An 86,375-nucleotide genomic window follows, 5' to 3' on the forward strand; every position below is an offset into this window, starting at 1 on the left:
ACCGTGGCTTTCCTGAAGCTGCTGAGCGAGACCGAGAGTGGATTCGCGCTGGTCGCCGACATGAGTGCCGGGCTCGGTGCGCTCGGGTCGAGGAGGAAGGGTCTCGACTACATCGCCGGTCTGGGGTCGTCGAAGGACTGGTCGTCGGCGACCGCGGGTGAGCTGTCGGCGCTGCTGAGCGACCTGTCGCCGTCGCAGATGAAGGCGATGCTGGCGGCGCATCCCGAACTGCTTCAGAGGTTCTGGGACCACCCGCCGGCGCCGGAGAAGGCGGCGACCTGGTGGAACGCCCTGGATGCGAAGCAGCGGACGGAGTGGGCGAAAGCGGTTCCGCGCCTGATCGGGAACCTCGACGGTGTCCCTCCGCGCGTGCGTTCGGACGCGAACTATCAGTGCCTGAGCGAGGACCTGGCCGCGGCGAAGAAGCGCCTCGCGGATGCCAAGGCCGACCCGGAGCTCGGTTCACTGTTCGACGACGTTCGCCAGGCGGCGCTGAATCGTCTCGCGGCGGCGGAGAGGATGGAGGAGACGCTCTCCCGCATCGACAAAGCGTACGGCAAGGGTCCGACCGGAAACCCACCGCACGAGTTGTATGTCTACCAACCCGGCGAGCGCACCAAAGTCGCCGTCAGCACCGGGCTCCTGGAGACCGCCAACCACATCAGCGTCCTGGTTCCCGGCATGGGAACCACCGCGAACGACATCGGCCAATACGGCAATGCTGCCAGAGACATGCAGCAGCAACAGTCGCAGACGTCCGGTGTTGATCCGAGCAAGATCGCGGTGTTGTCGTGGCTGGACTACGACCCACCCGGCAGCATGGATGTGTGGGGGGTCACCCACGACGATCTCGCCAGGGCCGGGGCGGAACGGCTAGGGAACACGCTACGCGGACTGACCGCGGTGAAAGACTGGCCCCCGGAGGCGGCTGGGCTCTCGGTCATTGCGCACTCCTACGGGACCAACGTCGCCAGTCTCGCTCTGACCCAGCAGGCGGTGTCGGCCGGGCATGTGGTGTTGCTCGGGTCAGCAGGAATCGCCACCGAGGTCAAGTCCGCCGCTGCGTTGCATGTGCCCGGTGGGGAGGTCTTCGCCGCCGAGGGCGTCAACGACGAGTGGGCGGGGAAAGGGCGGTTCGGCTCGGGGCGCATCGACCCCACCAGCCCAGGCTTCGGCGCCCACATGTTCACATCGGAGGACACGATCCTCGACAACATCGCGCTCGAAGGGGTCACCAAACACGGCCCGTTCGGCAACAGCCAGAACCCCGACTCCTACAGCTACCTCGACAACCTCACCTCCGCTCAGTACGGCACGGCGATGGCGACCATGGGGCGCGGGCAGGACCTCCCGGTCAGTGGCACTCCGATCGACCGGGGGGAGCTGCCGAACCCACAACCCCGACCGACCCCAGCCCCGCGCGGAGCAGGACGATGACCACCCTCAGCAGACGCCGTGTGCGTGTCATGCTGCGCATCGTGGCATTGAGCGCCCTGCTCGCCACAGGAACCCTGACCGGATGCGCAGCACAGCCCAAGACTGCGAAGGAGATCCAACAGATGGAAGACAAAGACATAGCCGCTCGCGCCGCCGTACAGCAGGAGATCCAGGCCCTCTACGACGAGGCCACCGCCCTGGTCGCCGACACTTGGCCGGACCCGGAGTTCGAGTGGGGATACCGCTGTGGTGATTTCGCCGATGGTACCGAGTCGGAGAGCTGGAACATCTTCAACCAGTACAAGGGCCCGACCAAGTCGAGTCCTGGCGAGACGGCGGAGAGGGTCGCGGCGTTGTGGACCGAGCGCGGCTTCCCCACGAAAGTAGTCCAGGACAACAACATCTACCCGCCGCGCAAGGTGGTGTCCTACCCGCCCTACCTCACCGGACTCCAAGCGGACGGCTTCGGGATCGAGTTCACGATCGGTGAGAACTACTCCGACTTCGTGGGCAACAGCCGGTGCGCTCCCATTGACCCGGACGACCCACGGCTGCCGAGGAACTGGTGAACCGCCGACCCCGGAACCCTGGCAGACCTCGACCCGTCTGGATCAGGACAGTGACCACCACGACCAAGCCCTATCGCCGCGTTGTGCTGAGCATCGCGACGCTCAGCGCCCTCCTCGCCACAGGAACCCTGACCGGATGCGCAGCACAGCCCAAGACTGCGAAGGAGATTCAACAGATGGAAGACGAAGACCGAGCCGCCCGCGCGGCCGTGCAGCAGGAGATGCAGGCCCTCTACGACGAAGCAACCGCCCTCGTCGCCGACACCTGGCCGAAACCATACTCAATGGAATGGGGAACCGGGTGCGGTAAGTACGCCGACGGCACCGAGTCGGAGAGCTGGAACATCTTCAACCAGTACAAGGGCCCGACCAAGCAGAGCGCGAAGGAGACGGCGGAACGGGTCGCAGCACTGTGGACCGAGCACGGCTTCCCCACGAAAGTAGTCCAGGACAACAACATCCACCCGCCACGCAAGGTCGTGTCCTACCCGCCCTACCTCACCGGAGTCCGCAAAGACGGCCTCGGGATCGTGTTCACGATCGGCGAGAACTACTCCGACTTCCGGGGCTACAGCCGGTGCGCCCCCATCGACCCGGACGACCCCACACTCCCCAAGAACTGGTGAACGACACCTCACAGCGCGCCGTGCCCTGTCGCCGCCACAGCGGCGACCGCCCGGCCGGCACAGACGACTGCCCTCAGCCGCTCCTCCTGGACCGGAACATCCGCCCGAGCACCATGACGAGCACGCCCGCGGCCAAGCCGCAGCCGAAGACGATCATCCCATTCGGGTCGAAGGCGCTCGGGACTGCCGCCCGCTCGGCGGTGATGTCCTTGGCGGCGATCGGGGCGGAGAAGAAGTCGTGGATCTTGCCGGCGTCGACACCTGGCGTCCTCGTGTTGGCCAGCACGGTTGAGAAGTTCCGGTAGTACTGCTGGTTCTTGCCCAGGCCGGCGGTTCCCGCCGACAGCACGCCGTTGACCCCGGTGCGGACGGTCTCCGAGTGGCTGAACGTGGCGAGGGCGCTGTTCAGGAGGGCCTCGAACTGCACAGCGTTGTCGGGGACGGCCGTCTTGCTGCCGGCGATCCTGCTGCCCGTCTCCGCGGTCTGGTTCACCAGGTCGTCGATGCTCCGATGCAATCCGTCGCTGTTGTCGACGTAGAGGCTGCCGGCGTCCGGGTCATAGTCGTCCCAGTCCGCGATTTCGAGACCGTCTACCGTGCTCGCGATCAGAGCCGAGTCTGTGACTGCCGACCGCATGTCGGCGTGCCAGGTGTCGAGCTCCGTCAGATTCGTGTCGAAGTCCGGGGCGGGCAGATTGTCTGCGCGCAGCGAGGCCTTCGCGTTCTTCAGCGCCGAGACGTCCGCCTTCACGGTCTGCAGTACCGCAGGGTCGATGGCCGGCGCAGCCGGATCCATCGGCTCGGCGGGGTCCGTCGGCTCGGCCGGGCGGGACAGGGGCTCCAGTATCGCGACGAGAGCCTCCAGGTTCGTGATGGTGGTCGTGAGGGAGCTCTGGATGACGAGGATGGTGAGCTGCAGCTCATTGACGGGCCTGGTGTACGCCGCGGTGTAGTCGGCGATCGCCTGTCGCAACGACGCGAGCCGACCCGCGAGGTGCGGCGGAACCGTGCCGTCCGGATTCGCACAGGGCTCGGCATCCTCTGCGGCGTCCACTCCGCTCAGCTTGCACAGGGTGCTCGTTCTCAACGCGTCGAATTGAGTGCCGTAGAAGTCCCGGTCCGACGCAGCCTGATCGGTGATCCTCGTAGTGCTGTTCGTCGCGTTGACCTGCGCGATCTCCTTCTGCCGGCTCGCGTACTCGTCGATCTCGGGGAGCTTCGCCCAGAATGTCTCGCTGGTCCGGGCGAGCGTGTCCGTGACCGACTCGGTGAACGCGTTCTGAGCGTCGACCGCTGCGGCGTTCACGTCTCTGAGGCCGGAGGTGCTCGAAATGAAGCCCTCGAGATTCGGCTTCGTCGCCGAGAACGGTTGCTCCACGTCTGCCGTCAGGGCAGCGATGAGCGCCTCCTGGTTGCTCAGGGCAGCATGCATGTAGCTGTCGGCTTCGGCGATGTTATCCGCGACAGAGGCGTAGTACATCGTGACGACACTCTGATTGAACCCGTGGACGATGTCGGCGACCTTGCCCGTCAGCACCCGATCCGACTGCTCGTCATGTTGCGGCCTCAGCTTGTACTCGACTGTCGCTTTCGTCGGTTCGAGGTCCTGCAGCGTCAGGATGTCGTGCGAGAACGACTGGGGAAGGTAGATGACCGCGTCGACCGACCCATCCGTGTAGGCCTTCTCGGCGATCGGCCGCGAGAGCACCGCCCAGTTGTAGGCCGAGTCCTTCGAGACCCGGTCGACGAAGTTCGTACCGAACGTGTAGGCCTTCGCGTTGAACTCGGCGGGGAGATCTTCGTTCACCAGCGCAACCGTGGGAGTGACCACGACGGCACGCCGGGAGAGGTCGTTGTTCACGACCAGGAATCCGAGTGCCAGTGCCGCCAGCAGCACTGTCGCCGAAGCCAGTCGGGCGAGTTGTGACTTTCGGTTTACGCCACGAGACAGGCGTATCATTCTGAATCTCCCCGAGCGGCTGTATCTCTGTCGAAGGGATGTCGCGTCTCCACCACAGAGATATCGTACTGCACCCGTGCGTGACCCGCGCCCAGACATGGACGTGGCCGGGAGCTCTGCTCCCGGCCACGATTTATGCCATCGGCCTCACTCGGACGACCCGCCACGCGGGCCGTCCGACGATGTCGTCGACGTCAGGCTACGTGGTCGAGGGCAGCACTGCCGGGATACCCGGCAAACCCATAGCGGACCTCAATCCAGCTCTTGGAACACCGTCACCTGCAGCGCACCCGGGGTCGCCAGCCGGGAGTTGAGCGATTTCCACGGCGTCACGGTGGGTGGCGCGATGAGCTCGGCCCCGGCCTCCACCAGCCGCGCGGTGACGCGGCGCCCGTCGTCGACCTCGAAGGCGAGGCGGATGCGCGGGGCGACCGGGCGACCGACCTCGACCTCGTCGATCATCGCCTTCTGGGCCGGGTTCGCGAGCTCCAGCGTCGCCCGGCCGGCGTCGAGGATGGCGACCCTGGCGCCGCCGTCGCCCTCGTAGCTCTCCTGCTCGGGCAGCCCGAGTACGTCGCGGAAGAACGCGAGCGCCTCGTCGTAGTCCTCGGCCTCCACCACGATGCGCAGTTGCCGCACGGGCGGCCGGCCCTCCGCTGTGTCGTCCATCCGCTGACCTCCTCCGATCGGTACCGTGGTGCCGTGCTGGGTTACATCTTCCTCGCCATCGCCATCGCGACGGAGGTCGTGGCGACGACCTTCCTGAAGTTCACGTCGGGCGACAACCCCAAGTGGTGGGCGTTCGCGATCGTCGTCGTCGGCTACGTCGCGTCGTTCGTGGCGCTCTCGCAGTCGCTGTCCCGCGGGGTGCCGCTCGGGGTCGCCTACGCGATCTGGTCGGCCGTGGGCGTCGCGATCATCGCGGTGATCGCCTGGCTGTTCTTCGACGAGCCACTGACCTGGGTGCAGATCGTCGGCCTCGTGCTTTTGATCGGCGGCGTCGGCCTCCTCGAGCTGGGCGGCCGTCACCCGGCCTCCTGAGTCTTCGGCTCGGGCCCGGCTCCCTCAGCCCACGAACGCGGCGATCGCGTCGTCGATGGTGCGCGCGGGCGACACCCAGGCGAAGATCGCGCCCGGCCCGTCCGGGAGGTACTCCCCGGAGGCGCCGCGCGTGACCGTGCCGAGCAGCCTCCCCCGGCCGGGTTCGGCGTCCTCGTCCTCGTAGGAGTGGTCGTAGACGGTGAACACGTCGCCGTCCTCGTAGACGGACAGGTCTTCCAGCAGCGGCATCTCAGAACCTCCTGGTGAACGGCAGCGGTTTGCGCATCCGGATGAGCAGCAGCAACGGCACGAGCACGTACGGGCCGTTGTACAGCAGGAAGACGACCGGGTTCGGCGTACGCTCCCCTACCGGCCCGAAGAACTCCACACCGAAGATCGGGATGGCCGTCAGGCTGATGATCATGGTCGCGTAGATCACGCAGAAGAGCTGGATCCAGTTGAAGCCCTTGACCAGGCACACGATCAGCAGGATGTAGAACGGCAGGTAGACGAACGCGCTCGTGCCGGTGATGAACCGGAGCCACAGCGGCTCGTGCATGTACAACGGGTCGTATTGCGACGAGTACGTGTAGTTCCACTGCGCGAGGATGTTGGTCGTCGTCGCCGTCTGCGGGATCCCCAGCGTCGGGATGGCGTCGCTGATGATGCAGGTCAGGCTGAACAGCGAGAACATCACGACGAAAAAGATGTCGAACGGACGCTGGCGGAGCGGGAGGTTCGCGGGCGTCGCCGGAGCGGCGGAGGCGACCTCGCCGGGGTGCGGGGTGGCGGTGGTCACGATCGCGAGCCTAGCGCCGCCGGCCGGCTAGCGCAGGAGGCGACGCGCCTCCCGCTTGAGGCGGTTGCGCCCGCGCTGGAAGGTGTCGAGCGCACGGTAGCGGAGGGTGCGGGGGTTGAACGGGACCTCGAGGAGTGTGGGTTCGGTCGCCGCGATGAGTTCGCGCAAGAGGACTGTGCCCTCGGGACCGACCTCGTCCGCGGGCACGCCGAGCAGCTTCTCCAGCAGCCGGCGGTTGCTGAACGGGGTGAAGACCTCCTGGGCGATGTCCCACTCGAGTTGGCTCTGCGCCTGCCACGATCCGCAGCGGTGCTCCCAGTAGAAGAGCACGTCCAGGCCGACGCCCGTCCGCTCGGCCACGGGGGCCGCCTCGTCGAACCAGCGCCCGACCGCCTCTGCGACGAACGGGATGTCGGACCAGCCCGGTTGCAGGGCGAGGATGTCCGCCGCCGTCGCGGTCGGCGGCCGTCCGCCGCCCTTCCAGTAGTAGTTGCGCGCGACCTCGCTGGCGTTGCCCTTGAGCGCCACCGCCTCGGCGGGATGACCGTCGAGGAGGCCCTTGGCGATGATCCCCCAGTCGTCGTAGTGCGCGAGCGGGGTGTTGGCGGTGTAGGCCTTCCGCCAGTCCTCGCCCGCGATCCCGCGGCAGTCGATGAGGTGATGAGCGAGGCCGAGGCGGCGGGCGAGCCGCGCCGGGATGGCGACGTCGGCCGAGCGGGCGGTGAGGTGCCGGTACAGCAGCGTGTAGACGTGCAGCCCGCTGCGGAGCTCGGGAGGGGTCACGGCCAGCACCGCGCGGGAGTCGTACCCGGCCGTCAGCGGCAGGCTCAGGGGGAAGCGCCGCGCGGCGCCGGCGATGGAGGCCGACAACAAGGTCGCCGCGCGTGCTGCGGCCTCCTGGCGCGAGGTCGCGCGGATCGGACCGCGCGGCCAGACCCGGACCTGCCGGCGCTCGCGCACCTCCAGGCGATGGTTGGGCAGCAGCCGCCGGACGCCGTCGTGGAGGGTGGTGTCCCCGGGCAGGAACGCCTCGCGATCGGCGCCGCCGTAGGGCGAGTTCCAGAACGTGTCGGCACGGCCTCCGAACTGCAGCGGTGCGACCTCCGCGAGGAGGAACGACTGCGACGCCGCATGGAACTCGTCGCCGGTCCAGGTGTACTCGACGGCGCGCGTCCCGGTCGCGTCGAGATGCACGACGATGTCGTCGCCCGAGAAGGCGAACACCGCGAACCGGCCGGAGAGCCGATCGAGGGTGTCCTGCTCGGCGCCCCTCCCCCAGTCCGCGGCTAGTCCGTCGAGGATCGCGGCGTCGTCGCGCTCGGGACGGTCGGGGTCGATCGCGAAGCCGAGGAGCACCAGCGTCCGCGACCGGCCGGCCTGCACGGTCACCGGGAGGTCGGGGTGGGCATAGATGTTGTACGCGCCGACGAGGCGGTGCGTCCAGCCGGGGAGGTCGACCAAGCGGGGAGTGACGAGGAACTGACGCCGGAAACGGAGACGCTGATCTACGGGCTGGCTGTCCTCACGCATCCCTGCAATCTAGCATTGCCATTTCAGATGGGAAGACTGCCGTTACTTGAGCGATTTCTGCATCAGCACCGTCCCGAGCCACCGCTCGAACTTGTAGCCGACCCGGCCCATCCGGCCGATCTCGGTGAAGCCGAAGTTCTCGTGCATCTTGATCGAGGCCTCCGCGCCCTTGTCGGCGATGACCGCGATCATCTCCTTGAGCCCCGCCGCCTTCGAGCGGTCGATCAGCTCCTGCATCAGCACCGGGCCGAGGCCCTTGCCGGTGGAGGCCGCGCCGAGGTAGATCGAGTTCTCGACCGTGAAGCGGTAGGCGCGCTTCTGCTTCCACGGCGACACCAGCGCGTAGCCGAGGATCTGGCCGGTCGGCGACTCGGCGACGATGAACGGCATCCCGAGCTTGTGCAGGTAGGCGAACTTGCTCTTCCACTCCTTCAGCGTCATCGCGTCCTCGTCGAACGTCACGGTGCTGTTGGCGACGTAGTGGTTGTAGATCGCGCGGACGTCGGGCAGGTCTTCGGCCCGCGCCTCACGGATGCTGTAGTCGAACGGCGCCTCCGTCGGCTCCGGCTTGCGCAGGTGCCGTGGCAGCACGCGGCGCGTCTCGTATTCCTCTTCAAGCACCGTTCCAGGTTACGTCGTCGCGCGTTTCACCCGCGTTACGGTTCGAGGGACCAGTCCACCGGCTTCTCGCCCGCGTGCTCCAGCAGCGCGTTCGCGCGCGAGAACGGCCGGGAGCCGAAGAAGCCGCGGGAGGCCGACAGCGGGCTGGGGTGCGCGGACTCGATGACGGGGTTGCCGCCGAGCAGTGGCTTCAGGGTCGCGGCGTCGCGGCCCCAGAGGATGCTCACGAACGGGCGGCCGCGCGCGACCAGGGCGCGGATCGCGTGCTCGGTCACGGCCTCCCAGCCCTTGCCGCGGTGGGAGGCCGGTGCGCCGGGACGCACGGTCAGCACCCTGTTCAGCAGCATGACGCCGTGCGCCGCCCAGGCGCTCAGGTCTCCGTGCGGCGGCGGCGTCACGCCGAGGTCGTCGCGGAGCTCGCGGTAGATGTTCTGGAGGCTGCGCGGGATCGGGCGCACGTGGCGCTCGACCGCGAACGACAGACCGATGGGATGGCCGGGGGTCGGGTACGGGTCCTGGCCGACGATCAGCACGCGCACCTCGGAGTACGGCGCGCGGAACGCCCGGAGCACGTTCTCCCCCGCCGGCAGGTACGGGCGACCGGCCGCGACCTCCGCGCGCAGGAAGTCGCCCATCCCGGCGATGCGGTCGGCGACCGGGGCGAGCGCCTGCGCCCAGCCCGGGTCCATGGAGCCGTCGGCGGCGAGCTCCGCCAGCGTCTTGGCCACGACCAGCGCCGAGGTCAGTGCGTGGCGGCCGTGACCGGCGGCAGCGCCGACCACGGGAAGGTGATCCAGCGGTCGGTGCGGCGCCAGACGAAGTCCGGCTCCAGCACCGTGCGCGGCTTCGAGTACAGGCACACCGTGCGCACCTCCGCGCCGGAGGCCGCGATCAGGTCGACCACGAGCGCGAGCGTGCGGCCGGAGTCGGAGACGTCGTCCACGAGCAGCACGCGCTTGGACTCCAGCGCCGCGGAGTCCAGCATGGGCGGCAGGACGACCGGCTCGGGCAGGCGGGTGTCGACGCCGGTGTAGAACTCGACGTTGAGGGCGCCGCAGGCCTTGATGCCGAGCGCGTAGGAGATGGCGCCGGCGAGCAGGAGGCCGCCGCGCGCGATGGCCACGACCATGTCGGGCTCGAAGCCGGACTCGACGACCTCGCCGGCCAGATGGCGGGCCGCGTCGCCGAACTCGAGCCAGCCCAGGACCTCCCGGTCCGTCTCTCCGAGGACGTCTGCACCTGAATCGTCGAGTTCGCTGGCCACGCCTCTACCGTACAAGGACGCGGCAGGTGTTAGCATCCGCGCATGACCTCGGAGAAGACGGTCGCCCAGCGCCGGGCGTCCACTGCGATCGGCGCGACCGCCGCCCTCATCGGCTGGCTCGCGCTGGTCGAACTGACCAGCGGCATCCTCCAGGGCTACTACGTGCCGCTGATCTCCGACATCGTCAAGCACCTCGGCATCCACGACGCCGACTACAACTGGTTCGAGGCCGCCCAGCTGCTGCTCTCCGCCCTCGTCGTGCCGGTGCTCGCCAAGCTCGGCGACATGTTCGGGCACAAGCGGATCCTGCTGGTCGCGACGGTGCTGACCGCCCTGGCGAGCTGGGCGCTCGCGTTCTCGCACGACTTCACGACGTACCTGATCGCGTTCGCGCTGCAGGGCTTCTACGTCGTATGGCTCCCGCTGGAGATCGCGCTGATCTTCGACCGCGGGCGCCGCACCGGCACGGCCGCCTCGCGCACCAGGCGCGCCGCCGGCCTGCTGGTGGTGGCGCTGGAGCTCGGCGCCATCGTCGGCGCGATCGGCGCGGGCCTGCTCTTCGAGGCGTTCGGCGGCAACGTGACGACCACCCTGATGGTGCCGGCCGTGGCGGTCACGCTCGTCTTCTTCGCCATCCTGTTCGGCGTCCCCGAGTCGGAGCCCGTCCGCGGCCGCACGCTGGACGGCGTCGGGTTCGTCCTGCTCACGCTCGCCCTGCTGCTCATCACGTCGGGGCTGACCTTCCTGCGGATCAACGGCGTCGGCACCTGGTGGGTGTGGGCGCTCATCGTCCTCGGCGTGCTCACGTTCATCCCGTTCGGCCGCTGGGAGCTCAAGCAGAAGGACCCGGCCATCGACCTCCGGGTCCTGCGGCAGCCGAACATGTGGCCGGTGCAGCTCACCGCCGGCCTGATCGGGATCAGCCTGCTCGGCGCGCAGGCCCCGCTGAGCACCTACGCCGGCACCGACCCGGTCAACGGCTACGGCCTGGGACTGAGCGCCGGGCAGCGCAGCATCCTGATCGGCGCCTACCTCATCTCGATGATCGTCGGCGCGGTGCTGTTCCCGGTGGTGTCGTCGTGGCTGAGCCCGCGCGTGACGCTGATCGGGGCGTCCTTCCTGGTCGCGATCGGGTACCTGCTGTTCCTGCCGTTCCACCTGGAGACCTGGCAGGTGTTCACCAACATGGCGATCGCGGGCATCGGCTCCGGCGCGCTGGTCGGGGCGCTCCCCGCTGCGGCGGCCGCCGCCGCCCCGCGCGGCCAGACCGGCGTCGCCACGGCCCTGACGAACACGACCAAGACTATCGGCGGCTCGTTCGCGTCGGCCGTCTTCGGTGTGGTGCTGCTCACCGGCGCCGCCACGGTCACCGCGACGGCGGCGAGCCTGTTCGGCTACATGCTCGTCTGGACCATCTGCGGGCTCGGCGCCCTGGTCGCCGCCGTGCTGCTGTTCTTCGTGCCGCGCCTGGCCTTCGCCGACGCGGAGGCCATCGTCGTCTGACCGGACGCAACCGAGGGGGAATCATGGACGCTCAACTACCGCCGCAGGTCGGCGAGGCACTCACCCGGTTCCTCCTCGAGCAACGCCGGATCGCCCCCGGCCTGGTGAGCCGCGCCGTCGTCACCGGCTCCGCCGCGACCGGCGACTGGCACGACGGCGTCAGCGACATCGACGTGGTGTTCGTGGTCACCCGCGACCCGAGGGACGACCTCCCTGCCCTCGCGACCCTGCACGCGGAGTCGTCGCCGCACATCGACGGCGTCTACCTCACGGAGTCGGAGATCGCCCGCGGTCCCGACCAGGTCGAGACCGCGCCGCAGGTCGTCGAGGGGGTGCTGCTCAGCGCCCTCGCGGGCGGCCAGCTCTCCTGGGCGACGTGGCGGGAGCTCGAGACCGGTGTCCAGGGCATCGCCGACGGCGGCGACGTGATCTGGACGCCCACCTCCGACCGGCATCCCGACGCCGCCGCACGCGTGGTGGCGCGCTCGCGCAGCGACCTGATCGACTTCTGGGCACCGTTCGGCGACAGCGCCGAGGCCGAGCTCGCCGAGCGCGAGCCGGGAGATCCTGTGCGCTCGGAGACGGTCCGCTGGCTCGCCCTCGGCCCCATCCGGCTGGTGGAGACGATGGAGTCGGGGCGCATCCTGTCGAAGACCGACGCCGCCCGCAGCGCCGCCGAGCGCTGGCCCGAGCACGCCGAGCTGCTGGACCGCGCCGTGCGCGACCGCGCCGGCGACCGTCAGACCTTCGTCACCGCCGACGCGCGGGAGGCCATCGCCCTCCTCCGCCAGTGCGTCGCCCTCGCCCGAGCCTGACCACACGACCGAGGGGCACGTCGTCGTCACTTTTCGGGCGGAAAAGTGACGACGACGTGCCCCTCGGCGTGGGTTGGACGCGGGTTAGAAGCGGGTTAGACGCGGGCGGCGTCCGCGACCGCGCGGGCCGCGGCGAGGCCGGCGGAGAGGTCCGCCTTCAGGTCGTCGACGTTCTCGAGGCCGACCGAGAGGCGCACCAGGCCGGGCGTGACGCCCGCGGTGAGCTGCTGCTCCGGGGTCAGCTGCGAGTGGGTGGTCGACGCCGGGTGGATGACCAGGCTGCGCACGTCGCCGATGTTGGCGAGGTGGCTGAACAGCTTCAGGCTGTCGACGAGGGCCGCACCCGCGTCCACGCCGCCCTTGAGCTCGAACGACAGCACCGCGCCGACGCCCTTCGGGGCGTACCGGTTGGCCGCGGCGTACCACGGGCTGGTCGGCAGGCCGGAGTAGTTCACCGACGCGACATCCGGGTGCGCCTCCAGGAACTCCGCGATCTCCTGCGCGTTCTGGGTGTGCCGCTCGACGCGCAGCGAGAGCGTCTCGATGCCCTGGATGAGCTGCCAGGCGCTGGCCGGCGCGATCGCCGCGCCGAGGTCGCGCAGCAGCTGCACGCGCGCCTTGATGATGTAGGCCAGGCCGTCGCCGACCGCGGCCGTGTAGACGGCGCCGTGGTAGGAGGGGTCCGGCTGGGTCAGGCCGGGGAACTTCTCGGCGTTCTTCGACCACTCGAACTTCCCGCCGTCCACGATGACACCGCCGATGACCGTGCCGTGGCCACCGAGGAACTTCGTGGCCGAGTGCACGATGATGTCGGCGCCGTGCTCGAACGGGCGGATCAGGTACGGGGTGGCGATCGTGTTGTCCACGATCAGCGGGACACCGGACTCGTGGGCCACGCCGGCGACGAGCGCGATGTCGAGGATGTTGATCTTCGGGTTGCCGATGGTCTCCGCGAAGAACAGCTTGGTGTTCGGGCGGACCGCGCGGCGCCACTCCTCGGCGTCGTCCTGGTTCTCCACGAACGTGGTCTCGATGCCGAGCTTGGCGAGCGTGTACTTGAAGAGGTTGTAGGTGCCGCCGTAGATCGAGCTGGACGACACGATGTGGTCGCCGGCCTGGGCGATGTTCAGCACCGCGAAGGTCTCGGCCGCCTGACCGGAGGCGACGAGGAGGGCGCCGGTGCCCCCTTCGAGCGCGGCGACGCGCTCCTCGACGACCGCCTGGGTCGGGTTCTGGATGCGGGTGTAGATGTTGCCGAACTCGGCGAGCGCGAACAGGTTCTTGGCGTGCTCGGCGTTGTTGAAGACGTAGGAGGTCGTCTGGTAGATCGGGGTGGCGCGCGCGTTGGTCACGGGGTCCGGCGCGGCGCCGCTGTGGATCTGCTTGGTCTCGAACTGCCAGTCTGCGGCGTCGGTCATGGCTTGCGCTCCTTGTTCGGGTGAGGGCACCGTTCGGTGGTCGGTAACACGCTAGACTCGCGGCCGCGCACGGGCAACGTGCCCGAAACATGCCGTAACCCGTGAGAATAGGCAGCATGAGCAGCAGACGTGTGGTCGTGACAGGAGCGAGTTCGGGTATCGGGGCGGCGACGGTCCGCCTGTTCCGCGAGCGGGGCTGGGAGGTCGTCGGCGTCGCCCGCCGGCAGGACCGCCTGGACGAGCTGGCGGCCGAGACCGGCGCCGCTGTCTTCGCCGCCGACCTGACCCGCCAGGAGGACGTGGACGCGCTGCGCGACCACCTCGCCGCCCGCGGCCCCATCCACGCCCTGGTCAACAACGCGGGCGGCGCCAAGGGGCTCGACTCGGTGGAGGCCTCCGACGTCGACGACTGGATCTGGATGTACGAGATCAACGTCATCGGCACCAAGCGCGTGATCAGCGCGTTGCTGCCGCTGCTGCGCGACGGCGCCCGGGCCACCGGCCACGCCGACATCCTGAACGTCACGTCGATCGCCGGGCTCAACGCCTACGTCGGCGGCGGCGGCTACAACGCGGCGAAGTTCGCCGAGCACGCCCTCACCGAGGTGCTGCGCCTGGAGCTGAACGGCGAGCCCATCCGCGTCGTCGAGGTGGCGCCCGGGATGGTCGCCACCGAGGAGTTCTCGCTGGTCCGCTTCGGCGGCGACCAGGACCGCCGCGACGCCGTGTACGCGGACGTGCCGGAGCCGCTGTCCGCGGAGGACGTCGCCGAGACGATCGTGCACGCGCTCGAGCTGCCGCGGCACGTCGACCTCGACCTGATCGTGGTGAAGCCCGTCGCGCAGGCGGCCTCCTACCGCTTCGCCCGGGGCGAGCTGGCGGTCAAGGACTGACGATGGCGGACGACGCGAAGCGCAGGCGCTGGGAGTCGGCCACGGTGTGGCCGGGCGTCGCCGCGAGCGTCGTCTTCCTGATCGCCTATTCGTGGATCGTCCTCGAGCCCGCGATGGGGCGGCTGCTCTACGCCGCCCTCATCACGTTGCTGGCGCTGATCTGGATGGCGTTCCTGGTCGATTACGTGGTCCGGCTCATCCTGGCCGAGGACAAGCGCCGGTTCGTCCAGCACAATGTCGTCGACCTGCTGTCGGTGCTGATCCCGATCGCCCGCCCGTTCCGGCTGATCGGCGACCTGTTCCGCATCCCGAGTCTGCGCGGCGGCAGCGGCAGCCACCTGCGCCGGCGCATCGTCATCATCGCCGGCACGTTCGTGCTGATGTTCATCTACGTCATCTCGCTGGCCGTCTACCAGGTGGAGCGCTACGCCCCGGGCTCCAACATCCACTCGTTCGGCGACTCGATCTGGTGGGCCTGCGTGACGATAGCGACGGTCGGCTACGGCGACTACTACCCGGTCACGGTGACCGGGCGGATGCTCGCGATCGTGCTGATGATCGGCGGCGTCGCGATCGTCGGCACCGCGAGCGCCACCATCGTCAACTACCTGAACGAGCAGACCCAGCAGGCCAGGGAGCGCCGCATGCACGAGCACGGGAGCGCGGACGGGCCGCGTCCCGTCGAGGATCCGGGTCCGGACCGCGGCGAGAGCGACTGAGGCCGCTCCGCGCTCGCGTCGCCCGCACACCGCGTAACACTGCACCGACCTCCCCCGCCCTCAGGAAGAATGGGCGACATGGAGTGGCAGACCTCGGCGGACACGGCACCTTCGAGCTTCATCACGGAGGCTCAGGCGCGGTCGCTCCTGGGCAAGCCCGCGGCGAGCGGTGCGTGGAAGGAGTCCGACCCGGAAGGGTCGCGCGCTTTCGTGGGCATCGGCGCGTTCGGCTTCGAGAGCGGCGAGAGCGTCCCGTACGTCCGCGTCGCGTACGAGACCTGGGGCGAGCTGTCGGAGGCGCGCGACAACGCAGTGCTCGTGCTGCACGCCCTGACCGGCGACAGCCACGCCGTCGGCGCCTCCGGGCCCGGTCATCCCACCGCCGGGTGGTGGCAGGGCATCGTCGGGCCGGGCAAGGCGATCGACACCGACCGCTGGTTCGTCGTCGTCCCGAACATGCTGGGCGGCTGCCAGGGCACCACCGGCCCCGCGTCGATCGCGCCCGACGGCGCGGAGTGGGGTCCGCGCTTCCCGTTCACGACGATCCGCGACCAGGTGAACGCGCAGGCCGCGTTCGCCGACGCCATCGGCATCGACCGCTGGGCCGCTGTCGTGGGCGGCTCGATGGGCGGCATGCAGGCGCTGGAGTGGGCCGTCTCGTTCCCCGAGCGCGTCGAGCGGCTCGCGGTCATCGCCGCGCCGCCGTTCTCCACCGCCGACCAGATCGCGCTCAACTCGGTGCAGATCGAGGCGGTGCGCACCGACCCGCTCTTCCACGGCGGCTACTACTACGACGAGAAGGACGGCGAGGGCCCGCACCGCGGGCTGGCGCTCGCCCGCCGGATGGCGCTGCTCAACTACCGCAGCCCGTCCGAGCTGAACGAGCGCTTCGAGCGCGCCTGGCAGAGCGGGATCAGCCCGCTCGGCGGCGGCGGCCGGTTCGCCGTCGAGTCGTACCTCGACTTCCACGGCAACAAGTTCACCCGCCGCTTCGACGCCAACAGCTACCTCACGCTGGTGGAGGCCATGAACTCGCACGACGTCGGCCGCGGCCGCGGCGGGCTCGCGGCCGCGCTCTCCCGCGTGACCGCGCGCACCCTCGTGGTCGGCATCGACAGCGACCGGCTCTTCCCGCTCGAGGGACAGCAGCTCATCGCCTCCCACCTCCCCGAGACGATCGACGGTAGAGTTCCGGTGGTGATCCGCTCCGACTTCGGTCACGACGGATTCCTGATCGAGGACGATGCCGTCAGCGCACAGCTCAGGAGGCTGTTCGCGGTGTAGAGGGGAACGGAGGGGCATGTCGCGCATCCAGAAGGAGCGTGATCGGCTGCTCGCCACCACCGCCCGCACCGTCGGCCTCACGGCGACGGCCACGACGCTGCTCACCCTCAGCGTGCCGGGGACCATTCCGCTGCCGCTCTACTTCGCGTCGCTCGTCCTGCTCGCCTGCACCGGCGTCGCGCAGTTCCAGCTCTCCTCCCTGAACCGGATCACGGTGTGGATGTCGGTGATCGTCGTCGCCGGGCTCGGGCTCATCCTGCTCAACCTGCTCCCGAACGCCCAGCTCGGCCCGTCCGCCGTGACCTCGATCGGCGTGATCGGGGCGGTCGGCATCGCCAGCGTCTCGGTGATCGCGCCGACCTCCCAGACCCGCACCCTGCTGGCGATCGTGGCCGGCGCGGCGACGATCGGCGCGGTCGTGACGACCCTGCTGGTGACGGGGTCGCGTCTGGTGGAGATCCTGATCTTCATCGCCGCCGGCTGGGTCGCACTCACCGCGACCGGCGTCTGGCTGTCGCGCACCGTGCCCCGCACCCTCAAGCGCATCTCGACCATGAGCCGCGCCTACCGGGTGGAGCGCCAGGCGAGCGAGACCGAGGCCCGCCGCCGTCAGGGCGCGCGCCTGCTGCACGACACCGTGCTCGCGACGCTCACCCTGCTGGCCCACTCGGGCGTCGGCGTCGGCGTCGGCGCGCTGCGCGAGCAGGCGGCGGAGGACGCGGCGCTGCTCCGTCAGCTCCGGCTCGGCTTCACCCCCGACCCCGCCAGCTCCGGGGACTACCGGCTCAAGCCCGTCGAGGAGTCCACCCTCGGCAACACCCTCGAGTCGGTGAAGCAGCGCTTCCGCCGGATGGGGCTGGAGGTCAACTGGCACGGCGCCGGACAGGTGCTGCTGCCGAGCGACGTGCTCGACTCGTTCCTGCTCGCGCTCGGCGAGTGCCTGGAGAACGTGCGCAGGCATTCCGGCGTGAACGAGGCGCATGTGACCATCACCGACGACGAGACCACGGTCCGCGCGATGGTCACCGACGCCGGCAAGGGCTTCGACGTCGCCAGCATCGAGGAGGGCAGGCTCGGCTTCACCGAGTCGATCGTCGCGCGGTTGCGCGACGTCGGGGGCAACGCCCGGCTGTTCTCCTCGCCGGGCAGCGGGACCACCGTGGTGCTGGAGGTGCCCAAGTGAGCAGGGACGACCGCACCATCCCCATCTCGCGCGGGATCCTGGGCGGGCGCACCCCCGGTGCGCCACGGCCGGCGAAGGGGCGGACGCCCGGCACGGCCAAACTGGGCGGGGCGCTGTCGCGCGGCCGGCAGGAACGCGACGCACTCGGGCGGGCGCGGCTCGACCTCGGCTTCAACATCGCCTCGGTCGCGCTGATCGTCTTCCTCTTCGCGATCATGCTGATCTCAGCGCCCTCCTACCCGGAGCTGCCGTTCAGCATCGCCGCCTGGGGCGTGCTCATCGTGACGCTGGTCACCGCGCTGATCCTGCGTTTCCGGCTGCCCGACCTGCTCCCCGACGGTCTGTTCGCCGCCGCACTGGTGCTGTGGGCAGCGGTCGTCGCGCTCGACATCCTCGGCACGGCCTCCCCGACGGGCTGGATCCCGCTCACGGCCGCGGCTGCAGTGGGGCCGGCGCTGCTGCTCTGCGTCCCGGTGCGGCCGGCGCGCGACATCCTCATCGCGACCGCCGCGCTGGGCGTGACGCTCGCCGTCGTGCTGCTGCTGCGGTCCTTCGCCGACATCCAGCTGCTCGGGCCCGGCATCGCTACCGTGGCGATCGCGGTGGCCCCTCCCCTGGTCGGCGTCGAGATCGTCCGCTCGCTCAGCACCCTCGTGCAGCTCGAGCTGGACCTCGTCCAGGTGCAGAGCACGGTGTCGTCGCCCGGCTACGCGGTCGGGATGATGGCCTCGGAGGAGCTGGCGCGGCTCGACCTCGCAGCCGAGCGGCTGCTCGACGGCGTTGCGACCGGCCGCACCGCCGTCCCGCTCGACGAGGCCACGGCGGATCAGGCGGGCAGCATCGCCACCGAGCTGCGCCTGCACCTCATCCAGGGCCGCAAGGAGACCTGGCTGTACCACGCGGTCACGGAGTCGGCGCTGCTCGGCCCGACGGTGACCCTCACCGACCCGGACGGACTCGCGGCCGGCCTCACCCGCGATCAGCGCGACGGCCTCCTCACCGCGGTCTGGCTGCTGATCAGCGATCCGGTGCGATCCGGGGCCGGCCAGGCGCGCAGCCTCTCGCTGGACATCGAGCGGGCCGCAGGGCCGCAGGTCGCGGCAGGCTCCGCGGTGGCGACCGGTGCCACAATGGCTATCGTGATCTCGACCACCGGTGTGCCGCGAAACGGGGTAGACCCTGCGGCGTGGCAAGCTATCCGTAAGGTGGGGCGCCACACCGAGTCGTTCGGCGACTCGGGGCTCCGCATCGAGATCACCACCGTGAGCGACAACACGGCCGAGCTGACCTGACCCGGCCGGCCACCAGGAAGACCGGCCACGCCGGCAGAAAGGGCTGCTCATGAGCGAGACTCCCCCCATCAGGATCGCCATCGTCGACGACCACAAGATGCTCCTCGGCGCACTCACCGAGTGGATCAGGGGCGCGGCCGACGACATCAGCATGGTCGCGGCGGTCGCGAGCTGGCCCGAGCTGCTCACGCACCCCGAGTTCCCCGTGGACGTCGTGCTGCTCGACCTGGACCTCAAGGACAACATCCCGATCTCGCTGAAGCTGTCGACGCTCAAGACGACGGGCGTCCGCACGGTGCTGATGAGCACGTACTCCGAGCCGGCCGTGGTGCGGGAGGCGCTGGCCGCCGGCGCCCTCGGCTACCTCGTGAAGAGCGAGGACGCCGAGATGATCGTGGAGGCCATCCGCGCCGCCAGCAAGGGCGAGTCGTTCATCTCCGCCGAGCTGGACCTCGCGCTCAACGCCGGCGAGCTGGGCGGAGCGCCCAAGCTGAGCGCGCAGGAGCGCCGGGTCATGGCACTGTACGGCGCGGGCGAGCCGGTGAAGGCCGTCGCGTTCCAGCTCGGCATCTCGGATGAGACCGCCAAGAGCTACCTCAAGCGCATCCGCGAGAAGTACCGCGTCGCCGGCTACGACGTCGGCACGAAGGTGGCTCTGCGCAAGCGCGCCATCCAGGACGGCATCCTGCTCCAGAACGACTGACCCCGCGCGACAGCCGCCCGGCAGAACCGCTGCGGCGGCGGGACTCGAAACGATTCGACTAGACTGAACCGGTGAACCCGGTTATCGACGGGCCGACGCAGTTGTCGTCGGCCCGTACTCGTCTTGCGCTTCTGGCGCTCGCCCTCGGCGGCTTCGGCATCGGCTCGACCGAGTTCGTCGTCATGGGCCTGCTGCCGAACATCGCCCACGACCTGCTGCCCCAGCTCTACGCGGCCTCCCCCACCGCCGCGAACGCGCAGATCGGCTGGCTCATCTCGGCGTACGCGCTCGGCGTCGTGGTCGGGGCGCCGACCATCGCCGCGGTGGCCGCGCGCTGGCCGCGCAAGAAGCTGCTGCTCTGGCTGCTGGTCGCGTTCACCGTCGGCACCGTCGCGTCCGCGATCGCCCCGACCTTCCAGCTCGTGCTGGTCGCCCGGTTCCTCTCGGCGCTGCCGCACGGCGCCTACTTCGGCATCGCCTCCCTGGTCGCCGCGTCGCTGATGGGGCCGGGCAAGCGCGGCCAGGGGGTCGCGTTCGTGCTCTCCGGGCTCACCATCGCCAACGTCATCGGCGTGCCGTTCATCACCTGGATCGGCCAGGAGCACGGCTGGCGCATCGCCTACCTGGTGGTGGCCGCGATCTTCGCCCTGACCTTCGCCGCGGTGGCCCTGCTGGTGCCCTGGCAGGCGGGCGACCCGAAGGCCACCCTCCGCAACGAGCTGAAAGCCTTCACCCGCCTCCAGGTGTGGCTGGCCCTGCTGATCGGCGCGATCGGGTTCGGCGGGTTCTTCGCGGTGTACACCTACGTCGCGCCGATGGTCACGACCGTGACCGGCCTGCCCGCGTCCGCGGTGCCGCTGGTGCTGATCCTGATCGGCGTCGGGATGACCGTCGGCAACCTCCTCGGCGGCCGGATGGCGGACCGCAGCGTGGAGCGCGGGATGCTGGCGTTCTTCGGCGTCATGCTGGCCGGGCTCGCGGCGCTGTTCCTCACCGCGTGGAGCCTGACCGGCCTCCTGGTCTCGGTCTTCGTGATCGCCGCGGCAGCCTCGGCGCTCTCGCCGATGATCCAGACCCGCCTGATGGACGTCGCCCACGACAGCCAGTCGATCGCCGCGGGGCTGAACCACTCGGCGCTCAACATCGCGAACGCGGCGGGAGCCTTCCTCGGCGGACTGACCATCGCGGCCGGGTTCGGCTACCTGTCGCCGGTCGTCGTCGGCGCGGTGCTCGCGGTGGCGGGCATCGTGCTCGCGCTGGTGTCCTTCGGCATCGACCACGCGCGCGTCCGCCGCGGGGTCGACACGGGCGTCGTGCACGCGCAGCGTCCGGACCCCGTGCCGATCGACTGACCAGCCACCGCCGGGCGGTCCGTCACTCGGACCGCCGCAGCGCCTCCTCCAGCCGCTCCACCTTGCCGTCCAGCTCGCCGGTGCGGCCCGGCCGGATGTCCGCCTTCAGCACCAGCGAGACCCGCGGGCCGAAGGCGGCGACGGCCTCCGTCGCGCGGCGGATCACGTCGAACACCTCGTCCCATTCGCCCTCGAGCTCGGTGAACATCGAGTTCGTGCGGTTCGGCAGGCCCGACTCGCGCACGATGCGCACCGCCGCCGCGACCGCGTCGTGAACCGAGCCCTCCGGGCCTTCCGCTCCGCTCGGCGCCACCGAGAATGCGACCAGCATGAGACCTCCTCCTGTCGTGCCGGAACCGTGCGCCCGGCGCACGAGCCAGTCTAGGAGGGCGCCAGCGACGCCCGCGACGATGCGCTACGGCGCCTCGCGCACCGGCACCGGGTGGGCGTCGGGCGCGGCCCGGAACGGCCATGCGTGCGCGGGGAGCAGATCGCCCGCTGCCTCGTCCGCGTGCCGCCGGCGCCAGAGCGCGCCGATCGTCCAGCCCAGGATGACGAAGTACATCAGGTTGCGGAGGGTAAGCACTGCGACCATCGCCGGCACCGGGACGAGGAGGCCGTCGTAGAGGTACGGGTAGATGACCTGGGTCAGCGCGGCGGTGATGAGCACCAGCACGGCCGGCGTCGTGAATCCGCGGCGCTGATAGACCAGCCCGATCACGACCGGCGCGGCCAGCCAGGTGATGTACTGCGGCGAGCCCACCTTGTTGAACGCGATCAGGGCCGTCACGAGGGCCAGCGAGAGCTCGGGCAGGATGCGGGTGTACGGTGTCCCGCGCCGCAGCGAGCGGATGCCGATCAGCGCGACGACCACTGCGGTGACCGCGAGCAGCGGGTTCATCAGCGCGCCGGCGGCCACCGTGCCCTGCCCGGTGACCTGGAAGGTGAGAAGATCGCGGTCGTAGTACACGACCGCGTCGGGCACATGGAAGGCCGCCTGCCACATCCAGAACGTCGCGACGGGCGCCTCGATCTGGATGCCGCGGCCCGTCTGCATCGTGATGAAGCTGAGCACGTGCAGGCCGCCGCCGAAGATGAGCGGGACGGCGACGATGACGAGGCTCGTGACCGCCGCCGCCACCACGATCCGCCACCGGGTCTTCAGGGCGATCACCGCCGCGACGATGATCGCGGCCGGCCACACCTTGATCCAGGTGGCGATGGTCAGCACGACGACCGCGGCACGTTCGTGGAAGGTCAGCCAGAGCAGCCCGACGATGGCGAGCGCGGCCGAGACCGAGTCGAGCCGGCCGATCGCGATCGGGCCGAGCAGCAGCAGGAAGCCCAGCCACCACCAGGCCGCGAGCAGCCGGCGCGGCTCCCGGCCGACGATGAGCACGGCGAAGGCCGCGGCGTTCAGGAGCATGACCATCGTCAGCCAGCCGCCGACGTAGTTGTCGTCGCCGAACAGCAGCGGGAGCATGATCGGCACGATCGCGCCGAACGGGTACACCCAGTCGGCGTTGAGCCCGACGATCTCGGTGCTCTGCGCGGCGAGCTGCGCCCACGGCTTGTAGACCCACATCACGTCGCCGAGCCCGGTGTGCTGGCCCAGGGCGAGGCCGCCGATGATCAGGTGGACCAGCAGGAAGCCGATCCACAGGCTCAGCGGACTGGCGGCGAGCCTACGCAGAGTCGTCTCCTCCGCCGCGCCCTGCGGCGTCGGAAGCGGTGCAGGAGCGGCGTCCATCCCGGCGGCGTCTGTCCCCATAGGGCCTCATCCTAGGGGACCGGAATCCGCCGGTACCGCGCAGGAGAGCCCGCCGTCGTGCGAGGTCGCTCAGCTTCCGGCGAGCAGCTTCCGGAGCACTCCCGGCACCGCCTCCGCCACGTCGAGCGCGGTCACCGGGCCGCCGCCCGAGGCGGCCTCCCCGGCACGGCCGTGCACCCAGGCCGCGGTCGCCGCGAGGGCGGCCAGTGCCTCGTGCCCGTGCTCCCGGATGGCGCCGGCGTGCGTGGCCACGAGCGCACCGAGCACTCCCCCGAGCACGTCGCCGCTGCCGGCGGTCGCGAGCCACGACGGGCCCGCCGTGACGGTGACGCGCGAGCCGTCCGGCGTCGCGACATGGGTGGTGTGGCCCTTCAGCAGCACCGTCGCACCGAGCGCGGACGCCGCGCGCTCGGCCCAGCCGCCCGGGTCCTGGCGGATCTCGTCGGGGTCCGGCGTCGGGGCGCCGTCGTCGGCGGCCGCGCCGAGCGCCCTCGACAGCTCGCGGAAGTGCGGCGTGATCACCGCCGGGCCGCTCGCCCGCACGACCAGGTCGAGCGCGCCGGCGTCGATGACCAGCGGGGTCCCGTCGTCGAGCGCCTCGCGCAGCCTCCGGAGGTCGTCGTCGTCGCGGTCGCCCGCGTCCATCCCGGAGCCGAGCAGCCAGGCCTGCACCCGCCCCGGCGCCGACACGATCTCCGGCCGCCGGCGCAGCACCTCCTGCGCCGCGCTCTCTGCGCCCAGGTAGCGGATCATCCCCACGCCCGTGCGGGCCGCGGCCTCGGCGCCGAGCACCGCCGCGCCGGGATAGCGCGCGGAGCCGGTGACCATGCCGAGCACCCCGCGCGAGTACTTGTCGTCGGATTCGGACGGCACGGCGATCCAGCCGCGGGCGTGCTCCGCCTCCCACGCCGTCCCGACCGCCAGGGCGGACGGGTAGGCGCTCTCCCGCTGCGGCTTCTCCTCCATCGAACCTCCTCCGCCCACGATAGGTTGAAGAGATGAGCATCTCCATCCCCGGAACGGTGGTCGTCTTCGATTACGGCGAGGTGATCTCGATCACCCCGACCGAAGCCGACCGCGCGGCGCTGGTGGGGATCGCCGGGGGCGACGCGGAGCAGTTCTGGCCGGCGTACTGGCGGCACCGCAACGCGCTCGACCAGGGCACGCTGAGCATCCAGCAGTACTGGCGCGGCATCGAGCGCGAGCTCGGCGAGAGCTGGGAGGACGCCACGATCCACCGGCTGTGGCTCGCGGACTTCCGGAGCTGGCTGACCATCGACCACGACACCCTGCAGGTGCTGCTCGATCTGAAGGCCGGCGGCACCCGCCTGGCGCTGCTGTCGAACGCGGGCCGCGACTTCGGCTCGTACTTCCGGCACGGGGCGCTCGGCGACCTGTTCGAGCAGGTGTTCGTCAGCGGCGAGCTCGGCACGGTGAAGCCGGGCGCCGAGATCTTCCAGCACGTCATGGCGGAGCTCGGCGTCACGCCGGCGCAGACCGTGTTCATCGACAACAAGGCCGAGAACGTGGAGGGCGCCCGCGCGCTCGGAATCGCCGGCCACGTGTACACATCCGCAGAGGACCTGCGGGCATATCTGCAGACGCTGGCGGCTTAGTAACGAGTATGACGTCTCTCTTCGACCCGCTGACCCTGCGCGGCGTGACGGTCCGCAACCGCATCTGGACCTCGCCGATGTGCCAGTACTCGGTGCTCGACCATTCGGGCGTGCCGCAGACCTGGCAGCTCGTGCACCTCGGCTCGCTCGCCGCGGGCGGCAGCGGCATCGTCTTCACCGAGGCCACCGCGGTCAACCCGGAGGGCCGGATCTCGCCGCGCGACACCGGCATCTGGACCGACGAGCAGGCTGCGGCCTGGCGGCCGATCGTCGACTTCATCGCGTCGCAGGGCGCCGTGCCGGCCATCCAGCTCGCGCACGCGGGGCGCAAGGCGTCCAGCTGGCCGGCCTGGGGCTTCGAGGACCGCCAGGGCTTCGTCCCGGAGGCGGAGGGCGGCTGGCCGACCGTCGCGCCGTCGCCGGTCGCGTTCGGCGACCTCGCGGTCCCGCGCGAACTCGACCTCGCGGGCATCGACCGGATCGTCGCCGATTTCCGCGCCGCCGCCCGCCGCTCCGTCGACGCGGGGTTCCGCATCCTGGAGCTGCACGCCGCGCACGGTTACCTGCTGCACCAGTTCCTCTCCCCGGTCGCCAACCAGCGCACCGACGAGTACGGCGGCTCGCTCGAGAACCGGGCACGGCTGCTGCTGCGCATCGTCAGGGCTGTCCGCGAGGAGGTCGGCGACGACGTGCCGCTGTTCGTCCGGTTCTCCGGCAGCGACTGGACTCCGGGCGGCTGGGACGAGCGGCAGACGGCGACCGTCTCCGGCTGGGCGCAGGAGGCCGGCGCCGACTTCTTCGACATCTCCTCCGGCGGCATCCAGACCGGCGTCCGCATCCCGCTCCAGCCGGGCTACCAGGTGCCGTTCGCCGAGCACGTCCGCAGCTCCGCCGAGGTGGATGTCAGCGCCGTCGGACTCATCACCACTCCGCAGCAGGCCGCCGAGATCGTCGAGGGCGGCAGCGCGGACGCGGTCATGCTGGCGCGCGAACTCCTGCGCGACCCGCATTTCCCGCTGCGGGCCGCTCATGAGCTGGGCGTCTCGATCGACTACTGGCCGCCGCAGTACCTGCGCGCGGTCTGGCGCGACTGAACTCTGTCCGAGTGCTGCGCTACATCGGCGTGTTGGGCTGGGTCAGGCAGAGGTAGTTGCCCTCACTGTCCTGGAACCAGGCCGATTTGCCCTCCTCGTCCGTCGCCACCCCGTTCTCCGTCTTGAGGCCGGGGAAGTCGTAGTCCGCGAAGACGACCCCTCTGCCGCGCAGGTGGTCCATCTCCGCTGCGATGTCGTCCACCAGCCAGCACATGGCGGTGTTCTGGGCGGTTCCGGCGTTCGCGGTCTCGTAGACGTAGATCCACGAGTCGCCCCCGGTGCGGTAGCGGACTCCCTGTTCGCTGGTGTCCTCCGGCTCGAGCTCGAGCTTGTCGCGGAACCACGCCGTGGCGCGCGCCAGGTCCGAAGCGGGAAGGACGGAGTACGTCTTGCTCGTCGATAACATGAGCATTCCTCCTCTTATCTCCGCGCGGCATGCTACTCCCGGGCACGGCGTTTGGCCCGGTGGACCGACCGGTCTAGCGCGCTGCCGGGCTACAGCCGCCGCGTCGCGTCCTGCACCTCGCCGACGAGCTCCTCGATGATGTCCTCCAGGAACACGACGCCCGCCGTGGTGCCCTCGCCGTCGACCGCGCGCGCCAGGTGGCTGCCGGTGCGGCGCATGCTCGCGAGCGCGTCCTCCAGGTCGGCGTCGACGAACACCGTGACCAGGCGGCGGACCCGCTTGGCCGGCACGGGGAGCTCGAACCCGGTCTCCTCCAGGTCGAGCACGTCCTTGAGGTGGAGGTAGCCGGTCGGCTCGCCGTCGGCGTCCGGCACAACGTAGCGGGAGAACCCGTACTTGGCGACGGCCTTCTCCACATCAGCGGGCGTCGGCGCCAGCGGCAGCGACACCAGCGTCTCCGGCTTCACCATCGCGTCGCGCACCTTCTTCTCGGTGAACTCGAACGCGGCCGTCAACGCTCCGATCCGGTCGGTCAGCAGACCCTCACGGGTCGACTGGCTCACGATCGTGGCGACCTCGTCGAGGGTGAAGGTGCTGGACGCCTCGTCCTTCGGCTCCACCCGGAACAGCCGGAGCACCGCGTTCGCACTCGCGTTCAGCGCGACGATGACCGGGCGGACCACGCGGCCGATCCCGACCAGCGGAGGCGCAAGCAGCAACGCGGCCCGGTCGGGCATCGAGAACGAGATGTTCTTCGGGACCATCTCGCCGAACACCACGTGCAGGAACGACACCAGCACGAGCGCGATCATGAACGCGACCGTGCCGATCACGTCCTCCGACCAGCCGGTCGCGTGGAGCGGGACCTCCAGCAGGTGGTGGATCGCCGGCTCGGAGACGTTCAGGATCAGCAGCGAGCACACGGTGATGCCGAGCTGCGTGGTCGCGAGCATGAGCGTCGCGTGCTCCATCGCGTACAGCGCGGTCTTGGCGCTGCGCTTGCCGCGCTCGGCGAGCGGCTCGATCTGCGAGCGGCGCGCGGAGATGACCGCGAACTCGGCGCCGACGAAGAACGCGTTCACGAGGAGGAGCACCACCAGCCAGGCGATGCCGGCCCAGTCGCTCATTCGGCACCTCCCGTCGCCGGGAGCTCGGGATCCGGCGTGTAGCGGATCCGGTCGACCCTGCGCCCCTCGAGCCGTTCGACGCGCAGGGTGCCGCCGTCGATCAGGACCTCGTCGCCGACCTTCGGGAGCCGGCCGAGCTCGTTCATGACGTAACCGGCGACCGTCTCGTACGGGCCCTCCTCCGGCACGGTCACCCCGGCCTGCTCCAGCAGCTCGTCGGGGCGCAGGATGCCGGGGAAGGTGATCGAGTCCCGGCCGCGGACCACGCCGGCCCGCGTGCGGTCGTGCTCGTCGGCGACCTCGCCGACGATCTCCTCGACCAGGTCTTCCAGGGTCGCGATGCCGGACGTGCCGCCGTACTCGTCCACGACCACCGCCATCTGGTAGCCGCGGCCCCGCAGCTCGCCGAGCAGGGTGTCCAGCGTCATCGTCTCCGGCACCCGCAGCGCCTCGGTCTGCAGCGCCGAGACGGGCACCCGCCCGCGGCGCTGGCGCGGGACGCCGACCGCCTGCTTGACGTGCACGAAGCCGACGACGTCGTCCACGTCCTCGTCCACGACCGGGAAGCGGGAGTAACCGGTGCTGCGGGCGAGCCCGATCACGGTCTGGGCCGGGTCGGTGCGCTTGACGGCCTCCACCCGGGGCCGCGGCGTCATGACGTCGGAGGCCGTGCGCGACGAGAAGGCGAGCGTGCGGCTGAGCAGGGTCGCCGTGTCCGCCTCCAGCACGCCGGCGCTCGCCGAGCGTCGCACCAGCGAGGACAGCTCGTCCGCGGTGCGGGCCGCCGACAGCTCCTCCTTCGGCTCGATGCCGAACATCCGCAGGAAGCCGTTGGCCGTGCCGTTGAGCAGGAAGACGAACGGCCGGAACACCATCGTGAACACGGTTTGGAACGGGATGACCAGCTTGGCCGTCGCGATCGGCAGCGCAAGGGCGAAGTTCTTGGGCACGAGCTCGCCGAGGATCATCGACAGCAGCGTCGCCACGGTGATCGCCACCACCGACGCGATCGGCACCACGGCGCCGTCGGGGAGGCCGAGGGCGGTGAGCGGACCGCGCAGCAGCGAGCTGATCGCGGGCTCCATCGTGTAACCGGTCAGCAGCGTCGTCAGCGTGATGCCGAGCTGCGCGCTCGACAGGTGCGTGGAGGTGATCTTGAGAGCGGCGATCGTCATCGTCAGCCGCGACTCACCCCGCTCGCGGCGCGCCTCGAGGTCGCCGCGGTCGAGGTTCACCAGGGCGAACTCGCTGGCGACGAAGAGGCCGGTGCCGATGGTCAGGAGGAGGCCGACCCCCAGCATGATCCACTCAGAGAGCACGGCGACCACCCCGTCCGGGCGGACTCATCGGTTGGAATGGGCTGGCAGAAGGAGGGTCGTCCATTTCGCGAGTCAGTATACCGGGGCGTCCCGCGGATATCCCCGGCGTCTCGGGGCGTCGTCGCGATTCCCAGCGGGCGCATCGACGCGCCATAGCGCGCCCGAAGCGAGAGACGGCATCCTCACGGCAGAAGTCCACGAGAGGAACGTCCGATGAGCACCACCACCCCGAACCCCGGCCAGCCCTGGCAGCCGGCTCCGCAGTACCAGCAGCCGGCGCCGCACTACGCCCAGCTGGCCCCACAGTACGCGCCGCAGGCCGCCCCGCAGTACACGCCGCCGTCGAACGGCAGCATCCTGCACCGCTGGCCCACCTGGGCGCAGAACACCGCCCTGGCGGTCGGTGCGGTCGCGATCCTCGTCGTCGTCTTCTTCGCCGGCTACTTCACCGCGAACGCAGTCGACAGCCACGCGCGCCCCGGCTTCGGCACCGGCCAGGACTTCACCCCGCGCCAGTTCGGGGGCAACGGGGGCAACGGCGGCTTCGGCGGTCAGTCCGGAAACGGCTCCTGACCCACCGTCACCAGCTGACGGGCAGGGCCTTGCCCTCCTCGTAGCCGGCGGCGGACTGGATGCCGACCAGCGCGCGGTCGTGGAACTCGGCCAGGGTGCGGGCGCCCGCGTAGGTGAACGAGCTGCGCAGGCCGGTTGTGATCATGTCGAGGAGGTCCTCCACCGACGGCCGCAGCGGGTCGAGGTAGATGCGCGAGCTCGAGATGCCCTCGGCGAACAGCGTCTTGCGTGCGCGGTCGAACGTGTCGAGCCGTTCGAACCGGCCGGTGACCGCCTTGGTGGAGGCCATCCCCCAGCTCTCCTTGTAGAGCGCGCCGCGATCGTCGCGCACGAGCGCGCCCGGCGCCTCGATGGTGCCGGCGAACCACGAGCCGATCATCACGGACGCGCCGCCCGCGGCGAGCGCGAGTGCCACGTCGCGCGGGTAGCGCACGCCGCCGTCCGCCCAGACGTGCGCGCCGAGCTCGCGCGCGGTCGCGCTGGTCTCCAGCACCGCGGAGAACTGCGGGCGTCCGACCGCGGTCATCATGCGCGTCGTGCACATGGCGCCAGGGCCGACGCCGACCTTGAGGATGTCCGCGCCCGCCGCGACCAGGTCGCGCACGGCCTGCTCGGTGACGACGTTGCCCGCGACGATCGGCAGGCCGAGCCCGAGCGACTTCACCGTGTGGATGGCGCGGCGCATGCCGTCCTGGTCTCCGTGCGCGGTGTCGATCACCAGCACGTCGACGCCGGCCGCCGCGAGCGCCTTGGCCTTCGCCGCGACGTCGCCGTTGATGCCGACCGCTGCGGCCACGCGCAGGCGGCCGTGGCCGTCGAGCGCCGGGGTGTAGATCGTGGAGCGCAGTGCGCTCGTGCGGCTGAGGGTGCCGACCACGCGACCGTGCGAGAGCACGGGGGCGAACGTCAGCCCGGCGGCGTCCATGACGTCGAACGCGGCGCGGCCGTCCGGGAGGTCGTCCGCGTCCAGCGAGGTCAGCGCGCCGTGCAGGAGGTCGCCGATGCGCGCGTCCGGCAGCGCGGAGCCGAGCTGGACGGCGGCGAGGCAGCCGAGGTACTTCCCGGCGTCGTCGCTCACCACGACGCCGTGCCCCTCGACGGCCGGGACCCGGCGCAGCACGTCGGCCACCGTCTCCTCGGGCCGGGCCTCGTACGGGGTGTCGAAGGCCACCGGCTGCGCTTTGACCCAGCGGATCGCCTCGTCGAGGTCCTGCAGGTGCATGTCCTGCGGCAGGACGCCGAGGCCGCCCCGGCGCGCGAGCGTCGCGGCCAGCCGCTTCCCGGTCACCGAGTTCATGTTCGCGGACACGATGGGGATGGTCGCGCCCGTGCCGTCCTGGGGCGCGAGCGACACGTCGAGGCGGCTGGTGACATCGGATCGCGAGGGGACCAGGAAGACGTCGGAGTACGTGAGGTCGTGGCGCGGTGTCGTCGCATAGAACTGCATGGGAATAACGGTATCCTCCCGAGCCGAACGGCCGCACCCGGGCGCGGATGGGATTAGGCTTGATGCTCGGATGGAACGGGCGGTTCGAAGCCGCCCGATCGGAACGAGATCAACGGAGAGAGTGGGCGATCGGCTGTGTCGAGCCAATTGACCGGTGTGGGTACCGACGACGGTTCGTCGGGCGAGTTCGGAGCCAACGAATGGCTCGTCGAGGAGCTGTACGAACAGTTCCTCCGGGACAAGAACTCGGTCGACAAGTCCTGGTGGCCCGTCCTCGAGAGCTACAAGCCGAGCGTGCAGGATGGTGAGGCCTCCACTCCGAGCGAGACGCCGGCCCCGACTCCCGCAGAGCCCGGCGTCCCCACCCCCAGCGAGCCGACCGTCCCGGCTCCGGCCGAGCCGACGGTCCCGACCCCGCCTGCGCAGCCTCCGGCGCCGGCCCCCGCTCCCGGAGCGCCGGAGCCGCCCGCCGAGTCCGGCTCCGAGCCCCGCCCGGTCACCACCCCCATCCCGATCATCGGCTCGCAGCCGGTCGCGCGCACCACGTCGATCGCGCCGAAGCCGCAGCCGGTCCCCGCCGACGCCCCGGTCACCGCGCCCAACGCGACCGTGGAGCCGGCCGAGGAGGACAAGGTCACGCCGCTGCGCGGCATGTCGAAGTCGCTGGCCACCAACATGGACGCCTCGCTCAGCGTCCCGACCGCCACCAGTGTGCGGACCATCCCCGCCAAGCTGATGATCGACAACCGCATCGTCATCAACAACCACCTCAAGCGCGCCCGCGGCGGCAAGGTGTCGTTCACTCACCTGATCGGCTGGGCGCTCATCCAGGCGCTCAAGCAGTTCCCGAGCCAGAACGTGTACTACGAGGAGGTCGACGGCAAGCCGTCGGTCGTCGCGCCGGCGCACATCAACCTCGGCATCGCAATCGACCTGCCGAAGCCCGACGGCACCCGCGCCCTGCTCGTGCCGAGCATCAAGCGCGCCGACACGATGGCCTTCGGCGAATACCTCGCCGCCTACGAGGACCTGGTCTTCAAGGCCCGCAACAACAAGCTCACCGCCGCCGACTTCGCCGGCACCACGATCTCGCTGACCAACCCGGGCGGCATCGGCACGGTCCACTCCGTGCCCCGCCTGATGAAGGGCCAGGGCGCCATCATCGGCGCCGGCGCGCTCGAGTACCCCGCGGAGTTCCAGGGCTCCAGCGAGAAGACCCTCGCCGGCCTCGCGATCGGCAAGACCATCACGCTGACCAGCACCTACGACCACCGCGTCATCCAGGGCGCCGGCTCCGGCGAGTTCCTGAAGATCGTCCACGAGCTGCTGATCGGCAAGCGCAGCTTCTACGAGGACATCTTCGCCGAGCTGCGCATCCCCTACATCCCGATCCACTGGAACCCGGACATCTCGGTCGACCTGGCCAGCGCCGTCGACAAGACCGCCCGCGTCCAGGAGCTGATCAACTCGTACCGCGTGCGCGGCCACCTCATGGCCGACATCGACCCGCTGGAGTACGTACAGCGCAGCCACCCGGACCTCGAGATCGAGAACCACGGCCTCACCTTCTGGGACCTCGACCGCGAGTTCGTCACCGGCGCGTTCGGCGGCGACAAGCGCAAGATGAAGCTGCGCGACATCCTCGGCGTGCTGCGCGACTCGTACTGCCGCACGGTCGGCGTCGAGTACATGCACATCCAGGACCCGGCCCAGCGCAAGTGGTTCCAGGACAAGCTGGAGCGCCCGTACGAGAAGCCGACCCACGACGAGCAGCTGCGCATCATGGGCAAGCTCAACGAGGCGGAGGCGTTCGAGACCTTCCTGCAGACCAAGTACGTCGGGCAGAAGCGCTTCAGCCTGGAGGGCGGCGAGTCGACCATCGCGCTGCTCGACACCATCCTGCAGGGCGCAGCGGAGGCCGGGCTCGACGAGGCCGCCATCGGCATGGCCCACCGCGGCCGGCTGAACGTGCTCACCAACATCGCGGGCAAGACCTACGGTCAGATCTTCCGCGAGTTCGAGGGCACGCAGGACCCGCGCACCGTGCAGGGCTCGGGCGACGTCAAGTACCACCTCGGCACCGAGGGCACCTTCAAGGGCGCCGACGACGCCGAGATCCCGGTGTACCTCGCCGCGAACCCGTCGCACCTGGAGGCCGTCGACGGCGTCCTGGAGGGCATCGTCCGCGCCAAGCAGGACCGCCGCCCCGCCGGCACCTTCCTCACGCTGCCGATCCTCGTCCACGGCGACGCGGCGATGGCCGGCCAGGGCATCGTGGTCGAGCAGATGCAGATGTCGCAGCTGCGGGCCTACCGCACCGGCGGCACCATCCACGTCAACATCAACAACCAGGTCGGCTTCACCACGCCTCCCGGCGAGGGACGCACGTCGGTCTACTCGACCGACGTGGCGAAGACCATCCAGGCGCCGATCTTCCACGTGAACGGCGACGACCCGGAGGCCGTGGTGCGCGTCGCGCAGCTCGCGTTCGAGTACCGCCAGGAGTTCAAGCGCGACGTGGTCGTCGACCTCATCGTCTACCGCCGCCGCGGTCACAACGAGGGCGACGACCCCTCGATGACGCAGCCGCTGATGTACAACCTCATCGAGGCCAAGCGCTCGGTGCGCCGCCTCTACACCGAGGCCCTCGTCGGCCGCGGCGACATCACCGAGGAGGAGTACCAGGCAGCGCACGCGGACTTCCAGGACCGCCTGGAGCGCGCGTTCATGGAGACGCACGCCGCGCAGACCAACTCGATGCCGGTGATCACGCAGGGCGAAAGCACGGCCGACCTCGAGCACCCGATCGCGCAGCAGGACGAGAACGACAACGTCGGCGAGCCGGACACCACGGCCGTCAGCGAGCAGGTCATCTCCCTCATCGGCGACGCGTTCAACAACCCGCCCGCCGGCTTCACCGTGCACCCGAAGCTGCAGCAGCTGCTCAACAAGCGCAGCGACATGAGCCGCAACGGCGGCATCGACTGGGGCTTCGGCGAGCTGCTGGCGCTCGGCAGCGTGCTGCTGGAGGGCACCCCGGTGCGCCTCGTCGGCCAGGACGCCCGCCGAGGCACCTTCGTGCAGCGGCACGCGGTGCTCCACGACCGGATGAACGGCCAGGAGTGGCTGCCGCTGGCGAACCTCAGCGACAACCAGGCCAAGTTCTGGATCTACGACTCGCTGCTGAGCGAGTACGCGGCGATGGGCTTCGAGTACGGCTACTCGGTCGAGCGGGCCGACGCGCTGGTGCTGTGGGAGGCGCAGTTCGGCGACTTCGCCAACGGCGCGCAGATCATCATCGACGAGTTCATCTCCTCGGCCGAGCAGAAATGGGGACAGCGCTCGTCGCTCGTGCTCCTCCTCCCGCACGGCTACGAGGGTCAGGGGCCGGACCACTCCAGCGCCCGCATCGAGCGGTACCTGCAGCTCTGCGCCGAGAACAACATGACCGTCGCGCGCCCCTCCACTCCGGCGTCGTACTTCCACCTGCTGCGCCGCCAGGCGTACGCCCGGCCGCGCAGGCCGCTGGTGGTGTTCACGCCGAAGGCGATGCTGCGTCTGCGCGGCGCCTCCAGCGACGTCGCCGACTTCACGAACGGCAAGTTCGAGCCGGTCATCGACGACGCCCGGATCACCGACAAGTCGGCGGTGAAGCGCGTGCTGTTCATGGCGGGCAAGCTCTACCACGACCTCGTGAACGAGCTGGAGAAGAACCCGAACCCGGAGATCGCGCTGGTGCGCGTGGAGCAGTTCTATCCGCTCCCCGGCGCCGAGCTGAAGGCCGTGTCCGACTCCTACCCCGACGCCGAGCTGGTGTGGGTGCAGGACGAGCCGGAGAACCAGGGCGCCTGGCCGTTCATCATCCTGGAGACCTCCAAGCTGGGCCCGCGCCCGATCGGCGTGATCTCCCGGCCCGCGTCGGCCTCCCCTGCCGCCGGCTCCGCCAAGCGGCACGCGCAGGAGCAGTCCCTGCTCATCCAGCGCGCGCTGACCCTCTAGCGCCCGCACCACACACAGCGGAGGAGCCGCGGCCCACACGGGTCCGCGGCTCCTCCGCTGTCTGCCTTCGGCCGGCGTGTCGCCCCGGATCTCCTCCCTCAGCCGCGGAGCCCCGCATGGAAGTCCTGGATCGCCTCGGCCGCGGGCTCGGGATGCTCGAAGCCCGCGAAGTGCCCGCCGGCCGGTGCCGCCACGAAGTCGCGCAGCCGCGGAGCCGCCCGCTCGGCCAGCGAGCGCGGGAAGCCCGCCATGGCCGGCTCGTGCGCGAGGTACACGCCGACCGGAGCCGCGATCGGCGGCCGCGGCGGGTTGTGCACGTAGTCGTAGTACTGCTGGAACGACGTCCCGATGCTCTCGGTCGCCCAGTACAGGGTCGCGATCGTGTAGAGGATGCCGGAGTCGACCACGCGCTGCCAGGCGCCCTCCCGCCGGTCGTCGATCCAGTCGTGCCACTTGTCGGCGATCCAGGCGAGCAGCCCGGCCGGGGAGTCGGCGAGCGCGGCGGCGATCGTGTCGGGCCGGGTGAGCATGATCTCGCTGTAGCCGCCGTCGAGGCGGTCGTACTCGTCCAGCGCGGCGAGGTAGCGGCGCTCGTCGTCGTCGGCGGGGTCGCCGTCCGGGAACGGCCCGCTCAGCAGCTGGATGCCGATCACGCAGTCCGGGTGGTCGACGCCGAGCCAGGTGGAGGCTCCCCCGCCGATGTCGCCGCCGAAGGTCGCGTAGCGGTCGAAGCCGAGGGCGTCCGTCATCAGCCCGTGCAGCACCTCCGCGATCGCCCGCCGGGTCAGCGGCGGCTCGATCGCCTCCGAGAACACGAACCCGGGCAGCGACGGGATGACGACGTCGAAGCCGTCGGAGAGCAGTCGCGCCAGCGGGAGGTACTCGACGAAGGCGCTGGGCCAGCCGTGCAGGAGCAGCAGCGGGGTGTGCGGGCCCGCCCCGGTGCCGCGCACGCGCGCGAAGTGCACGCGGTGGCCCGCCACGACGGCGACGTGCTGCTCCACCGCGTTCAGCCGCTCCTCCTCCGCCCGCCAGTCGAACGCCAGCCAGCCCCCGACCAGCGCGCGCAGCTCGTCCTCGCCGGGGCCGCCCTCCCAGCCGGGCCGCGGCGAGCGAAGGAAGCGCGTGCGGGCGAGGCGGTCCCTGAGGTCGGCGAGGACGTCGTCGGGCACGTGGATGCGGAAATCGTCGATGGCCATCCCGCCACCGTAGTCCGCCCCGCGCTGCGGACCCGTCACTCCCGCGCGAGCATCGCCGCCGCCTGCCGCTCCAGGTCGAGGTAGGGCTCGCCGCTGACGTCCACCACGACGCGATGCAGCGTGCCGCCGGTGAACCGGAACGGCCGCTCGCCCGGGTAGTCGTCGGTGACCGGCTCCCCGCCGTCGTAGCCGACGCAGAGCCCCTCCCCGGTGAGCGAGAAGTAGCCCGGCTGCGTCTTGATCCGGCCTTCGCCGACCTTCTTCTCGCCGTGGTACAGGCTCAGGATGCCGGTGGCCAGACCGGGCGCCTCCTCGCCGTCCTTCTCGAACGCCGCCGACAGGATGAGGTTCTCGCCGGTCGGCAGGTCCTCCGTCGCGTCCACCCGCTGCACGAGACTGCCCACGAAGTTGTAGACGTAGTGCAGCCGCCCGTCCTTCACATACAGCGCGTGGCCGCCGAACCGGGCACCGTGCGCGAAGAGCACGCCCTCGGCTCCCGGGCCCGGCAGGTCCACGAGCGCCCCGATCGCGTACGAGCGGTTGCGGATGTTGACCGCCTGCGACTCCGGGATCTCGGCGCCGCCGACCCGGTAGACGTAGCGGTTGCGCGGGCTGGTCAGCTGCGGGCGCGGCGTCAGGAGGATCTCGATCGCCGAGCGGTCGTCCAGCGGGAACGCCTGGTTGGCCCCGGCCTCCGCGAACCAGAGGTTGACCAGCTCGCGCACCTTGTCGGGATGCTCGGCCGCCAGGTCGTGGACCTCCGACCGGTCGACGTCGGTGTGGTAGAGCTCCCAGGTGTCGTCGTTGAACCGGCTCCAGCCGCTGAGCACCGGGTGGTTCGACACGGCCTTCCAGCCGTTGTGCCAGATCGAGCGCGATCCCAGCATCGCGTAGAACTGCGTCGGCCGGGTGGTCGGCGCGCTCGCGTCGGCCACGGCCGACTGCATGCTCACCCCGTCCAACCGCGACTGAACGTGGCCGCCGATCTGCTCGGGGACCGCCACGTCGAGCAGGTCGAGGATGGTCGGCACGATGTCGATCGCGTGGTGGTACTGGTGCCGCACCTCGCCGCCGTGGCCGAGCTTCTTGGGCCAGGAGATGATGCACGGGTCGGCCGTGCCGCCGTTGTAGTCGTAGCGCTTCCACATCTTGAACGGGGTGTTGAAGGCCATCGCCCAGCCGTTCGGGTAGTGGTTGTAGGTCTTCGGTCCGCCCAGCTCGTCCAGCATGGCGAGGTTCTCTTCCAGGCTGTCCGGGATGCCGTTGAAGAACTTGTTCTCGTTGACCGACCCCTCCGGGCCGCCTTCGCCGCTCGCGCCGTTGTCCGAGACCAGCATGACGAGCGTGTCGTCGAGGGCGCCGGACTCCTCCAGGTAGTCGAGCAGCCGGCCGATCTGGTCGTCCGCGTGGGCGAGGAAGCCGGCGTAGACCTCGGCCATGCGCGCGTAGAGACGCTTCTCGTCGTCCCCGAGCGAGTCCCACGGCTTGGTGACGTCGAGCGGCGGGAACGGCTGGCCCTCCGGTCCGCTGCGGGTCTCGGGGGTGCCGATCGGGTTGATCGGCGGCAGCTCGGTCCCCTCCGGAACCAGCCCGAGCGCGATCTGCCGCTGGAGGGTCTCCTCGCGGATCACCTCGTAACCGCCGTCGAACCGCCCGGCGAACTTCTCGATCCACTCCGGCGGCGCGTGGTGCGGTGCGTGCGCGGCCCCGGGCGCGTAGTACAGGAAGAACGGCTTGTCCGGCGCGAGCGCCTTCGCGTCGCCGATGAACTCGATGGCCTTGTCGGTGAGGTCGACCGTGAGGTGGTAGCCGTCCTCCGGCGAGGCAGGCTGCTCGACGGGGTGGTTGTCGTAGACGAGGTCCGGGTACCACTGGTTGGTCTCGGCCCCGAGGAAGCCGTAGAAGCGCTCGAAGCCGCGGCCGGTCGGCCAGTTGCGGCGCGTGGACGCGAGGTTCATCTCGTCGGACGGGCACAGGTGCCACTTGCCTACGATGTAGGTGTTCCAGCCCTGCTCCCCGAGGATCTGCGAGATCATCCCGTTCTCCTGCGGGATGGTGCCACTGGCGTTCGGGAAGCCGGTCGCGGCCTCCGTGATGCACGCCATCGAGTTGCGGGTGTGGTTGCGCCCGGTCAGGAGGGCGGAGCGCGTGGGCGAGCAGAGCGCGGTCGTGTGCCACTGCGTGAACCGCACGCCCGAGTCCGCGAGCCGGTCGATGTTCGGGGTGTCGATCGGGCCGCCGTAGCAGCTCATCGCCGAGAACCCGACATCGTCCAGCACGATGAGGACGACGTTGGGAGCGGCCTCCGGGGCTCTGGGCGGCTCGAACGGCGCCCAGTCGGGCTCCGAGTCGCGGATGTCCAGGTCGATGCGGCCACGGAACTGTTCGGGCATCTCACTCCCCTGTCTCCGGCCGGGGCGACGCCGTTCGACGCCGGCGGACGCCGGACGGCCGCACCATAACCCGGCCTGTTCGGCGGCGGCAACCCCGATTGCACCGAGCGATCCCGGCGCAGTAGCATCCGGCCGGAGCAGCGAACGAGCAGACCCCGGGAGCCGACATGACCGGAACGACCGCAGCGGCCTCGCAGGCCACCATCCGCCGCATCATCGCACCGCTGGCGCTGGCCCAGTTCATCTGCAGCTTCGCGGGCTCGAACATGAACGTGATGATCAACGACATGTCGCGCGATCTCGGCACGACGGTCCAGGGCATCCAGATCAGCATCACCCTGTTCCTGCTCACGATGGCGGCGCTGATGATCCCCATGGGCAAGCTGACCGACAACATCGGCCGCAAGCGCAGCTTCATGATCGGCCTGGTCGTCTACGGGGTGGGCGCTCTGATCACTGCGTTCGCGCCCGGATTGTGGGCGGTCATCCTCGGCAACTCGCTGCTGGAGGGCGTCGGCACCGCGATGCTCATCCCGCCGGTCTACATCCTGACCACGATCTGCCTGCCGGACATCCCGACCCGGGCGGTGGCGTTCGGGATCATCAGCGGGATGGGAGGCGTGGGCGCGGCCGCCGGGCCGCTGATCGGCGGCCTGATCACGACCGGGATCAGCTGGCGCGCGGCGTTCGTGTTCCAGGCCCTGGTGATCGCGGTCATCCTGCTGCTCAGCCGTTCGCTCACGGATCCGCTGCCCGCGGACCCGAAGCGGCCGTTCGACACCGTCGGCGCGATCCTGTCGGCGCTGGGGCTGTTCGTGCTGGTGACCGGGATCCTCGCGGCCGACACGAGTGTGCCGCTCATGATCGTGCTCGTGCTTGCGGGCGTCGCGATCCTGGTGGTGTTCTTCCTGTGGGTGCGGCGCCGGGAGCGCACCGGAAGGGTCCCGCTGCTGTCCACGAGCCTGTTCCGGGTGCGGGTGTCGAACCTCGCCCTCGTCACGCAGAACCTGCAGTGGGTGATCCTGATGGGCACCTCGTTCACGGTGTCGGCGTATCTCCAGGTGGTCCGCGGCTACAACGCGATCCAGACCGGCGTGATCTTCACGGCGGCCACGGTCGGGCTGCTGCTGACATCGCTGCTGGCCGGGAGGCTGGCGCGGCGGTTCTCGCAGCGCGGGCTGATCGTCACGGGGTTCGTGCTGTGCGTCCCCGGAGTGGTGCTGCTGATCTGGCTGGTCGCCGGTACCACGGGCGGCTGGCCGTTCGTGCCGGGGCTCTTCCTCATCGGCGCGGGCCTCGGCCTCATGCTGACGCCGTCGGTGAACGTGGTGCAGTCCGCGTTCCCTGAGCAGCTGCAGGGCGAGATCTCCGGGCTGTCGCGCAGCGTCTCCAACCTCGGGTCGACCTTCGGCACGGCGATCGCGGGAACGATCCTGGTCGCGAACCTCTCCGCGGGCGGTGCGGCGTACGGCGTCGCGATGGCCGTCGTCGCGGTGCTCGGGGCGACGGGGCTGATCGCGGCGCTGCGGCTGCCGCGGGCGTCCGCGGTTCCGGCGGTGGCGTGAGGACGGACACGATGAGGAGGACGCCATGAGCGACGAACGACAGACCGGCTGGGCGGGCTGGAGCTGGTTCACGGCGATCGTGATCCTGATCGGCGGGGCCATCGAGATCCTCGGCGGGATCCTCGCCATCCTCCTGCCCGCAAACCAGAACCTCACGACCGAGAGCGGGACGACGATCTTCTACGTCTCGCTCTGGGGCTGGTGGCACCTGCTGATCGGCATCGTGCTGGTGGCGGCGGGCATCGCACTGGCGAGCGGACGGACCTGGGCGCGGGTGTTCGCCGTGGTGGTGGTCTCGATCAACGCGGTGTCGCAGCTTGTGTCCCTCCCCGCACAGCCGTGGCGGTCGATCGTCATGTTCGCGCTGGACGTCGTCATCGTCTACGCGATCACCGTGCACGGCCGCGAGCTGCGCGCGTACGACACGTCGCCACAGGCGGCGGGCGACCCCGGCGCCCCTGGAGACCCCGGTCGTCCCTAGCCCGGCCCGGTCGCCGGGGCGTACGTTGAAGCCATGACCGTCGTGACCACGCACCGTCTCGGTGAGCCCTGCTGGGTGGACTACGCCGCCACCGACCTCCCGCGCGCGCAGGAGTTCTACACCGCGCTGTTCGGCTGGACCGCCGAGACCGGCGGCGGCGAGTACGGCGGGTACGTGACCTTCCGGCGCGACGGGCGCCTCGTCGCCGGGATGGGCGAGGCGATGGCGGGCGCACGCCCGAACGCGTGGCTCACCTACCTGCTGGTGGAGGACGCCGAAGCCGGCGAACGGGCGTCGGCGAACGCCGGCGGGCAGGTGCTCTCCCCCACGATGACCGTCGGCGACCAGGGCAGGCTCGCGGTGGTGGCCGACCCGGGCGGAGCGGTCGTCGGACTGTGGCAGCCGGAGCAGCACCGCGGCTTCGAGCTGGTCGCGGAGGTCGGCGGGCTCTCCTGGCACGAGCTGTACGCCCGCAGCTACGCGGAGCAGGTCGAGTTCTACAAGCGGGTCTTCGGCTGGACGACGCAGGTGCTCGGCGACACCGCGGACTTCCGCTACCTGACCTTCGGCGACCCCGACTCACCCAGCGGCGGCGTGTTCGACGCCGACGGGATGCTGCCGCCGGATGTGCCGTCGCACTGGGTGGTGTACTTCGGCGTCCAGGACGCGGCCGCCGCGGTCGCGCGCGTGAGCGAGCTCGGCGGGACCGCGATCCGCGACCCGTGGGACAGCGAGTTCGGCCGCTTCGCGCAGGTCACCGATCCCCTCGGCGGCCTGTTCTTCCTCCACGAGGTCCCCGGCTCCATCGCCTGAGCCCTCCCCTTGGCCGATCGGCGCGAAGACCCTGGGTCATAATTATTCCGATATCGGCACTATAATGAGACAGTGTCATGGTCGATCCAATATCGGAGGGATGACGAACCATGAGCGAACTGACAGTCTCCCAGACCGCCGAGCGCCTAGGAATCGGCGAACGGCAGGTGCGGAACCTCATCGCGCGTGCCGGAGCCTTCGCCGCTCGACAGCTCCCTTCCGGCGAATGGCTGATCGACGCTGACTCGATCGCCCGTTTCGAACGACGGCGCAGGGCCGCAGGACGTCCCCTCCAGTCCGACACCGCATGGGCGATCCTCTACGAACTCTCGGGCGTCGACGCCGCCACTCTGCTTTCGAAATCCACCTATTCACGTGCACGAAACCGCATTCGCGATCTCTCCCCCGTGGAGCTTGCCATCGCTGTCGGTGCACGGACGGTCGCTCACCGCTATCGCTCCGCGAACACGATGAAGGCGCAGGCGGGCCTCGTGCCCACGGGACGGGCTGTATCCGACCTCATCAGCAGCGACCTCCTGCCCGACGACCGCCGTGTCCGCGGTTATCTCCCCGCGGGTATAAGCCGGTTCGACTACGCGAGCACGCACTTCATGGTCGAAGACCCGAGCGGTCAGGATCTCCTTTACGAGAACACCGCCCCCGGAGGACTGACCGCCCCTCTCGCCGCAGTGGTCGCCGCCGATCTGGCGCTCAGCACCGACACCAGGGAGCGAAGCGCAGGCCTCGCTGCTCTCGGAGCCCTGAAGGACGAATGGCTGCAAGAACACACACGCTGAACCTCAGTGACGACGACGGGCTGCCGGCATGGCAGACGGTGATCGGCTTGTCCGAAGTCATGGACACCAGCCGTCTGACGATCATCGGCGGGCTGATGGTCTACCTGCACGCGAGTCGCGGCGGAGTGCAGATGCCACGCTCGACCGACGACGCGGACGTGCTGCTCGACATGATCGTGCACCGCGACGGGCTCAGCGCCTTCTCCCGCGCGGTGAAACGGCTCGGTTTCGAACTCCGTCGGGAGGCGCCCTACGCGTACCGGTTCCATCACGTGGACGGCAGAAAGGTGGATGTCATGGTCCCCGACCACCTTCCTTCCGCTATCCGCCCGCGGCTCGACCGTAAGCCGGCGCTCGAGGCCCCCGGGGGCCAGCAGGCGATCGACCGACGCGACGCTTACACGCTCGAGTTCCGAGGTGGCCAGCTCGTCACCGTCGGTGTCCCCGATGAGATCGGCGCCCTCGTCGCCAAAGGCGCGGCGTTTCTGATCGACCAACGCGACCGCGACCGGCATCTCGACGATGCCGCCACCCTCCTCGCCTCGATCACCGATGCGTCAGAACTCGACTACACGCGCTCGAGCACGAACGACCGGCGCCGACTCAAGGCGATTCGGGAAAGGCTCTCCGACGAGACCGCACCGCACTGGATCGACCTCGACAGCGACTCACGAACCCGCGGCAGACTCAACCTGACGCTCGTCATGAGGGCGATGGGAGTGGAGGTCAGTCTTTGAGGTCGCTCAGTGCACCGACGCCTGGAACGACCGGATGCGCAGCAGCACCTCGGTGCGCAGCGTCTCGGGAGCCGTCTCCTTGCACGCGCGCTGCACCACTTCGGTGAGCACGACGTTCAGGTGCGCCTCGCTCGAGCAGCCGTCGCAGTTCGCGAGGTGCTCGCGCACGTCTGCAGCATCCTCGTTGCAGAGCTCGTTGCGCAGGTACTCCTCGAGTTCGGCCTTCGCCTTCTCACAGCCGCAGTCGGTCATTTCGTTCTCCTGGTGGTCTGCACGGCCGGGCTCTGGACCGCTGAGAGCCCGCGCTCGTGCGCGTAGTCGGTCAGAAGCTCCCGGAGCATCCGTCGGCCGCGGTGGAGGCGGCTCATCACGGTGCCGATCGGGGTCTTCATGATGTCGGCGATCTCCTGGTAGGAGAACCCTTCGACATCGGCGAGGTAGACGGCCAGCCGGAAGTCCTCCGGGATGGCCTGCAGCGCGTCCTTGACGGCACTGTCGGGCAGGTGGTCGATCGCCTCGGCCTCGGCCGAGCGGCTGGAGGACGCGGTGGTCGACTCCGCGCCGCCGAGCTGCCAGTCCTCGAGTTCGTCGATCGTCCCCTGATACGGCTCGCGCTGCTTCTTGCGATAGGTGTTGATGAACGTGTTGGTGAGGATGCGGTACAGCCACGCCTTCAGGTTCGTGCCCTGCTGGAACTGGGCGAAGGCGGCGTACGCCTTGACGTACGTCTCCTGCACCAGGTCTTGCGCGTCCGACGGGTTCCGCGTCATTCGCAGTGCGGCCGCGTAGAGCTGGTCCATGAAGGGAAGCGCCTGCTCTTCGAACAGTGCTCCCTTGTCCTCGGTTTCGGTGGTCATCAGGGGCCAGTCTAGTTGCGCCGACCGCTCGGCGACCCGGCGCTGCGCGAGGCGGCCGGAGGGCCGGACCTTCGACGTCGTCAGCGCACGGGTGCGCGGTGCGTCGAGGACAGCGGTTGCTGCTGGCACGGGCCGATCCTCCCTTCGGGCTCGATCACGGATAATCTTGACAACAATGCTCATCTCGAAATATTCCTCCCCCGAGTTCGATCCGTACGGCGACAACCGCGTCGAGGAACCGAACACGCTGTGGCCCGCGCCGGTCGCCGGCGGCCCGGTCACGGCCTCCGTCTCGCTCCCCGGCTCCAAGTCGCTGACGGCCCGCGAGCTGGTGCTCTCGGCCCTCGCCGACGGCCCCTCGCTGCTGCGCGCGCCGCTGCACTCGCGCGACAGCGCCAACATGGTGGAGGCGCTGCGGGCGCTCGGGGTCTCGATCGTGGAGCAGCCCGGCGCGAGCGAGTTCGGCGCCGACTTCCTGGTCACCCCCGCGGAGGAGCTGCTCGGCAGCACCACCATCGAGTGCGGCCAGGCCGGCACCGTCATGCGGTTCGTGCCGCCGATCGCCGGCCTCGCGCTCGGGCCCACCATGTTCGACGCCGACGACTCCGCCCGCGGCCGGCCCATGGGCGCGATCATCGCCGCGCTGCGCGCCCTGGGCGTCGACGTGAACGACGACGGCCGCGGCGCCCTCCCGTTCACGGTGCACGGCACGGGCTCCGTGCACGGCGGCGCCATCACGATCGACGCGTCCAGCTCCAGCCAGTTCGTCAGCGCCCTGCTGCTGTCGGCGAGCCGGTTCGAGGAGGGCCTCGACCTCACGCACTCGGGCGAGCGCCTTCCCAGCCTCCCGCACATCGAGATGACCATCGCTGCCCTCGCCGCGCGTGACGTGACGGTGGAGTCGCCCGAGGTCGGCCGGTGGATCGTCCGGCCGGGCGCGATCGCCGCGCTCGATGTCGACATCGAGCCGGACCTCTCCAACGCGGCTCCGTTCCTCGCGGCCGCGGTCGTCACCGGCGGGTCGGTGACCATCACCGGCTGGCCCGAGTCGACCACGCAGGTCGGCGCCGACCTGGCCGACCTGCTGCCGCTGTTCGGGGCGACGGTGTCGAAGGACGGCGACCGCCTCACCGTGACCGGGCCGGAGCGCATCCGGCCGATCACGATCGACCTCTCCACCGGCGGCGAGCTGGTCCCCGCGATCGCGGCGATCGCGGCCTTCGCCGACGGGCCGAGCGAGATCACCGGCATCGGCCACATCCGTCACCACGAGACCGACCGGCTCGCCGCCCTCGCGGCCGAGCTCAACGGCCTCGGCGGCGCCGTCACCGAGCTGGAGGACGGCCTCCGCATCGAGCCGAGGCCGCTGACGGGCGGCGTCTGGCGCAGCTACGAGGACCACCGGATGGCGACCGCGGGCGCAATCGTCGGCCTGGTCGTCCCCGGCGTCGAGATCGAGAACATCGCCACGACCGCCAAGACCCTCCCGCAGTTCCCGCAGCTCTGGAGCCGGATGCTCGCCGAAGGCTCGGCGGCGTAGATGTCGTGGTGGTCGGATGAGGACGACGAGGACGACGAGTACGACCTCTACGACGAGTCGACCATCCGCTCGCGGCCGAACCCCAAGGGCAACCGGCCGCGCACCAAGACCCGGCCGGAGCACGCGGATGCGGAGATCGCCCGGGTCCTCGGCGTCGACCGCGGCCGTTACACGGTGCTGCTCGACGAGGACTCCGACCACGAGCGCCAGGTGATCGCGGCGCGCGGGAGCGAGCTGAGGCGCACGCCGATCGTGACCGGCGACCGCGTGGCGGTGGTCGGCGACACCACGGGCGAGGAGGGCACGCTCGCCCGGATCGTGCGCGTCGAGCCCCGCACGACCCTGCTGCGCCGCAGCGCCGACGACACCGACGAGGTGGAGCGCGTGGTCGTCGCCAACGCCGACCAGATGCTGATCGTGGTGGCGGCCGCGAACCCCGAGCCGCGCACCCGGCTGGTCGACCGCTACCTGGTGGCGGCCTACGACGCCGGCATCGAGCCCATGCTGTGCGTCACCAAGATCGACCTCGCCGACCCGGCGCCGTTCCTGGAGAACTTCGCCGGGCTCGACCTGCCGGTGTTCACCAGCCGGGAGGACCACATCCCGGTGGAGGAGATCACGGCGGCTCTCGTCGGTCACGACACGGTCGTGGTCGGGCACTCGGGCGTCGGCAAGTCCACGCTCGTGAACGCGATCGTGCCCGGCGCCAAGCGGGCGACCGGCCACGTCAACGTCGTAACGGGACGCGGCCGGCACACGTCGTCCTCCACGGTGTCGCTGCGGGTGGAGAACGCGGAAGGGCACGGCTGGGTCATCGACACCCCCGGCGTGCGGTCGTTCGGGCTGGGCCACGTGGACACCGCGAGCATCCTGAAGTCGTTCACCGACCTGGCGGCCATCGCGGAGGACTGCCCGCGCGGCTGCACCCACCTGCCCGACGCGCCGGACTGCGCCATCATCGAGGCGGTGGAGGAGGGCCGGCTCGGCGAGACCGGCCGCGCGCGCCTCGACTCGCTGCAACGCCTCCTCGCCACGTTCGCCCCCGCCCAGCAGTCGCCGAGGGACGCGTAACCGCTCCCTGAATCGCGCTTTCAGGGGCGTTTGCGTGCCCCTCGGCGGTCCGGGGCAGAATGGTGTCATGACTGAGGTTCGACTCGAAGCGGGACAGCCCGCGCCCACCTTCACCCTCCAGGACCAGGACGGCACGCCCGTCTCGCTCTCCGACTACTCGGGCGACAACGTGATCGTCTACTTCTACCCCGCGGCCATGACCCCCGGCTGCACCACAGAGGCCTGCGACTTCCGCGACAACCTCAACTCGCTGGCCTCCAGCGGCTACCGGGTCATCGGCATCTCCAAGGACGCGCCGGCCAAGAACAAGGAGTTCCAGGAGCAGGAGCGCCTCAACTTCCCGCTGCTCTCCGACCAGGACCTCGCCGTCCACGAGGCGTACGGCGCGTACGGCGAGAAGAAGCTCTACGGCAAGACGGTGACCGGCGTCATCCGCTCCACCTTCGTGCTGAACCCGGACGGCACCGTCCGGCTGCCGCTCTACAACGTGAAGGCGACCGGCCACGTCGCGTCACTGCGGAAGAAGCTCGGCCTGGTCTGAGCATAGGTGTTTGCAATCTGCGATCTGGCATTCTAATGTCGAAGGACGGCCGGTCCGGCCGTCCCGTACGAAGGAGTGCACCGCATGAGCGCAACCGCTGAGCGGACCATCGCCCACCCCACGCCCCCGGCACACCCGGCGGCCCCGGCGCGCGCCGAGGTCGCCGACCCCGGTCCGCTCGGCCTCGCCGCGTTCGCGTTGACCACCATGCTGCTGAGCCTCGCCAACGCCGGCCTGGTCGGCGAGGCGGGCGCCGCGGCCGTCGCGATGGCGCTCTTCTTCGGCGGCCTGACGCAGTTCGCCGCCGGGCTGTGGGAGTTCGCGCGCGGCAACACGTTCGGTGCGACGGCGTTCACGTCGTACGGCGCCTTCTGGCTGTCGTTCTGGTGGCTGCGCACCGCCCCGGAGCTGGCCGAGCAGGCCGGCTCCGTGGGCGTCGGCTTCTTCCTGCTGGCCTGGACGATCTTCACGGCGCTGATGACGGTCGCCGCGGCGAAGACCAACGGCGCGACGCTGACCGTGTTCGTGCTGCTCACGCTCACGTTCGTGGCGCTGACCATCGGCGACCTCGCCGGCGCGTCCGGCGCCACCGTGCTGGGAGGCTGGCTGGGGCTGGCGACGGCCGCGGTCGCGCTCTACACGTCGTGGGCCGGCGTCACGAACGAGACCTGGAAGCGGCAGGTGCTCCCGGTCTGGCCGCGCGCGTAGCGGGCCGCGAGCGCCGCGGCCGCCGGCTCAGGCGGGCAGCCGCGGCACCGACGCGATGAGGCGCTGCGTGTAGGCGTCGCGCGGGGCGCCGAGGACCTCCTGGGTCGCGCCCTGCTCCACCACGCGGCCGGCGCGCAGGACGACAGTCCGCTCGCAGAGGGTCGCGACGACGCTGAGGTCGTGGGAGACCATGACCACCGTCATGCCCTCCTGCTCGGCGAGCTCGCCGAGCAGCTCGATGATCTGGATGCGCGTCGTCACGTCGAGCGCGCTGACCGGCTCGTCGGCGAGCAGGACCCGCGGCCGCGAGACGATCGCCCGGGCGATCGCGATGCGCTGACGCTGGCCGCCGGAGAACTCGTGCGGATACCGGGTCGCCGCATCCTCGGGCAGGGCGACAGCGCGGAGCGCGTCGGCGACGCGGGCACGGGCGTCCGCGCCGGAGGCGATCCGGAGGGAGGCGAGCGGCTCGCCCACGATCCTGCCGACGCTCTGCCGGGGGTCGAGGGACGAATACGGGTCCTGGAAGACGGTCTGCACGCTGCGCTGGAACTCGCGCATCAGGGCGCGGTCGCCCCGGTCGAGCGGCCTCCCGTCGAACAGCACAGCGCCGGAGGTCGGGCTCGCCAGCCCGAGGAGCAGGGACAGCAGTGTGGTCTTGCCTGCGCCCGACTCACCCACCAGCCCGACACTGTGTCCGGATTCGACGGCGAACGAGACGCCATCCAGCGCCGAGGCGTTCGCCCGGCGGTAGCGGAAGCCCACGTCGCGGAGCTCGAGGACGGCGTCGGTCATCGCGCCTCCAGGGCGGCGTCCAGCTCGCGTGCACTGCGCACGAGCGCGGCCGTGTACGGGTCGGCCGGAGCAGTCAGGATGCGCTCGATCGTGCTCTCCTCGACGACGCGGCCGGAGCGCAGCACCAGGGCGCGCTCGGCCATCCGCGACACCACGGCGAGATCGTGGCTGACGAACAGCAGCGCCATCCCCCGCTCCGCCACCAGGGAGTCGAGGAGTGCCAGGATCTCCGCCTGCACGGTCACGTCGAGCGCGGTGGTGGGCTCGTCCGCGATGAGCAGCTGCGGCCGGCAGGCGAGCGCAGCCGCGATGGCGACACGCTGCCGCTGGCCTCCCGAGATCTCGTGCGGGTAGGCGCGTGCGATCCGCTCGGGTTCGGGCAGGCGCACCTCGTCGAGGGCGGTGTGAACGGCGTCGCGCAGCGCGGCGCCCCGCAGCCCGAGGTGCCGGCGCAGCGGCTCGGCCACCTGCGCACCGAGGCGCATCAGCGGGTCGAGCGCGGTCAGCGGCTCCTGAAAGACCGTCGACGCGGTGCTCCCGCGCAGCGGCACCAGCGTCCGCTCCTTGGCGCCGATCACCTGCACGCCCGCGAGCTCCACGCTGCCGGTCGCCGTCAGACCGTCCGGCAGCAGCCCGGTGATCGCGAACGAGGTCAGCGACTTGCCCGACCCGGACTCCCCGATCAGGCTCAGCCGCTCCCCCGCAGCGAGCCGGAACGAGACGTCCGACACCAGCGGCGACCCGTCCCGCGCCGTCACGCCGAGGTTCTGCACGTCGAGGATCATCGCGACCTCCTCCGCGTCGGGTCGGCGACGTCCCGCAGGCCGTCCGCGATCAGGTTGACGCCGACCACCAGGACGACGAGGGCGACACCGGGCGCGATGGCGCCCACCGGGGCGACCGCGACCGTCCCCTGCGCCTCCTGCAGCAGCCGGCCCCACGACGCATTGGGCGGCGGCGCGCCGAGTCCGAGGTACGACAGGCTCGCCTCGGCGAGCACGGCGACGCCGAACTGCAGCGCCAGGTTCACCCCGAGAGTCGGCCAGATGTTCGGGAGGACGTGCCGTGACACGACCCCTCCCCACGACGTGCCGGAAGTCCGCGCTGCCGTCACGTACTGCATCGCGAGGACGCGTTTCGACAGCACCCGGGTGAGTCGCGCCACCACCGCGGACATCGCCAGGCCGATGGCAAGGATGGCCGTGCCGAGGGAGGCGCCCTGCGCCGCGACGATCAGCATCGCGAGCAGCAGCACAGGGAAGGCGATGATGATGTCGAGCACCGCCGAGATGGTGTCGTCGAGCCAGCGCGTGGCGAACGCGGCCAGCATCCCGATGGTGACGCCGATGATCGCGCCGATGACCGCGGCGCCGACACCCACGGTCAGCGCGATGCGCGCACCGATCATGAGCTGCGTCGTCAGGTCGCGCCCGAACCGGTCGGTGCCCAGCCAGTGCGTGCCGTCCGGCGGCTGCAAGCGGCCTCCGGAGGTGTCCCCCTGGGAGAACGGGAGCCAGACGAACGAGAGCGCGGCGACCAGCACGACGAGACCGACGAGGGTCAGGCCGATGCCGAGCGTCACCGAGCGGCGGGCGCGGCGCCGCGTCCGTTCGCGCGGGTCCGGCGCCGTCTGCGCCGCCTGCTGCACCACCGCGCTCATCGGTTGCCCGAGATGCTCTGCCGCAGGCGCGGGTCGATCAGCCGCTGGACGATGTCGGCCACGAAGCCGACGATCAGCACCAGCAGCGTCGAGACGAACAGGATTCCCTGGATGTCGGGATAGTCGTGCTGCTGGATCGCGGTGAGCAGCATGCTGCCGAGACCCGGCAGCGTGTAGACGCTCTCGACGACGACCGCGCCGAGGAAGGTCGTCGCCAGCTCGATGCCGAGGATGGAGATGACCGGCACCGCGCCGTTGCGCAGCCCGTGCCGCCACATCGCCCGCCCGAAGCCGGAGCCGAGCGCGCGGGCGTTGCGCAGGTAGTCGCTGCCGATGACGTCGAGCGTCGCACTCCGGACGTACCGGGAGATGGACGCGCTCATCACAATGGCGATGGTGACGACCGGCAGCGCGAGCGACTGCAGCGCCGACGCCGGGTCGGCCCAGTCGTCGCGCGGGAAGCCGCCCGACGGGAACCAGCGCAGGTTCACCGCGAAGGCGTCGACGAGCAGGATGCCCACCCAGAACACCGGCACCGCGATGCCGAGCTGCGAGAAGGCGGACAGCACGAGACCGTACCAGCGGTCGGCCTTCCAGGCGGCGACGAAGCCGATCGGCAGCGCCAGGACCAGCGCGAGCACGAACGCCATCAGCGTGAGCGGGATGGTCACCGCGAGCCGCGAGGCGATCTCCGGCCCCACCGGCAGCGACGTGATGAACGACTGGCCGAGGTTCAGGGTCAGGAGGGCGCCGAACCAGTTCACGAACTGCTCCGGCAGCGGCAGGTTGCTGCCCACCTGCGCCTGCGCCGCCTTGATCTGCTCCGGCGTCGCACTGGCCGACAGCAGCGCGTTGGCAGGGTCGCCCGGCAGCACGCGGAGCAGGAAGAACAGCACGACCATCGCCAGCAGCAGGGACACCACGAGGAACGCGGTGCGGCGGAGGAGATAGGAGGTCATGGCCATTTCAGACTAGATGCTCGGGAGGCCCCGTGCGGGCCTCCCGAGCATCGGTGGACGACTCGTCTAGACGGTGGTCCTGTGGACTACTTCTTGACGATGTCGTATGCGTAGAACTGCGAGTTCAGCCCGTTCACCGGGTAGCCGCTCAGCGAGCTCGACGCCACCACGATCTGCGGGTAGAGGTACAGCCACGCGCTGGCTGCGTCCTTGGCGATCTGCTCGTTGACCTGCTTGAGCTTGGCCGTCTGCTCGGCGGTGGTGGAGGCCTGCTCGGCCTCGTTCACCCACGCGGTGACCTGCGGGTTGTCGTAGCCCCAGTAGAAGTCGGGGTTGCCGTACCAGACCACGTCGCGGTCGTTGACGTGCTCCTGCAGGGTCGCCGTGAAGTCGTGGTTCTTGAACACCTTGGTGTACCACTGGTCGGCCGAGATGGAGTTGATGTTCACAGTCACCCCGACCTTGGCGAGCTCGCTCTTCAGGAACTCCGCGACCGCCGGGTGCGGGTCGTAGGTCGGCGTGTCCAGGGTGAACGTGAAGCCGTTCGGGAGGCCGGCCGCGGCCAGCTCCTTCTTCGCCAACGCGGTGTCGTACGGGTTCACCTTGGTGAGGTCCTCGTACCAGGGGTCGCTCGGCGGGACCATCGAGCCGATGAGCGTGCCGTACTTGCCCCAGATCGAGCTGAGCAGCTTCTTGGTGTCGATCGCCGAGTAGACGGCCTTGCGGACGTCCACGTTGTTGAAGGGCGCGACCTTGTCGTTGAAGGCGAGGAGCTCCTTGGTCGTCGACTTGCCGTTGCTGATCGTGTAGTCCTTGTTGCCCTCGAACTGGGTCAGCGAGTCCGGGCTCTGGATGCTGGTGACGATGTCGACCTGGTTCGTCAGCAGTGCGTTCGAGAGGGCGCTGGCGTCGGTGAAGTAGTCGTAGACGACCTCCTTGTTCTTCGCCTTGGCGCCCCAGTACCCGCTCCAGCGCTCGAGGCTCAGCGAGCTGCCGCGCTTCCAGGTGCCGAGGGTGTACGGGCCGGTGCCGTCCTCCGCCGTCTTGTAGTTCTTCACGCCGGGGCCGTAGATCCAGACGTAGCTGAGGTTGTACGGCAGCGAGATCGAGCGCGACTTCAGCGAGATCACGACGGTCTTGTCGTCCAGGGTCTTGATGCCCGAGATGACGGCGAGCTGGGACTTGCGCGCCGACTGGGAGTCATCCGCCAGCACGCGCTCGATGCTCGTCTTGACCGACTCACTGGTGAGCGGCTTGCCGGAGTGGAACTTCACCCCGTCGCGCAGGGTGAACGTGTACGTGAGTCCATCGGCGCTCGTCGTGTACTTCGTCGCGAGCAGGGGCTCGACCTTGCCGTCGTCGGTGAGCTTGAACAGGCCTTCGTAGACGTTGCCGTTCAAAGCCTCGGTGACGCCCTGGCCGCCGCCGGCGGTGTTGTCCAGGTTGACGGGCTCGTAGAGCGAGCCGACCGCGATCGACGCGTCGGCGCCGCCGGAGGCCGACGACGAGGCGCCGGAGCAGCCGGCCAGCGCCAGGGACGCGGCGATGCCGATCGCGATCGTGGCGAGCAGGGGGGTCTTTCTCAAGGGAGTTCTCCTGTGCTGTGTGGAGTGGGGGTTGTTCGGGGAGTGAGGTTCGAGGGGAGCCGGAGCTCAGTGCGCGGCGCCGTCGCGCAGCACGACGCGCTTCTCGCCCGCGGTGACGGGGACGGGGAAGCGGTTGTTCCGCGGCGGCAGCGGACAGTTGTACTGGTCCGAGAAGCCGCACGGCGGGACGAAGGCGCGGTTGAAGTCGAGGACGGCGCGGTCGCCGTCGCGCGTGACGAAGAGGAAACGGCCGGAGGCGTAGGTTCCGTTCGGCCCCTCGGCGCCGTTGGTCGGGTCGCCGAACACCAGCAGGAGCGTGCCGTCGTCGTCGAACGCGCTGAGTGTGTACTCGACGCCCTCGCGCTCGAACGTGATGTCGCCGGGGACGACCAGCTCGCGGGTGAGACCGTTGTCGCGGATGTGCTCGAACGGGATGGTGCGCGCGTCGCTCACGGGGGTGAACGTGGCCTCCACGATCCAGGACGGGTCGAACGGGAAGGCGTCGATCGTCTCGAACGCGCGGATCGCGGGCGATGCGGCGTCCCAGAGCCGGATGCCGCGCTCCGGGGCGCCGGTGTCCAGGTTGCGACGGCTCAGCTCGGTGGCCGTGACCGTCGCCGGGTGGCCGGCGAGGGCCTGCTCCGGAGTGGTCTCGTCGCCGTCGGGAAGCCAACGGGTCTCGATGAGCGCCAGGTTGCCGGTGGGCGCGGCCACCGAGGCGAGACGCCAGGCGCGCCAGTCGGCGTAGCCGTTCTGGGCGGCCTCGATGGTCGATTCGGAGGCGAGAGCGGACGCGGATGCGAGGGCCGGAGCGGAGAGTTCAGTCACGATATCGGGCATAACAGAGCGAGTCTGCGCCTTGTTCCCGGTTCACGCTATTCGTGTGTCCGCGTATTGCGATCGTGCTCCGTGCCGTCCTCCTCGCGGCGTGCCGTCGCCCGGACGACGGACGGCGCGAGCGCCAGGACGCCCGCGATCACCGCGGGGACGAGGAGGGCCCAGCCGACGTCGGGCCGGGCGACGAGACCCTGGAAGCTGCCGACTGCGACGGCGATCATCAGGACCTGGATGGTGACGGCGGACGCCCGCGCCCAGGCGTGCAGCCGGAGGATGCCGACCAGTGTGAGGATCAGCCACGCGGCGCCGAGCGCGACCAGGATCGTGATGGCGATCGCCGTGGTGTACGACGCCGGTGTCACCGTGAGGAGCTCGTACAGCAGCCAGACCGCCAGCCCGGTGACGAGGACGGCCTCGAGCGCGAGGATGACGGCGAGTACGATCAGCAGCGGGGGCCGGGTGCGCGAAGGGGCGCCGGGCGCCGACGGGTGCGGATCGGCGGGATCGGGCACTATAGCATCCTGACGTTTCAAGCGAGTGTTCACAGCGTTATCCCATACAAAACTATTGATCCGGATCAATGGCTATGGGAGCATATTCAAGGCCGAGTTAGTGCTCACAGGGTGGTGGGCAGGTCTCATTCCCCATGGATCTGAAGAACCCTGTAACGCGGCTGCTTACCAGCATTCTAGGCCCCCTCGGGCCAGGAAACATCCAGCGAACAAGGAGCATATCTTCATGGATTGGCGCGACAAAGCCGCCTGCCTGACCGCGGACCCCGAGTTGTTCTTCCCCGTCGGAAACACGGGTCCCGCGGTCGATCAGATCGACAAGGCGAAGGCGGTCTGTGCGCGTTGCACCGTGACCGAGATCTGCTTGCAGTACGCCCTGGAGACCGGACAGGACTCCGGCGTCTGGGGAGGACTGTCCGAGGACGAGCGCCGTGCTCTCAAGCGCCGCGCCGCTCGTGCGCGCCGGGCGTCCTGACTCCCGCTCCGCAGCACTCCCGAAATACCGCACTCCCGAAACACAGCATCATCGTCGCCGAGGCGGCGCTTCCGAACACCTAGCAGACATCATCGTCCGGAAGCGCCCCTCGGCGTTTTTCGCGTCCGCCCACCTGCTGAGGGGGTCAGACGCTGGTGAGGTAGCGCAGCGGGACCTCGATGGTCACCTCGGTGCCCTGGCCCATCATCGTGTGCCAGTCGATCGCGCCGCCGAGCTCGCCCTGGATGAGCGTGCGCACGATCTGCGTGCCGAGCCCTGAGCCGACCTTGCCCTCCGGCAGTCCGGAGCCGTTGTCGACGACCTTCACTGTCAGCGACTCCTCGGTCCGGTTCGCCACGATCTCCACCTGGCCCTCGCGGCCGGCGAGGCCGTGCTCGACCGCGTTCGTGACCAGCTCCGTCAGCGCGAGCGCCAGCGGGGTCGCGTACTCGCTCGGCAGCGAGCCGAACGTGCCCGACTTCTTGGGGTGCACCGTCGTGGTGTGGCTGGCGGCGACCTCCGCCACCAGCAGCAGCACGCGGTCGAAGACGTCGTCGAAGTCCACGATCTGGGCGAGGCCGGTCGACAGCGTGTCGTGCACGACCGCGATCGCGGCGACGCGGCGCATCGCCTGGCTGAGCGCCTCCCGTGCCTCCTCCGAGTGGGTGCGGCGCGCCTGGATCCGGAGCAGCGAGGCGACCGTCTGGAGGTTGTTCTTCACCCGGTGGTGGATCTCGCGGATCGTCGCGTCCTTGGTGATGAGCTCCCGCTCCTGGTGCCGCTGCTCGGACACGTCGCGGCAGAGCACGATCGCGCCGACGCGTTCGCCGCGGTTACGGATCGGGATGGTCCGCAGCGACACAGTCACCCCGCGCGCCTCGACGTCGGTGCGCCAGGGCGCGCGTCCAGTGACGACGAGCGGAAGCGACTCGTCCACCGTGATGGTGCCGGCGAGCAGCTTGGTCGTCACGGTCGCGAGCGACTCGCCCTCCAGCTCGCCGGTGAAGCCCATCCGGTTGAAGGCGCTCAGCGCGTTCGGGCTGGCGAAGGTGGTGATGCCGTCGACGTCGAGCCGGATCAGCCCGTCCGCGGCGCGCGGGGCCCCGCGGCGGGGGGCGGCTGGTGCACCCAGGTCGGGGAAGTCACCGGACGCGATCATCGCGAACAGGTCGTTGGCGCAGTCGTTGAACGTCAGCTCCTGACGGCTGGGGGTGCGCGCCTCGCTGAGGTTGGTGTGCCGGGTGATGACGGCGACCGGCTCGTCCGCGGTCTGGGGCGAGTGGACGCTGAGCCGGCGGATCACCGGGACGGCACGGACCCGCGTCGGCGTCTCCTCGTACCAGTCGGGGGCGGAGGTATCGATGATCTGCTTCGTCCGGTACGCGTCGGTGACCTGCTGGCGCCACTCGGGCTTGATCCGCTGCCCGACGAAATCGCGATAGAAGAGGGTCGCCGCGCTCGAGGGCCGGGCGTGCGCGACGGCGACGAAGTCGTCGTCGGTCGTCGGCACCCAGAGCACGATGTCCGCGAAGGCGAGGTCGGCGAGGAGCTGCCAGTCGCCGACCAGGCTGTGCAGCCACTCCACGTCCGCCTCGGAGGAACGACCTTGGGCATTGACGAGATCACTGAGCGTCGACACTCCCCCACTATAGACAGACCGCACGTCACCGGTTGTCCACACCCGCGTTCAGACCCTGGACCACCCCCGAGGCGCGCTGATTGAGTGTTCAGCACGCACCGACGAACCTGTCGACGAGAAAGAATCGAGCACCACCAGCCATGAACGCACTCCTCTCCCCTGTCCTGGAACGGCCGACGACGGCGCGGACGCTGACCGAACGGTCGGCGACGGGGCGGCCCACCGCCGTCAGGCCGCCGCTCCGCCTCGTGCCATCGCCCCGGCTCGCGCCGCCCTCGGGAACCGACGCGGCTCCCGGCTCGGCCGCCGCGGGCTTCGAGCCTCGAACCATCGACGCCGACCTGGACGCGGGGCTCGACGCCGAGCTCGACGCAGGCGACGCGGGACTGCGCGCGGACTCGGGCATCGGCGAGGACGCCCGCCTCCTCTGCGCGACGCTCGCGCTCTGCGTCATCGAGATCCTGGCCGGCGCCCGCCCGCTCGACCAGCTGGGCCGCTGGGTCAACGACGCCGTCTTCATCCAACTGCTGCGCCGCACGGTCATCGCCGCACGATCCCGGGAGGCCACGGGCGACGACGCCCGCCGCCCCCGCGTCCGGGTCGGCGAGCCCCTCCTCAACCGACTCTGCGACTCGGTGATCGAGGCGGTCGTCATGATCCACCAGCCGACCCGATCCAGGGCGGTGGCCCTGCGGCTGGAGCGCCACCGGACGCGCTGGCGAGCGACGGCGATCACCGTGCTGTAGCGGTGGCCCGACGCCATCCGCCCGAGACGACGAACGGCGGAGCGGTCATCGACCGCTCCGCCGTTCCGGATGCCCTTGCTCAGCGCTTCCGCACGCTCACCGCGCGCTCAGCGGCGCTTCGCCTGCGCGCGGCGCTCCGCGCGGTTCACGGGGGCCTCGTCCGAGTCGTCGACGCGCTGGCCGAAGGCGCCGCGCTGCGTCGCGCCCTGCGCGGGCGGTGCCGACTGGGCCGGTGCCGTCTGGCGCTGGGCGCGTTGGGCGCGGTCGGTGGCCGCCTTCTCCAGCTGGCCGCGCTGGTTGCGGACCTCGACGTCGCCCTGCTCGCCCGGGGCCGAGTAGCTGAGGCGGACCTCCGAGTCGGAGCGGTCGAGGCCCTTGGCGGCCACTGCCGGCGCGATCTCGTCCGGGGCCTGGTTGACCTCCACCTCCAGGTTGAACAGGAAGCCGACGGTCTCCTCGCGGATGGCGCCCATCATCTGCTGGAACATGGCGTAGCCCTCGCGCTGGTACTCGACCAGCGGGTCGCGCTGCGCCATCGCCCGCAGGCCGATGCCGTCCTTGAGGTAGTCCATCTCGTAGAGGTGGTCGCGCCAGCGGCGGTCGATGACCGAGAGCACCACGCGGCGCTCCAGCTCGCGCATCGCCGGGGAGCCGATCGACTCCTCGCGCTTCTGGTAGGCGATCTTGGAGTCCGACATGATCTCGCGTCGCATGAAGTCGCGGTTGATGCGTCCCTTGTTGCCCGCCTCGGCGATGACCTCGTCGATCGACACGCCGACCGGGTACAGCGTCTTCAGCTCGGCCCACAGCGCGTCGAAGTCCCAGTCGTCACCGCTGCCCTCGCCGGTGTGCTGGTCGAGGATGTCGTCGATCACGTCGGTGAGGAACTTCTGCACGCGCTCGTGCAGGTCGTCTCCCTCGAGGATGTGGCGGCGGTCGCTGTAGATCGCCTCGCGCTGACGGTTGAGGACGTCGTCGTACTTGAGGACGTTCTTGCGGATCTCGGCGTTGCGCGCCTCCACCTGCGACTGCGCGCTGCGGATGGCGCGGCTGACCACCTTGGACTCGATCGCCATGTCCTCGGGGACGCTCGTGCGGCCCATCAGGCTCTCGGCGGCGCCCGCGTTGAACAGGCGCATCAGGTCGTCGGTCAGGGACAGGTAGAACCGGCTCTCGCCAGGGTCGCCCTGGCGGCCGGACCGGCCGCGGAGCTGGTTGTCGATACGGCGCGACTCGTGGCGCTCGGTGCCGAGGACGTACAGCCCGCCTGCTTCGATGACCTTCTCGGCCTCTTCGTTGACCTTGGACTTCACCTCGTCGAAGACGGCCTCCCACTCGGCCTCGTACTCGTCCGGCGTCTCGACCGGCGACAGGCCGCGCGAGTTCATCTCGGCGACGGCGATGAACTCGGCGTTGCCGCCGAGCATGATGTCCGTACCGCGGCCGGCCATGTTCGTGGCGACCGTGACCGAGCCGAGCCGGCCGGCCTGGGCGACGATCGCCGCCTCGCGTGCGTGGTTCTTGGCGTTGAGGACCTCGTGGCGCACGCCCTTCTTGGCGAGCAGGCGCGAGAGGTACTCGCTTTTCTCGACGCTCGTCGTGCCGACCAGGACCGGCTGGCCCTTCTCGTACCGCTTGGCGATGTCCTCAACGACCTGGTCGAACTTCGCCTTCTCGTTCTTGTAGACGAGGTCCGGCTGGTCCTTGCGCTGCATCGGCTTGTTGGTCGGGATCGGGACGACGCCGAGCTTGTACGTGCTCATGAACTCGGCCGCCTCGGTCTCGGCGGTACCGGTCATGCCGGACAGCTTCTTGTAGAGGCGGAAGTAGTTCTGCAGCGTGACCGTGGCGAGGGTCTGGTTCTCGGCCTTGACCTCCACGCCCTCCTTGGCCTCGATCGCCTGGTGGATGCCCTCGTTGTAGCGGCGGCCGACCAGGATGCGACCGGTGTGCTCGTCGACGATGAGCACCTCGCCGTTCATCACGACGTAGTCCTTGTCGCGCTTGAACAGGGCGTTGGCCTTGATCGCGTTGTTGAGGAACGAGATGAGCGGGGTGTTCGCCGACTCGTAGAGGTTGTCGATGCCGAGGTAGTCCTCGACCTTCTCGATGCCCGGCTCGAGCACGCCGACCGTGCGCTTCTTCTCGTCGACCTCGTAGTCGACCTCGGGCGTGAGGCGGGTGGCGAGGCTGGCGAACTCGTTGAACCAGCGGTTGGCCTCGCCGGAGGACGGGCCCGAGATGATGAGCGGGGTGCGCGCCTCGTCGATGAGGATGGAGTCCACCTCGTCGACGATCGCGAAGTAGTGGCCGCGCTGGACCATGTCGCTCGCCTGCCACGCCATGTTGTCGCGCAGGTAGTCGAAGCCGAACTCGTTGTTCGTGCCGTAGGTGATGTCGGCGGCGTACTGCTCGCGGCGCTCCTCCGGGGTCTGGCCGGAGAGGATGACGCCGGTCGACATGCCGAGGGCGCGGAAGACGCGGCCCATCAACTCGGACTGGTAGCTCGCCAGGTAGTCGTTGACCGTGATGACGTGCACTCCACGGCTGGTGATGGCGTTGAGGTACGCCGCGGTGGTGGCCACCAGCGTCTTGCCCTCACCGGTCTTCATCTCGGCGATGTTGCCCAGGTGGAGGGCGGCGCCGCCCATGATCTGCACGTCGAAGTGGCGCATGCCGAGCGTCCGCTTGGACGCCTCGCGCACGGCGGCGAACGCCTCGGGGAGGAGGTCGTCCAGCGACTCGCCGTTGCTGTAGCGCTCGCGCAGCTCGACGGTCTCGTGCATGAGTTCGTCGTCGGTCAGCTCGCTGAAGTCGTCCTCGAGGGCGTTGACAGCCTTCGCGTACGCCTCCAGGCGGCGGAGGGTTCGTCCCTCGCCGACGCGGAGAACCTTTTCAAGAACTGAGGCCACTGATGCACTCCATTTTGCTCGGTCGGGCCGATGATGCCCGCGCCACGGCGGGCGCACGCCGCACGGCATACTCCGCCGACGATAGAGAACATCGTACTTGGTCAGCCCCGGAGCGCGTCCCGCAGTCCCTGGGAGGGCGCTGCGAGCATGGTGGAGGCAGGCGCAGAGTCAGGTGACGCCGATGGTGTGCGCCGCCCGGGCGCACGCCATCGGCGCGCCTTGCGAGTGCGGTCAGCCGAGCTTGCGGCTGGCCGTGGCGACCTCCTGCAACTCGTCCGCTTCGTCGTCGAGGGCGATCACGCCGTAGTCCCAGCCCTTGCGGCGGTACACGACGCTCGGCCGCTTGGTCTCCTGATCCACGAACAGATAGAAGTCGTGGCCCACCAGCTCCATGTAGTAGAGGGCGTCGTCGACCGTCATCGGGATGCTCGCGAAGACCTTCTGGCGGATCACGACGGGGCTGTACTCCTCTTCAGCCTCCGCCCCCTCCGTCGCCTCGTCGGCCACGACCGGGACGCTCCCGGTGCGCACCTGGTCGAGCACCGACACCGGTGCCGCCGCGAGCCCGACCGCGCTGAACCCGTCGGTGCTCGCCTCCCGCAGGGAGGTCGGCCGATGCTGTCCGCGATGCACCTTGCGCCTGTCCTTGGCCCTCCTCACACGTTCGAGAAGCTTCCCGAGCGCGATGTCGAACGCAGCGTACTTGTCGGTCCCGGTCGCTTCGGACCGGACCACCGCTCGCGGTCCGACCAGGGTCAGCTCGACCCGGTCGTCGCCGTTCTGGGATCCCAGCTTCTCGTTGTGCCTGCTGACCTTGATCTCGAAGGAGATTGCCCGCTCGGCGAGATGGGAGACCTTGTCGGCCTTCTCTGTCGCATATTCGCGGAAGCGATCAGTGATTCCCAGGTTGCGTCCGACGATGTTGATGTCCATGGAGACCTCCCTGATCCGGCGTGACGTCCGCCCGGATCACGAAGGGCGGATCGCTCTCGCCTTTTCGACTACCGTAGTGCGCCCCCGCACGTAACGGAACCGTTATCGACGGGTGAATTCCACGATTCCGCTGGACGTTCGCTGGGTGAGCCGCGGGGCCGGTCATCGCCGCCGCAATCGCGTGCGCGCGACGGTCGCGGCGCCGCAGACCGAACCGCCGGCCGCGGTGATCGCCCGCGCGGCCTCGGCGATCGTGGCCCCGCTCGTAACGATGTCGTCGACGATCACGCAGCGCCGACCGCGCAGCCGCCGCGACGCGACCATGCTGCCCGCGCGATTTCCTGCGCGCGCCGCACTGCCGAGCGCGGCCTGGTCCGCCGTCTGCCGTGTCAGCCGGAGCGCGCGCCAGAGCGGAGGCGCGAGGACACGGGACCGGGCGAGCACCATCCCGGTCGGGTGGTAGCCGCGGCGGCGCCAGGCGGCGCGCGTCGACGGGATGAGGACGGGGACCACGCCCGCCCCACCCGCGCGCCTGTCGCGGACGCGCCGATCGGCGGAGTCCGCCGGCCGTGCCGCCGCGGCGAGGGCCGGACGCAACGTACGGGCGAGCGCTCCGGCCGCATCCACCCGGCCGCCGTCCTTGTAGGCGAGCAGCACGGCTCGTGGCACCTCTGAGTAGTCGAGCGACGACCACACCTGCACCCCGGCGACCGAATGCCGGAGCGGATCCGGTTCCAGTGCGCGCGTGCAGTCGGCGCAGAGCGAGCGGTCGGGAGCGGAGCATCCGGCGCAGCGGACGGGAAGCAGCACGGCGGCGGCGTCCAGCATCGCGTCGCGGAAGACCCGGCGTGGGCCGGAACGGAGGGAACCAGTGGTGATCGTCATGCATCCAGCCTCGCGGCGAGGCCGCCACCGCCGGCCCGGACGGACGAATCCGTGGAGAACCGCCGGATCGCACTCCGCTGTGGAGGAAAGCCCACCGCGAACAGCCCGACCGGGCCTCCGGTCAGGGCTGCCCGAGCTGCACCGCGACGGCGCCGACCTTGTCGGTCTGCGTCTGCCACCCGCTCCCCGTCGGCGCCTGCAGCGTCCCGTCGGCGGCGAGGACGAGATACCGGGACAGCCCTCCCGCGCCCACGATCGTTCGCCCGGTCGCCGGACCGGTCGTGGTCGACGTGGTGCCTCCGATGGTCTGCTCGGCGATCCCGGTCGCATCGCCGTTGGTCGCGCTGAGCACCACGACCGTGAGCTCGCCCGTCCAGGCGATCGAGTTCGGGACGCCGTCGCCGATGCTCAGCTCGATCGGCGCCGTGAGGGAGGTGGGCAGCCCGTCCGACCCGCGGACGACGCCCGCGGCCACGACCGAGTAGCCCGTCGTCGTGCGCAGCACGGCGACCACGCGCGTCCCGTCGCGCGACACGGCCAGGGCGACGATGCCGACCGCGCCGGGCCAGTCGACCTTCACGGCGTGCGGCTGGCCGTTCGACCCGGCGACCTGGAGGGCGTTCGGGGCCGCGGCCGGAACGCTCCACAGCCAGCCCTGGTTGTCGAGCGCCGGCGCGATCAGACCGGCACGCGCGTCGACGCGGACCGGCTCGCCGGACTTGCGCACGAGCACCGCGGCGCCGTGCGACAGCACCGCGACCTCGTCGCGCGCGGCGTCCACCGTCGCCGCGGAGGGCTGGAGCGCCACGACTTTGTCGCTGAGCCCGCTCAACGGCGTGATGGTCGAGCCGTTCAGGAGGCCGAACGACTCGCCGCGGTAGACGACGGCGTGCGAGTCCACCGGCGGGTCCTGCAGCGGCACCGACCCGTCGGGCAACGGCGCGACCTGCTGCTGGTTGCCCTCGATCGAGAGCTGCACCGACGACGCCAGCGACCCGAGGCTCTGCTCGATCTGGAGCTGCATCCGCTGGAGCTGCAGCTGGTCCGCCTGACTCGCCTCGGAGCTCAGGTCGACGTGCGCGACGCCGTTCGACGTCGTGACCGCCGGGACCGCGAGCTGCGTTCCTTGCGGGAAGGCGTTGGTGACGGCGCCGGTCAGCCATTTCGCGGGCCCGGCGAGGACCGCGCTCGCCACGCGCGTCGCGGCCGTGGCGACTCTGGCGGGGAACCAGCGCGCGTCCGGCACGAGGTAGGAGTAGTCGGCGCTGTAGAAGTAGAGCGTCTGCTGGCTGAAGACGGCCCGGAAGGTCGGATCGTCGATGACGACGCCGTCCGGGGCGACGGAGATGCGCCACTGGCCGTTCTCCTTGGCCACCTCGTAGCTGAGCCCGACCGGCGCGGTGCTCGCGACGGGGTGGTACGTGCCCACGCTGTCGACGTTGGCGACCGGGGTGACGTCGACCGACCACTGGGTCCCGGTGTGGTCGAAGGCGCGGCTGCGGCCGTCGTCCACCGTCACCGACTCGTCCGGGTTCCAGGAGGCGGCCATCGACCGGGTGAGGTACTCCCTGGCGATGCCGAAGTTGTTCTTGGGGCTGGAGGCGGCGTCGATGAAGCCCTGCACGATCCGCTGCGGCGTCGCGCCGTTCTCCGGCGGCGAAGGGTTGAAGTCGAGGTCGAGCTGGTCGTTGACCTGCGCGACCGGTCCGCCCTGTCGCACCGGGCCGGCGTCCGGGAGGCTCGCGCAGGCCGCCAGCACCAGTGCGAGCGCCGCGGCGACGGCGACGGCGAGGCCGCGCGCGGTCCGGCGGATCATGCGCGCGCCTCGCTTCCGGGCAGCGGCGCCGAGCCGAGAGCCGGCGCGACACGGTCGAGCGCTCCGGTGTCGTCCGGCTCCGACGACTCCGGCGGCACCGGCTTCGTGCCGGCGTCGACCGGAGGCAGCGGGAGCGGCGAGGCGATGATGCCCTTGCCGGCGAACCGCGGCAGAGTCAGCCGGAAGCACGACCCCTGCGCGGGCATCGACCAGACCTGGAGCCATCCCGAGTGCAGCGTGGCGTCCTCCAGCGAGATGGCGAGGCCGAGCCCGGTGCCGCCGAGGGTGCGCTTGCGGGATGGGTCCGCACGCCAGAACCGGTCGAAGACGTGGTTGACGTCCTGCTGGCTCATGCCGATGCCGTAGTCCCGGACCGCGAGCGCGACCGCCGTCTCGTTGCTGTCGACAGTCACCACGACCGGAGCTCCCTCGCCGTGCTCGATCGCGTTGCCGATCAGGTTGCGCACGACGCGGCGGATGCGGCGGGGGTCCATGCCCACGTCGAAGTAGCCGCCCGGCGCTTCGAGCCTGAGCTCGGAGCCGTTCTGCTCGGAGAGCGTGCGCAGCTCGTCGACGACCTCCTCCGCGAGCCGGACCAGGTTGGTGGGCTCCGGATCCAGCGCGACCGAGCCGGCGTCGTAGCGGCTGATCTCCAGCAGGTCGGAGAGCAGGCGGTCGAACCGCTCGATCTGGGTGTGCAGCAGCTCGGCCGTGCGGGAGGTCGCCGGCGGGAACGAGCCGCGCTGGTCGTAGATGACGTCGCCCGCGAGCCGGATGGTCGTCAGCGGCGTGCGCAGCTCATGCGACACGTCGGACACGAACCGCTGCTGGAGCTGGGAGAGCGTCGCCAGCTGGTTGATCTGGCTCTGCATGCTGTCCGCCATCCCGTTGAACGAACGGGCCAGCGAGGCGAAGACGTCCTCGCCCTTCTCGGGGATGCGCACGGCGAGGTCGCCGGCGGCGAGGCGCTCGCTGGTGCGCGCGGCCACCCGGATCGGCTCGACGACGAACCGCACGATGAGCCAGGTGATCGCGCCGATGAGGACGATCAGCGCGATCCCGGCGAGCAGCAGCGTGTTCTGCACGAACAGCAGGGTGCTCTCGGAGTCCCGCAGGTTGTAGCCGATGTAGAGCTCGTACCGGCCGTACGACGGCAGGGTGAGCTGGGTGCCGACGACGATTCCGGGGTCCGTGGAGTCGGAGGTCGCCGGCAGTGCGACCGACTGGTAGAACTGCTTGGTCCCGCCGTTCTCCACGGCGGTGCGCAGCTCCGGGGAGATGACCGGGTTGAGCGCGGGGCTGCCGCGGTCGGGAGGTGCGAGCACGCTGGTGTCCTGGCCGGGGACCCGGTAGGCCGCGATCAGCCGGCTGGAGGTCGACGCCTGCACCGACTGCAGGGTCGAGTTGAGCAGGTTCTTGCCGCTGTCGCCCGACGAGATGTCCGACGCGTTGAGCGTCGTCTGCGCGGCCGTGGTCGCCCGGCTGGAGTCGCGGAGCGCCTGGTCGAGCCGGGACTGGTAGAGGTCGTTGCTGATGCTGAGCGCCATGTAGACCCCGGTGACCAGGATCGCGACGCCGGTCAGGAGCAGCGTGATCGCGACCGTGCGCAACTGCAGCGAGCGCCGCCACAGGCTCGCCAGGGTGGACGGCACCTGCCGCCACCACTCCCTGTCGGGCCACCGGAAGCGCATCGCGGCCTCCCGGTCAGGTCGCCGCGCCTGCGCGGTAGCCGACCCCGCGCACGGTCATGACGATCTTCGGGTTGTCCGGGTCGTTCTCCACCTTGGCGCGCAGGCGCTGGACGTGGACGTTCACCAGGCGCGTGTCCGCCTTGTAGTGGTATCCCCAGACCTGCTCGAGCAGCATCTCGCGGGTGAAGACCTGCTGCGGCTTGGAGGCCAGGGCGAGCAGGAGGTCGAACTCGAGCGGGGTGAGCGCGATCCGGGAGTCGCCGCGGCGCACCTCGTGGCCGGCGACGTCGACGACGAGGTCGCCGACGCGCAGCTGCTCGGCGGGCGGGCTGATCGGTGCGGGGCGCAGCCGGGTGCGGATGCGCGCGACCAGCTCCTTGGGGTTGAACGGCTTGACCATGTAGTCGTCTGCACCGGACTCGAGGCCCTTGACGACATCGGCCGTGTCGGACTTGGCGGTCAGCATGATGACCGGCGTGCCGGACTCCGCGCGGATGCGGCCGCACACCTCGATGCCGTCGAGGCCGGGCAGCATCAGGTCGAGCAGGACGAGGTCGGGCCTCGCGGTGCGGAAGATGTCGAGCGCCTGCGCGCCGTCTTCGCAGAACACGGGGTCGAATCCCTCGGTGCGGAGCACGATGCCGATCATCTCGGCCAGGGCGGTGTCGTCGTCGACCACCAGGATGCGACTAGTCATGTCCGAAGATTCCCCTGAACCCCTCTCGGGCGGCGATCGCCGCAGCAGTAACGGGTCCAGCGTAGTCGAGGAGGCTGCACGAGCCTTGTATGACGGCCCGATGCCGGCTGTGTGCAGGTCGAGACTGTGGATGAACGGGTCGCCCACGTGCCCTGTGGGCGGGGCATCGCTCGGGGGGGCGGATGTGCCAGCATGGGAGCACCGCATCAGACGGGGGATGAGAGGCACGGCGTGAGCGACGACCAGACCTGGCGGGCACCGGGAGCGGCCGAGGAGCCGCGGGCGGATGGCTCGGGGGCTGAGAGTTCGACGCCTGGAGCGCAGGCGGCCGGGCCGGCGGGCGACGCGGCCGGCCAGGCGGCTCCGGAGCCGCCGCGGTATGGGGAGTATGCGCCGCAGCAGGGATACCCGCAGCAGGGATACCCGCAGCAGCCCGGCTATCCGCAGCAGCCCGGCTACCCGCAGCAGGGATACCCCCAGCAGCCCGGCTACCCACAGCAGCCCGGCTACCCACAGCAGGGATACCCGCAGCAGAGCGGCTACCCCTACGGCAACGAGCAGCCCGGCTGGCAGCAGCCCGGCTGGCAGCAGCCCTACGCCACGAACGGCGCCCAGCCCGGTTGGGCCCCGCCGCCCAAGCCGGGGCTGATCCCGCTGCGACCGCTCGGCTTCGGAACGCTGCTCGGCGCGCCGTTCCAGGCGCTGCGCCGCAATCCGAAGATCACCGTCGGGGCGGCGCTGCTGCTCCAGGGCATCCCCGCCATCGTCGTCACCGCCCTGATCGGCGGCGGCGTGTACCTCCTGGTCTCCCGGATCGGCAACGCCGATGCCGCCGACCGGGGCACGATCGAGGCCGGGGCGGTCGGCGGCACGATCGTGCTCGGCGTGCTGGCCATCGTCATCTCGACGGTGTTCAGCGCGCTGCTGCAGGGCATCGTCGTCACCGAGGTGTCGCGGGAAACCCTCGGCGAGAAGCTGACGTTCCGGGCGCTCTGGGAGCGCGTCCGCTCCCGGTTCGGCGCGCTCATCGGCTGGACCTTCCTGCTCTCGCTCGGCTGGCTCCTCGCCCTCGCGCTCGTGGTGGCCGTCGTCGTCGCCCTGGCCGCGCTGGGCGGCACGGCCGGCATCATCGGAGGCGTGCTGGCCGGCATCGGCGGCGCCCTCGGCCTCCTCGGGCTGTACATCTGGCTGAACACCAAGCTCTCGCTCGTGCCGAGCGCGCTCGTGATCGAGCGGCTGCCTCTGCGGAACGCCATCCCGCGCTCGTGGCGGCTCACCGTCGGCTACTTCTGGCGCACGTTCGGGCTCATCTTCCTGATCGCGGCGATCATCTACGCGGTGACCCAGGTGATCTCGATCCCGTTCGCGATCATCGGCGGGATGCTCGGCGGGATCTTCGCGCCGACCTCCCTCAGCTCCGGCGATCCGAACTCGTACAGCCAGCTCATCGTCAGCCAGCTCGGGGTGAACGGGCTGTCGGCGATCGTCGGCGCGATCGTCGGCGCCATCGGCAGCGTCGTGCAGTCGGCCGCCCTCGGCCTCATCTACATCGACCTCCGGATGCGCAAGGAAGGCCTCGACCTGGAGCTGGTGCGCTTCGTGGAGGCCCGCCAGACCGGTCAGGACCTCCCGGATCCGTACACGCAGCCCGCGCCGGGAGCGACCGCGCCGGCCGCGACCTGGCCCGGCGCGTGAGCGTGCGCTTCGACATCCCCGTCGATCCGAGCTCGCCGCAGGCGCAGGACTGGATCCGCAACGAACTCGCCAAGCCCGAGTATCAGGCTGCCAAGCCGACCTGGTTCGACATCGCCTCCAAGACGGTGCAGGACTGGCTCGCCTCCCTGCTCAACGGGCCGACCGGAGACGCCGGGCCCGTGCTCCTCGTCGTGGTCGTGCTGATCGTCGCGGCCCTCATCGTCGTCGCCTTCCTCGTGTTCGGCCTGCCCCGGATCAACCGTCGGACGGCGGCAGCCCCGCGGGCGCTGTTCGGGGCCGGCGACGCGCGCTCCGCGGAGGAACTGCGGCGCTCGGCCGCCGAGGCCGCCCGCGCAGCGGACTGGCCGCTCGCGATCGAAGAGCAGTTCCGCGCCATCGCGGTCGCGCTGCACGAGCGCACGCTGGTGGACGTGCACCCCGGCACCACCGCGACCGAGTTCGCCGCGCAGGCGTCGCGTGCCGCTCCCGCGCAGGCGGCCGGGCTGCGGCAGGCCGCGCGGACGTTCGACGAGGTGCGCTACCTCGACCGACCCGGCTCCGAGGCCGGCTACCGGCAGCTCCTCGACCTCGACGGGGACCTCGAGCGGCTGCGGCCGGCCCGGGAGGCCGTGATCGCATGACCGGAGCCCTCGCACCCGAGACCGAGCGGCCTCCCGCGCACGAGCCGGGCCCGGCCGACGCGCCGGCGGTCTCCCCCACCGTGCGCCGCACCGCGCGGCGCGCCGTGCCGTGGATCGTCCTCGGCGTCATCGCCGTGCTCGTCGGGCTCTCCGGCGTGCTGGTCAACGGCGGCGGCTCGGTCGGCGGCGACCCGTTGAGCGCCACCAACCCGGGCCCCGCGGGCGGCAAGGCTCTGGCCCAGGTGCTCGGCCGGCAGGGCGTGACCGTGCGCACCGCGGGCACGCTCGGCGAGGTGCGCGACGCCGCGGGCGACGACAGCACGGTGCTCGTCTTCGACCCCAGCGGCAACCTCGACCGGGACGGCTACGACCAGCTCAGCTCGATCGCGAGCACCATCGTGCTCGTCGAGCCCGGCTTCACCGCGTTGCAGGCCCTCGCGCCCGGCGTCCACGCCGCGGGCGACCCCGGCTCGACGGCCACAGCCGGCTGCGATCTGCCCGTCGCGGAGCGGGCCGTCCGGATCGACCCGCGTGCCACCGCGAACACGAAGGACTCCTCCTCGCCCGGCAGCTTCCGCGCGACCGGCGACGCGACCGCGTGCTTCGAGGGGTCGGGAGGCCGGGCCTCGCTGGTGGAGACGACCTACGACGGCCGCACGGTCTATCTTCTCGGCTCGGCCGCCGTGCTCATGAACGACGGCGTGGACCGGCTCGGCAACGCGGCGCTCGGCCTCGGCCTCCTCGGCGAGCACCGCACGCTCGTGTGGTACCTGCCCGGCCTGCTCGACCGCCCGGTCACCGGGCCGGCCGACCTGGCGTCGCTGACGCCGGGCTGGGTGACGCCGGTCCTCCTGCTCCTGACGCTGGTGTTCGTCGCCGCCGCGGTCTGGCGCGGCCGCCGGTTCGGCCCGCTGGTCGTCGAGCACCTCCCCGTGGTCGTGCGCGCGGGCGAGACGCGCGAGGGCCGCGCGCGCCTGTACCAGCGGTCGTCGGCGCGGCTCCGCGCCGCCGACGCGCTCCGCATCGGCGCGATCGGCCGGCTCGCCGCCCTGGTCGGCCTCCCGCGCGTCTCGACCACGGAGGAGGTGGCCGACGCCGTCGCCGCCCTCACGGGCCGCGATCACGGCGGCATCCTCTACCTGCTCCTGGAACAGCATCCCGCCAGCGACCGCGAGCTCGTCGAGCTCTCGGACCGGCTGGCCGAACTCGAACGCGCAACGGCCGACGCCGCCTCGCCGCACACCCCGCGAACGACCGGAAGAATGGAACCATGACCGACCTCACGACCGGAACCCCGTCCGCCCCGGCAGCACCGGGCGCCGCCTCAGCGCCGCCGCCGGCCGGCTCGGCCGAGCTGCGGCACGCCCTCGCGCGGGTGCGGGCCGAGGTCGGCAAAGCCGTCGTCGGCCAGGAGGGCGCGGTGACCGGCCTGATCATCGCGCTGCTCGCCCGCGGGCACGTGCTCCTGGAGGGCGTGCCCGGCGTCGCGAAGACCCTCCTCGTCCGCTCGCTCAGCGAGGCTCTGCAGCTGTCGACGACGCGCATCCAGTTCACGCCTGACCTGATGCCGGGCGACGTAACCGGCTCGCTCGTCTACGACGCGCAGACCGGCGGGTTCGTCTTCCGCGAAGGCCCGGTGTTCACGAACATCCTGCTGGCGGACGAGATCAACCGCACACCGCCGAAGACCCAGTCCGCGCTGCTGGAGGCAATGGAGGAGCGCCAGGTGAGCGTCGACGGCGTCAGCCGCCGCCTCCCGGACCCGTTCATCGTCGCCGCCACCCAGAACCCGATCGAGTACGAGGGCACCTATACCCTCCCGGAGGCCCAGCTCGACCGCTTCCTGCTCAAGCTCACCCTGGACGTCCCGGAGCGCGAGGCCGAGGTCGAAGTGCTGCGCAGGCACGCCGCCGGCTTCGACCCGCGCGACCTGGCCGGCGCCGGGGTGACGCCGGTGCTCGACGCCCGGCAGCTCGAGGCCGCACGCGCCGCCGCCGCGGCGGTCGGCGCCAACCCCGACGTGCTCGCCTACATCGTCGACCTGGCCCGCGCGACCCGCCGCAGCCCGTCGGTGCGCCTCGGGGTCAGCCCGCGCGGCACGACGGCGCTGCTCGCCGCCGCGAAGGCCTGGGCGTGGCTGTCCGGCTACGACTCGATCACGCCCGACCACGTGCAGGCCATGCTCATCCCGGTCTGGCGGCACCGCATCCAGCTGCGCCCCGAGGCGGAGCTGGAGGGCGTGGGCGCGGACGCCGTGCTGCGCTCGATCGTCCAGCAGGTCCAGGTCCCGATCTAAGCGCCGCCGATGACCGTGTCCGGACGTTTCGTCGCCCTGCTCGCGCTGGGCGCGATCCCTGTCGTGCTGCTGGGCGGCCAGGCGGGGCTCGCGTACATCGCGCTCGGAGGGTGGGTGCTGCTGTGCCTGCTGCTCGGGTCGGTGGACCTCGCGCTGGCCGCCTCGCCGCGGCGGCTCCGGCTGGGGCGGGAGCTTCCGGCGCGCGTCCGCCTCGGCGCGGCGGCCACCAGCGAGCTGTTCGTCACGAACACCGGCACGCGGACGCTGCGCGGCGTGCTCCGGGACGCCTGGGAGCCGTCCGCGGGAGCCGAGCCGACGCGGACCGCCATCAGCATCCCGCCCGGCGAGCGGCGACGCGTCGTCGTGTCCCTGACACCGTGGCGCCGCGGCGAGCGGCGCGTGGAGCAGGTCACGGTCAGGGCCTGGGGGCCGGTGCGGCTCTGGGCGCGGCAGGCCACGCTCGCGGCGCCCGGCCGGATCCGCGTGCTTCCGCCGTTCACGTCGCGCAAGCACCTCCCCTCCCGGCTCGCCCGGCTCCGCGAGCTGGAGGGCGCCACCAGCGTGATGCTGCGCGGCCAGGGCACCGAGTTCGACTCGCTGCGCGAGTACGTGCGCGGCGACGACGTGCGCTCGATCGACTGGCGGGCGACGGCGCGCCGGCACGACCCGACCGGAGGCCGTGGGGCCCGCGTCATGGTGCGCACCTGGCGGCCGGAGCGCGACCGACGGGTGGTGCTGGTGATCGATACCGCCCGGACGTCGGCGGCGCGGATCGCGGACGAGCCGCGCATCGACACCGCGTTCGAGGCGTCGCTGCTGCTCGCGGCCCTCGCCAGCCGGGCCGGCGACCGTGTCGACCTGCTCGCCTATGACCGCGTCGTCCGCGGCCGCGTGCACGGGGCGACCGGCGCCGAGCTGCTGTCCCGGATGGTGGACACGATGGCCGGCATCGAGCCGGCGCTCATCGAGATGGACTGGTCGGCGGTGCCGGCGCAGGTCGGCGCGCTCGCCAGCCAGCGATCCTTCGTGGTGCTGCTGACCTCGCTCGACGCCCCTGGCGGTTCGCGGGGCCTCCTCTCGGTGCTGCCGCAGCTCACCAGGAAGCACCTCGTGCTGGTGGCGAGCGTCACCGACCCCGACACGGAGGCCGCGACCATGCAGCGGAGCCGCCGCGAGGACGTCTACCGGGCGGCCTCCGCCGAGCGCGCACTGCTCGACGTCGCCCGGGTGTCCGCCGCGGTGCGACGGCTCGGCGGCGAGGTGGTCACGGGCTCCCCCGCCGACCTCCCGCCGGCCCTCGCCGACCGCTATCTGGCGCTCAAGGCCGCCGGCCGGCTCTGACCGCGGCGCGCGGCGTCAGCCCGCGACGACGCGGCGGTCGCCCGCCTCGAACTCGGTGAGGTCGCCGGTCTCGCCGGCGCGCACGGCCCGGCGGCCGACGTACAGCATGTAGAAGAGGTATGCGGCGAGGGCGAGCGCGCCGATCGCGATCTTCACCCAGACCGGCAGCGCCGATGGCGTCACGAAGCCCTCGATCAGCCCGGAGACGAACAGGCTGATTGCGCAGCCGACCGCGACAGTGAAGAGCGCGCGGCCGTCCTCGGCGAGCGCCTGCCCCCGGGTGCGCGCTCCCGGCGCGATCCAGGCCCAGAAGATCCGCAGACCGGCCGCTGCGGCGACGAACACGCTGGTGAGCTCGAGGAGGCCGTGCGGCAGGATGTACGCGAACAGCACGTCTCCGCGGCCGTAGGCGAACATGACGCCGGCGGCCGTGCCGATGCCGACCGCGTTCTGGACGAGCACGTACGGCACCCAGAGCCCGGTGATCCCGAACGCGATGCACTGCGCGGCGATCCAGGCGTTGTTCGTCCAGACCTGCCCAGCGAACGACGCCGCCGGGTTGTTGGAGTAGTAGTCGACGAACGAGTGGTTCACGTACTGCTTCAGGTCGGCGTCGTCGCCCAGGTTGCGCAGCACCTCCGGGTTCCCGGTGATCCACAGCGCGTAGAGCGTCGAGACGATCACCGTGGCGACCGCGACCGCCAGCACGATCCAGCGGATGCGGTAGAGCGCCGCGGGAAGCTGCAGCGCGAAGAAGCGCGGGATCGACGAGAACAGGTTCGAGCCCGCTCCGGTGAAGCGCAGCCGCGCCGACGCGAGCGTCACCGACAGCCGGTCCCCGACCGCGGTGGACCCCGCGCTGGTCTGGATGGCCGACAGGTCGGCTGCGCCGGACTGGTAGAGGTCGATCAGCTCGTCGGCGTCGCGGCCGTCCAGGCGACGGCGGCGGGCCAGCCGGGAGAGCCTCTCCCAGTCGGCGCTGTGCGCGGCAGTGTATGCGTCGAGATCCATCTGCTTGAATGATAGCCATGACGGCATCCGCGCCCCTCCTCCCGAGCGGGGGGCTTTCCGCCGCGACGGCCGGTCGGCAACCGACCGGCGAGCGCGAGCTGATCACGGGCGAGGCCGTCACCCTCGACGTCAAGCCGGCGAGCTACATCCTGCGCGCGGCGGGGACGATCATCGACTGGCTGTTCGCGATGCTCGTGATGTTCGGCTGCATCCTGATCATCGTGGCCACCGGCGGCGGACTCGACGAGGCGCTGCTGCGGGCCCTGATCGTGCTCGTCCTGGTGTTCGGGATGGTGATCCTCCCGACCGCCATGGAGCTGCTGACCCGCGGCCGCTCGCTCGGCCGGCTGGCCGTGGGCGCCCGCATCGTGCGGGACGACGGCGGCGCGATCGGCTTCCGGCATGCCTTCATCCGCGCGCTCGCGGGCGTGCTGGAGATCTTCCTGACCTTCGGCGGGATCGCGGCGCTGACCGGCCTGCTGAACTCCCGCTCCAAGCGCCTCGGCGACCTCCTGGCCGGGACCTACAGCCAGCTGGAACGCGTCCCCCGTCCGCAACCGCTGGCCCTCGCCCTCCCGCCGCAGCTGACCGGCTGGGCGATGACCGCGGATGTCGGGAGGCTGCCCGACCGGCTCTCCCGCCGGATCGCGCAGTTCGTACGCCAGGCACCGCAGCTGACCGCCGGTGCCAGGCACGGGTTGAGCACGGAGCTCGCCCGCGAGGCGGCGCCGTACGTGTCGCCGCTGCCGCAGGTGGACGCCGAGTCGTTCCTCGTCGCCGTGGCCGTGCTCCGGCGGCAGCGTGACGCCGCCGGCCTGGCGCTGGAGGCCGAGCGGCTGCGGCGCCTGGAGCCGGTGCTCGACGCTCTGCCGCATTCCTTCCCCGACCGATGAGGTTCCCCGAGCGATGACCGAGTACCGTGCCCACTTCGACGCGTCCGTGTCGTTCGTCAACGGCGGCGGCCTGACCGCGGAGGGCTTCCGCCTCGACGTGCCGTCCGAGTCCATCGGCGAGGCGGAGGTCGCCGAGCTCTTCGTCCGCCACCTCGGTCTCGCGCTCGTCGGCGCCGTCGAGCTGCGCGGACTGCGCATCGTGGCCGAACCGCACCGCGGCAGCCGCGGCGTCGCGCCGACGCCGGCCGCCACCGCGGGCGACTCCGCCCCGCGCCGGATCGTGGACCTCAGCCACCGCATCCGCGCCGGCCTGGTCACCTATCCCGGCCTCCCCGCGCCGGCCATCACCCCGCACCTCACCCGGGAGGACTCCCGTGCGCGCTACGCGCCCGGCACCGAGTTCGCGATGGACGTCATCACCATGATCGGCAACACCGGCACCTACCTCGACAGCCCGTACCACCGCTACGCGGACGGCGGCGACCTCGCCGCACTCGACCTGTCGACGCTCGTCGGGCTGCCCGCCGAGGTGTTCCACCTCACGGACGCCCCCGGGCGCGGCATCCCGGCCGCGGTGTTCTTCGACCGCGACCTGGCCGGTACCGCCGTGCTGCTGCACACCGGCTGGGACACCCGGTTCGGCACGCCGGCCTACGCGTCGGGCGCCCCGTATCTCACCGAGGCCGGAGCCCAGCACCTGGCGGACGCCGGCGTCACCCTGGTCGGGATCGACTCGCTCAACATCGACGACACCGAGAACGACGGCTCGCGCCCGGCGCACAGCATCCTCCTGGCGCACGGCATCCACGTGGTCGAGCACCTCACCCGGCTGGGCGACCTCCCGCCCAGCGGCGCGCGCTTCACGGCGGCGCCGCCGGCGGTCGAGGGCTTCGGGACGTTCCCGGTGCGGGCGTTCGCCGAGGTATAGCGACCCGCCCTCAGCGCCGGGTCAGTCGTGCAGGATCTTCTGGAACAGCACGTGGTCCTGCCAGCGGCCCGCGATCTTCAGGTAGTTCGGCGCGACGCCGATCCGCTCGAATCCGGCGCGGGTGAGCACCGACTGCGACGCGTGGTTGGCCAGCAGCGTCGCCGCCTGCACGCGGTGCAGGGCGTAGTCGTCTCGGGCGGCGTCCACCACCGCGCCCAGCGCCACCGACGCGAGGCCGCGGCCGGTGTGGTCGCGGTCGAGCCAGTAGCCGACCATCGCGCTCTGGAACGCGCCCCGGACGATGTTGCTGAGGTCCATGCCGCCGGCGATCTCGTCGCCGTCCACGATCACGAGCGGCACCGCGGTCTCCAGCGAGCGGAGGGCGAGCAGCTCGAGCGTGCGGGCGCGCTGGCCCGCCTCCGTGAAGAACTCGTCCGACCTGGTCGGGTCCCACGGGGCCAGGTGGCCGCGGTTGCGCGTGTAGGCGGCGGCGAGCGCCGCGGCGTCCTCCTCACGGCGCAGGCGCAGGATGAGGCCGCCGGGCAGCTCCCGGTCCGCGAATTCCAGCGCCATCAGTAGCGGTAGTGGTCGACTTTGTACGGGCCGTCGACAGGGACGCCGATGTAGGCGGCCTGCTCGTCCGTGAGGGTGGTCAGCTTCACGCCGAGGGCGTCGAGGTGGAGGCGCGCCACCTTCTCGTCGAGGTGCTTCGGCAGCACGTAGACGCCGATGGGGTAGGCCTCGGTCGAGACGAACAGCTCGAGCTGGGCGAGCACCTGGTTGGCGAAGGAGTTGCTCATCACGAAGCTCGGGTGGCCTGTCGCGTTGCCGAGGTTCATCAGCCGGCCCTCGGACAGCACCAGGACGCTGCGGCCGTTCGGCAGCCGCCACTCGTGCACCTGCGGCTTGATCTCCACCTTCTCGGCGCCGGGCAGCGCCTCCAGCGAGGCCATGTCGATCTCGTTGTCGAAGTGGCCGACGTTGGCGACGACGGCGAGGTGCTTCATCGCGAGGATGTGGTCGAGGGTGACGACGTTCAGGTTGCCCGTGCCGGTGATGAGGATGTCCACCTGGTCGATGACGGAGTCGAGCGTGGTCACCTGGAAGCCGTCCATCGCGGCCTGGAGGGCGTTGATCGGGTCGACCTCGCTGACGATGACCCGGGCGCCCTGGCCGCGCAGGGCCTCCGCAGCGCCCTTGCCCACGTCGCCGTAGCCCGCCACGAACGCGACCTTGCCGCCCATCAGCACGTCGGTGGCGCGGTTGAGGCCGTCGGGAAGCGAGTGCCGGATGCCGTACTTGTTGTCGAACTTGCTCTTGGTGACCGAGTCGTTGACGTTGATCGCCGGGAACAGCAGCTCGCCGCGCTTGGCCAGCTCGTAGAGGCGGTGGACGCCGGTGGTGGTCTCCTCGGTCACACCGAGGATGCCGTCGGCGACGCGCGTCCAGCGGTCGGTCGAGGTCGCCAGGGAGGCACGCAGCGCGGCGAGGATGACGCGGTATTCGTGGCTGTCGCCCTCCGCGTCGTCGGGCACCGCGCCCGCCAGCTCGAACTCGCGGCCCTTGTGGACCAGCAGGGTGGCGTCGCCGCCGTCGTCAAGGATCAGGTTGGGGCCGGTCCAGTCGGCGCCCGCGGCGGCGGCTTCCGTGCTCCAGTCGAAGATCTGCTGGGTGCACCACCAGTACTCTTCGAGGGTCTCGCCCTTCCACGCGAAGACGGGGACACCGGCGGGCGCCTGCGGGGTGCCCTCCGGGCCGACCGCGATCGCGGCGGCCGCCTCGTCCTGGGTGGAGAAGATGTTGCAGCTCGCCCAGCGTACCTGCGCGCCGAGGGCCACCAGGGTCTCGATGAGCACCGCGGTCTGCACGGTCATGTGCAGCGAGCCGGCGATGCGCGCGCCGGCGAGCGGCTTGGCGGCGCCGAACTCCGCGCGGAGGGCCATCAGGCCGGGCATCTCGTTCTCGGCGAGCCGGATCTGGTGGCGCCCAGCCTCGGCGAGCGAGAGGTCGGCGACGCGGAACGGCAGGGAGGTGTCAGTGACGGGCAAAGGCATGGGGATATTGTCCCATGCGCGCCGGCGGGCGCCAGAGGGGTGACGTCAGGACGAAGCGTCAGGCGCGGATGAGCGCCAGCACTTCGTCGCGGACCCGGGACATGGTCGGCGCGTCCGCGGCCTCCACGTTGAGCCGGAGCAGCGGCTCGGTGTTGGACGGGCGCACTGAGAACCACCAGAACGGCTCGGTCTCGTCGGTGAGGCCGATGACGGTGAGACCGTCCAGCTCGTCGAACTCGGCGCGGCCGGTGAACGCCTCGACGACGCGAGCGTAGGCGGTGGGGACATCGCCGACGGGCGAGTTGATCTCGCCCGACTGCGCGTACGGGCTGTACGCCGCCGCCAGCTCCGACAGCGGCCGCTCCTGCGAGCCGAACTCGGCGAGGATGTGCATCGCGGCCAGCATGCCGTTGTCCGCGCTCCAGAAGTCGCGGAAGTAGTAGTGCGCGGAGTGCTCGCCGCCGAAGACCGCGCCCGTCTCGCGCATGGCCGCCTTGATCAGCGAGTGCCCGACCCGGGTGCGGTACGGGATCGCGCCGGCGGACTCGATCGTCTCCGGGACGATGTTCGAGGTGATCAGGTTGTGGATGACCGTGATCGGGGCCTCCGGGTCCTCGGCGCGCGCGCGGTCGATCTCGCGCAGGGCGACGATCGCGGCCACCGCCGACGGCGACACCGCGGCGCCGGTCTCGTCCACGACGAAGCAGCGGTCCGCGTCGCCGTCGAACGCGAGGCCCAGGTCGGCGCCGTGCTCGACCACCGCTGCCTGGAGGTCCACCAGGTTCGCGGGCTCCAGCGGGTTCGCCTCGTGGTTGGGGAAGCTGCCGTCGAGCTCGAAGTACATCGGGATGATCCGGATGGGCAGGGCGGGCAGTCCCGCGGCCTCCCCCAGCACGGCCGGGACCGTCAGGCCGCCCATCCCGTTGCCCGCGTCGACCACGATCGTGATGGGGCGGATGCCGCTCAGATCGACCAGGCCGCGCAGGTACGCCGCGTAGTCGGCGAGGACGTCCTGCTCGCGGTACGAGCCGGGCTCGGCGACGGCCTCCAGCCCCTCGGCGAGGTAGACGGCGGCGCGGTCGCGGATGGCCGCGAGGCCGGTGTCGAAGCTGAGCCCCTGGGCGCCCGCGCGCGACAGCTTGATGCCGTTGTAGGTGGCCGGGTTGTGGCTCGCCGTGAACATCGCCGCGGGGGCCTGCAGCGCGCCGGAGGCGAAGTACGACTCGTCGGTGGAGCACAGCCCGATCGAAACGACGTCCGCCCCGCGGTCCTGCGCGCCGCGCGCGAACGCCGCGGCGAACTCCGGCGACGAGTCGCGCATGTCGTGACCGACCACGACCTCCGACCCCGCGGCGCCGATCTCGTCGACGAAGGCGGCGGCGATCGCGGTCACGATCTCCGGGGTCAGTCCGGAGCCCACCAGCCCGCGCACATCGTAGGTCTTGATCACTCCGGAGAGCGCGTCGCGGAAGTCGTCGATCGAGTCGGTTGAGTGCACCCGGTCACCCTACTTGATCTCGCCGAAGACCTCGTGCCGGACGATCTGCCAGCCCTGCGGCGCCGAAAGGCGCTCGGCGTGGATGGCGCAGAGGTCGTAGGAGTGGGGTTCGTGGTGGAGGCTGAGCGGTCCGAGCACCGCCATCGAGTCCGCGTACACGTAGGTCAGCGTCGACACGGCGTCGCGCGGACACGCGACACGGGAACACGGGCGGCTCAACATCGGGCTCAGACTACCGGAGCCCCGCCGACGTAGGATTGCGACATGCCCCGCAACCGCCGCACCAGCAGCAACCCTCCGGCGACCAGCCGCTGGCGCAGCCGTCACGGGCGCGGTGCGCGCGGCCCGGTGACGGGACCGCATCTGCCGATGCTGCAGAACCGCATCGACTTCTTCGACATGACGGTCGCCTCCACCGCCGACTACCTCAAGGGCGTCTGGCCGGAGGAGCTGGCCGACGTCCACTTCGAGGTCGCCGCGACCCCGGTCGGCAACACCGGGAGCGACGGCGTCGACCGCTGGTACGTCGACCACGCGCGCCGCCGCGTCGTGCTTTACCGCGTGCCCATCCAGCGCCTCACCAAGCTGCACCGCGACGACGACCTGCACCGCCGCATGTACATCGAGGGCTGCGTCTTCCGCGCCGTCGCCGAGCTGCTCGGCAAAGACCCGTGGGACCTCGCCCCCGACCGCTTCCGGCACTTCTGACCGGCGCCCGGCTCAGTTCGGGTAGACCTCGATCGGCGCCGCGAGCGGCCCGGCGGGCGAGACCGCGAAGCTGCTCGTCTGGCCGTCTGCGGCGAAGCTGACGCCGACTGCGAGCCCGTCGGCGCCGGTGACCGTGTAGCGGCCGCTGGGCACGGCCGTGCCGGCCCCGCCCTCCGCGGGCACGGTGAGCGCGATCGGCGCCCCTGACGTCCCCTGGATCTTCACCTTGACGTCCTTCTCCCCGCCGTTGGCGAAGTGCAGCCGCGGGCTCGGCCCCGGCGGCACAGCGACCAGCTGGGAGTCCGAGATCGGCGGCGACGAGACGAACCACGCGAAGTCGCGCGTCTTCGTCCCGATGACCGACGTGCGGACGGCTGCGACGACCGGGACGTCCGAGCGGACGGTGACGGTGAAGTTCCCGTCCTTGAGGTGATCGAGCGGGATCTCGGCCACGTTCCCCGCCTTCACGGTCTGGGCCAGTGAGTTCCCGGCGGCGGTGCCGGTCTCCCCCACCGCGCCGATCGTGATCTGGGCGTCCTGGGTGCCCGGCACAAAGAGGCGGACCGTGGGGAACTCCACCCCCACGCTCTCGGCGGACTGCGCGGCGGTGATCGCGGCGAGCGACGCGATCGTCACGCCCGCGATCGTCTGCACGCGGGAGGGCGCCGCCGTCGCGCCCGCCAGCTCCACGCCGCGCGGGTCGATGCCCTGCTCGAAGCTCTGCTGCATCGTGGCCACGACGGCGCCGCCGGTGGTGGTCACGTGGACGACCGGTGCGGTGGCGGACGGCGCGAGCCCCGCGAGCGGGACGACCTTCTGCGCGCCGGCCGGGACCACGATGCCGGTGGCGCCCGGAGCGACCACCCGCCCGGTCTCGGTGAAGATGTCCAGGTTGACCGTCGCATCGACGGAGGTCGGGTTGGACAGCAGCACGAGGCTGGTCTGCCCGAGTGTCGTCGCACCGGCGACCAGCCAGCTGTCGGCGCCCGCCTCGGCGCAGGAGGCGGCGGCGAGGCCGGTGAGGTCGGGGCTGGCGGCGTTCTGCACCTGCGCGCCGGCGAACAGCGGCGGCCTGGTCGCACCCGACGGCGTGGCCGCGGTCAGGGCGAGGGGGGCCTGGTCCGGCCCGTCGGTGGAGGCGTCCGGCTTGAGGTTCCGCGTCTGCGTGCCGGAGCCGTCCGTGCCGTAGACGGCGGAGAACGACCCGATGGCGCTGGCGCGGGAGGCCTCCCCGGCGTCGGTCGCGAGGGCCAGCACGGGGCCGGGGCAGACCCGCTGCTGGTCGGCGGGCACGGGGTGGACCGTCTTCGACGGCACGCCGATCGCGAACCCGGACAGCGGGATGAGGGTCGCACCCGCGATGACGGCGGCGGCGACCCCGATGCCGATGAGGCCTCCGATCGCGCGGACGCCCCCCTGGGCGAGGGCACGGCGGTCAGCCACGGTCGCTCCTCTCGATGGCCGGACGGGGCCGGATGATGGTCTCGTCGAGGCCCTCCTCCAGAGTGGTCGGCGCGTCGAACGAGACGGCGGCCTGGAGGGCGAAGTCGTGCGCGGGGGCGGTCGGGCCGGTGGTTGCGGTGGGACCAGTGGTGGCGGTGGGGCCGGTGGCGGCCGGCGGCTCTGGGGTGGCGGCGACCGGCTCCAGGGTGGCGGCCGCTTCGGGACGCGGCGACGTCGTCTCCTCCGGCTCGGGATGCGCCTCGCGCGCCTCGTCCTCGTCCGCCGACTCGACGACGGCCTCGTCCTCCGGCTCGGCGTCCCACTCGTCCAGGCTCTCGCCCGAGACCGGTACGTCGCCGTCCGAGGGCGGCACCGGCTCGTCGTCCGGCTCGACGGCGGGCGGCTCGCCGCCGTGCTTGCGGGCGGGACGCCGGGAGTTCAGTTCCGCGACGCGGTCGGCCGACCGGGTGGTGGGGATGGCCAGCAGCAGCGTGAAGCCGATGATCAGCCCCTGGACGAGGAGGACGATCAGGCGCCACGTCCCGCCGGCGTCCGGCGGGATCTGCGCGGCCGGCGGCACGACCGCGGTGCCCCGGTCGAACGCCCAGAGCGAGCCGGTCGTGGTCTGGCCGACCGGCACCAGGAGGGAGTTCGCGTCCATCGCGATGCCCGCGCGGGCGCGCGTGGCGTCGGCGGCGGTGGTGTCCGGCTTCGCGCCGACGTGCTCGTCCAGCGGGGTCGCCGGAGGGGTGAGCAGCACGAAGTCGATGCCGAGGCGCTTGAGCTCACCGGCGGCGTCGAAGCCGCTGCGCGATGCGAGGTTCCCGGCGAGCGTGGCGAGCTCGCGCTGGCCCGACGTCAGCGACCGCGCGGTGGAGCTCAGCGTGGACTGGCCGTCGAGGGTCTCCCCCGCGCCGCGGACGACCTCGGCCTGGATGCCGCCGTCGGGCTGCGGGGTGATCCGCAGCGTCCCGGTCCTCGGCTGGGTGGCCGCCTTCGCGGTCACGACCGCCGGCATCGTCCGGCCGTCGCTCGCCGTCACGGCCGCCTGGCCGTCGTGGGTCGCGAGAGCGGAGGGCACGGCGGCGATCGCGATGGTCACCATCGCGATCCAGGCCGGGGCGAGAGCACCGCGGCGGAGCGCGGAGAGCGCGAGCACGGCCGCGCCGATGAGGCCGAGCCAGTACAGGCTCACGGCGCTGCCCGGCCAGATCGGGACGACCGTCGAGCCGGTCACCGCGACCTCGACGTGCAGGGCGGCGACAGCGGTGAGGAAACCGGCCAGGGCGACCAGCAGCGCGACGATCGCCCGGACCGTGCCACGGAGGAAGAGGGCGAGGATCGCGAGGATCCCGAGCGGGGCCATCAGGATCGGCACGATGATGCTGGCGGGCAGCGCGCTGAGCCCGAACGCCTGCGCGAGGGCGTGCCAGCCGCCGAGCGCGCCGTCCGGGAAGCCGAGCGCGAGCTGCCAGGCCGGGCTCTGGCGGGCGTCGAGCGGCACGCCGGGGTCGGCGAACACCGACAGCCAGGCGCCGCGGGAGACCTGCTGCAGGACCAGCGGCGCGAACAGCACGAGCGCGGGCAGCGGGATGAAGACGATGCGTGCCGCGCGCCGGCCGGCGAACACGATGGCGGCGATCCAGGCGATCACGAGCGCCGGGATGAGCACGGGCGCGCAGGCGACGGTCGCGGCGGCGATCAGGGCCGTCGTCGCGCTGGCCGTCCACGACCGCCGCGCAGCGAGCCCGGCGAAGAACAGCCACGGGAGCAGGACGTGCGCGAGCACGGCGCCGGGACGGCCGCCCTGCAGGGCGACGAACAGCGTCGGAGCGAGCGCGTAGACGACGGCGGCGAAGGCGCGGAGCGTCGGCCGCACGGTCAGTCGCGCGGCGGCCAGCCACGCGCCGAGCGCCGCCAGCGGCAGGGCGAACAGCCAGAGCGCGACGAGCGAGACGCTGGGCTGCCAGAACGTGAGCGTGCCGAGCACGGCGAGCACGGCGGAGAACGGGTCGGCGGCGCCGGTGAAGCCGAGGTTGATGTCCCGCCAGCCGTAGCCGAGGTTCGCCCAGAGCTCGCCGACGGAGGCGTTCAACGGCAGCATCCCGCCGCCGGTGATCGCGCCGGAGCCGGCCAGCGGATAGAAGAGCACGACGCCGACGGCCAGCATCGCGAGCACGGTCCAGCCGCCTCCTGTGCCCCAGAAGTCGAGCTCCTGACGCTCGCCCTGCTGGCGGACCATCGCCGCCTCACGCTTGAGCGCGCGGCCGCGGCGCACCTCGGCGAAGGGCAGGCGCAGCGGCGCGATGGCCGCCCAGCCCACCGTGCGGGCGCGGGACAGCCTGCGGCGCGCGTTGCTGACGGCCAGCCCGGAGAACGCCACCCGGAAGGCGGCGCCCAGCTCGCCGGCGACGGAGCCGGGTTCCTTGCGGAGGAGGCGGAGCACCGACCGCAGGATGGCGAGCGGCACGAGGGTCAGCCAGTGCGGGACGAGCGCCCAGCCCGGGGCGTAGACCATCCGCCGGTGCAGCTGAGCCCTGCGCCGCTCCCCCGCGAGCTTGCGGCGCACCGACCACTTGCGCGACAGGTTGGGGCCGGCCACCCCGTCGCCGCCCACGGCGACGCGGGCCTGGGCGACGAGCGTGACGCGGTAGCCGGCCAGGCGCGCCCTGGTGCAGAAGTCGAGGCCGTCGTCGATGCTCGGCAGCGCCGGGTCGAAGCCGTCGAGGGCCTCCCACACCGGCTGGCGCACGAGCATCCCGGCGGACGACACGGCGAGGACGTCGGTGAGGCCGTCGTGCTGGGCCTGGTCGAGCTCGTTCTCGACCAGCGGGAGGGAGGCGCCGAACGGCGTCATCGACTCGCCGAACTCGCGGATGAACGCCGCGTCGTCCGCGTCGACCAGCTTCGGGCCGACGACGGCGACCGACGGGGAGACCTCGAGCGCGCCGAGCAGTCGTTCCAGCGCCTCCGGCTCGGGGGCCGTGTCGTGGGCGAGCAGCCAGAGCAGCTCGTCGGACGAGGTCGTGGGCGGGAGCACGCGCAGGGCGGTCGCGACCGCCGCGCCGAAGGGCAGCTTCTCCGGGCTGCGGAGGAGCTGGGTGGGCTTGGCGTCGGCGAGGAGGCGGGCGGCGTCGTCCGTGCTCGCGCAGTCGACGGCGATCACGGCGTCCGGCTGACGGGTCTGCGCCGCGAGGGCGTCGAGAGTGCGCTGCAGGCGGGGGCCGCCGCTCGGGGCGACGACGATGGCGGTGACTCTCGGATACATCGGGAGTCAGCCTAAGTTGGGGCTGCGCCGATCCCGGTAGTGCGTCGGGCGCGGCGCGTATTCGACCCGGTCAGCCCGCGCGCTTGCGGAGCTTGCGACGCTCGCGCTCCGAGAGCCCGCCCCAGATCCCGAACCGCTCGTCGTTGGCGAGCGCGTATTCGAGGCACTGCGACCGGACTTCGCACGAGGTGCAGATCCGCTTGGCGTCACGGGTGGAGCCGCCCTTCTCCGGGAAGAACGCCTCCGGATCCGTCTGCGCGCACAGAGCGTCGGACTGCCAGGCGAGCGGGTTGTCGTCGTCGACCCCCGCCCGGACCCCCGGAACCCCGAGTCGCACCGGATCGATGAACCAGTCGTCGGGTACCCCAGAACGATATTCAGGAATTGCCATATCGGTCTCCCCACCCTTAACTGCCGAGACACGTTTATCGTGTCGTCATAATTACACCGTTGTCATTCGCTTCCGTCAAGTCGCGAATCGTAAAGCCTTAACGCCTGGTCGAGACTTCACGACGCGCCGGGACTCGGCAACAATCGCGACACGCCCGACCTGTCTACCCCCGTCGAGCAGCAGGTCAGGACGCCGCCTGCCGTGCTTCCCAGGCGCTGCCTACCATTTCCTCGAGGGAGTGGCGCATCTTCCAGTCGAGATCGCGCGCGGCGAGCTCTCCTGAGGCAACGATCCTCGCCGGGTCGCCCGGCCGTCGAGGCCCCACTTCTGGGGTGAAGGCGATGTGGGTGACGCGGGCCACCGTCGACATGATCTCGCCCACGCTGACGCCGTCGCCGCTGCCCAGGTTGTAGACCGCCTCGATCGGCTCGCCCGCGTCCAGGCGCTTGGCCGCCGCGACATGCGAGACGGCGAGGTCGGCGACGTGGATGTAGTCGCGCACGCAGGTGCCGTCCGGCGTCGGGTAGTCGTCGCCGTTGACCCGCGGGGTGCGGCCGGCCACGAGGGCGTCGAACACCAGCGGGAACAGGTTGTGCGGGCTGGTGTCGCGCAGCGCGGGGTCGCCGGAGCCGACGACGTTGAAGTAGCGCAGCGAGGTGTGCCGCAGCGAGGCGGCGACGCCCTGGTCGCGCAGCAGCCACTCCCCGATCAGCTTGGACTCGCCGTACGGCGACTCCGGGCTCTTCGGCGTCGCCTCGGTGACGATGTCGACGTCGGGCGTGCCGTACACCGCGGCGGACGAGGAGAAGACGATCGCGTCGACCCCCGCCTCCTGCATCGCGGCGAGCAGCACCGCGGTGGCGGTGACGTTCTGCTCGTAGGTGTGCAGCGGCCGCTGCACGGAGACGCCGGCGTACTTGAAGCCGGCGACGTGCACGACGCCGCTGATCGTGTTCTCGCGGAAGATCCGCTCCAGCAGCGCGCCGTCGAGGATGGTACCGCGGTAGAAGGGCACGTCGGCCGGCACGAACTCCTCGTGCCCGCTGGAGAGGTCGTCGACCACGACGACCCCGATGCCCTCTGCGCGGAACGCCCGCACCACATGGGAGCCGATGTACCCGGCCCCTCCGGTCACCAACCACGCCACGGGCGTCCTCCTGCTTCGAACGGAACGAGGGATTCGTAGCAACCCTAGCGCTCGGCGAACGGGAGGTTTCGGCCGGTCAGACGAACGCGGCCTCCCCGGTGATCGCCCGGCCGACGATCAGGGTGTTCATCTCGCGGGTGCCCTCGTACGAGTAGAGCGCCTCCGCGTCGGCGAAGAACCGGGCGACGTCGTAGCCGATCACGATTCCGTTGCCGCCCATCAGCTCACGGCAGCGTGCGACGGTGTCGCGCATCCTGGCCGTCGCGAACGCCTTGGCGAGCGCCGAGTGCTCGTCGCGCTGCTCGTCGTCGTCGAGCATCTGCGAGACCCGGGTGCACAGCGCGATGGAGGCCGTGATGTCGCCGATGGACTTCACCAGCAGGTCCTGGATGAGCTGGTGCTTGGCGATCGGCTTGCCGAACTGCACCCGCTCCTTCGCGTAGCGCAGCGCCGCCTCGTACGCGCCGACCGCGACGCCGACGGCGGCCCAGGCGACCTCCGCACGGGTCAGCCGGAGCACGGCCGCGGTGTCCCGGAAGCTGTTCGCGTTCTGCAGCCGCAGCGACTCCGGCACGCGCACGTTCTCGAGCGTGATGTCCGCGTTCTGGACGATGCGCAGCGACAGCTTGCCCTCGATCTTCGTCGCGGTGTAGCCGGGCGTGCCGGTCGGGACGATGAAGCCCTTCACCTGGCCGTCCTCCGCGCTCTTGGCCCAGATGACGGTGATGTCGCTGAAGGTGGCGTTGCCGATCCAGCGCTTGGAGCCGTTGAGGATCCAGTCGTCGCCGTCGCGCGTCGCGACCGTTCGCAGGCCCTGGGCGGAGTCGGAGCCGGAGTCCGGCTCGGTGAGCCCGAACGCGCCGAGGACCTCGCCGCTGGCGAGCTTCGGCAGCCACTCCGCCCGCTGCTCGGCCGAGCCGCAGACGCCGATCGCGCCGAGAGCCAGGCCGTTCTGGACCCCGACATAGGTGCTCACCGAGGCGTCGACACGCGCCAGCTCCAGCGCGACCCAGCCGCGGAACACCGCCGAGTTCTCGAACGGCGCGGTCTCCTCGAAGCCGAGCCCGATCGCGCCGGCCCCGTGCAGCACGTCGACGATCTGCCGCGGGAACTCCGCGCGCTCCCAGTACTCGTTGACGATCGGCTTGAGCTCGGTCTCCAGCGCCGCGCGCAGGTTCGCGATGAACTCGCGCTCGCGCTCGGTCAGGAGGTTCTCGAAGCCGTAGAAGTCGCTGGCGAGGGATTCGAAGGCCATGTGTGCTCCAGTGCGTGCGGGTCGGCAGAGACCGCCAGCCTAAGGACCGCGCGAGGAGGGCGGCAAAGCGATTGGTACTTTGGTCTAACCCGACGGAAGGGAACACGACGGATGTTTGTGCGCATCGGCAACACCCCGCGCGACTATGCGTGGGGATCCACCACGGCGATCGCCCACCTCCTCGGCACCGAGCCGAGCGGGGCACCGGAGGCCGAGCTGTGGCTGGGCGCGCACCCGGGCTCCCCCGCGCGCATCCTCGACCCGGAGGAGACCGGCGGCGCCACCGACCTCGCGCACTGGAACGAGACGGCGGGCAGGCTCCCCTACCTGCTCAAGGTGCTCGCGGCGGCCGGGCCGCTGTCGCTGCAGGCGCACCCCTCGTTGGCGCAGGCACGCGCCGGGTTCGAGCGCGAGAACGCCGCGGGCCTCGCGGCCGACTCGCCCGAGCGCAACTACAAGGACCCGCTCCACAAGCCGGAGATGATCTTCGCGCTGTCGGACCCGTTCGACGCGCTGTGCGGCTTCCGCGAGCCGGCGGCCAGCCGGGCGGCGCTGGAGCGGCTCGCCGGCGGCGACCCCGCGGTGGCCGCGTTCGCCGCC

General features: G+C 70.9%; 81 protein-coding genes (1 of these 81 cut by a window edge). 37 read left to right on the plus strand and 44 right to left on the minus strand.

Features of this window, described 5'->3' with window-relative positions; genetic code table 11:
* The 3 genes in view from AC3A3H_RS09905 to AC3A3H_RS09915 are tightly spaced (at most 50 nt apart) and all read left to right on the plus strand, a layout consistent with a single transcriptional unit that may run on beyond the window.
* Positions 1-1,437, plus strand: the 3' portion of a protein-coding gene (locus AC3A3H_RS09905; RefSeq protein ID WP_487614393.1) for an alpha/beta hydrolase. Its footprint begins 576 nt before the window's first position; 1,437 of the gene's 2,013 nt are visible here — the last part of the coding sequence; the start codon falls outside the window, past its left edge; its stop codon occupies positions 1,435-1,437.
* Positions 1,434-2,006, plus strand: coding sequence for a hypothetical protein (locus AC3A3H_RS09910; protein ID WP_487614394.1), 573 nt, complete (start codon positions 1,434-1,436; stop codon positions 2,004-2,006). Before AC3A3H_RS09905 ends, AC3A3H_RS09910 begins: the two co-directional genes overlap by 4 nt.
* 50 nt (positions 2,007-2,056) lie before the next feature.
* A complete protein-coding gene (locus tag AC3A3H_RS09915) occupies positions 2,057-2,632 on the plus strand; it encodes a hypothetical protein (protein ID WP_487614395.1) in 576 nt (191 codons plus the stop codon).
* A 73-nt stretch (positions 2,633-2,705) separates the two neighbouring features.
* Here AC3A3H_RS09915 and esaA read toward each other — a convergent pair whose 3' ends face one another.
* Both esaA and AC3A3H_RS09925 read right to left on the minus strand, forming a co-directional pair.
* Positions 2,706-4,691 carry a type VII secretion protein EsaA gene (gene esaA, locus AC3A3H_RS09920; RefSeq protein ID WP_487614396.1) on the minus strand — a complete coding sequence of 662 codons (1,986 nt, stop codon included), beginning with the start codon at positions 4,689-4,691 and terminating at the stop codon, positions 2,706-2,708.
* Positions 4,692-4,844: 153 nt separating this feature from the next.
* Entirely contained in the window at positions 4,845-5,261 is a 417-nt protein-coding gene (locus tag AC3A3H_RS09925; RefSeq protein WP_487614397.1) for a VOC family protein, read from the minus strand.
* Positions 5,262-5,294: 33 nt separating this feature from the next.
* On the opposite strand from AC3A3H_RS09925, the gene AC3A3H_RS09930 reads away from it, so the two are divergent.
* Complete coding sequence (locus tag AC3A3H_RS09930; protein WP_487614398.1) at positions 5,295-5,633, plus strand: DMT family transporter; 339 nt, start codon at positions 5,295-5,297, stop codon at positions 5,631-5,633.
* A 24-nt stretch (positions 5,634-5,657) separates the two neighbouring features.
* Here AC3A3H_RS09930 and AC3A3H_RS09935 read toward each other — a convergent pair whose 3' ends face one another.
* From AC3A3H_RS09935 to AC3A3H_RS09960, 6 genes are read right to left on the minus strand one after another with little or no spacing between them, the layout of a single operon-like run.
* Entirely contained in the window at positions 5,658-5,882 is a 225-nt protein-coding gene (locus AC3A3H_RS09935; protein ID WP_487614399.1) for a hypothetical protein, read from the minus strand.
* A gap of 1 nt (position 5,883) precedes the next feature.
* The gene (locus AC3A3H_RS09940; RefSeq protein WP_487614400.1) at positions 5,884-6,432 is read right to left on the minus strand and encodes a DUF2781 domain-containing protein; all 549 of its coding nucleotides are present in this window, start codon (positions 6,430-6,432) and stop codon (positions 5,884-5,886) included.
* Between the two features lie 27 nt (positions 6,433-6,459).
* The gene (locus AC3A3H_RS09945) at positions 6,460-7,962 is read right to left on the minus strand and encodes a hypothetical protein (protein WP_487614401.1); all 1,503 of its coding nucleotides are present in this window, start codon (positions 7,960-7,962) and stop codon (positions 6,460-6,462) included.
* 42 nt (positions 7,963-8,004) lie between these two features.
* Complete coding sequence (locus tag AC3A3H_RS09950; RefSeq protein ID WP_487614402.1) at positions 8,005-8,583, minus strand: N-acetyltransferase family protein; 579 nt, start codon at positions 8,581-8,583, stop codon at positions 8,005-8,007.
* A gap of 35 nt (positions 8,584-8,618) precedes the next feature.
* On the minus strand, positions 8,619-9,311 hold the full coding sequence (locus AC3A3H_RS09955; RefSeq protein ID WP_487614470.1) for a uracil-DNA glycosylase: 693 nt from the start codon (positions 9,309-9,311) through the stop codon (positions 8,619-8,621).
* Between the two features lie 14 nt (positions 9,312-9,325).
* A complete protein-coding gene (locus AC3A3H_RS09960) occupies positions 9,326-9,847 on the minus strand; it encodes a phosphoribosyltransferase (protein WP_487614403.1) in 522 nt (173 codons plus the stop codon).
* Between the two features lie 42 nt (positions 9,848-9,889).
* Here AC3A3H_RS09960 and AC3A3H_RS09965 point away from each other — a divergent pair, with 42 nt between their 5' ends.
* Both AC3A3H_RS09965 and AC3A3H_RS09970 read left to right on the plus strand, forming a co-directional pair.
* A complete protein-coding gene (locus AC3A3H_RS09965) occupies positions 9,890-11,350 on the plus strand; it encodes an MFS transporter (protein WP_487614404.1) in 1,461 nt (486 codons plus the stop codon).
* A 23-nt stretch (positions 11,351-11,373) separates the two neighbouring features.
* Complete coding sequence (locus AC3A3H_RS09970; protein WP_487614405.1) at positions 11,374-12,165, plus strand: nucleotidyltransferase domain-containing protein; 792 nt, start codon at positions 11,374-11,376, stop codon at positions 12,163-12,165.
* A gap of 95 nt (positions 12,166-12,260) precedes the next feature.
* Here AC3A3H_RS09970 and AC3A3H_RS09975 read toward each other — a convergent pair whose 3' ends face one another.
* Positions 12,261-13,583: a bifunctional o-acetylhomoserine/o-acetylserine sulfhydrylase gene (locus tag AC3A3H_RS09975; protein ID WP_487614406.1), complete on the minus strand. Its 1,323-nt coding sequence runs from the start codon at positions 13,581-13,583 to the stop codon at positions 12,261-12,263.
* A 116-nt stretch (positions 13,584-13,699) separates the two neighbouring features.
* Between AC3A3H_RS09975 and AC3A3H_RS09980 the strand changes: the two genes are divergently transcribed.
* From AC3A3H_RS09980 to AC3A3H_RS10010, 7 genes are all read left to right on the plus strand, one after another.
* On the plus strand, positions 13,700-14,476 hold the full coding sequence (locus AC3A3H_RS09980; protein WP_487614407.1) for an SDR family oxidoreductase: 777 nt from the start codon (positions 13,700-13,702) through the stop codon (positions 14,474-14,476).
* A 2-nt stretch (positions 14,477-14,478) separates the two neighbouring features.
* Positions 14,479-15,195 carry a potassium channel family protein gene (locus tag AC3A3H_RS09985; RefSeq protein ID WP_487614408.1) on the plus strand — a complete coding sequence of 239 codons (717 nt, stop codon included), beginning with the start codon at positions 14,479-14,481 and terminating at the stop codon, positions 15,193-15,195.
* Positions 15,196-15,273: 78 nt separating this feature from the next.
* Positions 15,274-16,479, plus strand: a complete 1,206-nt coding sequence (gene metX / locus AC3A3H_RS09990; protein WP_487614409.1) for a homoserine O-acetyltransferase MetX — start codon at positions 15,274-15,276, stop codon at positions 16,477-16,479.
* A 16-nt stretch (positions 16,480-16,495) separates the two neighbouring features.
* On the plus strand, positions 16,496-17,662 hold the full coding sequence (locus AC3A3H_RS09995; protein ID WP_487614410.1) for a sensor histidine kinase: 1,167 nt from the start codon (positions 16,496-16,498) through the stop codon (positions 17,660-17,662).
* On the plus strand, positions 17,659-18,954 hold the full coding sequence (locus AC3A3H_RS10000) for a hypothetical protein (RefSeq protein WP_487614411.1): 1,296 nt from the start codon (positions 17,659-17,661) through the stop codon (positions 18,952-18,954). Before AC3A3H_RS09995 ends, AC3A3H_RS10000 begins: the two co-directional genes overlap by 4 nt.
* A 49-nt stretch (positions 18,955-19,003) precedes the next feature.
* Positions 19,004-19,657 (plus strand): response regulator, encoded by a 654-nt coding sequence (locus tag AC3A3H_RS10005; RefSeq protein WP_345836675.1) that lies wholly within the window; start codon positions 19,004-19,006, stop codon positions 19,655-19,657.
* A gap of 71 nt (positions 19,658-19,728) precedes the next feature.
* Positions 19,729-21,009 (plus strand): MFS transporter, encoded by a 1,281-nt coding sequence (locus AC3A3H_RS10010; protein WP_487614412.1) that lies wholly within the window; start codon positions 19,729-19,731, stop codon positions 21,007-21,009.
* Between the two features lie 22 nt (positions 21,010-21,031).
* On the opposite strand, the gene AC3A3H_RS10015 is transcribed toward AC3A3H_RS10010, so the two are convergent.
* The 3 genes from AC3A3H_RS10015 to AC3A3H_RS10025 all read right to left on the minus strand — a co-directional run bounded on the left by AC3A3H_RS10015 (position 21,032) and on the right by AC3A3H_RS10025 (position 23,746).
* A complete protein-coding gene (locus AC3A3H_RS10015) occupies positions 21,032-21,340 on the minus strand; it encodes a thiamine-binding protein (RefSeq protein WP_487614413.1) in 309 nt (102 codons plus the stop codon).
* A gap of 84 nt (positions 21,341-21,424) precedes the next feature.
* The gene (locus AC3A3H_RS10020; protein WP_487614414.1) at positions 21,425-22,780 is read right to left on the minus strand and encodes a hypothetical protein; all 1,356 of its coding nucleotides are present in this window, start codon (positions 22,778-22,780) and stop codon (positions 21,425-21,427) included.
* Positions 22,781-22,849: 69 nt separating this feature from the next.
* Positions 22,850-23,746 carry an ADP-dependent NAD(P)H-hydrate dehydratase gene (locus tag AC3A3H_RS10025; RefSeq protein ID WP_487614415.1) on the minus strand — a complete coding sequence of 299 codons (897 nt, stop codon included), beginning with the start codon at positions 23,744-23,746 and terminating at the stop codon, positions 22,850-22,852.
* Positions 23,747-23,778: 32 nt separating this feature from the next.
* Here AC3A3H_RS10025 and AC3A3H_RS10030 point away from each other — a divergent pair, with 32 nt between their 5' ends.
* A complete protein-coding gene (locus AC3A3H_RS10030) occupies positions 23,779-24,396 on the plus strand; it encodes an HAD family hydrolase (RefSeq protein ID WP_487614416.1) in 618 nt (205 codons plus the stop codon).
* An 8-nt stretch (positions 24,397-24,404) separates the two neighbouring features.
* A complete protein-coding gene (locus AC3A3H_RS10035) occupies positions 24,405-25,490 on the plus strand; it encodes an NADH:flavin oxidoreductase/NADH oxidase (protein ID WP_487614417.1) in 1,086 nt (361 codons plus the stop codon).
* Positions 25,491-25,509: 19 nt separating this feature from the next.
* Here the strand turns inward: AC3A3H_RS10035 and AC3A3H_RS10040 are convergent, their stop codons facing one another.
* From AC3A3H_RS10040 to AC3A3H_RS10050, 3 genes are all read right to left on the minus strand, one after another.
* Positions 25,510-25,896 (minus strand): VOC family protein, encoded by a 387-nt coding sequence (locus AC3A3H_RS10040; protein ID WP_487614418.1) that lies wholly within the window; start codon positions 25,894-25,896, stop codon positions 25,510-25,512.
* 89 nt (positions 25,897-25,985) lie between these two features.
* Positions 25,986-27,023, minus strand: coding sequence for a hemolysin family protein (locus tag AC3A3H_RS10045; RefSeq protein WP_487614419.1), 1,038 nt, complete (start codon positions 27,021-27,023; stop codon positions 25,986-25,988).
* Entirely contained in the window at positions 27,020-28,324 is a 1,305-nt protein-coding gene (locus AC3A3H_RS10050; protein ID WP_487614471.1) for a hemolysin family protein, read from the minus strand. Before AC3A3H_RS10050 ends, AC3A3H_RS10045 begins: the two co-directional genes overlap by 4 nt.
* A gap of 231 nt (positions 28,325-28,555) precedes the next feature.
* Between AC3A3H_RS10050 and AC3A3H_RS10055 the strand changes: the two genes are divergently transcribed.
* Positions 28,556-28,915, plus strand: coding sequence for a hypothetical protein (locus AC3A3H_RS10055; protein WP_487614420.1), 360 nt, complete (start codon positions 28,556-28,558; stop codon positions 28,913-28,915).
* 7 nt (positions 28,916-28,922) lie between these two features.
* On the opposite strand, the gene guaB1 is transcribed toward AC3A3H_RS10055, so the two are convergent.
* A complete protein-coding gene (gene guaB1, locus AC3A3H_RS10060) occupies positions 28,923-30,362 on the minus strand; it encodes a GMP reductase (protein WP_487614421.1) in 1,440 nt (479 codons plus the stop codon).
* A gap of 135 nt (positions 30,363-30,497) precedes the next feature.
* Between guaB1 and AC3A3H_RS10065 the strand changes: the two genes are divergently transcribed.
* A complete protein-coding gene (locus AC3A3H_RS10065; protein ID WP_487614422.1) occupies positions 30,498-34,361 on the plus strand; it encodes a multifunctional oxoglutarate decarboxylase/oxoglutarate dehydrogenase thiamine pyrophosphate-binding subunit/dihydrolipoyllysine-residue succinyltransferase subunit in 3,864 nt (1,287 codons plus the stop codon).
* A 98-nt stretch (positions 34,362-34,459) separates the two neighbouring features.
* Here AC3A3H_RS10065 and AC3A3H_RS10070 read toward each other — a convergent pair whose 3' ends face one another.
* Together AC3A3H_RS10070 and AC3A3H_RS10075 are read right to left on the minus strand one after the other, a co-directional pair.
* The gene (locus tag AC3A3H_RS10070) at positions 34,460-35,560 is read right to left on the minus strand and encodes an epoxide hydrolase family protein (protein WP_487614423.1); all 1,101 of its coding nucleotides are present in this window, start codon (positions 35,558-35,560) and stop codon (positions 34,460-34,462) included.
* Positions 35,561-35,595: 35 nt separating this feature from the next.
* Positions 35,596-37,953 carry an arylsulfatase gene (locus tag AC3A3H_RS10075; protein WP_487614424.1) on the minus strand — a complete coding sequence of 786 codons (2,358 nt, stop codon included), beginning with the start codon at positions 37,951-37,953 and terminating at the stop codon, positions 35,596-35,598.
* Positions 37,954-38,120: 167 nt separating this feature from the next.
* Here AC3A3H_RS10075 and AC3A3H_RS10080 point away from each other — a divergent pair, with 167 nt between their 5' ends.
* The 5 genes from AC3A3H_RS10080 (at position 38,121) to AC3A3H_RS10100 (ending at position 42,346) form a co-directional block, all read left to right on the plus strand.
* Positions 38,121-39,518 carry an MFS transporter gene (locus AC3A3H_RS10080; RefSeq protein WP_487614425.1) on the plus strand — a complete coding sequence of 466 codons (1,398 nt, stop codon included), beginning with the start codon at positions 38,121-38,123 and terminating at the stop codon, positions 39,516-39,518.
* Between the two features lie 25 nt (positions 39,519-39,543).
* The gene (locus AC3A3H_RS10085) at positions 39,544-39,999 is read left to right on the plus strand and encodes a DUF7144 family membrane protein (protein ID WP_487614426.1); all 456 of its coding nucleotides are present in this window, start codon (positions 39,544-39,546) and stop codon (positions 39,997-39,999) included.
* A 33-nt stretch (positions 40,000-40,032) separates the two neighbouring features.
* Positions 40,033-40,812 carry a VOC family protein gene (locus AC3A3H_RS10090; protein WP_487614427.1) on the plus strand — a complete coding sequence of 260 codons (780 nt, stop codon included), beginning with the start codon at positions 40,033-40,035 and terminating at the stop codon, positions 40,810-40,812.
* A gap of 110 nt (positions 40,813-40,922) precedes the next feature.
* Positions 40,923-41,609, plus strand: coding sequence for a helix-turn-helix domain-containing protein (locus tag AC3A3H_RS10095; protein ID WP_487614428.1), 687 nt, complete (start codon positions 40,923-40,925; stop codon positions 41,607-41,609).
* Positions 41,585-42,346: a hypothetical protein gene (locus AC3A3H_RS10100; protein ID WP_487614429.1), complete on the plus strand. Its 762-nt coding sequence runs from the start codon at positions 41,585-41,587 to the stop codon at positions 42,344-42,346. The genes AC3A3H_RS10095 and AC3A3H_RS10100 overlap by 25 nt, the downstream gene beginning before the upstream one ends.
* Before the next feature lie 6 nt (positions 42,347-42,352).
* On the opposite strand, the gene AC3A3H_RS10105 is transcribed toward AC3A3H_RS10100, so the two are convergent.
* Together AC3A3H_RS10105 and AC3A3H_RS10110 are read right to left on the minus strand one after the other, a co-directional pair.
* On the minus strand, positions 42,353-42,598 hold the full coding sequence (locus AC3A3H_RS10105; protein WP_179607524.1) for a zf-HC2 domain-containing protein: 246 nt from the start codon (positions 42,596-42,598) through the stop codon (positions 42,353-42,355).
* Positions 42,595-43,203, minus strand: a complete 609-nt coding sequence (locus tag AC3A3H_RS10110) for a sigma-70 family RNA polymerase sigma factor (protein WP_487614472.1) — start codon at positions 43,201-43,203, stop codon at positions 42,595-42,597. The genes AC3A3H_RS10105 and AC3A3H_RS10110 overlap by 4 nt, the downstream gene beginning before the upstream one ends.
* A gap of 175 nt (positions 43,204-43,378) precedes the next feature.
* Here AC3A3H_RS10110 and aroA point away from each other — a divergent pair, with 175 nt between their 5' ends.
* The 4 genes from aroA to AC3A3H_RS10130 all read left to right on the plus strand — a co-directional run bounded on the left by aroA (position 43,379) and on the right by AC3A3H_RS10130 (position 47,063).
* A complete protein-coding gene (gene aroA, locus AC3A3H_RS10115; RefSeq protein WP_487614430.1) occupies positions 43,379-44,743 on the plus strand; it encodes a 3-phosphoshikimate 1-carboxyvinyltransferase in 1,365 nt (454 codons plus the stop codon).
* Positions 44,744-45,814: a ribosome small subunit-dependent GTPase A gene (gene rsgA / locus AC3A3H_RS10120; RefSeq protein ID WP_487614431.1), complete on the plus strand. Its 1,071-nt coding sequence runs from the start codon at positions 44,744-44,746 to the stop codon at positions 45,812-45,814. It abuts the gene before it with no gap.
* 67 nt (positions 45,815-45,881) lie between these two features.
* Complete coding sequence (bcp, locus tag AC3A3H_RS10125; RefSeq protein WP_487614432.1) at positions 45,882-46,355, plus strand: thioredoxin-dependent thiol peroxidase; 474 nt, start codon at positions 45,882-45,884, stop codon at positions 46,353-46,355.
* A gap of 84 nt (positions 46,356-46,439) precedes the next feature.
* Complete coding sequence (locus AC3A3H_RS10130) at positions 46,440-47,063, plus strand: acetate uptake transporter (protein ID WP_487614433.1); 624 nt, start codon at positions 46,440-46,442, stop codon at positions 47,061-47,063.
* Between the two features lie 27 nt (positions 47,064-47,090).
* Here AC3A3H_RS10130 and AC3A3H_RS10135 read toward each other — a convergent pair whose 3' ends face one another.
* The 7 genes from AC3A3H_RS10135 to AC3A3H_RS10165 form a co-directional block, all read right to left on the minus strand.
* On the minus strand, positions 47,091-47,858 hold the full coding sequence (locus AC3A3H_RS10135; RefSeq protein ID WP_487614434.1) for an ABC transporter ATP-binding protein: 768 nt from the start codon (positions 47,856-47,858) through the stop codon (positions 47,091-47,093).
* A complete protein-coding gene (locus tag AC3A3H_RS10140) occupies positions 47,855-48,643 on the minus strand; it encodes an ATP-binding cassette domain-containing protein (RefSeq protein WP_487614435.1) in 789 nt (262 codons plus the stop codon). Before AC3A3H_RS10140 ends, AC3A3H_RS10135 begins: the two co-directional genes overlap by 4 nt.
* Complete coding sequence (locus AC3A3H_RS10145; protein ID WP_487614436.1) at positions 48,640-49,518, minus strand: ABC transporter permease; 879 nt, start codon at positions 49,516-49,518, stop codon at positions 48,640-48,642. The genes AC3A3H_RS10140 and AC3A3H_RS10145 overlap by 4 nt, the downstream gene beginning before the upstream one ends.
* Positions 49,515-50,477 (minus strand): ABC transporter permease, encoded by a 963-nt coding sequence (locus AC3A3H_RS10150; RefSeq protein ID WP_487614437.1) that lies wholly within the window; start codon positions 50,475-50,477, stop codon positions 49,515-49,517. Before AC3A3H_RS10150 ends, AC3A3H_RS10145 begins: the two co-directional genes overlap by 4 nt.
* An 86-nt stretch (positions 50,478-50,563) precedes the next feature.
* Positions 50,564-52,063 carry an ABC transporter substrate-binding protein gene (locus tag AC3A3H_RS10155; protein ID WP_487614438.1) on the minus strand — a complete coding sequence of 500 codons (1,500 nt, stop codon included), beginning with the start codon at positions 52,061-52,063 and terminating at the stop codon, positions 50,564-50,566.
* Positions 52,064-52,129: 66 nt separating this feature from the next.
* Entirely contained in the window at positions 52,130-52,903 is a 774-nt protein-coding gene (locus tag AC3A3H_RS10160; RefSeq protein ID WP_487614439.1) for a DUF1684 domain-containing protein, read from the minus strand.
* Positions 52,904-52,938: 35 nt separating this feature from the next.
* The gene (locus AC3A3H_RS10165) at positions 52,939-53,412 is read right to left on the minus strand and encodes a hypothetical protein (RefSeq protein WP_487614440.1); all 474 of its coding nucleotides are present in this window, start codon (positions 53,410-53,412) and stop codon (positions 52,939-52,941) included.
* Between the two features lie 226 nt (positions 53,413-53,638).
* Between AC3A3H_RS10165 and AC3A3H_RS10170 the strand changes: the two genes are divergently transcribed.
* On the plus strand, positions 53,639-53,887 hold the full coding sequence (locus tag AC3A3H_RS10170) for a WhiB family transcriptional regulator (RefSeq protein ID WP_018190103.1): 249 nt from the start codon (positions 53,639-53,641) through the stop codon (positions 53,885-53,887).
* Positions 53,888-54,032: 145 nt separating this feature from the next.
* Here the strand turns inward: AC3A3H_RS10170 and AC3A3H_RS10175 are convergent, their stop codons facing one another.
* Complete coding sequence (locus tag AC3A3H_RS10175; RefSeq protein WP_487614441.1) at positions 54,033-55,526, minus strand: sensor histidine kinase; 1,494 nt, start codon at positions 55,524-55,526, stop codon at positions 54,033-54,035.
* 140 nt (positions 55,527-55,666) lie between these two features.
* Here AC3A3H_RS10175 and AC3A3H_RS10180 point away from each other — a divergent pair, with 140 nt between their 5' ends.
* A complete protein-coding gene (locus tag AC3A3H_RS10180; RefSeq protein ID WP_487614442.1) occupies positions 55,667-56,272 on the plus strand; it encodes an Rv3235 family protein in 606 nt (201 codons plus the stop codon).
* Positions 56,273-56,379: 107 nt separating this feature from the next.
* Here the strand turns inward: AC3A3H_RS10180 and secA are convergent, their stop codons facing one another.
* The 6 genes from secA to mtrA all read right to left on the minus strand — a co-directional run bounded on the left by secA (position 56,380) and on the right by mtrA (position 65,206).
* The gene (gene secA, locus AC3A3H_RS10185; protein ID WP_487614443.1) at positions 56,380-59,184 is read right to left on the minus strand and encodes a preprotein translocase subunit SecA; all 2,805 of its coding nucleotides are present in this window, start codon (positions 59,182-59,184) and stop codon (positions 56,380-56,382) included.
* 231 nt (positions 59,185-59,415) lie between these two features.
* Entirely contained in the window at positions 59,416-60,117 is a 702-nt protein-coding gene (hpf, locus tag AC3A3H_RS10190) for a ribosome hibernation-promoting factor, HPF/YfiA family (RefSeq protein WP_487614444.1), read from the minus strand.
* Between the two features lie 162 nt (positions 60,118-60,279).
* Positions 60,280-61,002: a ComF family protein gene (locus tag AC3A3H_RS10195; RefSeq protein ID WP_487614445.1), complete on the minus strand. Its 723-nt coding sequence runs from the start codon at positions 61,000-61,002 to the stop codon at positions 60,280-60,282.
* A 121-nt stretch (positions 61,003-61,123) separates the two neighbouring features.
* A complete protein-coding gene (locus AC3A3H_RS10200; protein ID WP_487614446.1) occupies positions 61,124-62,818 on the minus strand; it encodes an LpqB family beta-propeller domain-containing protein in 1,695 nt (564 codons plus the stop codon).
* Positions 62,815-64,509, minus strand: a complete 1,695-nt coding sequence (gene mtrB, locus AC3A3H_RS10205; RefSeq protein ID WP_487614447.1) for an MtrAB system histidine kinase MtrB — start codon at positions 64,507-64,509, stop codon at positions 62,815-62,817. The genes AC3A3H_RS10200 and mtrB overlap by 4 nt, the downstream gene beginning before the upstream one ends.
* A gap of 13 nt (positions 64,510-64,522) precedes the next feature.
* Positions 64,523-65,206: an MtrAB system response regulator MtrA gene (gene mtrA / locus AC3A3H_RS10210; RefSeq protein WP_487614448.1), complete on the minus strand. Its 684-nt coding sequence runs from the start codon at positions 65,204-65,206 to the stop codon at positions 64,523-64,525.
* 231 nt (positions 65,207-65,437) lie between these two features.
* On the opposite strand from mtrA, the gene AC3A3H_RS10215 reads away from it, so the two are divergent.
* The 5 genes from AC3A3H_RS10215 to AC3A3H_RS10235 are packed head-to-tail and all read left to right on the plus strand — an operon-like array spanning position 65,438 to position 71,179.
* Positions 65,438-66,901: a hypothetical protein gene (locus AC3A3H_RS10215; protein ID WP_487614449.1), complete on the plus strand. Its 1,464-nt coding sequence runs from the start codon at positions 65,438-65,440 to the stop codon at positions 66,899-66,901.
* Positions 66,898-67,542: a DUF4129 domain-containing protein gene (locus tag AC3A3H_RS10220; RefSeq protein WP_487614450.1), complete on the plus strand. Its 645-nt coding sequence runs from the start codon at positions 66,898-66,900 to the stop codon at positions 67,540-67,542. The genes AC3A3H_RS10215 and AC3A3H_RS10220 overlap by 4 nt, the downstream gene beginning before the upstream one ends.
* Positions 67,539-68,816: a DUF4350 domain-containing protein gene (locus tag AC3A3H_RS10225; RefSeq protein ID WP_487614451.1), complete on the plus strand. Its 1,278-nt coding sequence runs from the start codon at positions 67,539-67,541 to the stop codon at positions 68,814-68,816. The genes AC3A3H_RS10220 and AC3A3H_RS10225 overlap by 4 nt, the downstream gene beginning before the upstream one ends.
* On the plus strand, positions 68,813-69,838 hold the full coding sequence (locus AC3A3H_RS10230; RefSeq protein WP_487614452.1) for an AAA family ATPase: 1,026 nt from the start codon (positions 68,813-68,815) through the stop codon (positions 69,836-69,838). Before AC3A3H_RS10225 ends, AC3A3H_RS10230 begins: the two co-directional genes overlap by 4 nt.
* Positions 69,839-69,847: 9 nt before the next feature.
* Positions 69,848-71,179 (plus strand): DUF58 domain-containing protein, encoded by a 1,332-nt coding sequence (locus AC3A3H_RS10235; protein ID WP_487614453.1) that lies wholly within the window; start codon positions 69,848-69,850, stop codon positions 71,177-71,179.
* Between the two features lie 15 nt (positions 71,180-71,194).
* On the opposite strand, the gene AC3A3H_RS10240 is transcribed toward AC3A3H_RS10235, so the two are convergent.
* Complete coding sequence (locus AC3A3H_RS10240; RefSeq protein ID WP_487614454.1) at positions 71,195-72,190, minus strand: stage II sporulation protein M; 996 nt, start codon at positions 72,188-72,190, stop codon at positions 71,195-71,197.
* A 17-nt stretch (positions 72,191-72,207) separates the two neighbouring features.
* Here AC3A3H_RS10240 and AC3A3H_RS10245 point away from each other — a divergent pair, with 17 nt between their 5' ends.
* The gene (locus AC3A3H_RS10245; protein WP_487614455.1) at positions 72,208-73,083 is read left to right on the plus strand and encodes an RDD family protein; all 876 of its coding nucleotides are present in this window, start codon (positions 72,208-72,210) and stop codon (positions 73,081-73,083) included.
* A gap of 13 nt (positions 73,084-73,096) precedes the next feature.
* On the plus strand, positions 73,097-74,011 hold the full coding sequence (locus AC3A3H_RS10250; protein WP_487614456.1) for a cyclase family protein: 915 nt from the start codon (positions 73,097-73,099) through the stop codon (positions 74,009-74,011).
* Between the two features lie 21 nt (positions 74,012-74,032).
* Here AC3A3H_RS10250 and AC3A3H_RS10255 read toward each other — a convergent pair whose 3' ends face one another.
* From AC3A3H_RS10255 to AC3A3H_RS10270, 4 genes are read right to left on the minus strand one after another with little or no spacing between them, the layout of a single operon-like run.
* Positions 74,033-74,584: a GNAT family N-acetyltransferase gene (locus AC3A3H_RS10255; RefSeq protein ID WP_487614457.1), complete on the minus strand. Its 552-nt coding sequence runs from the start codon at positions 74,582-74,584 to the stop codon at positions 74,033-74,035.
* Positions 74,584-76,065 carry an adenosylhomocysteinase gene (gene ahcY, locus AC3A3H_RS10260; RefSeq protein ID WP_487614458.1) on the minus strand — a complete coding sequence of 494 codons (1,482 nt, stop codon included), beginning with the start codon at positions 76,063-76,065 and terminating at the stop codon, positions 74,584-74,586. Before ahcY ends, AC3A3H_RS10255 begins: the two co-directional genes overlap by 1 nt.
* A gap of 58 nt (positions 76,066-76,123) precedes the next feature.
* The gene (locus tag AC3A3H_RS10265) at positions 76,124-77,563 is read right to left on the minus strand and encodes a phosphomannomutase/phosphoglucomutase (RefSeq protein WP_487614459.1); all 1,440 of its coding nucleotides are present in this window, start codon (positions 77,561-77,563) and stop codon (positions 76,124-76,126) included.
* A 9-nt stretch (positions 77,564-77,572) separates the two neighbouring features.
* A complete protein-coding gene (locus AC3A3H_RS10270) occupies positions 77,573-77,926 on the minus strand; it encodes a DUF3499 family protein (protein WP_487614460.1) in 354 nt (117 codons plus the stop codon).
* Here AC3A3H_RS10270 and AC3A3H_RS10275 point away from each other — a divergent pair.
* The gene (locus AC3A3H_RS10275; protein WP_345836728.1) at positions 77,828-78,271 is read left to right on the plus strand and encodes a metallopeptidase family protein; all 444 of its coding nucleotides are present in this window, start codon (positions 77,828-77,830) and stop codon (positions 78,269-78,271) included. The genes AC3A3H_RS10270 and AC3A3H_RS10275 overlap by 99 nt on opposite strands.
* A gap of 12 nt (positions 78,272-78,283) precedes the next feature.
* Here AC3A3H_RS10275 and AC3A3H_RS10280 read toward each other — a convergent pair whose 3' ends face one another.
* The 5 genes from AC3A3H_RS10280 to AC3A3H_RS10300 form a co-directional block, all read right to left on the minus strand.
* A complete protein-coding gene (locus tag AC3A3H_RS10280) occupies positions 78,284-79,714 on the minus strand; it encodes a DUF5719 family protein (protein ID WP_487614461.1) in 1,431 nt (476 codons plus the stop codon).
* Positions 79,707-82,982 (minus strand): glycosyltransferase family 2 protein, encoded by a 3,276-nt coding sequence (locus AC3A3H_RS10285; protein ID WP_487614462.1) that lies wholly within the window; start codon positions 82,980-82,982, stop codon positions 79,707-79,709. Before AC3A3H_RS10285 ends, AC3A3H_RS10280 begins: the two co-directional genes overlap by 8 nt.
* Positions 82,983-83,052: 70 nt before the next feature.
* Complete coding sequence (locus AC3A3H_RS10290; protein WP_179607589.1) at positions 83,053-83,373, minus strand: WhiB family transcriptional regulator; 321 nt, start codon at positions 83,371-83,373, stop codon at positions 83,053-83,055.
* Between the two features lie 184 nt (positions 83,374-83,557).
* Positions 83,558-84,520, minus strand: coding sequence for a UDP-glucose 4-epimerase GalE (gene galE / locus AC3A3H_RS10295; protein WP_487614463.1), 963 nt, complete (start codon positions 84,518-84,520; stop codon positions 83,558-83,560).
* 76 nt (positions 84,521-84,596) lie between these two features.
* Complete coding sequence (locus AC3A3H_RS10300) at positions 84,597-85,775, minus strand: acyl-CoA dehydrogenase family protein (RefSeq protein ID WP_487614464.1); 1,179 nt, start codon at positions 85,773-85,775, stop codon at positions 84,597-84,599.
* A 111-nt stretch (positions 85,776-85,886) separates the two neighbouring features.
* Between AC3A3H_RS10300 and AC3A3H_RS10305 the strand changes: the two genes are divergently transcribed.
* Positions 85,887-86,375, plus strand: a 489-nt coding sequence (locus AC3A3H_RS10305) for a type I phosphomannose isomerase catalytic subunit (RefSeq protein ID WP_487614465.1), incomplete at its 3' end; no start/stop codon positions are given.

The organism is Leifsonia sp. Soil_N53, from assembly GCF_057655165.1.

Excerpts from the sequence above, each read along its gene's own strand:
- AC3A3H_RS09910 (WP_487614394.1), top strand. The coding sequence starts at position 1,434 with ATGACCACCCTCAGCAGACGCCGTGTGCGTGTCATGCTGCGCATCGTG.
- esaA (WP_487614396.1), bottom strand. The coding sequence starts at position 4,691 with ATGTCTGGGCGCGGGTCACGCACGGGTGCAGTACGATATCTCTGTGGT.
- AC3A3H_RS09925 (WP_487614397.1), bottom strand. The coding sequence starts at position 5,261 with ATGGACGACACAGCGGAGGGCCGGCCGCCCGTGCGGCAACTGCGCATC.
- AC3A3H_RS09935 (WP_487614399.1), bottom strand. The coding sequence starts at position 5,882 with ATGCCGCTGCTGGAAGACCTGTCCGTCTACGAGGACGGCGACGTGTTC.
- AC3A3H_RS09945 (WP_487614401.1), bottom strand. The coding sequence starts at position 7,962 with ATGCGTGAGGACAGCCAGCCCGTAGATCAGCGTCTCCGTTTCCGGCGT.
- AC3A3H_RS09965 (WP_487614404.1), top strand. The coding sequence starts at position 9,890 with ATGACCTCGGAGAAGACGGTCGCCCAGCGCCGGGCGTCCACTGCGATC.
- AC3A3H_RS09970 (WP_487614405.1), top strand. The coding sequence starts at position 11,374 with ATGGACGCTCAACTACCGCCGCAGGTCGGCGAGGCACTCACCCGGTTC.
- AC3A3H_RS09975 (WP_487614406.1), bottom strand. The coding sequence starts at position 13,583 with ATGACCGACGCCGCAGACTGGCAGTTCGAGACCAAGCAGATCCACAGC.
- AC3A3H_RS09980 (WP_487614407.1), top strand. The coding sequence starts at position 13,700 with ATGAGCAGCAGACGTGTGGTCGTGACAGGAGCGAGTTCGGGTATCGGG.
- AC3A3H_RS09985 (WP_487614408.1), top strand. The coding sequence starts at position 14,479 with ATGGCGGACGACGCGAAGCGCAGGCGCTGGGAGTCGGCCACGGTGTGG.
- metX (WP_487614409.1), top strand. The coding sequence starts at position 15,274 with ATGGAGTGGCAGACCTCGGCGGACACGGCACCTTCGAGCTTCATCACG.
- AC3A3H_RS09995 (WP_487614410.1), top strand. The coding sequence starts at position 16,496 with ATGTCGCGCATCCAGAAGGAGCGTGATCGGCTGCTCGCCACCACCGCC.
- AC3A3H_RS10005 (WP_345836675.1), top strand. The coding sequence starts at position 19,004 with ATGAGCGAGACTCCCCCCATCAGGATCGCCATCGTCGACGACCACAAG.
- AC3A3H_RS10015 (WP_487614413.1), bottom strand. The coding sequence starts at position 21,340 with ATGCTGGTCGCATTCTCGGTGGCGCCGAGCGGAGCGGAAGGCCCGGAG.
- AC3A3H_RS10020 (WP_487614414.1), bottom strand. The coding sequence starts at position 22,780 with ATGGGGACAGACGCCGCCGGGATGGACGCCGCTCCTGCACCGCTTCCG.
- AC3A3H_RS10025 (WP_487614415.1), bottom strand. The coding sequence starts at position 23,746 with ATGGAGGAGAAGCCGCAGCGGGAGAGCGCCTACCCGTCCGCCCTGGCG.
- AC3A3H_RS10030 (WP_487614416.1), top strand. The coding sequence starts at position 23,779 with ATGAGCATCTCCATCCCCGGAACGGTGGTCGTCTTCGATTACGGCGAG.
- AC3A3H_RS10035 (WP_487614417.1), top strand. The coding sequence starts at position 24,405 with ATGACGTCTCTCTTCGACCCGCTGACCCTGCGCGGCGTGACGGTCCGC.
- AC3A3H_RS10040 (WP_487614418.1), bottom strand. The coding sequence starts at position 25,896 with ATGTTATCGACGAGCAAGACGTACTCCGTCCTTCCCGCTTCGGACCTG.
- AC3A3H_RS10045 (WP_487614419.1), bottom strand. The coding sequence starts at position 27,023 with ATGAGCGACTGGGCCGGCATCGCCTGGCTGGTGGTGCTCCTCCTCGTG.
- AC3A3H_RS10050 (WP_487614471.1), bottom strand. The coding sequence starts at position 28,324 with ATGCTGGGGGTCGGCCTCCTCCTGACCATCGGCACCGGCCTCTTCGTC.
- AC3A3H_RS10055 (WP_487614420.1), top strand. The coding sequence starts at position 28,556 with ATGAGCACCACCACCCCGAACCCCGGCCAGCCCTGGCAGCCGGCTCCG.
- guaB1 (WP_487614421.1), bottom strand. The coding sequence starts at position 30,362 with ATGCAGTTCTATGCGACGACACCGCGCCACGACCTCACGTACTCCGAC.
- AC3A3H_RS10070 (WP_487614423.1), bottom strand. The coding sequence starts at position 35,560 with ATGGCCATCGACGATTTCCGCATCCACGTGCCCGACGACGTCCTCGCC.
- AC3A3H_RS10075 (WP_487614424.1), bottom strand. The coding sequence starts at position 37,953 with ATGCCCGAACAGTTCCGTGGCCGCATCGACCTGGACATCCGCGACTCG.
- AC3A3H_RS10080 (WP_487614425.1), top strand. The coding sequence starts at position 38,121 with ATGACCGGAACGACCGCAGCGGCCTCGCAGGCCACCATCCGCCGCATC.
- AC3A3H_RS10085 (WP_487614426.1), top strand. The coding sequence starts at position 39,544 with ATGAGCGACGAACGACAGACCGGCTGGGCGGGCTGGAGCTGGTTCACG.
- AC3A3H_RS10090 (WP_487614427.1), top strand. The coding sequence starts at position 40,033 with ATGACCGTCGTGACCACGCACCGTCTCGGTGAGCCCTGCTGGGTGGAC.
- AC3A3H_RS10095 (WP_487614428.1), top strand. The coding sequence starts at position 40,923 with ATGAGCGAACTGACAGTCTCCCAGACCGCCGAGCGCCTAGGAATCGGC.
- AC3A3H_RS10100 (WP_487614429.1), top strand. The coding sequence starts at position 41,585 with ATGGCTGCAAGAACACACACGCTGAACCTCAGTGACGACGACGGGCTG.
- AC3A3H_RS10105 (WP_179607524.1), bottom strand. The coding sequence starts at position 42,598 with ATGACCGACTGCGGCTGTGAGAAGGCGAAGGCCGAACTCGAGGAGTAC.
- AC3A3H_RS10110 (WP_487614472.1), bottom strand. The coding sequence starts at position 43,203 with ATGACCACCGAAACCGAGGACAAGGGAGCACTGTTCGAAGAGCAGGCG.
- aroA (WP_487614430.1), top strand. The coding sequence starts at position 43,379 with ATGCTCATCTCGAAATATTCCTCCCCCGAGTTCGATCCGTACGGCGAC.
- rsgA (WP_487614431.1), top strand. The coding sequence starts at position 44,744 with ATGTCGTGGTGGTCGGATGAGGACGACGAGGACGACGAGTACGACCTC.
- bcp (WP_487614432.1), top strand. The coding sequence starts at position 45,882 with ATGACTGAGGTTCGACTCGAAGCGGGACAGCCCGCGCCCACCTTCACC.
- AC3A3H_RS10130 (WP_487614433.1), top strand. The coding sequence starts at position 46,440 with ATGAGCGCAACCGCTGAGCGGACCATCGCCCACCCCACGCCCCCGGCA.
- AC3A3H_RS10135 (WP_487614434.1), bottom strand. The coding sequence starts at position 47,858 with ATGACCGACGCCGTCCTCGAGCTCCGCGACGTGGGCTTCCGCTACCGC.
- AC3A3H_RS10140 (WP_487614435.1), bottom strand. The coding sequence starts at position 48,643 with ATGATCCTCGACGTGCAGAACCTCGGCGTGACGGCGCGGGACGGGTCG.
- AC3A3H_RS10145 (WP_487614436.1), bottom strand. The coding sequence starts at position 49,518 with ATGAGCGCGGTGGTGCAGCAGGCGGCGCAGACGGCGCCGGACCCGCGC.
- AC3A3H_RS10150 (WP_487614437.1), bottom strand. The coding sequence starts at position 50,477 with ATGACCTCCTATCTCCTCCGCCGCACCGCGTTCCTCGTGGTGTCCCTG.
- AC3A3H_RS10160 (WP_487614439.1), bottom strand. The coding sequence starts at position 52,903 with ATGCCCGATATCGTGACTGAACTCTCCGCTCCGGCCCTCGCATCCGCG.
- AC3A3H_RS10170 (WP_018190103.1), top strand. The coding sequence starts at position 53,639 with ATGGATTGGCGCGACAAAGCCGCCTGCCTGACCGCGGACCCCGAGTTG.
- AC3A3H_RS10180 (WP_487614442.1), top strand. The coding sequence starts at position 55,667 with ATGAACGCACTCCTCTCCCCTGTCCTGGAACGGCCGACGACGGCGCGG.
- hpf (WP_487614444.1), bottom strand. The coding sequence starts at position 60,117 with ATGGACATCAACATCGTCGGACGCAACCTGGGAATCACTGATCGCTTC.
- AC3A3H_RS10195 (WP_487614445.1), bottom strand. The coding sequence starts at position 61,002 with ATGACGATCACCACTGGTTCCCTCCGTTCCGGCCCACGCCGGGTCTTC.
- AC3A3H_RS10200 (WP_487614446.1), bottom strand. The coding sequence starts at position 62,818 with ATGATCCGCCGGACCGCGCGCGGCCTCGCCGTCGCCGTCGCCGCGGCG.
- mtrB (WP_487614447.1), bottom strand. The coding sequence starts at position 64,509 with ATGCGCTTCCGGTGGCCCGACAGGGAGTGGTGGCGGCAGGTGCCGTCC.
- mtrA (WP_487614448.1), bottom strand. The coding sequence starts at position 65,206 with ATGACTAGTCGCATCCTGGTGGTCGACGACGACACCGCCCTGGCCGAG.
- AC3A3H_RS10225 (WP_487614451.1), top strand. The coding sequence starts at position 67,539 with ATGACCGGAGCCCTCGCACCCGAGACCGAGCGGCCTCCCGCGCACGAG.
- AC3A3H_RS10230 (WP_487614452.1), top strand. The coding sequence starts at position 68,813 with ATGACCGACCTCACGACCGGAACCCCGTCCGCCCCGGCAGCACCGGGC.
- AC3A3H_RS10235 (WP_487614453.1), top strand. The coding sequence starts at position 69,848 with ATGACCGTGTCCGGACGTTTCGTCGCCCTGCTCGCGCTGGGCGCGATC.
- AC3A3H_RS10240 (WP_487614454.1), bottom strand. The coding sequence starts at position 72,190 with ATGGATCTCGACGCATACACTGCCGCGCACAGCGCCGACTGGGAGAGG.
- AC3A3H_RS10245 (WP_487614455.1), top strand. The coding sequence starts at position 72,208 with ATGACGGCATCCGCGCCCCTCCTCCCGAGCGGGGGGCTTTCCGCCGCG.
- AC3A3H_RS10250 (WP_487614456.1), top strand. The coding sequence starts at position 73,097 with ATGACCGAGTACCGTGCCCACTTCGACGCGTCCGTGTCGTTCGTCAAC.
- AC3A3H_RS10255 (WP_487614457.1), bottom strand. The coding sequence starts at position 74,584 with ATGGCGCTGGAATTCGCGGACCGGGAGCTGCCCGGCGGCCTCATCCTG.
- ahcY (WP_487614458.1), bottom strand. The coding sequence starts at position 76,065 with ATGCCTTTGCCCGTCACTGACACCTCCCTGCCGTTCCGCGTCGCCGAC.
- AC3A3H_RS10275 (WP_345836728.1), top strand. The coding sequence starts at position 77,828 with ATGCCCCGCAACCGCCGCACCAGCAGCAACCCTCCGGCGACCAGCCGC.
- AC3A3H_RS10270 (WP_487614460.1), bottom strand. The coding sequence starts at position 77,926 with ATGCGGTCCCGTCACCGGGCCGCGCGCACCGCGCCCGTGACGGCTGCG.
- AC3A3H_RS10285 (WP_487614462.1), bottom strand. The coding sequence starts at position 82,982 with ATGTATCCGAGAGTCACCGCCATCGTCGTCGCCCCGAGCGGCGGCCCC.
- AC3A3H_RS10290 (WP_179607589.1), bottom strand. The coding sequence starts at position 83,373 with ATGGCAATTCCTGAATATCGTTCTGGGGTACCCGACGACTGGTTCATC.
- AC3A3H_RS10300 (WP_487614464.1), bottom strand. The coding sequence starts at position 85,775 with ATGGCCTTCGAATCCCTCGCCAGCGACTTCTACGGCTTCGAGAACCTC.